The organism is Arthrobacter sp. UYEF36, from assembly GCF_040547025.1.
GTDB lineage: Bacteria > Actinomycetota > Actinomycetes > Actinomycetales > Micrococcaceae > Arthrobacter.
Window position 1 is genome coordinate 1 of the sequence record NZ_JBEPOX010000015.1, and the last position, 91089, is coordinate 91089.

79 protein-coding genes are annotated in these 91089 nt (G+C 63.7%); 40 read left to right on the forward strand and 39 right to left on the reverse strand.

Annotated features, from left to right (window positions below; translation table 11 throughout):
• Window positions 1-68: 68 nt before the first annotated feature.
• From ABIB29_RS18340 to ABIB29_RS18370, 7 genes are read right to left on the reverse strand one after another with little or no spacing between them, the layout of a single operon-like run.
• Window positions 69-1325, reverse strand: a complete 1257-nt coding sequence (locus ABIB29_RS18340; protein WP_354174260.1) for a TrbL/VirB6 family protein — start codon at window positions 1323-1325, stop codon at window positions 69-71.
• Between the two features lies 1 nt (window position 1326).
• Window positions 1327-2073 (reverse strand): DUF8175 domain-containg protein, encoded by a 747-nt coding sequence (locus tag ABIB29_RS18345; protein ID WP_354174261.1) that lies wholly within the window; start codon window positions 2071-2073, stop codon window positions 1327-1329.
• Window positions 2074-2100: 27 nt separating this feature from the next.
• Complete coding sequence (locus tag ABIB29_RS18350) at window positions 2101-2370, reverse strand: hypothetical protein (RefSeq protein ID WP_354174263.1); 270 nt, start codon at window positions 2368-2370, stop codon at window positions 2101-2103.
• 13 nt (window positions 2371-2383) lie between these two features.
• Window positions 2384-2995, reverse strand: coding sequence for a DUF6668 family protein (locus ABIB29_RS18355; protein ID WP_354174265.1), 612 nt, complete (start codon window positions 2993-2995; stop codon window positions 2384-2386).
• Between the two features lie 35 nt (window positions 2996-3030).
• Window positions 3031-4470, reverse strand: coding sequence for a chromosome partitioning protein ParA (locus tag ABIB29_RS18360; RefSeq protein WP_354174266.1), 1440 nt, complete (start codon window positions 4468-4470; stop codon window positions 3031-3033).
• 38 nt (window positions 4471-4508) lie between these two features.
• Window positions 4509-5027: a hypothetical protein gene (locus ABIB29_RS18365; protein WP_354174268.1), complete on the reverse strand. Its 519-nt coding sequence runs from the start codon at window positions 5025-5027 to the stop codon at window positions 4509-4511.
• Window positions 5024-6106: a CHAP domain-containing protein gene (locus ABIB29_RS18370; protein WP_502915651.1), complete on the reverse strand. Its 1083-nt coding sequence runs from the start codon at window positions 6104-6106 to the stop codon at window positions 5024-5026. The genes ABIB29_RS18365 and ABIB29_RS18370 overlap by 4 nt, the downstream gene beginning before the upstream one ends.
• A 128-nt stretch (window positions 6107-6234) precedes the next feature.
• On the opposite strand from ABIB29_RS18370, the gene ABIB29_RS18375 reads away from it, so the two are divergent.
• Window positions 6235-6561 carry a helix-turn-helix domain-containing protein gene (locus ABIB29_RS18375; RefSeq protein ID WP_354174269.1) on the forward strand — a complete coding sequence of 109 codons (327 nt, stop codon included), beginning with the start codon at window positions 6235-6237 and terminating at the stop codon, window positions 6559-6561.
• 271 nt (window positions 6562-6832) lie between these two features.
• Here ABIB29_RS18375 and ABIB29_RS18380 read toward each other — a convergent pair whose 3' ends face one another.
• The 4 genes from ABIB29_RS18380 to ABIB29_RS18395 all read right to left on the reverse strand — a co-directional run bounded on the left by ABIB29_RS18380 (window position 6833) and on the right by ABIB29_RS18395 (window position 9620).
• Window positions 6833-7288 carry a hypothetical protein gene (locus ABIB29_RS18380; protein WP_354174271.1) on the reverse strand — a complete coding sequence of 152 codons (456 nt, stop codon included), beginning with the start codon at window positions 7286-7288 and terminating at the stop codon, window positions 6833-6835.
• Between the two features lie 150 nt (window positions 7289-7438).
• Complete coding sequence (locus ABIB29_RS18385) at window positions 7439-8062, reverse strand: phosphatase PAP2 family protein (protein ID WP_354174273.1); 624 nt, start codon at window positions 8060-8062, stop codon at window positions 7439-7441.
• A complete protein-coding gene (locus ABIB29_RS18390; RefSeq protein ID WP_354174274.1) occupies window positions 8059-9060 on the reverse strand; it encodes a hypothetical protein in 1002 nt (333 codons plus the stop codon). The genes ABIB29_RS18385 and ABIB29_RS18390 overlap by 4 nt, the downstream gene beginning before the upstream one ends.
• Entirely contained in the window at window positions 9057-9620 is a 564-nt protein-coding gene (locus ABIB29_RS18395; RefSeq protein WP_502915652.1) for a hypothetical protein, read from the reverse strand. Before ABIB29_RS18395 ends, ABIB29_RS18390 begins: the two co-directional genes overlap by 4 nt.
• Before the next feature lie 939 nt (window positions 9621-10559).
• Between ABIB29_RS18395 and ABIB29_RS18405 the strand changes: the two genes are divergently transcribed.
• From ABIB29_RS18405 to ABIB29_RS18425, 5 genes are all read left to right on the forward strand, one after another.
• A complete protein-coding gene (locus ABIB29_RS18405) occupies window positions 10560-12176 on the forward strand; it encodes a hypothetical protein (protein WP_354174276.1) in 1617 nt (538 codons plus the stop codon).
• A 128-nt stretch (window positions 12177-12304) separates the two neighbouring features.
• A complete protein-coding gene (locus ABIB29_RS18410; RefSeq protein WP_354174278.1) occupies window positions 12305-13228 on the forward strand; it encodes a ParA family protein in 924 nt (307 codons plus the stop codon).
• On the forward strand, window positions 13225-13608 hold the full coding sequence (locus ABIB29_RS18415; RefSeq protein ID WP_354174280.1) for a ParB family protein: 384 nt from the start codon (window positions 13225-13227) through the stop codon (window positions 13606-13608). The genes ABIB29_RS18410 and ABIB29_RS18415 overlap by 4 nt, the downstream gene beginning before the upstream one ends.
• A 290-nt stretch (window positions 13609-13898) precedes the next feature.
• Entirely contained in the window at window positions 13899-14210 is a 312-nt protein-coding gene (locus tag ABIB29_RS18420) for a TnpV protein (RefSeq protein ID WP_354174282.1), read from the forward strand.
• Between the two features lie 146 nt (window positions 14211-14356).
• The gene (locus tag ABIB29_RS18425) at window positions 14357-19261 is read left to right on the forward strand and encodes a helicase-like domain-containing protein (RefSeq protein WP_354174284.1); all 4905 of its coding nucleotides are present in this window, start codon (window positions 14357-14359) and stop codon (window positions 19259-19261) included.
• A 35-nt stretch (window positions 19262-19296) separates the two neighbouring features.
• Here the strand turns inward: ABIB29_RS18425 and ABIB29_RS18430 are convergent, their stop codons facing one another.
• The 6 genes from ABIB29_RS18430 to ABIB29_RS18455 form a co-directional block, all read right to left on the reverse strand.
• A complete protein-coding gene (locus tag ABIB29_RS18430) occupies window positions 19297-21798 on the reverse strand; it encodes a DEAD/DEAH box helicase (protein ID WP_354174286.1) in 2502 nt (833 codons plus the stop codon).
• 213 nt (window positions 21799-22011) lie between these two features.
• The gene (locus ABIB29_RS18435) at window positions 22012-25314 is read right to left on the reverse strand and encodes a type ISP restriction/modification enzyme (protein ID WP_354174287.1); all 3303 of its coding nucleotides are present in this window, start codon (window positions 25312-25314) and stop codon (window positions 22012-22014) included.
• Window positions 25315-25543: 229 nt separating this feature from the next.
• A complete protein-coding gene (locus ABIB29_RS18440; protein WP_354174288.1) occupies window positions 25544-25792 on the reverse strand; it encodes a helix-turn-helix domain-containing protein in 249 nt (82 codons plus the stop codon).
• Window positions 25793-25821: 29 nt separating this feature from the next.
• Window positions 25822-27852 carry a hypothetical protein gene (locus ABIB29_RS18445; protein ID WP_354174290.1) on the reverse strand — a complete coding sequence of 677 codons (2031 nt, stop codon included), beginning with the start codon at window positions 27850-27852 and terminating at the stop codon, window positions 25822-25824.
• A gap of 59 nt (window positions 27853-27911) precedes the next feature.
• Window positions 27912-29981: a coiled-coil domain-containing protein gene (locus ABIB29_RS18450; RefSeq protein WP_354174291.1), complete on the reverse strand. Its 2070-nt coding sequence runs from the start codon at window positions 29979-29981 to the stop codon at window positions 27912-27914.
• Window positions 29981-30556, reverse strand: coding sequence for a hypothetical protein (locus ABIB29_RS18455; RefSeq protein ID WP_354174293.1), 576 nt, complete (start codon window positions 30554-30556; stop codon window positions 29981-29983). Before ABIB29_RS18455 ends, ABIB29_RS18450 begins: the two co-directional genes overlap by 1 nt.
• Before the next feature lie 338 nt (window positions 30557-30894).
• On the opposite strand from ABIB29_RS18455, the gene ABIB29_RS18460 reads away from it, so the two are divergent.
• A complete protein-coding gene (locus tag ABIB29_RS18460) occupies window positions 30895-31467 on the forward strand; it encodes a recombinase family protein (RefSeq protein ID WP_354174295.1) in 573 nt (190 codons plus the stop codon).
• A gap of 275 nt (window positions 31468-31742) precedes the next feature.
• On the opposite strand, the gene ABIB29_RS18465 is transcribed toward ABIB29_RS18460, so the two are convergent.
• The 5 genes from ABIB29_RS18465 to ABIB29_RS18490 all read right to left on the reverse strand — a co-directional run bounded on the left by ABIB29_RS18465 (window position 31743) and on the right by ABIB29_RS18490 (window position 35207).
• Window positions 31743-32630, reverse strand: a complete 888-nt coding sequence (locus ABIB29_RS18465) for an Abi family protein (protein ID WP_354174296.1) — start codon at window positions 32628-32630, stop codon at window positions 31743-31745.
• Between the two features lie 376 nt (window positions 32631-33006).
• Window positions 33007-33279, reverse strand: a complete 273-nt coding sequence (locus tag ABIB29_RS18470; protein ID WP_354174298.1) for a hypothetical protein — start codon at window positions 33277-33279, stop codon at window positions 33007-33009.
• Between the two features lie 96 nt (window positions 33280-33375).
• Window positions 33376-33696, reverse strand: coding sequence for a hypothetical protein (locus ABIB29_RS18475; protein WP_354174300.1), 321 nt, complete (start codon window positions 33694-33696; stop codon window positions 33376-33378).
• 6 nt (window positions 33697-33702) lie between these two features.
• On the reverse strand, window positions 33703-34014 hold the full coding sequence (locus tag ABIB29_RS18480) for a hypothetical protein (RefSeq protein ID WP_354174302.1): 312 nt from the start codon (window positions 34012-34014) through the stop codon (window positions 33703-33705).
• A gap of 542 nt (window positions 34015-34556) precedes the next feature.
• Complete coding sequence (locus ABIB29_RS18490; protein WP_354174304.1) at window positions 34557-35207, reverse strand: helicase associated domain-containing protein; 651 nt, start codon at window positions 35205-35207, stop codon at window positions 34557-34559.
• Between the two features lie 236 nt (window positions 35208-35443).
• Here ABIB29_RS18490 and ABIB29_RS18495 point away from each other — a divergent pair, with 236 nt between their 5' ends.
• Window positions 35444-36022, forward strand: coding sequence for a DNA-binding protein (locus ABIB29_RS18495; RefSeq protein WP_354174306.1), 579 nt, complete (start codon window positions 35444-35446; stop codon window positions 36020-36022).
• A gap of 228 nt (window positions 36023-36250) precedes the next feature.
• Here ABIB29_RS18495 and ABIB29_RS18500 read toward each other — a convergent pair whose 3' ends face one another.
• A complete protein-coding gene (locus ABIB29_RS18500) occupies window positions 36251-36457 on the reverse strand; it encodes a hypothetical protein (RefSeq protein WP_354174308.1) in 207 nt (68 codons plus the stop codon).
• Between the two features lie 572 nt (window positions 36458-37029).
• Here ABIB29_RS18500 and ABIB29_RS18505 point away from each other — a divergent pair.
• The 3 genes from ABIB29_RS18505 (at window position 37030) to ABIB29_RS18515 (ending at window position 39640) form a co-directional block, all read left to right on the forward strand.
• Window positions 37030-37458, forward strand: a complete 429-nt coding sequence (locus ABIB29_RS18505) for a hypothetical protein (RefSeq protein ID WP_354174309.1) — start codon at window positions 37030-37032, stop codon at window positions 37456-37458.
• A gap of 78 nt (window positions 37459-37536) precedes the next feature.
• Window positions 37537-37887, forward strand: coding sequence for a DUF3846 domain-containing protein (locus ABIB29_RS18510; RefSeq protein WP_354174311.1), 351 nt, complete (start codon window positions 37537-37539; stop codon window positions 37885-37887).
• A 550-nt stretch (window positions 37888-38437) separates the two neighbouring features.
• Window positions 38438-39640, forward strand: coding sequence for an IS110 family RNA-guided transposase (locus ABIB29_RS18515; protein ID WP_354174313.1), 1203 nt, complete (start codon window positions 38438-38440; stop codon window positions 39638-39640).
• A 131-nt stretch (window positions 39641-39771) separates the two neighbouring features.
• Here ABIB29_RS18515 and ABIB29_RS18520 read toward each other — a convergent pair whose 3' ends face one another.
• The 9 genes from ABIB29_RS18520 to ABIB29_RS18560 form a co-directional block, all read right to left on the reverse strand.
• Window positions 39772-41253 carry an NAD-dependent succinate-semialdehyde dehydrogenase gene (locus ABIB29_RS18520; RefSeq protein WP_354174315.1) on the reverse strand — a complete coding sequence of 494 codons (1482 nt, stop codon included), beginning with the start codon at window positions 41251-41253 and terminating at the stop codon, window positions 39772-39774.
• Window positions 41254-41463: 210 nt separating this feature from the next.
• Window positions 41464-43149 carry a thiamine pyrophosphate-dependent enzyme gene (locus ABIB29_RS18525; protein ID WP_354174317.1) on the reverse strand — a complete coding sequence of 562 codons (1686 nt, stop codon included), beginning with the start codon at window positions 43147-43149 and terminating at the stop codon, window positions 41464-41466.
• Between the two features lie 349 nt (window positions 43150-43498).
• Window positions 43499-43726, reverse strand: a complete 228-nt coding sequence (locus tag ABIB29_RS18530) for a hypothetical protein (RefSeq protein ID WP_354174319.1) — start codon at window positions 43724-43726, stop codon at window positions 43499-43501.
• Window positions 43727-43854: 128 nt separating this feature from the next.
• Entirely contained in the window at window positions 43855-45183 is a 1329-nt protein-coding gene (locus tag ABIB29_RS18535) for an MFS transporter (protein ID WP_354174321.1), read from the reverse strand.
• 99 nt (window positions 45184-45282) lie between these two features.
• On the reverse strand, window positions 45283-45663 hold the full coding sequence (locus tag ABIB29_RS18540; protein WP_354174323.1) for a RidA family protein: 381 nt from the start codon (window positions 45661-45663) through the stop codon (window positions 45283-45285).
• Window positions 45660-46400 (reverse strand): hypothetical protein, encoded by a 741-nt coding sequence (locus ABIB29_RS18545; protein WP_354174325.1) that lies wholly within the window; start codon window positions 46398-46400, stop codon window positions 45660-45662. Before ABIB29_RS18545 ends, ABIB29_RS18540 begins: the two co-directional genes overlap by 4 nt.
• Window positions 46393-47385 (reverse strand): membrane dipeptidase, encoded by a 993-nt coding sequence (locus ABIB29_RS18550; RefSeq protein ID WP_354174327.1) that lies wholly within the window; start codon window positions 47383-47385, stop codon window positions 46393-46395. Before ABIB29_RS18550 ends, ABIB29_RS18545 begins: the two co-directional genes overlap by 8 nt.
• Window positions 47382-49100, reverse strand: coding sequence for a hypothetical protein (locus tag ABIB29_RS18555; RefSeq protein ID WP_354174329.1), 1719 nt, complete (start codon window positions 49098-49100; stop codon window positions 47382-47384). Before ABIB29_RS18555 ends, ABIB29_RS18550 begins: the two co-directional genes overlap by 4 nt.
• A gap of 2 nt (window positions 49101-49102) precedes the next feature.
• A complete protein-coding gene (locus tag ABIB29_RS18560) occupies window positions 49103-50554 on the reverse strand; it encodes an aldehyde dehydrogenase family protein (protein WP_354174331.1) in 1452 nt (483 codons plus the stop codon).
• Window positions 50555-50682: 128 nt separating this feature from the next.
• Here ABIB29_RS18560 and ABIB29_RS18565 point away from each other — a divergent pair, with 128 nt between their 5' ends.
• The 3 genes from ABIB29_RS18565 (at window position 50683) to ABIB29_RS18575 (ending at window position 54752) form a co-directional block, all read left to right on the forward strand.
• Window positions 50683-51582 carry a LysR family transcriptional regulator gene (locus tag ABIB29_RS18565; protein WP_354174333.1) on the forward strand — a complete coding sequence of 300 codons (900 nt, stop codon included), beginning with the start codon at window positions 50683-50685 and terminating at the stop codon, window positions 51580-51582.
• Window positions 51583-52633: 1051 nt separating this feature from the next.
• Entirely contained in the window at window positions 52634-53062 is a 429-nt protein-coding gene (locus ABIB29_RS18570; protein WP_354174335.1) for a hypothetical protein, read from the forward strand.
• Window positions 53063-53411: 349 nt separating this feature from the next.
• Entirely contained in the window at window positions 53412-54752 is a 1341-nt protein-coding gene (locus ABIB29_RS18575) for a ParB/RepB/Spo0J family partition protein (protein WP_354174337.1), read from the forward strand.
• 572 nt (window positions 54753-55324) lie between these two features.
• On the opposite strand, the gene ABIB29_RS18580 is transcribed toward ABIB29_RS18575, so the two are convergent.
• Window positions 55325-55624, reverse strand: a complete 300-nt coding sequence (locus ABIB29_RS18580) for a hypothetical protein (RefSeq protein WP_354174339.1) — start codon at window positions 55622-55624, stop codon at window positions 55325-55327.
• A gap of 255 nt (window positions 55625-55879) precedes the next feature.
• Here ABIB29_RS18580 and mobC point away from each other — a divergent pair, with 255 nt between their 5' ends.
• Genes mobC through ABIB29_RS18595 form a run of 3 tightly spaced genes read left to right on the forward strand, consistent with a single transcriptional unit; the run spans window position 55880 to window position 59135 of the window.
• Window positions 55880-56239 (forward strand): plasmid mobilization relaxosome protein MobC, encoded by a 360-nt coding sequence (mobC, locus tag ABIB29_RS18585; RefSeq protein WP_354174341.1) that lies wholly within the window; start codon window positions 55880-55882, stop codon window positions 56237-56239.
• 2 nt (window positions 56240-56241) lie between these two features.
• Window positions 56242-57873 (forward strand): relaxase/mobilization nuclease domain-containing protein, encoded by a 1632-nt coding sequence (locus ABIB29_RS18590; protein WP_354174343.1) that lies wholly within the window; start codon window positions 56242-56244, stop codon window positions 57871-57873.
• Between the two features lie 29 nt (window positions 57874-57902).
• Window positions 57903-59135 carry a hypothetical protein gene (locus tag ABIB29_RS18595; RefSeq protein ID WP_354174345.1) on the forward strand — a complete coding sequence of 411 codons (1233 nt, stop codon included), beginning with the start codon at window positions 57903-57905 and terminating at the stop codon, window positions 59133-59135.
• 568 nt (window positions 59136-59703) lie between these two features.
• Here the strand turns inward: ABIB29_RS18595 and ABIB29_RS18600 are convergent.
• Genes ABIB29_RS18600 through ABIB29_RS18610 form a run of 3 tightly spaced genes read right to left on the reverse strand, consistent with a single transcriptional unit; the run spans window position 59704 to window position 62430 of the window.
• Entirely contained in the window at window positions 59704-60447 is a 744-nt protein-coding gene (locus tag ABIB29_RS18600) for an amino acid ABC transporter ATP-binding protein (RefSeq protein WP_354174347.1), read from the reverse strand.
• Window positions 60448-60455: 8 nt separating this feature from the next.
• On the reverse strand, window positions 60456-61556 hold the full coding sequence (locus ABIB29_RS18605; protein WP_354174349.1) for an amino acid ABC transporter permease: 1101 nt from the start codon (window positions 61554-61556) through the stop codon (window positions 60456-60458).
• A gap of 4 nt (window positions 61557-61560) precedes the next feature.
• The gene (locus ABIB29_RS18610; protein WP_354174350.1) at window positions 61561-62430 is read right to left on the reverse strand and encodes an ABC transporter substrate-binding protein; all 870 of its coding nucleotides are present in this window, start codon (window positions 62428-62430) and stop codon (window positions 61561-61563) included.
• Window positions 62431-62586: 156 nt separating this feature from the next.
• Between ABIB29_RS18610 and ABIB29_RS18615 the strand changes: the two genes are divergently transcribed.
• The 23 genes from ABIB29_RS18615 to ABIB29_RS18730 all read left to right on the forward strand — a co-directional run bounded on the left by ABIB29_RS18615 (window position 62587) and on the right by ABIB29_RS18730 (window position 88714).
• A complete protein-coding gene (locus ABIB29_RS18615) occupies window positions 62587-63213 on the forward strand; it encodes a TetR/AcrR family transcriptional regulator (RefSeq protein WP_354174352.1) in 627 nt (208 codons plus the stop codon).
• 71 nt (window positions 63214-63284) lie between these two features.
• Window positions 63285-64496, forward strand: coding sequence for a Glu/Leu/Phe/Val dehydrogenase dimerization domain-containing protein (locus tag ABIB29_RS18620; protein WP_354174353.1), 1212 nt, complete (start codon window positions 63285-63287; stop codon window positions 64494-64496).
• Window positions 64497-65022: 526 nt separating this feature from the next.
• Window positions 65023-65937 carry a DMT family transporter gene (locus ABIB29_RS18625; protein ID WP_354174355.1) on the forward strand — a complete coding sequence of 305 codons (915 nt, stop codon included), beginning with the start codon at window positions 65023-65025 and terminating at the stop codon, window positions 65935-65937.
• 64 nt (window positions 65938-66001) lie between these two features.
• Window positions 66002-67051, forward strand: a complete 1050-nt coding sequence (locus tag ABIB29_RS18630) for an IS1595 family transposase (protein WP_502915653.1) — start codon at window positions 66002-66004, stop codon at window positions 67049-67051.
• A 41-nt stretch (window positions 67052-67092) separates the two neighbouring features.
• Window positions 67093-68181, forward strand: coding sequence for an IS630 family transposase (locus ABIB29_RS18635; protein ID WP_354174356.1), 1089 nt, complete (start codon window positions 67093-67095; stop codon window positions 68179-68181).
• Window positions 68182-68496: 315 nt separating this feature from the next.
• On the forward strand, window positions 68497-69090 hold the full coding sequence (locus ABIB29_RS18640) for a TetR/AcrR family transcriptional regulator (protein ID WP_354174358.1): 594 nt from the start codon (window positions 68497-68499) through the stop codon (window positions 69088-69090).
• Between the two features lie 93 nt (window positions 69091-69183).
• On the forward strand, window positions 69184-70245 hold the full coding sequence (locus tag ABIB29_RS18645; RefSeq protein WP_354174360.1) for an ABC transporter substrate-binding protein: 1062 nt from the start codon (window positions 69184-69186) through the stop codon (window positions 70243-70245).
• Window positions 70242-71150 (forward strand): ABC transporter permease, encoded by a 909-nt coding sequence (locus ABIB29_RS18650; RefSeq protein ID WP_354174362.1) that lies wholly within the window; start codon window positions 70242-70244, stop codon window positions 71148-71150. Before ABIB29_RS18645 ends, ABIB29_RS18650 begins: the two co-directional genes overlap by 4 nt.
• A complete protein-coding gene (locus tag ABIB29_RS18655) occupies window positions 71147-71971 on the forward strand; it encodes an ABC transporter permease (protein WP_354174364.1) in 825 nt (274 codons plus the stop codon). The genes ABIB29_RS18650 and ABIB29_RS18655 overlap by 4 nt, the downstream gene beginning before the upstream one ends.
• A gap of 1 nt (window position 71972) precedes the next feature.
• A complete protein-coding gene (locus ABIB29_RS18660) occupies window positions 71973-73067 on the forward strand; it encodes an ABC transporter ATP-binding protein (protein WP_354174366.1) in 1095 nt (364 codons plus the stop codon).
• The gene (locus tag ABIB29_RS18665) at window positions 73045-75105 is read left to right on the forward strand and encodes an acetate--CoA ligase family protein (RefSeq protein ID WP_354174368.1); all 2061 of its coding nucleotides are present in this window, start codon (window positions 73045-73047) and stop codon (window positions 75103-75105) included. The genes ABIB29_RS18660 and ABIB29_RS18665 overlap by 23 nt, the downstream gene beginning before the upstream one ends.
• Window positions 75106-75116: 11 nt before the next feature.
• Window positions 75117-75923: an SDR family oxidoreductase gene (locus tag ABIB29_RS18670; RefSeq protein WP_354174369.1), complete on the forward strand. Its 807-nt coding sequence runs from the start codon at window positions 75117-75119 to the stop codon at window positions 75921-75923.
• On the forward strand, window positions 75920-77521 hold the full coding sequence (locus tag ABIB29_RS18675) for a thiamine pyrophosphate-binding protein (RefSeq protein ID WP_354174371.1): 1602 nt from the start codon (window positions 75920-75922) through the stop codon (window positions 77519-77521). The genes ABIB29_RS18670 and ABIB29_RS18675 overlap by 4 nt, the downstream gene beginning before the upstream one ends.
• Entirely contained in the window at window positions 77518-78927 is a 1410-nt protein-coding gene (locus ABIB29_RS18680; protein WP_354174373.1) for an aldehyde dehydrogenase family protein, read from the forward strand. The genes ABIB29_RS18675 and ABIB29_RS18680 overlap by 4 nt, the downstream gene beginning before the upstream one ends.
• Complete coding sequence (locus ABIB29_RS18685) at window positions 78924-79889, forward strand: C-terminal binding protein (RefSeq protein ID WP_354174375.1); 966 nt, start codon at window positions 78924-78926, stop codon at window positions 79887-79889. Before ABIB29_RS18680 ends, ABIB29_RS18685 begins: the two co-directional genes overlap by 4 nt.
• A 42-nt stretch (window positions 79890-79931) precedes the next feature.
• Window positions 79932-81089 carry an acyl-CoA dehydrogenase family protein gene (locus tag ABIB29_RS18690; RefSeq protein ID WP_354174376.1) on the forward strand — a complete coding sequence of 386 codons (1158 nt, stop codon included), beginning with the start codon at window positions 79932-79934 and terminating at the stop codon, window positions 81087-81089.
• A 67-nt stretch (window positions 81090-81156) separates the two neighbouring features.
• The gene (locus ABIB29_RS18695) at window positions 81157-81939 is read left to right on the forward strand and encodes an electron transfer flavoprotein subunit beta/FixA family protein (protein ID WP_354174378.1); all 783 of its coding nucleotides are present in this window, start codon (window positions 81157-81159) and stop codon (window positions 81937-81939) included.
• 15 nt (window positions 81940-81954) lie between these two features.
• A complete protein-coding gene (locus tag ABIB29_RS18700; protein WP_354174380.1) occupies window positions 81955-82920 on the forward strand; it encodes an electron transfer flavoprotein subunit alpha/FixB family protein in 966 nt (321 codons plus the stop codon).
• A 77-nt stretch (window positions 82921-82997) separates the two neighbouring features.
• On the forward strand, window positions 82998-83852 hold the full coding sequence (locus ABIB29_RS18705) for a cytochrome b/b6 domain-containing protein (protein ID WP_502915654.1): 855 nt from the start codon (window positions 82998-83000) through the stop codon (window positions 83850-83852).
• Between the two features lie 36 nt (window positions 83853-83888).
• Window positions 83889-85070: a thiolase family protein gene (locus ABIB29_RS18710; RefSeq protein ID WP_354174382.1), complete on the forward strand. Its 1182-nt coding sequence runs from the start codon at window positions 83889-83891 to the stop codon at window positions 85068-85070.
• A gap of 54 nt (window positions 85071-85124) precedes the next feature.
• Window positions 85125-85895, forward strand: coding sequence for an enoyl-CoA hydratase/isomerase family protein (locus tag ABIB29_RS18715; RefSeq protein ID WP_354174383.1), 771 nt, complete (start codon window positions 85125-85127; stop codon window positions 85893-85895).
• Window positions 85896-86171: 276 nt separating this feature from the next.
• On the forward strand, window positions 86172-86537 hold the full coding sequence (locus ABIB29_RS18725) for a hypothetical protein (protein WP_354174384.1): 366 nt from the start codon (window positions 86172-86174) through the stop codon (window positions 86535-86537).
• Complete coding sequence (locus ABIB29_RS18730; RefSeq protein ID WP_354174386.1) at window positions 86534-88714, forward strand: 3-hydroxyacyl-CoA dehydrogenase NAD-binding domain-containing protein; 2181 nt, start codon at window positions 86534-86536, stop codon at window positions 88712-88714. The genes ABIB29_RS18725 and ABIB29_RS18730 overlap by 4 nt, the downstream gene beginning before the upstream one ends.
• Before the next feature lie 35 nt (window positions 88715-88749).
• On the opposite strand, the gene ABIB29_RS18735 is transcribed toward ABIB29_RS18730, so the two are convergent.
• From ABIB29_RS18735 to ABIB29_RS18745, 3 genes are all read right to left on the reverse strand, one after another.
• Window positions 88750-88998, reverse strand: a complete 249-nt coding sequence (locus ABIB29_RS18735) for a hypothetical protein (protein WP_354174387.1) — start codon at window positions 88996-88998, stop codon at window positions 88750-88752.
• 251 nt (window positions 88999-89249) lie between these two features.
• Complete coding sequence (locus tag ABIB29_RS18740; protein WP_354174388.1) at window positions 89250-89687, reverse strand: DUF4913 domain-containing protein; 438 nt, start codon at window positions 89685-89687, stop codon at window positions 89250-89252.
• A gap of 13 nt (window positions 89688-89700) precedes the next feature.
• Window positions 89701-91089: type IV secretory system conjugative DNA transfer family protein (locus tag ABIB29_RS18745; RefSeq protein WP_354174389.1), on the reverse strand; the 1389-nt coding region annotated here is incomplete at its 5' end.

Consider the following 91089-nt stretch of genomic DNA (forward strand, 5'->3'; position numbering starts at 1 on the left):
CGAGGTTGCCCAGCCCGGCAGAGCGCGGGACGCGCCAGTTGCCGTAGGACGGTTCCTTGTATTCGGTATTAATTGCTGCCACTGGGGCCCTCCCCGGTTGAATCCTGCGCGGTCTGTTGTGCGGCCTGGGAAACCCTGGACGCTGCTTGTGCTCCTACGGCGACGGCCATACCGGCCGGACCAGCAGCTGACGCCGCTCCCGACGCGGCACCGCCGGTGCCGGCTGATGCGGCGCTGGTGGCCCCGCCCGGGCCGGTAGCCCCGGGTGTCGGCTGCCCGCCGTTGCCCCTCGGGCCGGTTGTCCCGTTGCTGCCCTTCGGAGACGACCCCGACTGGTTGCTTTGTGTACTGGGCGGTGTCGGGGAGGCATTGCCTTTACCGCTGCCGCCACGGCCCATGGACACAGCACCTGTGGCCATGGCCCCGACCGCTGCCCCGGCCCCTGCTCCCCCGCCGGAGGCGACGGCACCAACCATCGGAGTCACGAACCTCATCAGCGCCGGCAGTGCAAAGAGGGCAACAATCATCAAGGTGAACCCGGTAATGGAGCCGATCAATGCGTCCTTGCCCTTGCTGCCCATGAGGAGGAACGCGACCGAGTAGACAATGGCCGCCGCGGGTTTGTAGAGGATGAAAGCGATGGTCCAGCCAACTGCTTTCTGGAACCACTGCTTACCCATCTCCGTGTTCGTGAAGGCCGCCGTGGTGGGCAGGATGCCCGCCAGGATCACGAGCATGCCGCTGCGCACGACCATCAAGACGATCTGAACGAGCGAGGCGATCAGGCCGATCAGGCCCAGCACGATGAGGATAAACACGCCAACCCCGGTCTGATTGGTCATGACCAGGATGTTCATTGCATTGGCAAAGCCCTTGCCGTCCGTTGACCGGTTGATGATTGCAACGGAAAAGGCATCGGCTGCGATGACCAGGATGGAGATGACACCCAGCCCAAGACCGGACACCACGGTCAGCGTGAGCAGGGACCGCAGAAGATCCTTCAGCGGTGCCCCGCGTTGCTCCCAGATCATCCGGATCCCCCCGACAATCACGGCCAGGACCGCCAGCGCCAACGTCCACGGCAACAACTCACTATTGACCGCAGAAACAACGGGGCTCGGCGTCGCACCGTCCGCACTGGCCAGGTTCACCGTGGGCATTGACACCCAGAAAGTCGACAGAGTCGTCACCATCTGACTCATGCCCTCCATGATCGACTTCGCCAGATTGTTGATAGCGTCGTCCGCGACCTTCGCCGCGACGTTGCTGGCGCCCTGTCCGGTCCAGCAGACCGCGTTCCAAATCTCGCATTCTTTTTCAGCCATGTCAGACGCCGGCCCAAGGGATAAAGGAACTCAGGTCACTGATCTGGCGCACTGCGCCGCCACCAGCGGCCGGGATATCGAGTTTCCAGTCGCCATCTTCCCAAAGCAGTGACGTCGAGAAAGCACCATATCCACCATCGGCACTCTTGATGGCCAGTTCCACGACTGCCGTTTCGGGCGTGTAGGAATGGATGATGAACCCGGCGATCTGAACCTTCGGTGAGGTTCCGCTGCTTACATCTTTTCCTGTCTGTATGGCCTGCACAGCTTTGTCCCGTGAGGGGCTGTCAGCTGAAAGATCCAAGTAGACCTGTTTTGCATAACCATTGAACGACGACGCCCAGATGTTTACCGTTGCGTAAAGAGACCCTGTGGGTGACTGGGCAAAGCACGACCTCAAACCGTCCTTGCCCACACGGCCGGGACCGACTGTTGGCGGGTCAGTGGGAACAGCCATAGTTCCGAGCAGTTCCCACTTGGATTTAGGCGCTGCTCCCAGGGCTGTCTCCGTGCTTGAGGGAAGCCCGCAAACACTTTTGCCGGCTGCGTCGGCTGACTTCGTCGGTGCGGCGGTGGTGGTGCTGCCCGGCGATGCGGCGGGGCCCGGCTGAGCGCTGTTCTGTCCTTTGGGGAGCAGGAAGATGACGACGGCTGCTGCTATCAGCGCTACCACCAGCGCTCCAGCAATGATGAAACCGGGTTTGGTGAACGGATTGCTTTCGGTGGTGCTCTCTGTTGACTGGCTCATGGTGAACCTCCCGTTGTTGGTGCTGGCTTAGACGAAGGCGCGGACGATGCCGGAGGCGCCGGTGATGATGATGCAGCCCAACAGGACCCAGCCGAGCTTGCCGATGGCTTGGGCTCCTTCGCCTCGCTGGAGCTGGATGACCATGCCGATGCCCACAATGATCACGCCCAGGACGCCCAGGACCAGGCCGATGCCGGAAGCCCAGTTCAGAACCGTAAGCAGACCGCCAGCTTCTGCCGGGACGACCGGGGTGGGGTTGGGAATAACGGACGCTGCAACGGTGGAGAAGGAGTTCATGGTGAGAGACCTTTCAGTTGGTGGTGCTGGGTTTGGTGTTGGTAGCCAGGGCGGCTAAGTCAGTGATGAAACGTTGATACTCGCGGGCCGGCTCTCTTGTGTCGTTCCCGTGACGCCACGCCTCGACCCAGGGCAGCGTCCAAAGCCGGGGCGCTCCCCCGCCGACGATGACGGCGAAGTCACGAAGCGCTTTGGGAGTCTTCCCCGGAGCGTCCGCCAGGACGGCGAGACCGAGCAGGTCAACCGCGGGTGCCGCACCGGAGGCCCACTGGGTCAGGGCGCTCTGCGCAGCTGTCAGGCCGCGCATATCGGCGCGGCAAACCAGCAGCACCCGCGGCTTGCTGCCGTCCGAGAGGACAGGCCAGCAGTGATCGGTGGGCCGTGCCCCGTCGATCAGGTCAGCGATACGGCTCTCCCCGGATCCCCCGTGGGAACCGGTGACCCACAACGCTGCGGAGCCTGAGACTGTGCGGCGGGCCAGACGGTCCGCGGCGTCCGGTTCCACCATTCCCCGCAACGGGGCACTGATCCCGGCCGCCGGCGGCAGGTACGCCTCCAGGGCTGCCGTGTCAGCACCGTCGGCAGGGGCCGGGCGGGTGATCCACGGGTTCAGGGACTGCTGCATGGGTGCCTCCTTTCAAAGTCCGTTGATGAGTGTTTTTAGAAGCCGGTGGCGACGGCGGCCGCGGCCGTGAGCCAGGCCCGCCGCGTCGCGGGCTGAAGGGCTTCATAGCGGATGGGTCCGTTGACTAGAGCCGGATCGTAAGGAATCCGGACGACGGCCCGGACGAACGGTTCGAAGCCGTCAGCGATCCGCTGCGCTTCGTCCTTGGCCCGCTTCAGCGCGTCCCCGCTCATGCTGCGCTTGGCGTCGGTGGACTCCGAGACGATGACAACGGCGTTGCGGGCCAGCTCCGCGTCGTGCCCGCCCCGGGATTCCAGGGTCTGCAGCGTCAGCCGTGCAGCTTCGGCGCGATCCTCGATGGCAGTGACCGGGACGACGAGCTGGTTTGTGTGGTCGATCATCCGCCGCCAGTTCGCGGCCCGGGCCGTGTTGCCCGAATCCATGACAACGAGCCGGTAGTACCGGGTGAGGACCTGGTGGGCGATGTCGACTTCCTCGGCGGTGACTTCGTGGTCGCCTTCTTCGTTCTCATCCGAACGCAGGACATCGAACTTATCGCTCGTCTGGTGATGAACGAACTTCGCAATTTCGGCCGCGTTCGTGGACGGGGACAGCAGCTCGGTGGAGGAATCGATCAGGTCCAACACGCTCCGGTCGTGGGCGCCCTTTTCCGTCCGCCACCCCAGCGTCCCCTGGGACTCGTTGTTATCCCACGCCACCGTGGCCGCCCCGCTGTAACGGGCGAGGATCGCCGAGAGCATCACCACGGTGGGGGTCTTGTTCGCCCCGCCCTTACGGTTCACCACAGCGATGGTCCGGGGACCGGGCCAGTGCTGGCTGACGGTGCGGACGTCTTCACGTTCGGAGAGTTCTTCTGCTGAGGGGTCCATCCGGAACCCGAAGCGTGTGAGCGTACCGCGCCAGCCCTGGGTGGCCGGTTCCAGCACCGGGGCGCTGACCAGGAACGAGGTTTCCTTCAAGCTGCGCCGCGTCGGCGCCGCTTCTTCGGCAACCAGGGCCGTCTGCGGTTCCGGGGTGGCCGGCGCCGGGACGGTGGCCGCTGTTTCCGCGACTGCCACCGGCGCGGGCTCTACCGGCGTGACTACGGGTTCCGTTGCGGGAACCGGGACGGTTTCAATGATGGCCGGAGCGACTGTCTTGGGTGTGGTCTCGGGGGCTTCTGCCCGGCGGCGGCTTTGGTTGGGGTCGTAGGAGACGGATTCGATCTTGTTATCCGGGTGGACGATGAGTTCACCCTGACCGTCGGGGTCCTCGATCCGGACCCGGACGGGGCGCTGGAGAGTCTGTGCCTCACCCACAATGAGGGCCAGGGCGTTGGTGCGCAGTTCCTGCACGGTATCCCCGGCCGGGACGACGCGGGAATTGCCCGCGACGATGACTTCGGCGGTCCCGTTATCGCGGACGATGGCCCGGATGTTGGGAAAGGCCAAGACCTCGTTTGGTGGTGTACCCATGATCTTCTTCCTTACGTTTGGGGATGGACTGAGGCGCTTTAGGACGCGGGCGGGGTAAGCCGGTTGACCTTCCACGGGGCGTCCTTGCCCGTGCGGAGCAGCTGCACCGTGTAGGTCCCGGCGTTGGTCGGGGCCGTGGCCATGACGCCGAAACCGTTGGCTTCATCGACGGCAAGGGTGGCCGGGCCGGTGACGCGGCTTGCGGGAATGTTGGCCGGATCCACCGCCGAGTAGTCGGCGGTGGCCTGCGGGGTCAGCCACCGGGCCAGGTCATTGGCCCACTGCTTGTCCTCCACGGCAGGGCGGGCGAAGTCCGTCATGGCGTTCTCTGCGACGTCCAAGGCCTCGTCCTTGCTCGCCTGATCCCAAGTGATGCCGATGGTGGCGGGGATCGTGCCGCCCGGTGCCTGGGGGCCGCTGTTGGCACTCAGGGAGACCGGCGCGGAGGCGGTGGGGCTGGCGGTGTCTGTGGCCGGCGGGGCTGTCGTGGTGTTGCCTGCCGGTGCGCACGATACGCAGAGCAGCGCCACGGCGACCAAGGTCAGGGGCTTTTTCACTTTTTCTCCTCTTGGGTGGGCAGGTACAGGAAAGCGGAGGGGACAGTGTTGGCCACTGTCCGGGTGTAGTAGCTGTGGTCTGCCGGGGCCGGGTTGCCGTTGTAGCCCTCTTCGACGTAGGTCCCGTTGTCTTTGACTTCCTTGACCACAGCGACGTGGCCGAAGCTCGCATCCGCTCCCCCAGCACCGGGCGCGTACCAGACGACCGCACCGACCCGGGGTGTGCTGCCGGTGGCCCAGCCCTTGGCGTCCCAGCCGGCCTTCCAGGTCAGGGCCGAGCCGAGCCCCTGCTCTTCCGGGCGGAACGTTCCGTTGAGGAACTTGAACGGAGCTTTCGTTGAACCCATCTGTTGGTTCACCCGCCACAGGGCGAAGTCCACACACTCGCGGTAGTACATGCCCAGAGGTGAGGTGCTGGACGCGTTTGCGCCGACCTGCAGCCAGGTCGGAGAGTTCTTCCACGGGTAGTCATCCCCCGCACCCGATTGACCCGGGATAGCGCAGTCGCTGCCCTGCAGGGAAAACTTCGAGTCCGAGAGCGCCTGAACGAGTTTGACGGCCTCGGGCCAGTACTTCTGGTAGTGGTAGGGGTCGGCGTTGCGCTGGACCTTGTTGGCGGCAATGGTCGGTTCCAACAGCTCCCAGGCCGGGACACCCTTCAAAGCCTTGATGAAGTTCGTCGCGCTGATGGTGGGATCCATCCGGTCCGCATAAGAGCCCCACGCGCCGTTGTCGCGCTGCTGGAACAAGCCCCGCGAATCCGGGCCGGCCCCGTCACCTTTATCCAGCACGCGCAGGCCCGACTCCCCCAGGGCCACCATCACGGCAATCATCTGGCCGTTGACGGACAGGTTCAGCGCCTTGCCGGCACCCATGATCGCTGCGGCATTCTTCAGCTGTTCCCGGGTGTAGCCCTCAACCTGGGTGCTGCCGTCGATGACGACCGAAACAGCCGGGCCGCAATCAGCCGCCGCCGGTTTCGCGGGTGCCAGCAGCAGGAGGAAGGAGAAGATCAAGCCGACCAGCACCAGCGGGACCGCAACGGCGGCTCCGGTACTGAGTATCTTTGACGACTTCACGGCAGTTCCCCCTCTCGGCTCTTCCGGTGGGCACCCGCAAGCATAAGCAACAGCTTTAAAGTGATGCTACCATCACCAAAATAATGTTGGTACTGCATGAGGGTGAGGCGGTGGGTGAGAATTGACGAATGCCCCGCATTTACAAGCCACTTCCCGGACAGTCGCTCGAGGCTGAAAAAGCCTTGAATGTGTTCAATGCCAACACTCTGCGGGCAGCCGTCATCCGGGATCTGGCCCAGCGTCCTGACGGTGACACGACGGGAAATATCGCAAAGCGCATCGGTGTGGACTACCGGCAGGTCTATACGCATATCAAGACGCTGGAGGCTGAAGGTTTGGTCTGCGCTGCCGGCGAAGCTGGCGTTCGTAACGGGCGGCGCGTTCGTTACTCCGTGGATCTGGGCAGGTTGCGGGAGCTCGGGCTCACCTACCTGAGGTATCTGTCGGGAGAATAGACGTCGAATGTTGCAGGGCCGGAGAACGCATCGCGCGCTCTGGTCGTTTGGATCCAGGACGGGAAGGCCGGGGGGTGAACATTTGGGGGCGAAAGCTTGAGTGCACAGGTGTGGTGCACTCACTGCGGAGGTGTAGCCCCTACTACCCCCCAAACCTGTCGTAGGGGCTACACCTGTGATGCCACTCAATGTGCATGGTCAGGCCGTAGTGGGCGCCTGGAGCATGTCATGCCCTAAAGTCTACTGAAAAATATTCAGTAGTGAAAATTTTTCAGTTCGTTGGGTGTTTCTTCTCAGGTCTGGGCGGAAGATTTCGGAGAGCTTCAGTGACCGCGCGAAGGGCATCGATGTTGACTTCTCCCAGAACCCGAGCTGCGAAGTGCTCTACCTCGGCAATGCGGTAAGCCTCGACCAGGCGGAGCTCAGCCTCCACGCGTTCCGGGATCGGACCGCTGCGCTGAAGCAGGTAGTTCTCGTCAACGTCGAAGAAGTACGCCAGTGCCTTCAGTAGCTCCGGATCCCAGCGGTTATCAGGAGAGCCGGCCAGTAGCCGGTGCCAGCGCGTCCTCGTGAGCGTGAGCCCTTGTTCCGCGAGACCCTGTCGAACGTCTTCATACGTGAAGCTGTCGGCGTCTTTGGCATGCACGATGTCCAGAAGGAGCTGGATCTTCGACGCGAGAACCTCTTTATCGCTGCGGGAATCTATCGGGTTTTCGTTCGAATTCACGCGCGATCCTGCTCCTGGCCAACAAGGGCGGCCACATTCCGAGGACCGCACTTTCCTGGTGGTAGCGAAATCACAGTCCTCCTTCTAAATCCGTCATGGGTGAACCATTTGTCAGGCCTGGTGGCTTCGTGGAATGCCACACGTTGAATGTCAGCCGACAATGAGAGTATATGAGGCTCCGAACGCGACAACACCGGTTATGAAGCCTGCGATGACCTGAGGAGCTGAGTGGTCCCGGAGATAGACCCTGGACCAGCAGACAAGCGGGGCTGCCACGACGAAGGGAAGCCCCAGCCAGCCGAACATCAGTACAGCCGACACGGTCGCGCCGCCCAACGTCATCGCGTGACCCGAAATTTTCCAGATCGGGCTGACCAGGATCAGGGCCACAATCCCGCAGAGAATCCCGCCAATAAGTCCCCAGACAGGCTGAGGTGCGCCGATGACCGAGAGGATTGCGCAGCCAATGAGCGACGAGCCCAGGGTCCAGAGCATGACCGGGCGACGTTGTTTTTTGTCTCCAACATGGTGGTCTGTCAGCTGGCCTTTCTTGGCCAGTATGACTACGACAGCAAACGGCACCAGACAGATGAAGAGTGCAGCGACAATGCCCGACCAGATGGACACCATCCACCGATCGCTCAGGAGAGAGGCCAAGATCAGCAGGACTGATAACACCAGAGGCGGTTGCGCGATCTCGGTTGCGGACCGGGCCACACGGCCGACGGCCGTGGAGGACCTCTCTGCGGTCAGGGTCGTGGTTGCTGCTGTCACTGAGGTGCCTTTACTGGCAGCAGCAATTCCAGAGAATCGACGCCGCCATCAAATCGGGCTTGGGCCGCGTCTAAGACACGGCTGGTAAGCATGGGTGTAGATCGCCCAGAGAGAACGACCTTCTGATCGCTGGAGCGGATAACGTACTCGTACAGGCCCGCGGAGGGGCATTTCACGAAACAAGAGTTCGCGATGGCTACCAGCCACGGTGCACGGGACAGACCCCAATAGGTCCGACCCAGTGTGGCTGTCAGAAACACCAAGGCGACGCGGTCGCGAAGTTGAATCCGACGCCATGACTTCACGATCGGCGGGATTCCCAGACCCAGAGAGGTGAGCAGAACCCCGCCGTAGAACAGTGGACTGAACAGGACGTACAGAACCTGATGGAAGGACAGGGTGCCGACCTCGAAGTGCCTCGCGGTCATGTAAGCAATTTCTTCAACGGACGCCAACGCGACCAACGCCATGCCTGCCGCAACAACGCGGGAACTCACGCGGACGGGCAGGCTTTCCTGATGCCGGAGGCAGATGCGCAGGACCGATACAGCAAGCAATGCCAGAAGGCCCATGTAGACGCTGGCATAGAGGTAGACCGGCACCTGCTGGACATTCTCCGGTACATAGCTTGGGGTAGTTGGAACGAACTGCTGCGACAAGAACGGGGCGCTGATCGTAAGCGCTGCGAGGACGGCAGCTGCGGGTCTGTGGCTGAAACGAGCTCGGTAGCTCTCATCCGGTGAGTAGGCCGCGAAGATTCCTTCCCGTACTAGCCAGACGGCGGCTGTGACACACAAATTGCGAAGAAGGTGAAGGAAGTTGACGCCGCCCAGGGCAACATCAATGGTTTCTTCGGGTACGACCACACCTGTAAGAAAGAGCCCGAGAACGCCAATTCCGATTGCGCCCAGGAATGCCGTTGAAGATCCCCAGCGAACGACGAAATATAGGCGAAAGGCAAATACTGTTCCCAGGATCCAGAACGCGGCGGCGATCATAAGCCAAACATTCGTTCGGCCTTTGTGGCCTGCTTCGCAGGCGTGGCATGCAGGACCCGTGCCAGACCAAAGGCCAAATTTTCGGCAGCGGCTTCGGCCTCATCCAACGGAACGTCTACTGCACGGCACATCCAGCTGACGCCGTTCCGCTTACCAATAGCGGAGAAAAACGACCCCGCGATAAGCCCGTCGAGCGGCTTCCCCTTATGGCCCAGGAGAATGTGGCTCAGTTCGTGCAGCACGACGTGAACGCTCCAAGCCTTCGCCCCCCGCAGGTAGTGAACGATGCCATGGCTGGGCGTATCGATCCACTGGCCAGTAACACCCTCTCCAAGGCTGTCCACTGTGCCCTCCTCGAAGACCAGACGTTTGCCGTACTTTTCTTCGACCGCAGTCACCAGATCGCCTAGATCCGGGTACTCGGGAAGGTTCAGGGTATCGATAACGTCAGCGGTCAGTGTGGACTGTTCCATGTCCCTGCGGCTCCGGTAATCCACTGAAAATATTTCAGTAATGTGTACTATGAAATCAACGCCCGAAAGCGCCTTGGCAAGGAGCAACCCTACCAAGCTTCCAAAAACACCTGCTGTCACAGGCGAGCCGGGAATCCCTGATGACTGGGGCCTTACACCAAGAGCACAGGCGCCGGGCTATATGCGAACAAGGAGACCGATCTGCTGGACACGAATCTCCTGCGCCCTCACCGGAGAACAACTATGCAAAGAGACGGCAGCAGCAGGCGCCTTTACAGCCGGCGCGCTCCTAGCAGCTTCTCCCTGTCCACCTTGGGCGCGGCACCAGCCGGGTGCCTGACCTTGGTAAATACTGGCGACACGCCAACGGACGCTGAAGCACTTAATGGTACTGGTACGGATAGGCTCGGTTTTATGAGTGCAGCCATTCACCGACGCGAACGCGGTACGGGTGCCGGAAACGTCGTACTAAAAGTAGACGTCGCCGCGCCTGCAAAGACCCTGGTAGAGCGAGTAGCGACCCACATGGGCCTCTCAAAGGGCCAGGCAACCGAAATGCTTCTTATGAGCATTCGCTTGGATTCTCGCGGGCTGCCGCTCTGGGACAACATTGACGACTTTCAGAACCAAGGAGCTTTGCCTATCGCGAAGGCCGGTTAAAGACTGAAGGCCCGCGAGAGCGGGCCTTCAAAAGTATGACGTTCAGATCCACATCTTGGCGGATCAGAGATCTGAACTTATCCAAGCTCCCCGTGAGGGTGGCTCGCTTTGCTATACCCCCGAAAGGACTAGCTGGTGTCTATGGTACCCGCAGAGGTCTCCTCGTCAACACTCGACGCGGCGCGTCAGATCACACCTCAAGAAGCATGGTCCCTCGCTCCGTTGATCGCCGGTGCGCCGACTTATCGTCCGGGACGTTGGATAAAAGGCCGGTTTCAGTACCCCCGGCCGCTAAACCCGCCCCGGATCACCGCTTCCCTGCCGAAGCAGCCGGCGGCCGTTCCCATTCACGGAGCAGATGGCTCCGTGGCGACTCTCTGCCTTGACCTGGACACTTCTAAAGCGCTGCAGGGCGTCGTCGATGAAGATGCCCGACGTCTCGGCGTCCTTCTAGAAAGCTGCGGTGTCCGCTACATCGCTGACTACTCCCCCAGTGGCGGACGCCACCTCTACATTCCCCTCGCCGAGCGCATGGAAGCACCAGCGGCCCGTGAACTGATAGAAGCCCTCGCACGGATAGCAGCCAGCCTTGACCCCAGCCCGCACCAGAACCTCACCGACGGCTGTATCCGGGTCCCAGGAAGTGCCCACAAACGCGGCGGCCACCAGATACTCATCACGCCCCTGAACGAGGCATACGACGTGCTGCGCCGCCGCAACCCCGTCCACGCTGTCGCAGCCCTCCGACGGGCCCTGGCACCTGAACTAAAACGTGAACGCGAGCTAAAAGCCCGCGCCGCCAAGATGACAGCCCCGGCAACGGCGAATGGTGTCAGTCCGGTCCCCTTTGGCGGAAGCCAGTCGCCCCTGCGTCTGGCAGCCCGAACCGGCCTGTACGACACCGCCAGGTACGCCAGCCCCTCAGAAGCCCGCATGGCAGTGCTGAATCACTTCGCCTCCTGTGGCTGGACCCTGGATCAGGTCCGCCTCGAGCTCGGCGTCCAGTTCCCCGGCCTCGCAGCCCTCTACACCGATGCCGACCGACAGGACCGCCTCCTCGATAAAGAGTGGGTTGAGGCCTGCCGCTGGATCCAAAAACCGGGAACCCCGGCAACGGGCAGAAGGCATGCCCGTATTAACGACACTAGCCCCCCAATACCCACAGGGGGGGCCAGCAAAACCAGCAGCAAGGCTGCCGCACACCAGCTCGTGAACGATCTTGAAAATGTCCTTTACGCAGTCCTGGACCACAGACTTAAAGAACGCGGACGCGAAGGCCTCAGCCTGCGCCTGCTGCTCCGCGCAGTACTCGGCTACATGCGAACCATGGAAACTGACCTGCTGGACGTAGGCTGCCGCACCTTCGCTACTGCACTGGGCAAACACCACGGCACAATCTCCAGGCTGCTCCCGATGCTGGAACAAGCCTCGGACGGCATCCTGACCAAAATTGCCGATGCCCGTGGCCGCAACGCCGACACCTACGTGATCCAACTCCCCCAGCACTTCGAACAAATCGCCCGGGAGCTGTCCTGGCGCAGCGGAAAGATCCATGGCATCCGCCCCGTATTCCGTGCTCTTGGCGACGTCGCTGCCCTCGTCTACGAATCCATCGAACGCGGACGCCTCTCCCCCACCACAGCAGCAATCGTCCGGTCCACAGGACTCAGCCGCACAGCCGTTGAAACGGCACTCGCCGCCATGAGCAGCTACAACATGATCGAACGTCGGCACGGGCACTGGAGCATCACGGCCGGGACCAGCCTGACAGCCCTATCCCGGCGGCTCGGTGCACTTGATGACGCCGCAGAGCAGATCAGCACCCACCGAAAGCAACGCGCAGCCTGGCACGCATGGCTGGACAGGAACCTCGCGCCCGAACTCGCCGAACACGAAGTGGACGAACCTGACTCTGATCTCTACTGGATCCCGCCCTCGGAAACCGAAGTGGACTTGATCGGGACGCTGTGGCGAGCTGCCTGACTCCGCCGAATGACAGTAAAGCCTTCATTGACTGCAATGCCATTATTGCAAGTAAAGACGTCAATACAGTCAAGGACTGTAAAGACTGTATTGACAGTATTGACTGCATTTGCACTAAGGTGGGAAACATGAAAGCTACAACAGCGTTCGACCGGACAGGCATGGACCGTATCTGCGGCTTCGTCAACGGCAAGGGCGGAGTACTGAAGACGACCCTGACGGCAAATGTGGGTGCTCTGCTCGCAGTGTCCGGGTGGAAGGTCCTGCTCGTAGATATGGATCCGCAGGGAAACCTGGGCCTAGATCTTGGTTACAGGCACGGCACCCTGGACGACGACGGCAGCGCCCTTGCTCAAAGCCTGATGTTCGGGACGCGGCTGGCGCCACTCAAAGACATCCGCCCGAATCTTGACGTCGTTCCCGGGGGAGCGGAGCTTGACCAGGCAGCTGCCGGTCTTATCGCGCAAGGCAGTAAGGATGGCAGCAAGGCAAAGTTGGCCCTTGCCCGTTCGCTTGCACCGATCGCGGCCGAATACGACATCATCTTCATCGACTGCCCGCCCGGGAACGAACCCCTGCAGGTTGCAGCCCTCGGTGCGGCCTCGTACGTAGTGGTACCGACCAAGACGGACAAAGCTGGCCGCGAAGGACTCATCGGCGTCGCGAAACGACTGGATACGGTCATTGATGTCAACCCGAACCTGGACCTGCTCGGCGTCATCATCACTGCCACATCTTCGACCGCCACGAACGTTCACCGGACGACGCGGGATGCCATTGCAGAGACCTTCGGCACGGATGCCGTGCTATTCAAGGGAATGGTGCGGCACGCTGAAGCTCCGGCCCAGGCAGCCCGCGATAGGGGAGTGCTGGTCCATGAGCTTGAAGAGCAAGTCAAGGCTGCCCCCAAATGGTACGAGGTGCTGAAGGGTACAGCCGAAGCCGGCCAGAGCCAGCCTCGGTCGGCCGCCAACGTGGCTGAAGACCTTTACCAGATCACCAATGAACTCGTTGCCCGCCTGGAAGCAGCCGAGGAAAGGAACGCATCATGACTGAAAGCAACCGCAAACCCATCGGCCTGCCGCCCCGTCGGAATGCTGACAACCTCGCCGTGCAGAACTTGATGAAAGCAAACAGGGACTCAGCGACCACCGGCGGCGACTCACCTGTGGCCTCTCCGACATCGCGTCCTAACCCGCTGCCGGACACTGCCTCGAAACAGATCACTTTCTACATGGCCGCGGATGACCTAAAGCGCGCAAAGGCGGCCTACACCGGAACGAGCGGCCAGGAGATGGACCGGAGCTGGTCCGACTTCATCTCCCGTGCAGTCCTCATGGAAGTGGAACGACGCGAACGCCTCTACAACGAAGGTAGCCAGTTTCAAGGCGGGGCGGGGAACCTTGCCCCCGGGCGGAAAATTCAGCTTTGACTGTAATGCAGTCTTTGACTGTAATGCAGTCTTTGACAGTAATGCCGTCAAACCAATTCAAATCTCGCCAATAGACGTCCCGCAAGGTTCACGCCGGTGATGCGGCGTGAACAGGCAATGCGGCACCAATCCGGCTAGCGTGGCCTCTGAACCATTCTGGGTAAGGGGACAGCCGATGGCAGGGCGTAAGAAGCAAGTAGATGGTCAGCTGAGCTTTGAGGCTCTGTGGGCGGCACCAGAGGAGGATCGTAATGAACAAGTACGGCAGGCAGGCTCAGGAAGCCTGGAAGGTGGCAAGTCCGACGCGGTACAACCAGATTCAGAACCCGGAGGAGTTCTTTACCCAACTGGGGGAGCAGGCCCAGGAACAAGTGGACGAACTGCAGGTCAAGATCGCGGGTCCCGACCCGAAGGGCGAAGGGTATCTGGAGAAGGTCGGTCGGTTGAACGCAGCGAAGAACCAGGCCGAGGAGATCGTCCGCTACGACCTGCTCTCGCCACCGGAGACGGAGGGCGAGGAGGACGAGTACGTGAACCCGAGCATTCAGGAGTACCTGGACTCGATGGGGGAAATCGACAAGCTGCGCCAACAGCTCTACTAGAGACCGGGACGGGAAGGTTCCGCCCGTCCTCTCAGGACGACCTGGCTCCCTCCGGAGCCCGGAGCCGTATCCGGGCGAACCTTGCAGCCCTCGAGGTGCTGCGGACGCTGCAGGGTGAGGACCGCCAAGCCACGGACGCTGAGAGAGTGGCACTGGCGCGGTGGGGGAGTTGGGGAGCGCAGGGCGTCTTCCAGATATTCGATGAAGGCCGCGAGGACTATGCCGGGGACCGTGAACTCCTGCGCAGCCTCCTGAGCGGGGTTGAGTACGACGCGGCACGCCGGACCACGATCAATGCCCACTACACGGATGCCGCTTACGTGCAGGCCATGTGGTCCACCGTCCAGGAATTGGGCTTTACCGGTGGCACGGTCCTGGAACCGGGATCCGGTGTGGGAACCTTCATGGGTTTCGCTCCGGAGACCGCAGACATCACTGGCGTGGAGCTGGACCCGACCACCGCGGCTATCTCTCAGGCGCTCTATCCCGAGGCCACGGTCCGGGCCGAGTCCTTTGCCGATACCAAACTGCCGACCGGTCACTTCGACCTCGCCATCGGAAACGTTCCCTTCGGCAACGTCCCCCTGCACGACCCCCGGCACAACGCCGGCGGCCACTCAATTCACAACCACTTCATCCTCAAATCCCTGGAACTGACCCGCCCGGGCGGGATGGTTGCGGTATTGACCTCCAGCTTCACTCTGGACGGAACGAACCCGTCGGCACGCCGGGAAATGAACCAGCTGGCCGACCTCGTTGGCGCCGTCCGTTTGCCCACCGGCTCACACCGCAAGGCAGCCGGCACCGATGCCATGACTGATCTGCTGATCTTCCGCCGCAGGGAACCCGGGCAGGAACCGGCCTCCACACTTTGGGAGACCGTCACTGCCCGTCAGATCGACGGAACCATTACCCGTCTGAACTCCTACTTCGATGAATACCCCGAACGGCTCCTCGGTGAGCTGCACGTCAGCCACGGGATGTACGGGGCCGAAACCCTGCAGCTGACCACCGATGATCTTTCCGCCGTCCCGGAACGGCTGAATACCGCACTGGCGGACGTCGTACGGGAGGCCCGGACTGCCGGAATGGTGATGACCGAGCGGACCGCCGATCAGGAACGCCAGCGCGCCGCCTACGTTCCGGCCGCCACGCACGAATGGGACGGCCACATCAGCGCCACCGACAGCGACTTCACCGTTGTTGAAAACGGCTCCCACGTCGAGCTGTCCGTGCCCAAGACCCAGGCCGCCGAACTCCGGGCGCTGCTGGGACTGCGCGACGCAGCCCGGAAACTGCTCACCGCGGAAGCCGAAAGCCGCGACGACACCAACGATATCGACGCCCTCCGTGACGGACTGAGAAGCGCCTACAGCCGGTACGTGGACACTTACGGGCCGATCAACCGCTTCACGCTCCGGGACACCGGTCGTGTGGATGAAGAGACACAAGAGCCCATGCGGGCGCGCATGACGCCCAAGGCCGTCTCTATCGTCTCCCGAGACCCATTTGGTCCTCTGGTCATGGCGTTGGAGAACTTTGATGAAGCCTCCCAGACGGCCACACCGGCTGCTCTGCTTTCGAGTCGTCAGGTTCAGCCGCGACGACCGGTCCTGGGTGTGGACACGGCAGAAGAAGCCCTTACCGTCACCCTCGACACCGTGGGGGAGGTGGACCTGGACTACGCAGCGTCTCTGTTGGGTATCAGCGTTGACGAAACCCGGGCAGCCATGGGCGAGAACATCTACCAGCTCCCCGGTGCTGATGAGACTTTCCAAACCCGGGCGGAGTACCTGTCCGGGAACGTGCGGGAAAAGCTTGAAGTCGCCCAGACGGCCGCGCTCTCCGATGACAGGTATGCCGTGAACGTCCGGGACCTCACCGAGGTACTGCCGGAACCGCTGCGCACGGATGAGGTGGAGGCCCGCCTGGGCGCGGTTTGGATCGACGCCGGCACGCACCAGGAGTTCGTCCGGGAAATCCTGAACGACCCCTACGCCAGCGTCTCCAACGCGGCCGGCTCCATGTGGGACGTCAAAGCCAACCGCCATACCCTGGCCGCCACCAGTAACTGGGGTACCCAGCGGATGCCCGCCTCGGACATCCTGAAACAGGTCCTGGAGCAGCGGACTGTGCGCGTCACGGACGAAGGAGAGAACAACCGCCGGGTCCTGAACCCGACCGAAACCGCAGCGGCCCAGGAGAAGGCCCAGCTGCTGCAGGAGCGTTTCAGCGAATGGGTGTGGGAGGAACCCGGGCGTGCCACCCGCCTCATTGATGAGTACAATCGCCGCTTCAATTCCATCGTGCTGCGCGACTACAGTGCCGAGGGGGAGCGGCTGACCCTGCCGGGGTTGGCCAAGGCCGAAAATCCACGCCCGCACCAGCGCACTGCCGTGGCCCGGATGCTCTCCGAACCTGCCGTGGGCCTGTTCCACCAGGTTGGTGCGGGAAAGACCGCTGAGATGGTCATGGGAGTGATGGAACTGCGCCGTCTGGGCATGGTCAACAAGCCCGCCGTCGTGGTCCCGAACCACATGCTGGAACAGTTCTCCCGCGAATGGCTCCAGTGGTACCCGCAAGCCCGGATCCTCGCGGCCTCATCGAGTGACCTTGCCGGGGATAAGCGCCGGCAGTTCGTCGCCCGCGCGGCCGCCAACGAGTGGGACGCCGTGGTTATGACCCGCACCGCCTTCCAGCGCGTCAGCCTCAGCCCCGAAGCAGAAGCTGCCTACATCAATTCTGAAGTCATCCAAATGCGGGCCGAGTTGGAGGCCGTGAAGACCAATGAACAGGACAATGGGCGTGCTAATTCCAGCATCATCAAGCGGCTGGAAAAGGCGGTTTTGGCTCAAGAGGAAACCCTCAAAGCCAGACTCGACACCCCCGCCGATCCAGGGATCAGCTTCGAAGAGACCGGCATTGACTACCTCGTGGTGGATGAACTCCATGACTACAAGAACCTCCGGACCCCGAGCAATATCCCCGGCGCGGCCATCACGGGTTCAGCCCGTGCCTCTGACCTGCATATGAAGACAGAGTTCCTACGCCAACGCGAGGGACGGCGCGTGATCACCGGAGCCACGGCGACGCCGATTGCCAACTCCGTCACGGAAATGTACGTCATGCAGCGCTACCTGCGCCCGGACCTGCTCCAAGCTGCAGGGATCAAGGATTTCAACACCTGGGCCGCTACGTTCGGGCAAGTTGTTGAGGAAATGGAACTCTCCGTCGCCGGCGGTGACCGGTTCAAACTCAAGAGCCGGTTCGCGAAATTCCAGAACGTCCCCGAGCTGCTGAAAATGTTCCACACCTTCGCGGACGTCAAGACCGCCGAAGACCTGAAGCTCCCCGTCCCGGATCTCGCCCCCCGGGCCGGGGACGGGCTGCGGCAGCCGAACATGATCACCGTCGAACCCAGCCCGGAACTGCGGGAGTACATCCAGGACATCGGCAAGCGCGTGGACGCGATCCAGCAACGCCTCGTGGACTCGGAGGAGGACAACATGCTCAAAGTCTCCTCAGACGGCCGTAAAGCCGCTCTGGATATGAGACTCGTTGACCCCACCCTGTCCCAGCAAGGCCCCACCAAGATCAGCGCCACCGCTGACCTGCTTGCCAGCGTGTACGAAGAACACAAAGACCGCATCTACACCGACCCGAAAACCGGGGAACCGGACCCGGTACCAGGTGCCCTGCAGCTGGTGTTCTGCGACTTCGGCACACCCTCCGAGAAGTGGAACGTCTACGGCGAACTCAAAGACCAGCTACGCCGCCGCGGCGTGCCCGAACACCTGGTCCGGTTCATCCACGAAGCCAAGAACGACGCCGAGAAGGGCCGGCTCTTCGCCGCTGCGCGCTCCGGACAGATCGCCGTGCTGATGGGATCGACCTCAAAAATGGGCGTTGGCACCAACATTCAAAAACGCGCCGTGCACCTGGTGGACATGGACGCCCCGTGGCGGCCCTCCGACGTCGAACAACGCCACGGCCGCGTCGTGCGCCAAGGAAACCTGAACCCCGAGGTCCGCATCTCCCAAGTAGTCACCAAGGAATCCTTCGATTCCTTCATGTGGCAGGGACTTGAACGAAAGTCCCGGTTCATCAACCAGATCATGCGCGGCCGCCTGGACGTGCGCGAAATCGAAGACATCGGGGACAACACCCTGAACTTCGCCCAAGCGAAAGCCATCACCAGCGGCAACCCGCTGGTCCTGGAAAAGGCCGTCGCCGACCAGGAACTGGCCCGCCTGAGCCGGCTGGACCGGGCCTACAACCGGAACATGGTTGCCGTCGCTCACACCAAACGCGGCGAACAAACAGCAGCCGACGCCGCCGCCGGCGACCTGCCCCTCATTCAGACAGCAGCAGCGCGAACCGTCGACACCACCGCGGATGCCTTCAAGATCAGCATCGACGGTAAAGCCCTCGACAACCGCGGCGACGCTGCCGAAGCCCTCCGGGCCTGGGCCGGCAAACACGGCCACCGGCTCATGAACCTCGGCGGCTACGACGAACTCGGAACCATCGCCACCCTCGGCGGCCACGAACTCCGCGCCCGCCTCATGCCGGCCCGGGACCTCGACCGGGCAACCGTCGAAATACGCATCGAAGGCGTCCCCAGGGCAACCACACAAATAGCCCGCCGCAGCCTGCTATCCGCCGATCTAGGCGCCATCAGGCAACTCGAAAACAGAGTCTCATCCCTCCCGAAACTGGCAGCCGACGTCGAAGCACGACGGCAGGAAGCACTCACCCACGTCGACCAAGCAGACAAAGCCCTGGCGGAACCCTTCAAGCACGCCGACGCGCTCAAAGCCGCCCAGACAGAATCGACACGGATCAACCAGCTCATGGCCGAGGCAGCAAAACCGGAAGAACCAGCGCAGCCCGAACCCCCCGCCGAAATCGACCCCCGCATGGAAAAAATGCAACGGCTCATGAACGCCTCATTCCCACCGCAAACAGGAACCGCGGCCGCCACCGCCACAACCACCCAACCCCGGACGCCCGACCAGCGCCGCCAGCAAGAACCCGGATACGGACGCTGACCATTAGCAAAGACGGGGTACCAGGTCATGTGTGATCATCGCTTACGCGGCGCTACTCCCCATGTCTGAGCGAACGACTTGCCGTTGAGGCGCCACGTAGTCAGATTGGCGCTGACCTTTTCGGTTTCCCGGTAGGAGTTGCTCGCCGCCAGCGCTGCCGCGTATTTGGTGGCGGCCACGCGGAGCTCGGCGAGCTTGTCGAACGTGATCACGGTGGCGCCCGACCGCGCTGAGGCATTCGTGTGCAACATTCGGGCGTTGTGAATCAGGACAGGTGTTGCGGTACATGTGTGGTCGTACTTCTCGTGGAACCAGTCCACGGAGTGCGAGAGCTGCTCCGCATCGTGGCGCCAGATCGCATCCGTAGTGGTGCCGCTCTTGCACTCGATGATCAAGAAGGCCAGCTCGCCCAAGGACCACAGTACGTCTGGCCCTTCTCCCGTGTCGCGCTCGGGTCGATGGGCACCAAAGCCGAGGTGCAGGCCCAAATCATGCATAGCCTGCTCGAATATCTGCACACTGGCCGGGTCAGGATCCGGCACGAGATCATCCACGATCGCCGCCACACCGACGATCAAATCATTGCCATTGCTATAGCGCTCTGTGAGAAATTCAGCGGCCTGCCTGGCCTGATCGGCGATGCTGCTCAACCGGTGGTATTCGACGCCGTCCCGTGGGCGTAGCAATGCCTTGTTGTCGGTCTGCGCAGACTTCTGCATCTGCAGCGCGGCAGCAGGATCTGACAGATGCAGGTAGGCGGCAGCGCGCTGCTTGAGCCAGCCTTCGTGCCGTCGGTCGCCGCGGGCGGCGTTTATGGCATCACGCATCTTCGCGTGGGCTTCGCGATAGCGGTTGAGCTCGGCTAGCCGGAAGGCTTCCCTTTCCGCCACGGCGATGTCAGAGACTGTGCTGGTGGTGGGGTAGGTGACGCCGTCAAGGGCATCTCGGCTCGCCGTGACCCATTGCTGATCTCGGTTCAGACATTGGTTGATCACGCTGCCGAGGTCCTCGAAGGACTTCCCGTGAAGCATGTCCGCGACCTGCTCGGACAGGGCGAGTTGGGCGCGGGTGGCCGGGCTAAACCTTGCCGCGCCGCCCGCCTTGTGCAGACGTTGAGTGAGTTTGGAGCCGAGCAGAAGGACCACGCAATGGTCGTCGTTGGATCGTACTCCGCGGCCCATGCCTTGTTCGATGCGCTGGATTTGACGGGTGATCATGGCATCGCTTTCGTCCAGGGCGAGGGCTTCGATGCGGTCGAGGGCGCTGTATGACTCAGGCAGCCCGTCGAGGGCGAGGATACGGCAGGCATCCCCGGGTAGGTCTATGCCGTCATATCTGTTGATCAGGAGAACTAGGCCAACGTGCCCATCTCGTAGGCGGCTGACGCCATCGTGAATGGTGTCCTTGTCGTATTCGGCCGCGGCGACGTCGCGCCAGAACGCGGCACGGCGTCGGGAGGGCACGATAACTACGACATTGTGATGCTTGGCCTGCTCGACGAGGAAGTCGCGTACTTCTTGGTCGGTGGTGCCAGGGTGTGTCTCTAATGGGGTCAGGATCATTCGGTCGCCCAAGTCGTCCGCTGTTTGCGGGGTGATCGGAGTTGCAATGGTGGTCGGTTCCGCGTCGAAGTGGGTGACCAGGACGCTGTCATCGGCCAGTGTCGCTGTTAGGTATATCCGCCGCCGGGCCATGGCGAGACTGGGGATTCGGTCCACCGGCGGGCAGGGCGGTTTTATCTCGATCTCGCTGTGGCTGATCGCCACGTCGCAAAGGTGCAGGACTTCCCGGATGAGGGGCCACACAAACTTGAAGTCGTTGGTACTCTCGCGGTGTGGATGTAGGGCGTTGAGAACCTGTTCCTGCCTGTCGGCCCAAGACCAGTAGGGGATGCGCAGGGCAACACCGGGGACGTCCTCGGCAAGGTCACGTACCGCTGAGGGCGATTGGTCACGCAGTGCGTCGTCGAACAGGTTTGCCAGGTCGTGGTATGCTACGTGGCTTCTGGGGATCGTGAGGGTGAACTGGTCTTCCAGGGTGGCCAGGCAGGCGTGCGCGTCGTCAACGAGTATCGAGCCCATCTCAATGCGCTGTCGGGTATCTCCCACCACGCCGAACACCGATAGGCCGTTGATCACTTTGTGGATATAGGTAACAAGTATCGCCTTGCCGCCTTGGAACCGCCCGGATCGTGGATCATCGGTTGTTTCGATACCCAAAGCCTGGGCTTCCGCGCGGACTTGGTCAGCGAGGTAGGGGTCAGGCGTTATGTAGACGGCCGGACTAACGCCCTCGTTTAGGCAGCCCTTAAGCATCATCAACCCGACCACCGTTTTACCGCCGCCGGTGTTCATTTTGACTAGCAGGTCGGACTCAGTGCGCCGATCGTGCCAGCTGTCCCAAACTTGTGTCTGAACATCCCACGGTCTGGAGTACTTTGTGGATCGCGCAGGGAGAGCTGCAAAGATCCGCCTCGGTTCTGTCGCGGAATCCACAACCGATCGCTTGGTCAGTTTTCCGAAATCGAGCCCAGTCATCGTTAGCCCCCGGTGGTCGCATAAAACGTGTTCGGTCTGTCTTGGTCGTCATCGTACCGGCTGAGTGTCGAGTTCCATGGCGCCAGGTTGCGTGGTTGGGCGGCTCTGCTTAATACACATTCGCGCCGCACGGAGCCGCCCAGCACCTCTGGGTTACTGATCTGACCCAGAGCTTTTGCGGGGCATCGTTTCATCTGGTCAGGGCACCGAGACCTAGAACAAGTGTCCGTCGGCTCCCGCAGATTCGAGGCTGATGCTCGGGGTCCGATCGTTACGGGTCTTGGCCCATTTCACACCCAGTTCTTCCAAATCGCTGCGCGTGAAGTGGTCTGCCGCGATGATTTGGCTGAGAAGTTCTTCCTGCCGCGGCTCCAGGCTCACCAAGTGAGCCAAGACGGTTAAAAGTTCGGCTAGCTCTGTAGACCAGTCGGCGTCCCAATACCTGGCATTTATGCCGTCCAGTGGCGACGTTTTCTTACCGACCGGTGATTTCTTCCGATACGAGAACCAGGCGTTCACCGTCTTCTTGCCCCCGGTGTTGTATTCCATCACCTGGGGCGGGACTGGACCCCACGAGCCGCCGCCAAAACTTAGCGTTTGGGTCAGTGGATCGTAGGAATACTCGTCGTCGAGCTGCTTCACTGCTGTGAGGTATTTGACCTGGTGGGCGCTGCCGCCCAGGACGCTTCTTGCTCGGCCGGCAGCGAAGGCTTGGCCGAACGTGTGGAGCCAGAGTATTTCTTTCCCAAGTTCGACGCTTTGTTGCCACAGAACGGGATCCTTCGTCAGCGGTACGCGCACCCCCGGCGTTTGAAGTTCTTGCATGAAAGTTGCTGTGTAAGAACTGTGGGAGACCGTGCATGCGACGTAGGCCATGAGGTCTTCAACCAATACCTCTTTACCGAGTTGTGAGGAAATCGCCTGCAGAAGGCCTTGGGTTGCATTTGGGCTTCCGTCCGGGTTGTACATGGCGGCCACCCGGCCCCCTTCACTGCCCTTGAAATAGTCCTCGCTGGGGACCAAACCTGAGAAGCTGACTCCTAGGCCGGAGCGCAAGGACTTTGTGTGCAACTCGAATAGGAAGACCTGGCCAGGGATACGCGCCCGCCAGAGGTCAGGCCGGGGTGTGTCCATGAGGCGGTGATCGGCGATCACGTACTGGCGATCGAAGGACCGGTGCCCCACTCTGACCACGGTGGGTTCAAGTCGGATCTCATCGGCGAACCTTTTAGTGGTCTGCTGCTCAACGTCGTCGCCGAACAGAGGAACCTTGCTCTTGTCCAGAGAGGAGTCTCTGGACTTCTTGAACAGCTCTTCCTTCCGCACACGGTCGTCACACGAAATTAGTTCGAGCCAGCGGGAATTTAGGGTCTCCACGTTAGGCGCCACAACCCAGTTACGGTTCGGTTTGATGCCTCTCGTTATCCATTTGAACAGGTCATCGATCGCTGGGTAGGAGTCCCAATCTCCCGCAGCCGCAGCCGTGAAAGGCGCCGTCCAGTCGGTTCGCACTAAGCGCCACCCTGGCCCGTCGATAGCCACATCATGCAACTGCCGGAACTTTTGGCTTTGGTGCCCATGTAGGGACGTGTAATGAAGGTTGGCCGGAACATCCAACTTGTTGTCTGGCTTCCGGACAAAGATGGAAATGGCCAAGGGGTGCTGCACACCGGGGAATATGCGGGTGTTTACGGGTGGTCGCAACCCTTCGGGCGAGCAGTCAATGAGCCACCCCTCAGAGCAGTTCTTTCTGATGTACTCCCGCATGCCTTTGAATGCAGCGCCGGACATGAAGCTGGAGGGGGTGATGAAGCAGATGATGCCAGCGTCGCCGTCCAAAGCTCCCGGCGGCGGAGTGGACTCGAAGACCTTCCAGAATGCCCAGCGCCAGAAGTACACATAGAGATTCTTCAGGTGATATTCGAGAGAGCCGTTTCCCTCTTGGCGGAAGTCGGCCAGAATACCCTCACCCACGCTGCCTGCGGGACCGTTCTCAACCCAGCCACCCTTGCCTTCGGCATTGTTCTTGTAGGGCGGGTTGCCGATGCACACGGTGACGTTCGTCGTCGATTTGATGTGGTTGGCTCGTTGGCGCTGTTGCGCGATGAGCTGAGTCATATACGACATCTGCCCGACGGCAACGTGCGGGTCCTCCAGGGTGTCGGCCACGAAGAGGTTCAGCCCAGTGTCCGGGACCTTGGCGCCGTGGGCGCGAATGAGATCGGACAAACGCAGCTCTGCCACGGAGTAAGGTCCGGTCTGGAGCTCGAAACCGTAGAGTCGGCGAGCTATTGAATTGATGGCTTCGGTTGCTGCGCCCGGGCCTATTTCAGCCGCGGCTTGTGCGGCGGCCCGCTCCATGATGTGAACGGGAAACGTTCCGGTTCCCATGGCGGGATCAATAACCCTGACATCGGGGTCGCGCAACCGTAGGGATTTGCCCAGCCTGCCGGCCAGCACCTCTTCGGTGAGACGGGTCATTTCTTCAACGACCGGAGCCGGTGTGTAGTAGCTGCCGGACTGCATTCTTAGTTCGTTGTCGTAAACGGCCAGGAAGTGCTCGTAGAGGTGAAGGTACATGTCGCTGACGCCGGAATGTACGCTCTTCCAGTGCACGGCATTGATGGTGCGAATCATCAGGTCGAGGGTGATCCGGAATTTTTTGGACACCGAATCGGTCAGGAGTTGGAGGGCTTTTGCCATCAACCCATGGGACTCCCCGAGTTCGCTGGCGCTGTCGTGAAGGCCCTTTTTGTCCAGGTCGATCCCTTCCGACTTTGCCAGCAGCAAGGCGAATGTCACCGTTTGGGCATAGCCGTCAGCGAATTCTGCATCAGTAGCTCCTGGAAACAGGAGATGTTTCCATTCCTTGGCCATGCCCAAGAAGACTTGGTCTGCGAGCCTTCCGCCGGGGCTGCTGAGGGCGCGCTTCTCGGCAGCCAGCGTGTCCATCACTTCCCCGCGCAGCAGTCGAGTGAGGGGGGCAATTGTCGTGACGAGCTTCTTGACCGAGGTTATGTCTACGGGTTCCCAGCGGAGGAAGTCTGTCAGGAGCCCTTCAAAACGCTCGCCCGGTGAGAGTTTTGTTCCTGCGTTGGCGAGCGTGCCGCCTATCAAGTGGACAGGATCACCGACAGGCTCCCCGGCTCGCCATAGGCGCCATTCGATGCCGTTGGTGTAGAGCAGGTTTGGCAGGTCTTTCAGGCGGTTCCACTGGTTGAGGTTATGGCCCTTGAAAGCTGAAGGGTCGAGGTTTTCGCCTGGTGCCTTTACTTCCACGTAGCCAGTCACCGCACCGTTTACCTGAACGGCGTAGTCCGGGCGAACGCTTCGTTCGGTATCGGCTGCTTCGTCGAAGGCGACAACGTTTAGACCCAGCTGTTTTCCGATGGATGTAATGAGTACATCAAGCGGCTTCCTGATTGATGCCTCAGCCTGGCCCACGTGTCCCTGCAACTTGTTTTTGCAGTCGGTGCCGAAATCGGACACGTAGTCATGCAGCCACTTATTCGCCACCAAAACCCCCACTTATTTGTACTCGCTGCGAATACTCTACGGGTACAGCGGGGAAGCACCTTTGGCCTCGCTGTGTCCGTACCTGCCCTTCGGGTTCGCTGGATGCGATTTTTCTCTGCAGCCGTCACGCTCTAAGAGCCCAAAGGTCAGATGGTCGAGGCGAATATTAGGGCGGCGAACCAACCTTCACCGCCGCCGGGATCCTAGGAGCTCTGCTGGTTCTCGGCCGTCAGCATCTCCGGTGGACGGGGCGGAGGTAACGATAGAGGCTGGAGCGGGTGATACCCGTGGCTTTGACGATCTCGGAGATGGACTGATCCTCCTGGTCGCGAAGGTGGACGGCGTAGGCGAGCTTCGCTGGATCGACCACGCTGGGCCGGCGGACCGGTGTGACGGCTTGAACCAGGACCACCCACGACTCGCCGGTCATGGACGGCTTCACATGGATCAGCTCCGCCTTATAGAGGCCCGTCAGCATGTCTTATGTAGAAGCAGACTGCTTCTCCCTCAGTTTCTTGATGGTGGTGTTCGGTTTCCGGGGATGTCGAACATGACTACATGGCGGTCGCCACTACCGCTATTTCCATCTATTGTGGTGTGCGTTACGTTGCCAGCGAGGTCATCCAGATTAGTGGCGCCTGATGCAGGGGTGCGCAGGACAACAAGAAACCCGATCTTGATATCAGTGTTCCCATACGCCGCGGCCTGCCGGATGTACTTCGTCTTGTCTCCAAGCGCGACATGAGTGGTGTCGACCTTGAGTTCGGCAACCAGGTTAAAGCCCTCGAACGCGAATAGAATGTCGGCGCGTCCTCCGGCGATACTCTGCACCTCGGACTTCGCGCGCTGGCGGAAGTGGTTAGACCCCAGCCATGTAAGTAGGTGGCGGTGCAGCTCGGCCTCGGGCACCTGCGCTTTGAACAGCCACGGTTCGTCAGACTTCTGAGCGTTGATCATAGAGGCAACGTACAATGTCAAGGTCCTCACGACGCGTGTGACGGCGTCGGCTACGTCGCCCTTGAAGTCGTCGCTGCCATTCAGTTTGGAGACGATGTCTGTGAGGATCGCCTCGACGGTAAGATCGGGCTCGGTGCGGGAGATGTGGTGGTAGGTCGCTACGGCTGTCGCGATTCCTGCGAGGTCGTCGGCAGTCAGCGTACAGGCGATCTTGTCAGCCAGTTCAGGGCGGCCGTCCAACAAGTCAGCAAGCAGCGGCGGGATGACTACCTGCTCATCGCCTTTTCCCGGCGGCTCGCTAGCAAGGAGGCGCTCACGGGCAGCTTCGAGCAGGACTCGCACACCCCCAAGTCGACGCCTTATGTCAGCGTCATGGGGCGCAGCGCATGCATGTTGCTGCAGCGCATCAGCATGGTCGCTCAGATGCCGCATTAAGGTGGCGCGTTGGACGAACCCGCCCTCAATGGTTGGTCGGAGAACCTTATGGACGAGACCGGTACCGTTGTGATGGCTGATGAGGTCGTACGAGTGCGATGCATCGTAGATGGCTACGATGCGATCAACGACTACAGCGACCTCGTAGAAGACGTCGCGGTCCATCTGGGCGCCCAGCCACGTGAGGTCCTCGGCGAGACTAACCCAGCTAGCAACGACCACTCGCTTACGGTTCCCAGCCCAGTGGCCGAGGCCTGACGAGGTGACAGCGTACCGTTCAGCATCGCGCCGAAGCATAGTTAGCGCGTCAGGGTCGAACATCAGCCCTTGGGCAGGAACGGTGTCTCCAGCTGCCGCAGCTGTCATCAGTTTTTCGAGGTGGCCGAGCACACGGTTGAGGATGGTGGCGTCTTCCCGGTTAGCTTCAATCTCTGAGAGTCTGGCGCGAGCGACACTGAAGTGCTCGAGGGCAGTAATTGCAGTGCTTGACCTTAGTGCTCGTAGGACCTCGATGTTCGCTGCAGTCCAGGCAATGTCATCAACAACAATGCTGCTGTCCTCGGCAACGACGTCTACCACCCCAACAATGTCGTCGACTCCGTCCCAGTGGTCGTAGGCAGCGGTGATGCTGCGTAAGACGGCCCGCGCATAGCGAGGTGGCTGGGCGCTCTTGATGTCACTAAGCAGCGCCAGGACCTTGAATCGAGAGCCGTACCCGTCAAGAGCCAAACGTGTCAGTATTTCGAGCGCCTCGCCGGCGCGAACCACGTCCCCAAACGCGTCACGTAGATCTCGGCTATCCGGGGGGCCTGCGAGAGACAAACAAGCGTTCGCGAGCGTATTTCCTGCAACGACGAGAAACTTCGGCGAGCCACACATGGTCTCACAGACCGACGCGAATGTTATCGGGTCGTAAGTCTTAGTGAGGACCTCCACGAGTGCGTTAGACGTCGCGATGCAAGCAGGGTTGGTGGTGTCGAGGTCGCGGCACACGATGTTGGTGACCACACAAAGCATCGGATCGTCGACGAGCGTGGAGATCGCGTCAGCGAAGGATTCCCAGCCACCGATGTCCGCGACGATGGAGGGCCGTGGCTCCTTCCCAGTCAGGGATGAACGCAGGCGCGCGATGGTGTCCTGGTTCATCGCATTCTCTCTTCCTTATCGTCGGCTGTGTCGGTTCAGTGCCAAAGCGCCGTTGGCGGTCACCAGACGTAGCCGTCGCCATCAGCGGCCCGCACATTCCCCTCGCTCAGAACCGTCTTGAGTAAGGTTGCGTGAGCGGTCGCTACAAACAACTGGACATCCGTCTCGGCCGCGACGTCTATGAGGGCCCCGAGCATCTCCGACAGGTCAGCCTCGCCAATCTCCTCCGAGGCGGGCGAGTCAATGAACAATAGTCCCGGATGGCGGCCGACACCTTCGCGCTTGCCCACGCGCATCAGTGCGATAGCGGTCGCAATCTTCAGACGGATTCGCTCACCACCGGTGATAGACGCATACCCATCTTCAGCACCCCCGGTCCACACCCTCATGTTCGCGTTGCCTTTGAGAGCAACGTGCTCCAAGTTGTCAATACCGAACTCGCGTGCCAGCCGTGCGATCTCCTGAGAAATCAAGTCTAGGATGGGGTCCTGATCAGCCTTCAACCACTTGTCAACGATTGGCTTGGCAGCCCTCAGAACAGCTCCAACTAGGTCGTTTTCGTCATTCCCGTGGTCTTCGGCAGACTGAATTCCTAGCGACTCCAGGGCGCCCTGAGCATGAGCAAGGTCGATCTTTGCCTGTTGACGTTGCTCCGTCGCGGCCAAGCCCTCTTGAGCAGCCGTCGCCGAACTAGCGGCGTTCTGCTCAGCTTCCTCCGCGCTAACCAAATCAGATTCGACCGTATGGGCAGACTGCTCGGCAGCGGCAAGAACCTGCTCCAGCGCAGCCAGAACATCGATAGCATCCGCGTCATCATCGTCACCAACGTCGATATCTGTTACCTGCGATGTCAGCTGTTCACGATCTTCGGCAGAGACGTCGGCCGCAACCATGACCTGATCGTCGAGAGCAGCCAAGTCGAGATCGGCGTGACACAACGAGCACTCATGCTCATCGTGTTCGGCCCGACGGTGCTCCTCGGTCACCCTTGAAGCACATCGAGGACATTGAGCCGGCTGCATGCCGTTGAAGAACTTGCGCGCCAGCATGTCCTCTGTCGCCGCCCGTCTGCGCGCCAACTCGGCCTGAACGCAGGCGCGTGCTTCGTCGACAGCCCCACGAGCAGTCATAAGCTGCAACCTCAGTGCGTGAGCCTTCCGCGAGGTGTCGTTGGCGTGACTCACCAATGCAAAGACACCCGCAACGTCCGTGGCACTTGACGGTAGAGATTCCAGCGCAGCCCGAGCCTGCTCGAACCGAGCCTCAGCTTCAGCGCGCCGCGTCTTGGCGAAATCGTTGCCAGCCAAGGCCTTTTGCGCTGCCAGTTTGCTCTCGTATTCATATCGGCCGAGAGCTGCATTTACTTGTCCAACCGGCGGCGCCCATGACGTGCCCGCAAACATCTGCAGGAGCCGAGTAGACAGGGTCGACACATTACCGATAAGAGGGTCGAGTTGGTCTGCGAAGAAGTTCAATGCCCCCGCGTACGAAGGCCACGCGTGCGGCTGCAACTGGTCTTTCGCCCACACGCTGAGATCCTCAAGCCGCAGGCGCTCGAGCATGAACGAGTTCATCAGCGCTTCGAAGGTATCCACATTGGTGAACGTACCCAGCTTGACGCCTTCACCCTCTCTAGACAACAGACGTTGCCACAAGTTCCCGTTGGGTACACCGTCGACTGCATTGAACACGACGGCGAACAACGTCCCATCGATCCTAAACTCGACGGTAACCCTGCTGATCCACCGTTGGACGTCCGCTCGCAAAGGAGATCGCCCCACGAGCGCCCACGAGATGACCTTCATTACTGAGGACTTACCACGAAGATTCTTCCCGCTGCCTACACCGTTGACGCCGGCGGCAGGGCTCCAATCGAACTCGAACGGGACCTTCACCCTGGGCTTGTCAATATCGTGTTCAGTGGGAGCCAAAGCGTCCCCACCGTCGTTCACCACCAGCGACTTCGTGCCTGAGAACGCCACTCGGGTGATGTGTAGTTGCACAGGAACACCAGCGTTCGAGCGGTCTAAGATGCCCTCCTTGACCAAGATCTGTTCGACTCGACCGAGTTCAAGATCTTCCCACTTCTTTACGAGTTTCGCGTGAATCTCGGTACCCAGAATCGTCATTAGTTCACTCCACTTACTTGAAATTGAGTAGCCAGCCGCTGCCGCACCACTGGCGCGATCGGCGCGATCCGCAAACCCAATTGAGTCTGGGCGTACTCTGCCTGCTCGTACTGCCGTTCCTTGAGCCGGCCACCCTTGTCTGAACCCGCGACCAGACCGACTAGCTCGGCCTGCCGCCCATACCAAGACAGAAGCGGGTCCGCAGCCAGCTCAACCGCCGCGGCAACACCTGCTGATTTCAGGAAGAACTCGTTGCGATACCGTTGAGGAGGGTTGCCTTTGCGACGTACCTCGGCTAATCCATAGGATTGCAACATTGAGAAAGAATCGTCGAGTGCTTCGTATGCCCCCCGCAGCCACTTCGGCATCGGATACCAATGCAGATTCGGTTCCGATCCTTCAAGCAAATCTTGGGCGAGCGGCAGGTACCTAGCGGCGTCCAGCTCGCCGGCAGCCACCTTGCTAATGACTTGATCTGCCAGATAATCAGGGTTCCTCAGCCAGAAGTCGAGAGCTTGTAGGCGCAGTTCGCTGCGGATGACTTTCACGAATCCATCAGGGTCAGCGTCGGTCACTGGTTCTCCGCATGTGTGGAGCAGGACCAGGACTCGGATAGCATGCTGGTTCTTCGTCGCTTCCGGCCGATGGGGCTCAGCAACCGTCAATGACGGCCGGTCAGTCATCTCAGAACGTCCCTCTCTAGAACTTCCATAGGCCGAAACTTACCGGCAGCACCAGCATAGGGGCTCGAACCGAATAACCGACGCCAAGCCTTCGCGATGTCCGGTAACGAACGTTAGCGAGACACATCCACCCCGGTTATAGGAATCGCGGAACCACGCGGTCGACTCTGTAACGGTTCCCGCGTACGCGTCAATGTAATGCCCAACGGGGTTGGTGATACATTTCGGTCATGCGAATTGGATACGGGCGCGTCTCGACACGCGACCAGCACCCTGAAGCCCAACACGACGCCCTGCACGCGGCCGGTTGCGAGCAGGTGTTCCTCGACACCGCATCGGGGAAACTCGCCCGCAGGCCCGAACTCGACAAGGCACTGCTCTCAGCCAACCGGTCCGGCGATCAACTGGTTGTCACCAAGCTGGACCGACTAGGGCGGTCGCTGGAAAACCTCATCGAACTGTCCAAGACACTGCAGGATCGCGGCGTGGACCTGGTGGTCCTGGACCAGGGCATCGACACGTCCACACCGGCCGGGCGGATGTTCTTTCAGATCATCGGCTCGATCGCCGAGTTCGAACACGCACTGATGTCCGAACGGACCCGTGACGGGCTCGCCGCCGCCCGGGCACGCGGGCGGACCGGCGGGCAGAAGCCCAAACTCGGCCCGCGCCAGGTGAAGTTGGCCCGGGAAATGTATGAAGAAAAAGGCCCGGACGGGAAGCGGGCTCACACGGTGGAGCACATTGCCCAGGAATTCGGCGTCACCCGGCCCACCATCTACCGGCACCTAGCGAAACCATGACCCTGTCGGCGTTTCGCCCGGAACGCTATGTCGGCATGTCCGTGGGGCGAGAGCCTTGGCAGATACCGTGCAGTCCGAGAAGTTGCGGTTTGTGCAGGGGACTGTTGAGCGGAATGCCGTTCCGTGCAGGCGACTCCTGATGCATCAGTATCCATACCCTGCACAACCCCGGAAACACATGACCAGCTGTGCAGACGGGTAGAGAAAACGACCGGGGGAGTGTCTAATTTTGAAAGCCCGGATCCGATGGTGTTGGAACACTGAAATTTCGGTCGCTAGCGGCGGTGCGGATGTGTCAGCCCCAGACGAAACTCGGGGTACTTGTCTATGTGGCCGAAGAGGTCCGCTGAGTACGATGTCGTGCCGTTAATCCCGTCCACGGCAGACGCCAGCATGACTATGAAGGACCAAGGCGTCCGGCTATATATGGTCTTATCCTTGTCGGTCTTCAGGTCCTTGAGAACCCGGGGGGGATTGACGCAGCTGTGATTCCAGATTCGCGCGCTATGGGCGCACTTGTTCCGCAGGGTCGAAAAGGACCGCGAAATTGTCTCAGTGAACTCTGGATCGGGGTAGCCGAACGACTTACTCACGGGGTATCGGACATCGTCGTTGAGAAGTAGCCGGTACATCTTGGATACGGTCCCCATTGATAGAACCTCTACGGCAACCCAGAGGGGGATGGGTTTCTGTGCGGACAGGTGAGATCTGATGAAGTCTTCACGAGAACGGGAGAGTTCCTTTTTGATGTCTGCCACAAGTTCGACGCGCAGCTCCACCTTCTTACCCTCGCGAACTTCCACTTCGTCGCGGTAGAGATCTAAAGAAAGATAGTCGTAGGGGTCACTGACGGTGGAAAAGAAGTAAGCAAGCCGCGTCCGGAAGGTGACCTCGAAAGCGGTTAGTCCCTCCAGAAGAATGCTCCGCAGGATCTCATCAAACTCATAGACATCGTTAATCATGCCCAGCGTGATTCCAGGGTTGAAGGTGTTGTCGCCGTTATGCGGTGAGACTTGAAAGTACCGCCAGTAGCCCGAGAGTCTGTAGTACCCCTTGCTCAAGAGCAGTCGCCCCAAGGCGTTCCTGTCGCCGACGTCATAGCTGAGCTTTCTTTCCTTCAGGAGCGTCAGCTGTTCAGCGATAGTCAGGGCAGGCTTGTTCATGCCCCAAGCATAGGTTTAAAAGAAAAGCCCGCCGGTCTTGGGGAAGCTTTCGCTCTAGCCCTGGCGGGGTTTGTTGCATTCAGACTATCTGAAGTTGGGCCAGAAAGAAATCTCAGGAAATCTAGGGCGCGCCTCGGCGGCTCGGGTAACGGCGGTAGCTGTTGGCGCTGATGCTTACGGCGCGGCCATGCTGGCCGGGGCCAGGTCAGTGGTCTGTACGGATCGCGATTAGCTTATGGCCATCCGGGATCTTTCCGGTGAGAGCTTCGCGGGCTTCTTCATAGGTGCCCCCTGGACGCTCACGCGCTCGTAGCTGCCGTCGGGTGCTTCAACTGTGCCGATGATTTTCACCTGAACACTGTATGCCTGGCGGAACTTAGAGGCCCTCCAGCGCCTCGACTTCCGCGGCGTCGAGAAGCGCCGCTGCGTCTGCCCCGGTGGCACGGGCCAGGTCGTCTAGGGACTTGAAGTGGACCCGGGCGAGGGTGATGGCCACCAGTTCGAGGTACGCGGTGCCGTTGCGTTGTCCGAGGCCGTCCAGGTACTTCCGCATGCGCCCTTCCAGAGCGCCGGGGCCTTCGGATTCCTCCGCGGCGAGCCGCGTCAGCGTCAGGGCTGCGAGGTCCGGGTTGTCGTAGATGAGTCGCATGGGCCAACGCTACGCACCCCGCCGGTCCCGTCAAGGGCCGGCGTCAGCGCCAGCGGTAGGCTTCCAGTGCGCGGAGCAGGGGAGCGGGGTCCGTCTTCAGGTGGTCGACGGGGCGGGTGCCGGCAAGTTCCCTGGACGGGGTGACCATCCAGACGGTGAATTAGTTGTGCGGATCTGCAGTTCCATCGCGCGCTGAGAGAGTCCGGTGACGGTTGGTTGGAGTTGTCCGCCGGGAAGGAACTGGAATCCCGGGCAGAAGGTCCCGTCGTCTATGAAGGCGCGGACAAGCTGGCGCATGACCGGTTCAGGGTCTTCCATGAGTTCGGAGAGCTGGCGCCGCACCTGCGCGAGGGTCGGCAGCGCGAACTCCGTCCGGATGCCGGCCCAGGTCTGATCGCTGATCGTTTGAGGGGTCATTGTGGCCTAGTCGCTGATGCTTTCTAGGAGCCACTGGGTGGAGAGCGGACTCCGGCGCAGCGTAAAAGTCCGAAGGGTCGAGCTGGAAGTTCCGAGACGGACCTGCAACTGCCAGAACTCGACGCTCACCAGATCACCGCTGCCGACGGCCGCGGTACGCCGGGTATTCCACCAGGCATCCCGGGTGAACCAGTGCACCGGGTCGGCGGCCACGGCCCAGATCCGGCCCTCGTACCGGACGGCCAGGGGAGTGCCGGCCGGGGTGATCCGGACTTCGACCTCAACGTCCAGGGTTGTTTCATTCGCTACTGCTGTCACGGGTTACGCGTTCTCCCAAGTTTCTGGTCATCATTTTTTCTCGACGGGTGACCGCCGAACTCCACACCCAGGTCCGGTAAGTCAGCGGCCCGTCCTTCCATGTCACTTCCACGGCTTTGGCCGTCCAGGCGTACACCTCGCCGTCCACCAGCTCGGCGCAGTTCGGGAACCTGATCCACGCCTTATCGGAATCCCAGGGAACCCGTTTTTAGACGGGAAGTGCTCGAAATCGAGTTCTTCTACCGTCAGCCCAATCGGGGACGCCCGCCGCGCGTACTGCGCCTGCAGCCTGCTTGCCTGCTCCGGTCCCATACCACCACTTTAGAACATATGTTCGAATCGACACGCCAAAGAAAAGCGCGAACCATGCGGTCTCATCTGATGCATGTTCCACGCAGATCTCATTATGGATGGTGGCTACGACAGTCCAGAATCCGGGGTTCCGACGCGGGTCTCCGGCGGGGGCGGGTTGAACGCCAGTGGGGACAGCCTGAGCTGTGCGGAGGGCTCCGCCTGCCCCCAATGGGCACAACCCGGATCGGTCACCGCCGGGATGGTCGGCCGCGGGTCCGGCCGGTCTGCCACCCGGGAATGGTGGTGTTCAGGAGTTTGACCTTTTCAGGGTCGAGGTCGCCGCGGCGGTGTTTGTAGCGCTGGGTGTGGATCCACACTCCGAGGGTGTGTTCCCGTTCCGAGGCGTAGTGGTGGTGGCGGGGCCAGTCGTTGCCTTCGGCGCGGAAGTCCATGAGCTGGGCGAGGCGGTCCTGCCACCGGGCCTCATCCGTCACTGCCCTGAGGTTTCTTTCCCACCCGGGGGCGTGGGCGAGGCCGTTACGGTAGGCCGGGTCAAGGGTGCGGTCGGCTGCTTGGCGCCGGCGATCCGAGAGCCACCGCGCCATCGACCGCTCACCCTTGTCCTCGGACCGTTCGCGGGGGAACCGGCCCTCGGCGGTGATCCAGGCGATGACCTCGTCCATGCGGGCAACGTCCGCGGGGGAGGGGACGGCCGCGGTCGCGGCGGCGGCGTGGTGTGCGGGTTCGAGTCCCGGGTCCTGGCGGCGGGCGATGACCAGGTGATACCCGACGGTGGTGGGTTCGGCGCGCACGAGATCTGCGATGCGTTGCCGGCTCAGTCCGAGCCGGTACATCAACACCCATTCCGCGTCCGGAGCGCGCCGTACCCGCCTGTCCATGATGGAGCCCATCCTGCCACGGCCACCCCACACGACGGCCGGCGGTGAGGAGGCCAGCCCGGCGGAGTTCCCTGGCCGCAGCCGACCCCCCGAGCTCCCGGGGCGGCGGGCGGGCCGAGGGGAAGGCTAGGTCGGCGGCGGTATTGCCATCCAGTAGTAGGAGTAGTAGTTTTGGTACTACTACTACTACTACTACTACTCCTACTACTTCTGAGGTTGTCGCCGTGGCGTTGAGTGTGAAAGACCGTGTGTTTGCTGCTGCGGAGCAGATCAGTGCCGAGCGCCGGCCTACCGTCTCGACGGTGCGGGCAGCGGCGGGTGTGAGCAACGCCGACGCCACCCGTTACCTGAAGGAGTGGGTGGAGGAGAAGCAGGCCGCGGGAGGCCGTCTCGCCGCTACGCCGGCAGCGGTGTTGGAGCAGGCCGCGCGTCTGGCCGGGGCCTGCTGGGCCGAAGCGTCCGCCGTGGCCAATGAGCGGCATGCCGCTGCTGAAGTGGTCTGGGCGCAGGAGAAGAAGGACCTGGGCCTGGAGATCTCCGAGCTCGTCGCTGACCTGGACAAGGTCACGGGCGAGAAAGATGCCGCCGTCGCCGAACTCACCGCCCGGGTCACCGCCCTGGAAACCCAGGCCGCGGCGATGGAGGCGCAGCTGGGGAAGGCACGCGCCGCCGAACAGCAGGCCAGCACCGCAGCCGCCGACGCGGCGGCCAGGGTGGCCGCGGCCGAGGCTCGGGCCGAGACCCTGCAAAAGGCCCACGACGCGCTCCTGCAGCGCATCGTGCCGGAAACCCCGGACAAGAACGACCGGGACTAAACGAACCAGTAGAGGAATTCCCCCGGCGTTGAGCTGCGCGGGAGGGGCACGACCTGACCTCTTGAGCCGGGGACAACAGGCCCCCTCAGGGAACCGCTGACTCTCGTGACCTTCGTGCTGTCCCTGACCGCGCTGGCGAGCCTCGACTGGCCTCTTGTGGGGCCGTATCCGGGGCCCGGTTCTGGCAGGACTCTTAGACCGCCGGCGCCGGCGTCGCCCGCCCCGCCGCTACCTTGGAGGCTGGGCTTCCGCGGCCGGGAACTCCCGCAGCGTTGCCGCTACTGCTCGGACTGCTGCCGGGTCTTCGGTCCAGGGCTGGCCCGTGCGGGTGCAGGCATGGAAGTTTGTCAGTTCCGATGCCTCCTGGGCCGCCGCCAGCTCGGCCCACGCCTCTTCGAGGTCAATGAGCTGTTCGGTCGTCGGGGGCTCCCTCATCTCCCGGGCGCCCGCCTGGGGCGTTGACTTACGGGTGCCGGTGGCTCTCGGGCGTTTCCTGAAAAGACTCCGTAACCCCATGTGCTGCCCCTTTTGATTGGAATGGCCGGCCAGGAGGTGCTGCTCGGGAGAGAAGCGCCTGCCACTGACGGGACTCGTCCACCCTAGCAAGACCCTGATTTCCGCTTCGCTCCAACCAGGTTTTGGGCGTCCGCTGGCGCGGCCGGCTGTTGGGTCCAGTGCGTCCGTCGCAGGGCTCCGGATGCCCTGGCCCGCATCTCACGTCTGCGACGTTTTTGTGTTGCTGTCCTGCGGATTCTAGGCGTCCGCTCCAGCCCGTCCAGCCCCTCCTTCGTCGGGGCCCGCGGTGCAGGAAATGTCCCTCCGGCGCTCCTTCGTCGCTGATTTCCTCCGGGAATTTCCTCCCCCTTGCCAAGGTGGACAGGCCTCCGTCGGCCGCCGAGCAAGCGAGCTTGCCAGCAACAAAAAAACAACGGGGGGCAGGGGACGCTGGCCGGTCACCTAAGCCGCCCCACTCACCTAAAACTTCTCGGACAAGAAGGACCAACACCATGAACGCAATAACCACCAAGACCGTGACCACCAAGGACACCGGGGAGACCATCGACGGCGTGACCGTGCTGGGAGATTACCACGAGAACGGCGGCTACGACTGGATGGAACTCATCGAAGCCGAGGGCTGGGCCGTCGTCCCGAGCTGGGGTTGTGACGGCTGGGACCTTGGCAACTGGCCCTACGTCATGGTCGCGGCCACCCGGACCGCTGACAGCATCGGCAACCTGTTTGGCGTCGCCACGTATTGCGAGGGAGACGTGAGCTGCACCTTCTACCGGACCAAGGCCCGGCAGTGGGAAGCGATCACCGAACAGGCGTTCTTCCACTGGAAGAACGGACAGGCCCACGGCCCCGACGACTTGCCCGAGGCCGCCGCGGAACTTCCCTCCCGCTACCGGATGCCCTACACGGTCAACGCGGCCTAACCAGCGCCAGAGCCGGTGCCCCGCGCACAGCGGCGGGGCACCGCACCCCACCAAAACCACGTGAGAGGACAACCCTTGATGAGCACCTGCACCGCCCTGATCATCCCCGCCGACGGACGCGAACCGGCACGGGTCGAAACCATCGACGCATCACTGGAAAACCTGCAAACCCTCGTGGCCGGAAACATCGAAGCCGTGAGCAGCTACGACTGGCACTTTTACATCAACGAGGAAGGCAAAATCCTGAACCTCGCCCCCAACCGCCGCGCCGCTCAGCTGGTCTTGGAAGAAACCGGAGTCCTGAGCGATGTCTACTGTGGGAACGCCGTGTTCCTGGGCGAGACGGCCGACGGCGCCGAAGCCGACGTACCCGAGGAACTAATCGACCTCGCACAGCAACTCTTCGGACTGCAACAACCGGTGAGCTGACACCCCAGACGGTGGCCGGCCTTCCCGGGCCGGTCACCGCTGGCGGTCCGCCGTCGTGGCCGGCTCCCGCTTCTGGTTACCAGCGGCGGACCGCCAACGCCCAGGCCCTGGTGCGGGAGGCCGGGAGGTGCGGCAAGCCGTCCGCAGCACACCAGGTGCAGATCCCGGGGTGCTGGTGAATGGTTCGCAGCGCTCACCCCAAGAGGGGCGTCCGCTGGCGCGGCCGGCTGTTGGGTCCAGTGCGTCCGTCGCAGGGCTCCGGAGACCCTGGCCCGCATCTCACGTCTGCGACGTTTTTGTGTTGCTGTCCTTATGGTGTTGACGGGTGGTTCCGTGGCCGTTGTAGGGTCGTGGCTACCCGGGGGAGGCGGGTATGGCTTTGTTGCTGTGGCCGGACGATTCGCGTCGTGACGGCTCCGAAGGATTGGCCGCCCGCACTCTCCGCGATGACCCGACCGCTGATTGAGAGACGCGACTTGAATCGCCGGATAAGGACACGACGGCGCGGTTATCTGCCGGGTTCGACCCGTACGACAGACTGGAGGCTGTTTTGGCGAATTTGTGGGCCGGTATCGATGCCGGCAAAGCCCATCATCACTGCGTCGTGATCGACGCCGACGGGAACCGGCTGTTCTCGCAGAAAATCCCCAACGACGAACCGGCCCTGCTCGAACTCGTCGCCACGGTCCTGACACTGGCCGGCGGGGATGAGGTCATCTGGGCGACGGATTTGAACCACGGCGGGCCGGCGCTGCTGATCGCCATCCTCGTCGCCCACGGCCAGAACCTTCTGTATATTCCGGGCCGGATCGTCCACCACGCCTCCAAGCTCTACCGCGGAGAGGGCAAAACGGATGCGAAAGACGCGGCTGTAATAGCTGACCAGGCCCGGATGCGCAAAGATCTGCAGCCGCTGCGGGCCGGGGACGAGATCAGCACCGGGCTGCGGATCCTCACCGCCCGGCGGGCCGACAAATCCGCGGACCGGGTCCGGGCGATCAACCGCCTGCAGGCCCAGCTGCTCGAATACTTCCCGGCCCTGGAGCGGGCCTTTGACTACAGCCGCTCCAAAGCAGCCCTGCTGCTGCTGACCAAACACCGGACCCCGGACGGGATCCGCCGCACCGGCCAGGCCAGACTTCAGGCGTGGCTGAAGAAACACGGGACCCGCTCCTCCGCCGCCGTCGCCAAGGCCGCCGTCGACGCCGCGAAATCCCAGCACACCACCGTCCCCGCCCAGCACCTCGGAGAACAGGTCGTCGCCGCCCTCGCCCAGGAAATTTTGACCCTGAACAAGGAACTGGCCGATCTGGATGCGCTGATCAGCGAGAAAGTCACCGAACACGAGCACACCCAGGTGCTGCTCAGCATGCCAGGCTTCGGCCCCGTCCTCGCCGCGGAATTCCTCGGCGCCACCGGCGGAGACCTCACCGTCTTCCAGTCCGCCGACCGGTTCGCCGGCGTCGCCGGACTCGCCCCCGCACCCCGGGACTCCGGCCGGATAACCGGCAACCACCACCGGCCCCGCCGCTACGACCGCAGGCTCCTGCGCGTCTTCTACCTCTCCGGCCTCTCGGCCCTGAAAAGCTGCCCCGCCTCCCGGACCTACTACGACCGCAAACGCGCTGAAGGCAAAACCCACATCCAGGCCATGCTCTCCCTCGCCCGGCGCCGACTCAACGTCCTCTGGGCCATGCTCCGCGACGGCACCACCTACACCCCAGTCCCCGCGCTGGCACCAGTTACCACCTGACGGACAGGCCAGGGGCGCGGCACCGGTGAGTGTCTCGGGGGTGCGTAGAAGTATGTGTGCTTCAGAGAAACCAATCGGAAGGCGTTCATGTGGCCTATGCTCGTGCCCTCACGCGGCGCCCCCGACGGGGCCTAGCCGGCGTAGGGGTCGGCGATGCCGATGTACTGGGTGTAGAGGTATTCCTCGATGCCCTCGAGGCCGCCTTCGCGGCCCAGGCCGGACTGCTTGACGCCGCCGAACGGGGCGGCGGCGTTGGACACGACGCCGGCGTTCAGGCCGAGCATGCCGGTTTCGAGGCGTTCGCCCATCCGGATGCCCCGGTTCAGGTCCCGGGTGAAAACGTAGGCCACGAGGCCGTATTCGGTGTTGTTCGCGAGCCGGACGGCCTCGTCCTCGGTGTCGAAGGTAATGATCGGGGCGACGGGGCCGAAGATTTCCTCGGACAAGATCCGGGTGCCCTCGGTGACGCCCTTGAGGATGGTCGGCTGGTAGAAATAGCCCGGGCCCTCGACGGCGGAGCCGCCGGTCACCGCGACCGCACCGGAGTTCACGGCGTCGGTGACGAGCTCGTGGACCTTGTCCCGGCTCTTGGCATCGATCAGCGGGCCGACCTTGGACTCGGCCTCGGTCCCGCGGGCGGTGGTCATGTCCGCCATCTTCGCGGCGAACTTCTCCGCGAACTCGTCCGCGACGGACTCGTGCACGATGAACCGGTTGGCCGCGGTGCAGGCCTCGCCCATGTTCCGCAGCTTCGCCAGCATGGCACCGGTGACGGCGGCATCGACGTCGGCGTCCTCGAACACAACGAACGGGGCGTTCCCGCCCAGCTCCATCGAGGTCCGCAGGACCGTCTCGGAGGCGTCGGCGAGCAGCCGGCGGCCGACCTCGGTGGAGCCGGTGAAGGACAACTTCCGCAGGCGCTGATCCTTGATCAGCGGCCCCGTCGTGGCGCCGGCCGTGGAGGTCGGGATGACGTTCAGGACACCGGCGGGCAGGCCGGCCTCGACCATCACGGCAGCGAACAGCTGGGACGTCAGCGGGGTCAGGTTCGCGGACTTGAGCACCATGGTGCAGCCGGCGGCGACGGCGGGGGCGATCTTGCGGGTGGCCATGGCCAGCGGGAAGTTCCACGGCGTGATCAGCAGGCACGGGCCCACCGGCTTCTTCGTCACCAGCAGCCGGGACTTGCCGTCAGGGGACACGGAGTAGCGGCCGAACGCGCGGACGGCTTCCTCGGAGAACCAGCGCAGGAACTCCGCGCCGTAGCTGACCTCGCCGCGGGCCTCGGCCAGCGGCTTACCCATTTCCAGGGTCATCAGCAGCGCGAAGTCCTCGGCCCGCTCGGTCACGAGCCCGAAGGCCCGGCGCAGGATTTCCCCGCGCTCCCGGGACGGGACCTGGGCCCAGGACTCCTGCGCGGCCGCGGCGGCGTCCAGCGCCGCAGCGCCGTCCTCGGGCCCGGCGTCGGCGATGCCCAGCAGAACCTTCCCGGTGGCCGGGTCCTCGACCTCGAAGGTCTTCCCGGACGCGGCCGGACGCCATTCGCCGTTGATCAGCAGGCCCGTCGGGACCGAGGCCAGCAGGGCATTTTCTTCGTCAGGTGAGACGGACATTCGTTTTCCATTCGTCGGGTGAATCTGGGGGGTACGGGCGGCGCGCTGTTTGGCGGGCCGCATCACGTCGACCCGAGGCTGGTGATTTCCGGGGGATTCAGGACACTCGCCGGGATGCTGAACGAGACGGCGGGGACGGATGCCCTTGCCGCGGCTGCTGTCGATGTCCCGGCGGTGCGTGAGGTGGGTCGGGCTGAGGGAAGTGTTCGTTTAGTAGGCCTTGACGCGTTGTTCGACGACGAGGTGGATGAGTGCGAAGACCTTGTCCTCGTCGATGGCCTTCAGTGCCGCCGTGATGGCAGCGGGGATGTCCTGGTCTCTGTCCACGTTGATGCCGTAGCCGCCAAACGCTGTGGCCATCATGGAAAAGTCCGGGTTTTTGAGCTGCGTGCCGGAGACCCGGTCCGGATAGTGGCGTTCCTGATGGGTGCGGATGGTCCCGTATTCCTGGTTGTCCATGACGATGACCAGGGGTGTGGCGCCGTACTGTGCGGCGGTGGCGAGTTCCTGACCGTTCATCAGGAATTCCCCGTCGCCGGCGATGGTGACCACGCGGCGGCCGGGGTGGGCCAGGGACGCTGCAATGGCTGAAGGGATGGAGTAACCCATCGAGCCGTTCCGGGCGCTGATCATCGAGGCGTAGCCCCGGGTGGGGAAGTATCGGTGGGCCCAGTTGGTGTGTTCGCCGGCGCCGAAGGTCACGATCGCGTCGTTGGGAAGTGTGGGAACGAGGTTGGCCATGAGGGTGTCCATCCGGGCCGGTCCCATGCCCGGGGCCGCCGGCGGGAGTGCGGCGAAGGATTCCTGTTCGGCGCGCATTCTGGCGGTCCAGGTCTTCCATTCGGGCTTGACCTCGGGCTCGATCCTGGCCAGGTCCCGGACGAAGCCGTCCGGTTTGGCGAGGATCTGCCGTGAGACAGGTCCGGAGCGTCCGCGGAGGGAAGGGTCGATGGTGACGAGGAAGTTCTTTTTCTTCCAGTCCTGGCGACAGAGGAAACCGTCGGTGATGACGTCGCCGGGGACCGTGCCGACGAAGATGAGAAGGTCGGTCTCTTCCAGCAGATCGTAGGTGGGGCGGGGGCGGCCGTAGCCGATTGGTCCGACGTAGGAGGGGGAATCGAACGGGACGGTTCCCTGCGTGCGCCATTCCGCCGCGGCCGGGATGTGGTGCTTTTCCAGCCACCGGGTGAGCTGGTCCGCACCGTCCTGGGTCCAGTCGTTCCCGCCGGTCACGAATAAAGGCTTGCGGGAGGCTGCCAGGGCGGCGGCGAGTGCTTCGGAGTCTGCGGTTGTCATTCCCCCGGTGGCGACGGGGATGGGCGGATGCAGTTCCGGGTCGATCTGCTCGCGGATGACGTCCTCCGGCAGGCCTACCACCACGGGCCCGGGGCGTCCGCTCATCGCGGCGAAGAAGGCCTCTGCCACGATCTCGGAGGCCCGCTCGGGGTGGTCGAGGACCATCACGCGTTTGGCGCCGGTGTCGAACCAGGCCTTGATGTCGAATTCCTGGAAGGCCTCCCGGTCCCGGTGCGCGAAGGGAATGAGGCCGACGAAGAGCACCATCGGAGTGGAGTCCTGCCAAGCCGTGTGCAGTCCGACGTGTGCGTTGGCGGCACCGGGCCCCCGGGTCACCATGGCGACGCCTGGCAGCTGGTTCAGCTTTCCATCCGCTTCCGCCATGTAGCTGGCGCCGCCCTCGTGACGGCAGACGATGGTTTCGATCGAAGAGGTGTGCAGTCCGTCCAGGACGTCGAGATAGCTCTCGCCGGGTACTACGTGGGCGCGCCGGACGCCGTGGGCGACGAGGGAGTCGACGATGACGTGACCTGCGGATTTCAGGGCGGGGGCGCCTCCGGAAGCAGGGGCCGGCTGTGGTGCGATGGCGGTCTGGGTCATCGTCCGCCGTCTTTCGGGTCGAGGGGCCCGGCAGGCACGTCCTGATGACTGCCGCCGCGTCGGGCGTGGCCGGCTCTCGGATGGTCGGTGTTGCCGGCTAACTTCATTGATGCTTCCTTGTCTGCGTTGTGCTGTTTCATTTGGCTGCTGCGCAGCGGTACTGCTGCCTGGTTGTGTCGGCGCGCGGACTTCCGCGCGGAACCCATCTCCAGGGGGCGGGGATGGTGTAGCCGGCGGATGGGCCGGTCCCGTGGCGTCGTGGACGGGTAAACGGTCTGCAACCGGGACAACGTGGCTTCCCAGTGGCGGATCGGCATTACCGGTTGGATTGGTTTCCCGGTGGGGTTGCCTATCCGGGGGAGTTGCCGAGCCGTCGTTCCTCGCGTGTTTGGCCGAACGGCACCTCGGGGTGAAGGGTGACGGTGAAGTCGTTGTAGGCGTGCTGGGTGACCAAAACGCCGTGACGGCACCCGGCCATGGCCTGGGTGATGGCCGTATCGACGGCAGCGGTCAGGTTGGCTTGGATCGTGTCGGGGTCTTCGCCGCTGACGTCCAGGGTCAGGGTTGTCGGGCGCATGGTTCATGCTTTCTTCCGGTCGCGGAAGCGGACGCGGAGGCGGAGGGGTCGCGTCGCGCGTTGGCGGGCGCGGCATGGCCTTGGAAGGACAGCCGCTCCCGTTCCGCTGCGGTTGGCGGGTGGTGGTGTCAGGGGTGGAGGGCGGCTGCTTGTTCGAGGTTCTGGCCCTTGGTTTCGGGGGCCATGAAGAAGCTGACGGCTGCGCCGAGCAGTGCGATGCCGGCGGCGATCCACATGGTGCCGGAGAGCCCGAGGTGGGTCAGGGCCAGCGGGGTGGCGAAGGTGCCGATGGCGGCGCCGATGCGGCTGGTGCCGGTGCACAGTCCGACGGCGGTTGCCCGGACTTTAGTGGGGAAGAGCTCGTTGGGGTAGATCCATTCCAGGATCGAGGGGCCGCCGTTGAAGATGGCGTAGAAGGCGAAGGCCAGGGCGATCAGGCCCAGGGGTGCGGTCGGGAAGAGCGCAAGGAAGAGCAGGCCGACGCCGGAGAGGATGAAGCCCCAGATCAGGACAGGCCGGCGGCCGAGCTTATCCACGACGAGGAGGGCGACGACGTTGCCGACTAGGAAGAATAGGTTGATCAGCCCGTAGCCGATGTTGGCTTCGTCGCCGGACTGGAGGTTGAACAAGGCCAGGATCTGGGGTCCGAAGGCGTAGATCGAGAACAGGGTCACGATGGTGCAGGTCCAGAAGATGGAGATGAAGATGACCCGGTGCAGGTAGCCGCCGGTCAGGACCAGTTTGAAGGCCTGGGCGGTGCTGAGTTTGGCCGCGTTGGGGTCATGGGCGGTGATGCCGTCCAGGGTGGCGCCCTCGCCGATAGTTTTCTTCAGGATCTCCAAGGCCTCCTGGTGGCGGCCCTTGCCGACGAGCCAGTGCGGGGATTCGGGGATGGTGGCCCGGGCGATGAGGATCAGGACGGCGGGCACGGCCGAGGAGAGCAGCATCCAGCGCCATCCGTCCTCGAAGGAGAGAAGCCAGTAGCCGACGAAGGCGGCGACGGTGGCGCCGACGAACCACATGGCGTTCAGGCCGCCCAGGAGCCGGGCGCGCCAGTTCTTGGGAACGAATTCGGCGACCAGGGAGGTCGCGATGGGGTAGTCGGCGCCGACGGCGATGCCGATGAGCAGCCGCAGCGCAAACAGCTGCCATGCTTCCTGGACGAAGAACTGGGCGATGGAGAACACGATGATGGCCATGAGGTCGATCGTGTACATGAGTTTGCGCCCGATTTTGTCGGTGATGTTGCCGAAGATCAGGCCGCCGAGGAAGACCCCGATCAGGGCAGAGGCGCCGATGAGGCCGTTCCACCAGTCATTCATCTGCCACGCCGGGATGATCTGGACCAGGGCGATGCCGATGATGGCCAGGATGTATCCGTCGAGGAACGGGCCGCCTGAGCTGAAGAGGGTGAGGCGTTTGTGGAAGGAGTTCAGCGGTGCTGAATCGATGGTCATTTGAGGTGCAGGTGCTGGTGCGTGGGAAAGCATGGTGGTTCCGATCTGGGAGGAGGGAAAGCGACGTTGGTAACCCAACAGATCCGTGGCCGTGGTCGGTCAGGCTGTTACGGCTGCGACCGCATCGATCTCGATGCGTTTTTCGCCTCTGAACCGGGCAACCTGCACGGTGGTCCTGGGAGGCAGGGGGTGGCCGCTGAGCCTGGTGAGGTAGGCGGCGTTGTAGTCATCAAATTCGTCTAGGTCGGCCAGGAAGACCGTGAGCTTGAGCAGGTGGGACAGGCCGGACCCGGCCTGTTCCAGGGCGGCTTCGAGGTTGTCGAAGGCCTGGGTTACCTGGTCTGCGATGCCGGCCGGGACGGTGCCGTCTTCCCGGGCCGGTATCTGCCCGCACAGGTAGATGATGCCGCCGGTTGCGGCGGAGGCGGAGTAGGGGCGCGGTTTACCGTCGGTGAACTGGGTCCGGGTGATCGCGTTCATGCGTCCGGCACCAGGTACTTCCGGGACATCTGGTACATGGTTTGCCATTCTTTCTCCCGCATTGTCAGCGGTTTGGGCTCGATGAAGATTGTTTCCGGATTCGTGTGGACCGGTTCGGGTAGCGCCATGACCACGGTGCTGTCCCCGGCGGTTTGCGGGATAAGGGCCGTGACCGCCTCCGACGCCAGGGTCCGGGTGGCCGAAAGCTCCCCGTCGGTGACGGTGAGGTAGTCGGTGGCGTCTCCGTCATCCGGTGCCGCGCCGGCGTGGGCCGTGGCGATGATGATCCGGCGGCCCAGGGATGCGGTGTGCCTGGGCACCAGTTCATTCCAGAGCAGTCCCGGGATGCGGGCATCAGATGTGCGGGTCACGGATACTTCTCCGTCCGGGGCGTCCGCGGCGAGGTCGAGAAGTTGGAGTGCGGTCCGCAGGGGAGGCTGTCCGGCGCAGTCAAGCTCGCGCAGGGTGCCTCCCACCCAGGATGTGTCACGGGCCGTCGCCGATAGGAGAGGTGTTCTCCAGTCAGCGTCCAGCAGTTCTTCGAGGAGGCGGAGACCGGCGTGTGCGTCGGCTTCGGCGCGGAGGACTGCGAGTGCTCCTTCCTGGGCCTCGAGGGGGTCGGCGCCGGCCGCGCAGAGGGACCGGAAGGCCGCTTCTTTGATTTCGCGGGGCTGGACGGTGATGGTTCTGTCCGTCTGCTGCCCGTCCAGGGCTGGACCGGTGATGGAGTCAGACATGCGCGTGTTCCTTTGTGGTGTCCATGACTTGGGTGAAGAGCCGGGCCCAGTTCCCGCCCATCACGGCTGTGATGGTGTGGTCGGTGAGGCCTGCTGCTGCGAGGCCGTCGGTGAGCCGGGGAAAGTCCAAGGGGCCGGTGAACCAGTCCGGCCACAGGGGCCAGGTCGGCGTGTTCTGTGGATCGGTCGGTTGCCAGCGGCCGTTGCGGAGCCAGCCGACGAATTCCTGGTCCCAGCCGCGGGTGCAGTCGCTGCCGATACCGACACTTGCGGGACCGTACTGGTCCACCATGCGTGCCACCATCGTGCAGAAGCTCTCGAGGGTGACGTGTTCACCGCCGCTGACGGTGGGGTAGAGGCAGCAGCCGATGACGCCGCCGCGGTCCACGAGGGGCTGGATGACCTCGTGGGGTTTGTTCCTCGGGGTGTCAAAGAACCAGAGCGGGTTGGAGTGGGTGACGGAGACCGGCACCGAGGACGCATCGATGGCGTCGCGGCTGGTCCGGTATCCGACATGGGAGAGGTCGATGAGCATGCCCACCCGGTTCATCTCTTCCACAATCACCCGCCCGTAGCGGGTCAGGCCGGCGTCGTCGGATTCGAAGCACCCGCTGCCGATCAGGTTCTGGTTGTTGTAGGTCAGCTGGGCGATCCGGACGCCGAGCCGGTGGAAGAGTTCAACGTAGCGGTAGTCGTCTTCGAAGGGGCTGGCGTTCTGGAACCCCAGGAACACGGCGATCCTGTTTTGCTGCTTCGCGGTTTCGATGTCTGCCCCGGTTGAAGCCAGGAACGCCAGGTCCGGGTTGCGGTTGACGAGCTCCAGCCACTGGCCGACGGACCGGAGGGTGTCCGCGGCGTTTTCCCAGACGGCGCAGGTCGCGTTGACCGCGCTGACGCCTCCGGTGCGCAGTTCTTCCAGGACGGGGCGGCTCCAGTTGCTGATCTGCAGCCCGTCCACGACGGTCAGCTGTTCGTGCAGGCTCATTGTTCCGGCCCCTTCGGTGCCGTGGGGAAGAGCCAGTCGTCCTCGTCCGTTCCGTGGTTGATGTCCACCGCGCGGGGGGCTCCGCTGAACAAGGTCACGCGCAGCCAGTCCGTGGACTGCGGGCTGAAGTTGTTCATCCCGTAACTGGCCAGCTGAAAGCGCTGGGTGCTCAGGGGCAGGAATTCACCGTCGATGAGGTTGTCCTGCAGCTCCCCGTAAAGATAGTGACGTGTCTGCTGGACCCGGGCCGCGGCGAAGCGGTGACCGGGGTGTGCCAGCAGGAAGTCCGCGATGCTGCGGTGGGCCGGAAACGCCTCGAGGTCCGCGGCGAGGGCATTGATGCGGCGGGCGATGTCCGTGCCGTGCTCGGCAGCACCTTCGGGCCGGGCTGCGCGCAGGTCCCGGCGGGGTTCTTCGTTGGCTGCGGAAGAGAACCAGTAATACCGCGTCCTCTCCGGATCGGTGAAGTCGTAGCCGCGGGCCCAGGCGTAGTTGGTCTCCAGCAGCTGCCTCAGTTCCCAGCAGGGCATGGCCGCGTCGAACGGTGCGGCGCCGTCAACTCTGAGCAGGGACTCCGCAATCTCGTCGAAGTCGGAACGGAGTTCAATGACGATGGAGGCAAAGATCCCCCGGGCTTCCGGGCTAAGGCTCGCGGCCTTCTCATGCAGGCCTGCCAGGAACGGCGCGGGTTCCGTCGCGGAATTCATGTGAGTCCGCAGCTCCTTCAGGAGCTGCTGGAGCTGGGGCCGGATCGCATCGGTGGGCAGGAAGGGGGCGGTGCGGAGTGCGTGTTTCTCTTCCAGGTGGCGGTCAGCCTTAACCAGAAGCTCCGCGACGCGGGCAAGGTCCGGGTGACCGGGTGCGTAGTCCCGGCCGAGCCCGGCAGCGAGAGGAATTTCCCGCAGTCGGCACCAGGCGTCCAGATAGTCCGGGTGGTTGATCACGAACGGGACCATGCCCAGCCCGGTGGCGTTGCCCAGTCCCAGGTATTTGCCCCACTCCGGGTCCAGGGGGACCGCGGTGGTGCCGGCCGCCGCGGCCTTGGCGCGGGCGACGTGTTCCACCATGTCCATGCTCAGCTCACGCAGCAGCCAGGCGGTCAGCATCTGGGACCGGTACGGCACGGCCAGCGGGTGGTCGGCGGGGATGTCCGTGAATTCCTTGAGCCCGAATTTTCCGTTGCCGTAGAACGCGGTGCTGCGGATCAGGTACGGGCTGGGGCCGATGGCGTCGACGTCGGGCTGGGACCCGGAAGCCAGGCAGTCGCTGACGTAATCGAAGAAGCGTGCGCTGCGGTTTGCCCGGGTCAGGATGATGGTGTCCGGATCGACCCGGCCGCGTTCCTGCACGGGAACATTGCGGCGCAGTTCGGCTTCGCGCTCGGGCGTCAGGTCCCCTTCAATGAGTGCCGCGGTCACGTCCCAGGCATCGGCGATGACCCGGTCGGTGCGTTCGCTTTCCTCCAACGTGCGGCAGAAAGCGATGAAAGTCAGCTGCCGGCCTTCGGCGTCCACGGTGTAGACGGCGGTGCCCCGGGCATCGGCGTCCAGATCCAGGCGGGTCCTGGACACGGACCATCCCCGGGCCGCGGCGCGGCGGAGCATGGTGCGGGCAAAGCTGTGCCGGGTGGCCCATGCCCCGTTCATGTCGGTGCCGGAGAGCACTTCCTCCGGGGCGCGGAGCCCGTGTGCGGTTCGTTCGTCCTGAAGTGTCATGATCATGCCTTCGCCGGTGCCAGACGGAGGTACGCGGTTTTTTCGTGGGTAAAGAACGCCGCGGCGACGGCACTGTTCTGCTCCCGGGGACCGGCAAAGGTTGAATCCTTCATCCCGCCGAACGGGGCATGAATTTCGGAACCGGTCGAGGGCGCATTGACCTTCACGAGGCCGGCGTCCAGATACGTCACGCACTGCCGGGCGGCGCGCTCATCGCTGGTGAACACCGCGGCGGTGAGTCCGAAGTCGGTGTTGTTCGCCAACGCAATGGCTTCATCGAGGGTGGCTGCGCGGAGAATGGTGACCACGGGGCCGAAGACCTCTTCGCGGCAGATCGTCATCGACGCCGGCCCGGTCAGCACGGTGGGCAGGACATAGTGCCCGTCCATGGCGGGAGCGGTGGCCTGGGCCAGGATTTCCCCGCCTTCGGTGATGGCCGTCTCGATCGCGGCGTTGATCTCGTCGCGGGCGGAGCCGGAAACTACGGGGCCGATCTGCACCGACGGGTCAGTGCCCGGGCCCAGGACAAGCGCGGTGACTTTCTCCTTGACCCTGGCCAGGAACGCCTCGTGCCCGTCGCCGACGAGGATGATCCGCCGGGTGGCCGTGCACTTCTGGCCGGTGGAACCCATCGCGGCGTTGACGGCGCTGGACGCGGCCAGTTCGACGTCGGCGTCGGGCAGGACCAGGGTGGCGTTGTGTCCGCCGAGTTCCATCTGCAGTTTCGCGCCGCGTCCACAGACAATCCCGCGGATGTGGTGGCCCACCGGAACGGATCCGGTAAAGGTCACGCCCGCCACCGAGGGATGGGAGACGAGTTCGGAGCCCAGCGGGCCCGGGCCAAGGAGCAGGTTCGCGACACCGGCCGGCACACCGGCCGAGGCCAGGATGTCCATCAGCAGGACCGATACTCCGGGGGTGTGGCTGGCGGACTTCCAGACCACCGTGTTGCCGTGCAGCAGTGCCGGTGCAATCTTCCACGCCGGGATCTGCAGCGGGAAGTTCCACGGCGTGATCACACCGACAATGCCCAGCGGGCGCCGCACGGTCAGGATCCGCTCATCGGGGTGGCTGGAAGGGTATTCGGTGCCGACCGGGTTCCGGGCCGAACCCGCGTGGTAGTCGAACGTGTCGGCGGAGGCATCGACTTCCAGCCGGGACTCCGTCAGGGTCTTGCCGTGTTCGGCCGTCATCACGCGGGCTATCTCGTCGGCGCGTTCGCGGATCAGCGCGGCCGCGGCCGACAGGATCCGGCCCCGGGCCAGAATCCCCAGCCTGTCCCAGGCCGGAGCGGCGTCAGTGGCCGACTGGATCGCCTGTGCCAGCTCTTCGGAGCCGGCCTGGTGATAGGTTGTGACCGCTTCCTCCGGTGCCGACGGGTTGAACCGGGACGTCGTGTTCCCGGTCCCTTCAACCCAACTACCGTTGATGAAGCTGCTGGCGGGCCTGGTCATGACGGGCATTCTCGAACCTCTTAGTGTTTGTTGATCTGTGACTGTCCTCACGATCAACGGTAGACCCGGAATGCCGTCCAAAGAAGTATCTATTTGATGAGAATCAATATGCGTTTAGTCTTGTTCGTATGAACCTTCGTCGTCTGGAGCTTTTCGTCGCAGTGGCCGAAGAACTGCACTTCAACCGTGCCGCAGAACGGCTGCACATGGCCCAGCCACCGCTGAGCCAGCAGATCCGAAAACTCGAAGAGGAATGCAAGACCCAGCTGTTCGTACGCAACTCCCGCAACGTGCAGCTCACCGCAGACGGGGAACTGCTCCTTAGGCACGCGCGTAAAGTCCTCAGCCAGTACGGGGCCATGACGGCGGCACTTCGGCAGGCCCGGGACGGCGAAATCGGGCGCCTGCGTCTCGGTTTCGTCTCATCGGCGGCCATTTCGGCTCTTCCGCCCGTGGTCCGGGAACTCCGATCGCAATGGCCCGGCATCGACCTCGAACTCCGCGAGGAGACCACCGACGCCCAGATCGACCTCATTACCGCCGGAGCCCTGGATGCCGGAATCGCCCGGGAGGTCCGGACCGTGCCGGGCCTTAGTTCTACGCTGCTGCAAAATGAACGCCTCGTTGTGGCGGTCGCGACAGACCACGCCCTAGCCCACCGGACCTCGGTCGGGCTTGGCGAACTGAAGGGGGAGAGGTTCATTGCCTTCCCGCGGGACCGGATCTCGCGGCTTTTTGACCATATCGCTGCACTGCTTCACGCCGCCGACGTCGACTTCAACCTCGCTCAGCAAGCCGTCCAGTTCCCGACCATCCTCGGGCTGGTGGCCGCCCATTTGGGCATCGCAGTTGTCCCGGAATCCCTCCGCGCCTTCGCCATCCCCGGCCTTGCCTACCTGGACATCCAGGACGCCAGCGCCATTTCCCGCGTCAGCCTGATCTACAGCAACGACATGACTGACTCACCTCTCGTCGCCAAAGTCAGGGAAGCCTGCCGGCAGACGATGGGAGCCCCGGAGCCCGGCTAGCGCGGTCGTAGCGGGGCGGTCTTGAGGTGATGTCAGGCGGCCTGGTCGCCCAGGCCGCCGTCGACGCCGCGAAATCCCAACACACCAGACTGTTGCGGGTCTTCTACCTCTCCGGCCTCCCGGCGCTGAAAAGCTGCGCCGCCTCCCGGACCTACTACGACCGAAAACGCGCCGAAGGGAAACACATATCCAAAGGCCATGCTGTCGCTGGCCCGCCGCCTAATGTCCTCTGCCATGCTCCGCGACGGCACCGTGTCCGGCCGCTTGACGGCCGGCGCCGTACAGGACAAGTCCAGACAAGCAGGTCCTAAGGTCTTGGGTTAGGGCTTCTTCGGCGCCGCCTTCTCAGCCAGAACGCGTTGCCCGATCTGACCGTGTCCTGGCCCGCCGCCACATCAAGATGTAGCCCACGCCCACGGCCAGGTACAGGAAACCAAAAGCCATACGAACATAGTCCCGGTCGCCCTGTGAAAATGACGAGATTGAGAAGATGAGCCAGCCGAGGGCAAGAAGGATCCAGAGCACGGCTAGAACCGCCGCGGTCCGAGGATTAGCCAGTCTTCTTCGTTTCACTCCGTCAGTCGGGTTGCTGGAACCACGCGGGTCCGCCGGCTCGTCCTCGCTCGTGGGCGAACCCTAACCACGGGCAGCTGAAATAGTAAGCGGGGAACCGGCTCTCCCGGCCCCCTGCGAATCCAAATGTAAAGCCGATCATCGTTTAATTCGGACGTGTACCAAGCGGGGAATCGGGGCCTCGCTGCGCTCGGACTGCTCAAGCATTTTTCTTTTCTTTTTTTGCTGCTGTCCGTTGGATAGTACGTGCCCGCTCCACCGGCTCAACCGTCCTGCGGACGGCGGCGCAGCGGATGCCTTGGGTCGGCGCTGCGCTTATTTCCTCCCACATCCCCTCCGCTGCTTGCCCTTCGGGTTGCCCCGGTTCCGTCGGGCACAGCTACGCGATGCTCCGCCAGCAGGCAAAAAACATGGTGGGGGAGAGGGAAGCCGGTACGTCAGGCACCCGCCCCGCCCCAGCGAAACGGAGCATCACCTCATGAACACACAAACCCAGACCCGCACGACAACGGCCGACACCGCCGAACCAGTCACCGCCCCTCTCCTTCCCGCCGACGACCGGACCGGCGACGGGTACGACTGGATGGACACCCTCGAAGGCACCGCCTGGTCCGTGCTGCCGAACTGGGGCAGCGACGGATGGGACGCCGGATCCTGGCCCTACATCATCCTCGCCGTCGCCCGCCCCCGGGATAAGGACGGGGAACTGTTCGGCTACGGCACCTACGTCGAGGGCGACACTGCCACGCACTGGTTCCGGGCCCAGGACGCCTGCTTCGAGGCGATCACCGCCGAGGTGTTCTTCCACTGGGCCTCCGGCCAGTCCAACGGACCGGACCACCTCCCCGCCACAGCCGCAGGCCTGCCGGAGCAGGACCGGAAGCCTTACCCCGGCTGGACCAGCTAACAGGTCCTGAGGTGTCCCGGCCGCGAACCGGCCGGGACACCCGAAAAGGTAGGCGCCAACGCCCGTTGACAACATCATTGAGATTCCTGCGGATTCTAGGCGTCCGCTCCAGCCCGTCCAGCCCCTCCTTCGTCGGGGCCCGCGGTGCAGGAAATGTCCCTCCGGCGCTCCTTCGTCGCTGATTCCCTCCAGGAATTTCCTCCCCCTTGCCAAGGTGGACAGGCCTCCGTCGGCCGCCGAGCAAGCGAGCTTGCCAGCAACAAAAAAACAACGGGGGAGCAGGGGACGCTGGCCGGTCACCTAAGCCGCCCCACTCACCTAAAACTTCTCGGACAAGAGGACCAACACCATGAACGCCACACCGACCCTCGAAATGCTCGACCCGGCCACCCTGACCGTGGACATCAACGTCCGCAAAGACGCCGCCCTGACACCCGATTTCATTGCCAGCATCAAAGAGCACGGCGTGATGGAACCTGTCATCGCCCACCGTAAGGACGACGGCGGGGTGCATGTCCTGATGGGTCAGCGCCGCACCCGTGCCGCCGTCGAAGCCGGGCGCACCAGCATCCCAGTGATGATTATCGAGAGCCCCGAAGAAGCCGAGCGGATCGTGACCCAGGTCGTGGAGAACATCCAGCGCGCCGAGCTGACCGAAGCGGACGAGGCCGAGGCCTACCACCAGCTGTCCCTGATCGGCGTCTCAGCCGCCACGATCGCGAAGAAGACCGGACGGACGAAGACGACCGTGGAGAGTGCCCTGAAAGCCAAATCGACCGATACCGGGTCCGCCGCCCTGGGCAAGGGGTACACGATTGAAGCCGCCCTGATCTTGGCCGAGTTTGGCTCTGATGAGGACGCGGTGGAGGAACTGGAGTCGGTCATCGCGGACGAGCCGGACATGCTCGCCCACGTCACCCAGCAGTTGCGGGACCGCCGCGACCGCGCGGCCGCCCTCGCGGCGCTGACCGCCGAGCTGGAAGCCGCTGGGATTACCGTGGTCGAACGGGCCGGATACGACGGGGACAGCGAGAACGTCAGGGTGTCCTCGCTGAACCGGGCAGACGGGGAACCGGCCACCGAAGAGGACGCCAACGCCGTGCACATCGTCTGCTCCTACAACGGCCATCACTCCACCGTCCCGGTCGTGGCCGGATGGAAAGAGCTGGGCTTCACGCTCCGGTACAACGCCTACGGCGCGTCAGCGGCGAACAAGGGTCCGATGACCGAGGAGCAGAAAGCCGAGCGGAAAACCCTGATTGAAAATAACAAGCTGATGCAATCGGCTACTGTGGTCCGCCGCGACTTCGTGAAGTCGCTGCTGGCGAAGAAGCAGCCGCCGAAGGGGTGGCAGCACTTCACCGTCCACGCCATCACCCATCACCCCGAAACTGCCAGCGGCTACGAGGGAACCGTCGCCGCCGAGATGGCAGGAGCCACGGCGGGGGAGAGCCCGGACAGGTGGGGGTGGAACCCGTTGCGGGACCACGTGGCCAAGTCCACGGCCCGGCCCGAGGTGTCCCTGATCGCGCTGGTCTGCGCAGGGTATGAGAAGACCATCGCCAAGGACTCATGGCGGTCCCCGAGCATCCGCCACATCGACTACCTGACCCGGCTCATTGCCTGGGGATACACGGCAAGCCCGGTCGAGCAGATCATCCTAGAAGACGGCACCGCCGGAACCGACTAATCTGAAGGTGTGCCGGGCGGCTGAATCCCCCAATGCAGCCGTCCGGCCGCTCACCACATCATGGTCAGAAACCTTCCAGAGGTCGGGCGGTCCGCCGCCCAGTGAGAACCTTAGAAGCTGCTCATCGGCGGCGGACCGCCGTTCGACGCGACCACCAGGAACCCCCCCCGGTGCCGCGGCTCCAGCCCGCAGACCACGCGACCCGCAACGTGGCACCACGCGCCCAATTCGATGACCAGCCAGCCGTTCAGGCTCGGCGCAACATTCAGCTAAGCTGGATCACAGATTTCCTTTGTCCGAGGAGCGGAAAGGGACCGGCCAGCAGGCCGGTCCCTTCCTGCTTAACCGCACACACCCGGACGGGAACGCGGACGTCCGCTCTTCAAATCTCTCCAACCCGGCCCGCAACCTAAGGAGACTGTGCACAGGCACCGCTTACCTAGGGTGACGTGCGCTGGGGATGGTGACGTGGTGGTTGTGTGCAGGCGTTCATCTGGGTCCCGTCGTCCACGTGTGTGCGGGAAAAGCCCGAAGGAGTTAGCTTTTGCCGCGCCCAGGTGGGCGAGGGGTTACTACTCCGAGCCGCCAGCCACCGGAGCAGAATCTTGCGTGGCTTTCCGGCCTCGGGGTCGCCCGCCGGCCTTCTTGGCCGGGGCGTCCAGGCCGAAGCCGCGCAGGTCGGATTCGGTCCAGTCTGCGCGCAGCGCTGCCTGGTAGTCCTTGGCGTACTTTTGTTCCGCCGCGGCGAGCAGCTGGGCGGCATCCTGGACCGCGACTCCGCTGGCAGCAACCTGCTTGACGGCGCTGACTTTGGCGTCCCGGGCGGCGTCGATTTTGGCGGCGGCTTTTGCGGCGATGTCGTTGATATCCATACCCAAACCCTACCGGCCATCACCGACACCCGAATGCTGGTTTCCGGTGACCAAGCGCGAAAGTCGAAAAAACCCTCAAAGTCGACCGTCCGGAGCAAGCTATATACTTACACGGGTGTAAGTGGCTTGTCGCGCTCGACACTGGCGGTCGAGTGCGGCACACTGGTCAGTATGGTCCCCGGTTCCGGGGTCGCTGCGCTGGGCCTTGAAGGGATGGATTGAATGTCGGATGAGGGATTGACTCACCGTTTCAATTTGTCGCGCCGACGCCGGGAGAACACTCCTGCCGGCACCAAGAAGCGCCGTGACTTGTGGGTCACTGTTGAAGAGGAAGCCGCGCTGGTCGCGAGGGCCGAGCGGGAGAAGGTCACTGTCCCGAATCTGCTGATTACTTCGGCATTGTCTGAGACCCAGGAGACGACTACCGAACGGCGTGCCGCTATCGCCGAGTTGATGTCTCTGCACAATCTGCTGGCCCGTTCCTCGAACAACATCAACCAGCTGGCACGGCAGGCCAACGCCACGAGCGAGTTCCCCGCCGAGGCGCACGAAGCCCTGAAACATATCCGCACCGTTGCCATGCGCATCGACGACGTCATAGACGGGCTGATGTAGGGATGATTCCGAACATTACCCGCGGTTCGCGCATGGGCGGGCTCATGGTTTACCTGGCCTCCACGGACGCCAATATGACGAAGAACGCCCACAGCGATCCGCATCTGGTAGCCGGTGACGCTGCGATCATGGCGTGGTACGACGACGGTGTCCTGGACCCTGACGATGCCCTGGCAATCGCCAAGCATCTGGACCGTCCGCGCAAGGCTTATGACGTATCGGTTCAGATCAAGGACATGCAGTGGGATGCGGCCAAGAAAGAGCGCGTCCACGTCGGCTACAAGGACGCCAGCGTGTGGCACTGTTCGCTGAGCCTGCGCGCCGAAGAGGGCGCCCTGACGGATCAGCAGTGGGGCGATATCGCCAACGACTTCGTGGACTCCATGGGCTTCACCGAAGCCAGCGGAAAGGCACAGTGCCGGTGGGCTGCGGTCAACCACGGCACGAGCGAGAACGGCAACCACCACATCCACCTGGCCGTCTCACTTGTCCGTGAAGACGGCACTAAAGCATCCACCCACGGCGACTACAAGAAGGCTCAGGAATCGTGCCGTGAGCTGGAGGTGAAGTACGGGTTGGAACAGCTTTCTACCGTGCACGTCACCCGTGGCTACGACCAGGCGGAGAAGGCCACTGCGGTCAGGGACGAGCGGGAAATGCACCGCTCCTCCTTGGCCCGGAAAGTCCGCGCCAGCGCCAGCTCTTCGGCGACCGAAGGTGAGTTCGTCCGACGCGCCCGCGACACCGGCATGCTGGTCCGGCCGCGCTACGCGAAAAACACCACCGACGTCATCGTCGGGTACTCCGTGGCAGAACGCCCGAAGCAGGGCGAGAGGCCTATCTGGTTCGGCGGCGGCACCCTCGCGTCCGACCTGAAGCTCGGTGCTTTGCGTGAAGAGTGGATGGACTCACCGCATCTGGCAACTGAGGCTGCAGCGGAATGGAACGCAGCTGCCCGCAACAGGCGTACCGTGTCCAGGACCGGCCCCGAAAACGGAACACCCCCGGCGGAAATGTGGGTCGAGTACACGCGGAACGCGAGTGCACTGGTTGAGCAGCTGCGCACACTGCCCCGTGACGATCACGCCACCTGGGCGAAAGCAGCAAGGGAAGTATCCGGCGCGTTCGCGGCATGGTCCCACCGGCTCGAACCGACCCCGGGTCCGCTGGCTGCCACCGCCGCCGAACTGTCCCGCACCGCCCAACTCCGGGCACCACGCCAGCACAGCAAGCCCGTCGCCCTGCCGTCCATTGCCGGCACCGCCATGCTGTTCATGGCCGCATCCAGCAAAAACAAGACGGCCGCGCAAACAGCGCTCATGCTGCAGCTGGTCAACACCGCCTTCGCCATCCACGAGATGCACCAACAGTCCGGACGAACCAGAGAAGCTCAGCGGCTGCGTGCCGTCGTCACTGAGCAGCTGAAACCGTTCGCTGCGACCATGCCCCGGCCGGTCACCGTCGGTGCACCAGAGCCGGCGGCATCGGAACACGTACAGGTACCTAAGTCCGTGGAGCTTGGTCTTCGCGGCATGGCGCCGATCCGCCCTGGTTCAGCCGTGCCAAGTACCCCAACGCCGGCCAAAACCCACCAGCACACGGGCCGTGAATCCGGTCCCGTGCTGGACCGATAAAGACCACCACCAACTGCAAGGGGAACACGATGAGTGAATCAGACGGAATGGATGATGTCCTGGACGGCGGCCTGCGGCAGTCGCTGATGATCGCCTCACGAATTGCCGAGACTCTGGCCCGGCGGCGGCAGGAATCCCAGAGGCAGCAGGAACACCAGGACGCCCAGACAGCACACGAAGCCCAGGCACGACTCGCCGCTGACCGCAGTGCCGCCCACGCGGCGCTGGCACCGGTGGAGAAGGACCAGTGGTGGGACAAGGCACAGCCGAGCGACATTGTGACGGCGCACGCCGTCGCGGAAGGCTGGAAGGCTCACGACCCCACTGTCCTGGCCGCCTCCGAAAAGATCCGGCAGGAAGTCCTCACCCGCTACGGCATCGACACCCACGACGTCGGCACGGACACCGCCTACCTGGAGTCAGGGATCCAGACCATCACCACGGAAAAGGCCCGGCAGGACGCACTGGCCCGCAGCCAGGACGAGACACGCAAAGCTGCTGCCGAACACGAGAAGGCCGTGGGACTGCTCGCAGCGGCCCGCGCAGAAGAACTCCGCACACAGGCCGCCACACTGGCACCGGAAATGGAACGCCACCAGGTGCCTGCAGAGTACCTGGCCAACCCGGAGCTGGCCCAGGCACTACAGACCGCTCACACAGCAAAGACCCCCAAGGCGCTGGAAGCAGCGGACGCTACCGTGCAGGAACGTCTCTTCCTTATCGGCAAGGACGGGATCAACGGTCCCGACCTTGACCAGCTGCGGCAAGAGACCACCGCAAACGTCAACGGTGCCGGCGACTCGCACTTCGAGGATCCCGCGTTCGTGAAGGCGGCCAAGGAGATGTACGAGGCCAAGCTCCTGGCAGAGGGCGGGTTCACAGGCTCCGAGCGGACGTCAGTGGAACAGCGGTACGAACGAGCCGAGAATGAACTCTTTGCCCGCATGGAAGGACTCGGCCGCGAGATCGAGAACCGCGTCACCGGCAACGACAGCAGCCGGCTCAAAGACCAGGGCCTCAAAGCGGAGAGCACTTCGGCCGCCGACTACGGCTCGGCCGAACACCACGAGAAATTCGCTGAGTCCCTAGCCAACACTGGCGCGAATGAAACCCAGATACGCGGACGCCTCGCCGCCGCGCGCAGCGAAGGCACACACCCCAGCGCAGCGGTGACCATGGGCAAGGGGGCCGCCAAGACCAGGACTTCGCGACCAGGCTCAGCAGTTGGTTCCGAGAGGGGCAAAAACGGCCTTGCCCGTTGAGCCTTGGGCGCGGGGTCTACGATCACCAGATGCGAGAGGTCTCGACTTCATCCATTGCGGGTGGCTCTACGCCAGGGCGGAACCGGACATCTCGATACGACTTTTTGTGGAATGAGTCTTCGCCCGCTCAGAGCTTTGACGACTCCAGTTCAAGGCAGCTCCACGCTCCATCAAGGGCGGCCGCCACGCCCCGCATGCTCCCCGGACGATTCACGGCCCACGGCCCGAACCTGTTTGTGTGGGATGCGCGGGCATAACGCAGGACTACCACGGCACCCGATGCGGTACAGAGAGCTATCGCCAGGGCACCTGCGCCCGCTGCTCACTACGGGACGACCTGACCGTGCTGCTGCGCGGCGAAGGAGAACCTCTCCTGAGCCCTGCAGCACCCTCTGGGATGATCACTCCGACTGCTCCGGCGGCGCATCCTGATCGAACCGGCTGCGGTCGCGGCCGTTGCCAGGCTCGCCCTCGGCTCCGGTCGCCGACGATCCGGGCGACTATCGATGAAGCCCTCACCGTCCAACACCCCGAGCCGCCTGCGCACGGCATCGGTGAATTCAGCGGCTCAGAGCCTGCCGGCCGTGAGTACGCGGCTAAGGAATTGCTGGGTACGTGCTTCCTGGGGGTTCTCGAAGATCTCTTCGGCGGTTCCGCGTTCCAGGATTTTTCCCTTGTGAAGGAAGCAGACCTGTGAAGCGATCTCGCGTGCGAAGCCCATCTCGTGGGTGGCCAGCAACATGGTCAATCCATTGGTTGCGAGCTCCCGGATGATTTCGAGGACGTCGCCTACTAGCTCTGGATCAAGTGCTGCCGTGATTTCGTCGAGGAGCAGCACTTGGGGGTCCATGGCCAGTGCCCTGACAATGGCCACGCGTTGCTGCTGCCCGCCGGACAAGGCATCGGGATAGAACCCCGCCTTGTCCCGGAGGCCGATCTTCTCCAGCAACTCCATCGCGCGTTCCTCGGCGGCCGCTTTGGGGATACCGCCAATCATGGTGGGGGCGAGCGTGATGTTGTTCAGTACTGACATGTGCGGAAAGAGGTTGTAGGACTGGAAGACGATTCCTACGTTCCGTCGCAAGGTGTTGAGATCGACGCCGAGGCCCGTCACTTGGTCACCGCCCACCAGGATCTCGCCGGAGCTGATGGTCTCAAGGGCGTTGATGCAGCGCAACAGGGTGGATTTTCCCGAGCCGGAAGCCCCGATGAGGCAGACCACCTCGTGCTTGGCGACCTCAAGTGATACCCCCTGGAGGATCGGCGTCTGGCCGTAGGACTTATGGAGGTCACGGATCTGTAGAAATGTCATGGCGGTTCCTAATTTGATCCTGCTCGAAGCCGAGCCTGATCCTTTTCGACCATCCGGTCCACAAAACGGGACTGCGGGATAGTGACCAGTACGAAGATGATGGCGACCACGGCGACCGGTGACAGGTTGAAGACCGACGATGCCACCAACCGGGATTGTGTGAAGGCATCGATGACGCCCATGACGCCGATGAGGGCCGTGTCCTTCTGCAGTCCAATGAAATCGTTCAGCAAGGGCGGAATGACGCGGCGCACGGCCTGCGGGACGATGACCTTGCGGAGTGTCATGGTGTAGGACAGTCCCAGTGACCGGGCGGCAGCCCATTGGCTGGGGTGGATGGACTCGAGCCCGGCGCGATACACCTCAGCGACGTAGGCCCCGTAGGTGAGGGTCAAGGCGAAGATGGCTAGCCAGATGGGCGGCAGGTCTTTGAACACGGGCACCTTCGCCAGCGACAAACCGAATCCGACCAAGTAGAGGACGATGATTCCGGGGATTGCCCGAAACGTGTCCGTGTAGAGAATGGCGATCACACGCAGCGGCCGGCCAGCCCTTCCCGGAAGCATCCGCATGATGGCGATGACGAGGCCCAGGACCAGGACCAGCACTTCGGCGCCGATGGCCACCTGGACATTTACGGCGAAGGCCTTCACGACGTCGTTCCAGGCCTGAATGATGAAGGAACCGCGAAGGAAGGTGCGCGCAATGGCGCCGTCGTTTGTGACGACAAAGCCCACCAGACCTGCCAGCACGAACACGGCCGCAGAATAGCCCATGCTGGTCAAGGCAGCTTCGCGGCCGAGCGCCGCTGTGTGTCGGGCCTCGACAATGCGGCCCTGGCGGACCAGCGAGTTCCGGCGCTGCACAGCCAGGCAGGCCCGGACCGTTGGAAGGACCGGCAGCCACGCCGCTACGTTGCCCGCGATGACGAGAACCGTGGTGGGCGCTCCGTAGGAACCGTAGAGTGCCTGCACGCCCCTGAGTGAAAAGTAGGAGCACGCCGCCGCAACGAATACGACGAGGATTGCCGTGGCTGCCAGGGGCAGGACGGTTGGCGGAGCAGAGAACGTTGGCTGGGCGTCTTCCCGGACGGTGTCCCGTGTAGTCATCAGCTCACTCATGGGCCGCGAACACCGGAACCTTTGCAGGGTCGCCTCCAAGGGTCGGGCCTAGCCAGTTGGCCGACAGCTTCTCGAGCGAGCCGTCAGCATTCATTGCAGCGATTGCGGCGTCCATTGCTGCGGCATTGGGGGACCCCTTGGGGTAGATGGCACCGTACTGCTCGCCGGTCTTGTACTGTCCGACTACTTCAAGGGCACCGGATGATCCCTTGGCGAAACCGAGCATGATCGCCGTGTCCTGAATGGCGGCGTCGATCTGCCCCGAGGCCACGGCAGTCACCATGGTGTCGGTCTCCTGAAAGACCCGGGCAGGAGTGGATGGCTGGGCCTTATCCTTGACAAAGTCAACGGAGGTCGTGCCTAGTGCGACACCCAACTTCTTTGACGCGATGTTGGACGCGTTCACGTCGGAGCCCTTTCGGACCAAAACGGCAACGTTGGAGTCGAAGTAGGGCTTGGAGAACTGGACCACTTTTTCCCGCTCAGGCGTGATGGAAACCTGGGCCATGGCGATGTCGTAGTCCTTGGTCTGGCCCGCGACCAGCGCATCAAACGAGGCATTCATCACTTTGAGCTTGGACAGACCTGCCCGGTGGGCGATGTTGGCGGCGAGGCAGTATTCATAGCCGCCGTCGACGGCTTCGGGCGAGGTGCCCTTCCACCAGCCGGGAGATGGCAGGTTTGTCTCAACCGTGAGCGTGTCCGGCGTGGCCGGGTTGATTGAAATCGAGCCTTTCTCGCCATAAACCTCGCAGCTGCCGAACTCGTTGGCCTTAGCGGTGCTGGCACCGCCGCAAGCAGACAAGGTCAGACTCGCCGCTGCAGCCGCTGCTGCAGTGGCTACAAGCCGGGATCTAGCCATGGTTTCGCTTCCGTTCTGTTGCCGACAGGGGAACCCCGTACTGAATCGCCATACAGGGAATAGCTAGACTGTGCCGTGCCTCACACGGCATGTCAACCATTGCCCAAATGTTTCTCCTTCCGAATATTGGATGGGCGTGACGCTAGAGTGCGTCACATGAAGAGATTGAGCGCCCAAGCGCGCCGGGTGGAAGTCCTCGGGGAAACGCTGACGCAAATCCGCGAAAAAGGCATGACGGCGGTACGGATTACGGATGTGGCCAGTGCAATGGATGTCAGTCCGGCGCTGATCATCTACCACTTTGAAACCAAGGAAAATCTCCTGATCGAAGCCCTGAGGCACGCCGCAGAGCGGGATCTGCTGAAACTTCATCGGATCATGCGGGAAGACACGTCGCCCACGTCCCGGTTGATGGCGGCTCTGGAATGGTATGCCCCTACGGGCCAGGCCAGGGGCTGGCAGATCTGGGTGGATGGCTGGTCGGCCGCCATGCGGGACGCGACGCTTTCGAAAGTTCTCTCTGATCTCCAGGATCAGTGGACCGACGTCATCGCCAGGGTCATTGAGGAAGGTGTGGCCGACGGCGTCTTCCGGGTCGATGATGCCCGTGATGCCGCCACCAGGATCACTTCGCTCCTCGATGGCCTTGCGGTCCGAATGGTGGTTCACAAGAAGGAGTTTAAGCGTGAGGTGTTGCGCGCCTGGCTTGCCCGTCACGTGGCCTGGGAGCTAAGCGTCAGGGAAGGTGATCTCCTGCCATACTCTGCGGCGAACCGCTCTTGACAAGCTCCTGGATCTCAATACAGACTGACTCATCATTCAGTAAGAGTTGCAGAGAACCCAGGAGTCGAGCTATGACGATCGCAGTCGAGGAGAAGCCCACGCTGACCACGCAGCCACCCCTGCTTGAGGTGACGTGGACCGATCCTGTGAGCGGATGCCGGGGCTTTCTCGTCATTGACCGCCTTGTCCGCGGAGTCTGCAGCGGCGGTCTCCGGATGCGCAAAGGCTGCACTCTCGACGAGGTCCGCGGCCTGGCCGCCGGCATGACCTTGAAGGAAAGCCTCCACTACCAGCCGGGCAGCCGATATGTGCCCCTCGGTGGAGCCAAGGGTGGCATCGATTGTGACCCTCACGACCCAGCAATGCGCGGTGTTCTGACACGCTATATCCAGGGAGTCAGCGCCATGCTGGAGTCGCACTGGACCATGGGCGAGGATCTCGGGCTTCAGCAGAAACTCATTGACGACGTCATCGCCGAGCTCGGTCTGCAAAGTTCGATCCAGGCGGTTTACCCGCTTCTTGAAGACCGGAAAGACGCCATCGAGCGCCTGGACAAGGCCTCCCGGATCGATGTCTCCGGCGTCGGGCTCAGCGAGCTCGTGGGCGGACTTGGTGTCGCGCAGTCGGTGCTGACGGCCCTTGGCGAACTAGACCGGCCGGTCGCCGGAACGCGGGTGGTTATCCAGGGCTTCGGTTCAATGGGTGGGGCAACTGCCCGCTACCTGGCCCAGACCGGGATGCTGGTCGTCGGCATCGCCGATGCCAACGGAGTCATCGTCAACCCGGCAGGACTGGACGTCGAGACCCTGCTGAGGTCGCGGAATTCGTTCGGGGAGATCAATCGTTCCAGCCTGCGGTCTGAAGACGCCGAGCTGCCCAACGACCGTTGGCTTGCGGTTGAGACGGATGTGCTGGTTCCGGCCGCGATCTCCTACTGCATCACCGCGGACAACCAGCACCAGATCACGGCGTCGCTGATCGTGGAAGCTGCAAACATGCCGGTGCTGCCGGAGGCCGAAGCACTCCTGGCCGCCCGGGGGACCCAGGTTGTACCGGACTTCGTCTCCAACTCGGCAACCAACGCCTGGTGGTGGTGGACGCTGTTTGGCGATATCGCCGCCGACGCCGATCAGTCAGAGGCCAAGATTCGCTCCGAGATGAGGCGCATCGTCACCGACATGTTCGCCCGTGCAGCGCAAAGCGGCAGCACCCTTCGCGAGGCGGCCCTGGCGTTTACCGCCGACCAGCTGCAGGCAATCGAGACCCGATTCGGCCAGTCATGACCGGGGAAAGGACCCGGCCGATGAACTACCTCCGGGCAGGACGCCACTGGAACTGATTGACCATCAGTGGCCGTTAAATAAACTGCTCAGAGACGCAGTGGACAGGCAATCTGACCGGCTCGTGGCGGAATATCTGGATGGTTCGACGACCTCACCGTCCTCACCCAGCAATCTGCTCTTCTCGCCCGGACGAATTCAAAGCGGCAAATTTGTCGGTGCCGGTCGAAAAGTGAGCCACGGGGACGGCGCGGACATTCCGGGAGCTTTAGTTGCTGGGCGGCTGCTGCTGATTTTTCTCCGTGTGGCGGGCACGGCGCTGGTGAGTGGCTGGGAGCCTTGCCCGGCGAGACCGGGCAGTCGTGATGTACGTTATTAACGCGTCAGTCAAATACCTGTTGCTCCAGGACGCACGGGGTCAAGCGATCGGAAGTGCGTGTTGCTCAGTGACGAATCAGTGCACACCGGAGGCGCTAAACGCGATCCCGCAGAAAGGTCGGTTCCGCGGCCTGCTAAAGCTGTGGTCGGTGTGGGACTGGTGCTCCTGTCCGCACTGGCATTCGGCAGCACTCCGGCCTTTGTGCGCCTTGCATACAGCGCCCAAATCAACGGTGTCTCCTTGGTCGCCTTCCGCTGCCTGATTGCCGCCGCCGTGCTGTGGATCTTATCCCGCACGCTCGGTGAGGGGACCGTCCGTCGCCGCTCGGCCCTGCGTTTGGTGGCCATCGGGGCCGTCTTGTTCGGTCCGCAGATGTGGTCCTATTTCGCGGCCCTCCATCTCCTCGATACGTCCGTCACCGTCGCGGTCGTTTACGTGTACCCCGCGATCGTGGCAGTTCTCGTGGCTTTCCGACTGCGCAAGCTGCCCCGGCGTGCCGAACTTATATTGCTGCTACTCGCTCTGGGTGGCATCGCGATGATCGCCCTGTTCAACGGGGCCGCCCTTGATTCGACGACGGGAATGCTGCTGGCAGGGCTCACGGCCGTCGGCTACGCGATCTATGTGGTCGTGGCGGACACGGCCGTGCGTGATGTGCCTCCAAATACGGCAGCGAGCCTCGTCCTGGTCGGCGCCGGAGCTTCAAGTGTGTTGGCCGCACTTGTGACACAGCAGCTGGAGCTTCCCACCAGCCCGGCGGGCTGGAGCTACATTGCCCTGCACGGCCTCATCATCGTGCCGATCGGCTTAGCCTCGTACTACGCAGGCCTGAAGCGTCTGGGCGCTGCCCGGACGTCCGTGGTGGACACGTCCCAGCCGGCGATTGCCGCCGGCATCGGCGTCGCTGCCTTGGGCGAACAGCTGGCATTTTTTCAGATCGTCGGAATCGTCGCGGTCATGGTCGCGGTGCTCGGCCTGCCCATCATGGCCGCGGCACAGGCAGCACCTAGAGGATGGCCAGCCTCGCCTCGGGTGGCAGATCCTAGTGGTATGTCTCCAAAATAGTCAATGAGTTTCCTGTTAAACTGGGGTCAGGGGTATTCAGCTGACCGGACTAGACTGATGACTCATGAGTGTCCTGCAGCCTCGGGCCGGTGTTCATTACCCGGGGTCGACTGGGGAGTTCCGATCGTGGTTCGGGACCGATGCGGACTGCCTGGACTACCTGGAATGGTTGCGCTGGCCTAAGGGCTTCGTGTGTCCGCGTTGCGGTCACCATGGCGGCTGGCTGGTCGCGGACGGTCGGTACAAGTGCGCCGCGTGCAGCGGTCGTACGTCGGTGACGGCGGGGACGTTGTTCGACCGCCGGCGTACGCCGCTGACGGTCTGGTTCGAGGCGTGCTGGCTGTTCGCGTCCGGCAAGGACGGGATGTCCGCGCTGAGTCTGCAACGCTCGCTTGAGATCGGCTCGTATCCGACCGCGTGGGCGATGCTGCATCGGTTGCGCACGGTGCTGGTGCGGACAGGCCGTGATCGGTTGACCGGCACGGTCGAGGTCGACGAGACCTACGTCGGCGGCGAGGAGCCTGGCCTGCGGGGCGGACGCGCCAAGGGCAGGAAGGCCCTGGTAGGCATTGCAGTTGAAGTCAAAGAACCGCGGGGGCTCGGAAGGTGCCGGATGCAGATCCTGTCCGATGGGTCGGCCGCCACACTGCACTCCTTCGTGACCGCACACGTCGAACCAGGGACGCGGGTGATCACCGACGGATGGACGAGCTACCGGGGCATCGACAAACTGGGCTACATTCATGAACCACGCAGCCAGCGCGCCGCTCGCCTTCGTGGCGAGGACATCGGTGGGCTGCTGCCCGGCGTCCATCGCGTCGCGTCGTTGGCCAAGCGCTGGTTACTGGGCACCCATCAGGGATCGGTCAACGAGGCGCACTTGCAGAGCTACCTCAACGAGTTTGTGTTCCGTTTCAACCGGGGCCGCTCGCGCAGTCGCGGCATGCTCTTCTTCCGGGTGCTCGAGCTGTCCATCGCTCACGCCCCCGTGCGCTACCGCGACCTGGTTGCCGATCCTCAGCCCAAGCAAGTCCCACCCAGGCCACCAGCCGGAGGAGGTCATCCCCCGACCATGGACCGGCCCCGCGCGAACCGGCCATGGAGAGACCTCTGACCTGCGAAGGTCCGGTCAGCTGAATACCCCTAACTGGGGTTATGTCGAATTCTGCTCCGTCCCTGGCGTTGACCGATGACCAGCGCGCCGTGTTGGAGGTGCTGTCGAAGTCGCAGACGGCGTCCCATCGTGAGGTGCAGCGTGCGCAGGTGCTGCTGATGGCCGCCGAGGGGCTGGCCAACGAGTGGATCGCGCGGGTGGCCGGGGTGGCGCCGGGGACGGTGCGCGCCTGGCGTGCCCGGTTCGCCGAGGAGGGCCTGGCGAAGCTGGGGAAGGTGCGCAAGGGGCGGGGCCGCAAGCCGGTCATTCCGCAGTCGACGATCGATGAGATCGTTGATCTGACGCGGAATTCCAGGCCCGATGGGCAGACGCACTGGTCGGTGCGGACCATGGCGAAAAGGTCCGGGGTGTCCCCGGCGCAGGTGCAGCGGATCTGGGCGGCCCGCGGGCTGAAGCCGCACCGGGTGGAGGCGTTCAAGCTCTCCACCGATCCGAGGTTCGAGGAGAAACTCATCGACGTGGTCGGCCTGTACCTGAATCCGCCCGAGCAGGCGATCGTGTTGTGCATGGACGAGAAGTCCTCCATCCAGGCACTGGACCGGACCCAGCCCTCGCTGCCGATGAAGAAGGGCCGCGGGGAAACGATGACCCACGGCTCCTTGCGCAACGGCACCACGACCCTGTTCGCCGCCCTGGACGTTGCCACCGGCAAGGTCATCGGCTCCTGCCTGCCCAAGCACCGGCACAACGAGTTCCTTCGCTTCCTCAAAACAGTCGAGAAGAACGTCCCGGCCGGGCTGGCCGTACACGTCATCCTCGACAACTACGCCACCCACAAACACGCCAACGTCAAAGCCTGGCTGGACGGGCATCCCCGGTTCCACCTGCATTTCACCCCCACCTCCTCGTCCTGGCTGAACCTGGTCGAACGGTGGTTCCGCGAACTCACCGACAAGGCGCTACGGCGCGGCGCCTTCCACTCCGTACCTGATCTGATCGCGGCGATCGAGGACTACCTCGCCGCCCACGACGACCACCCCAGGCCCCTCGTCTGGACCGCGACCGCCGACAGCATCCTTGCAAAGGGCGCCCGCGGACGTGTCGCACTCGAAGCCGTCAAACAAAACTGAGACAGACCACTAGTAGCGTGGGTCACGTCGATCGGTGAGTTGGAAGGCGCCGGTATTCTCCGATCGCCGGATGAACAGCTGCCGCAGCGTCCTCTGGCCTTGTAGTTTCCTAGTGTGAACTGCACGGGGAGGAATACGCTGTCGTTCCCATAGGACGTGGCCTTCGTTGGGAGCATGTCGGCACGGCGGTCTTGAGCTAAAGACTTTTCCGAATCCGCCCCGTTTCACGCGTCGTGCCTTGAAATAGACCACGAAAGCCCATAACTGACGCTAGAGTCAGATAACAATCTTCCTCCTCCCGAAAGGCGTTGGCTCATGGCTCGCCCCAGTGCTGTTGCCGAACGTCGCCACGAAATTCTCGATGCGACGTGCCAGGTCCTGTCCGAGCGCGGCTTCCGAGAACTCCGAATTGCGGACGTGGCTAAAATCGCTGGCTACAGTACCGGCACCGTGCATTATTACTTCGATTCGAAGGAGGAACTCGTACGGGAAGCGTTCCGTTTCCAGTACGAGCAGTCCGTTGGCCGTCGGGAACGGGACCTCGATCCCGGTGATGACCCGGTGGCACGGCTGCGTAAACTGGCCGACGGTTATCTGCCAAGCTCCGCTGCCACGATCAGGTCGTGGAGGGTCTGGCTTGAGCTATGGGTGTCCGCCCTCGGCGACGCGTCCCTGCCGGCCATCAACAACCACTACTACGGCGACTGGCGGCAAGCCGTTCTCGACGCGGCAGAAGCCGGCAAGGATCAGGGGCTGCTCAATATCAAGGACCCGGTGGCGTTCGCCGATGCCTATGTAGGAATGCTGGACGGTCTGGCGATCCAGGTGCTGATCCACTCCGAACACATGACGGCAGATCGCATGCGGGCCACGTGCAAGGCGTTTATCGATAACTTCGTCACCATGTGACGAGGGCAGGAAGAAAACCTTGACAATCGTTATGAGGTCCGTCACAGTCTTATTAATAACTGACGGATTAGTTAAAGATTGGGGCTTGACCACATGACGATCAATAAGAACGTGGCGATAGCAGGGGCTGCCGCCCTAGCGCTCTCGCTTTCAGCGTGCGGCGGCGGGGGCTCGGCCAGTGAAGCCAAGTCGCTGACCGTTACGATGTGGGGCGGGCAGGCACAGACCGCGCATGTCAACAGTTACTTCACGCCCTGGGCGGAGGCGCAGGGCATCAGGATCCAGCAGGACTCCCCCACGGATTACGCAAAGATCAAAGCCCAGGTCAAGGCCAAAAAAGTCAGCTGGGGCGTGGTTGAAGTCGAACCGAACTTCGCGAACACGGCCTGCGAGGAAGGTTTGCTGGAGAAGCTTCCGCAACGCGTCCTCGATGCAGCGAAGGCGGCCGGCGTCCCGGAGGCGCAGATGGGTGAATGCGCGATCCCGAATCTGCAGTACACGTTCAACATCGCCTACAACACCAAGACGTTCGCCGGCGGCCATCCGAGCACGTGGGCGGAGTTCTTCGACACGGAAAAGTACCCGGCCAAGCGCGGCTTCTGGAAGTACGCGACGGGCGGAATCTTCGAAGCTGCTCTGCTGGCCGACGGGGTCCCGGCGGATAAGCTCTACCCGCTCGACCTGCCGCGCGCCTTCAAGAAGCTTGACACGATCAAGAAGAACATAGTCTGGTACGACACCGGTGACCAGCAAACCCAGCTGGTGGCCAGCGGCGAGGCACCGCTGGTCCAGGCATGGAACGGACGGATCACTAAGGCGGCATCCGAAGGCCAGCCCGTGGCTAACGACTACGGGCAGAACCTCATCTCCTATGATCAGGTTGTTATTCCCAAGGGCTATGCGAACGCCGAGCTGGCCCAGGACTGGATGGTGTGGTTCCTGGGCAACCAGCAGGCACAGGCCGACGACGCCGTATCCTCCGGCTATGGACCCGTTTCGCCGAGCGCGATCGAGCTGGTGCACGCCAAGGACCGCCAGGACCTTGCCGGCAGCCCCGCCGTTGCCAAGGAGTCGGCCGGCCTGATCGACTACTCCTACTGGGCGAAAAATTACGACTCGGTCACCGAGCAGTTCAACAGCTGGATCGCACAGTGACCGCTGCCGCAGACACTAAAGGGGGTCTGCGGCAGCAGTCCGACTCCCGCCTGAGATCCTGGATCGCGCGGTATACGCGGATCGACGGGTGGGGAGCGCTGGTTCTGCCGCTGTTCCTCTTCCTGGTGCTGGTCTTCCTTCTTCCGCTTGTGGCCATGTTCATGGAAAGCTTCACCGATCCCACGCTGGGCCTGGAAAACTACCGCGCGATCTTCGCCGAATCTATCTATTTGAAGGTTCTGGCCAATACGTTCTACATCTCCGCGGTCGTGACGGTCGTGACGCTGCTGCTGGCCTACCCGTATGCGTATCTGATGACGATCGCGAAGCCGGCCTGGCGCACGGTCATGCTGGTGCTGGTACTGGTGCCGTTCTGGACCAGTATCCTGGTCCGCAGCTTCGCCCTGGTGCTTCTGCTCCGGGACACCGGAGTGCTCAACACCATGGCCCAGGATGTCGGTCTCCTCAATGACCCGATCATCATGATCCGTACCATGAACGGCGTGGTCTTCGGCATGGTCCAGATCGCGCTCCCTTTTGCGGTCCTTCCGATCTACGCCACCATGCGCACCATCGACCGGCGCCTGCTGCAGGCCGCCGAGGGGCTCGGCGACCGGCCCTCCGGAGCATTCCGGCGGATCTTCGTCCCACTGAGCATGCCCGGCGTCGCTGCCGCCGTGCTGCTCACGTTCATCCAGGGGCTGGGTTACTACATTACGCCGGCGCTGCTCGGCGGACCCCAGAACACGATGATCGGCGAGCTCATAGTCCAGCAGGTCAGCACGGTTCTTCGCGTCGGCTTCGCCGCTGCCCTCGCCATGTTGCTGTTGACCACAACCATCATCCTGCTCGCCATTGCCAGCAGATTCATTGATTTCGAGAAGCACCTGATGGGACGCTCATGACCAGGATTCTGACCCGCGCAGGACTGGTCCTGCTCACTGTCCTGATCGGTATTTACCTTCTGCTGCCGGTACTGGTCGTCGTGCCGATGTCCCTTTCCAACAGCTCGTTCCTGACGTTCCCTCCCGGGGAGTTGTCCCTACGGTGGTACCATCGGCTGACGCAGGATCCGATCTGGGCCGAGTCCGCCCTCTCCAGCCTCAGGATCGCGCTCCTATCCGCAGCGGCAGCTGTAATCCTGGGTACCTTGGCGGCCCTTGCCCTGGTGCGCGGGAAGATCCCGTTCCGCAACACCGTCACCGCGATACTGCTGGCACCGCTGATCGTCCCGTACGTGATCGTCGGACTGGCCGTCTACATCGCCTTCCTGGGCCTGGGACTCACAGAGACGACGCTCGGCTTCGTACTTGTGCACACTTGCCTGGGCGTCCCCTACGTGATGATCAACGTTGCTTCGGGCCTGGTCACCGTCGACAGGCGCCTCGAGATGGCGGCGATGAATCTTGGGGCGGGACCTGTCTCAACGTTCTTCCGGATTACGCTTCCGCTGATCTTGCCCAGTGTCCTGGCCGGGGCGTTGTTCGCCTTCATTACCAGCTGGGACGAAGTTGTGACCGCGATCTTCCTGTCCGGCCCCGCCCTCACGACGCTACCGGTCCAGATGTGGTCCGGCATCAGGGTACAGATCGATCCGACGGTCGCCGCCATCTCCAGTCTCGCTCTTCTCACCATCGTCACCACGTTCCTCCTCATAGGCCTGGGACGGCTGACCCGAAAAATGATCCGCAGCCGAGCGGTCGACACTACGAATGCAGGGATGTGACATGACTCAGTCGCCATTACCGGAGCGCACCACCGCCGGTGCCCCGATACGTATTGCGGGAATCAGCAAGGACTACGGAGATACGACGGTGCTCGACGCTGTCAATCTCGACATCCGCGCCGGGGAGTTCCTGACGCTGCTCGGCGCCAGCGGATCCGGAAAGTCGACCCTGCTCAATATCCTCGCAGGCTTCATCAAGCCGAATGCGGGCAGGGTGGAAGTCGACGGCGTCGATATGTCCAAGCTGCCTCCTCACAAACGCGGCCTGGGCATGGTCTTCCAGCACTATGCGCTGTTCCCCCACATGACGGTCGCCGAGAACGTGGCCTTCCCGCTCAGGCGCCAGCGGGTCGCCAAGGCCGAGATTCCCGCGCGGGTCGCTGAAGCCCTCGAGATGGTTGAGCTGGGCCGCATGGGTGAGCGCAAGCCCACCGAGCTTTCCGGCGGCCAGCAGCAGCGCGTCGCCTTGGCACGTGCCATCGTGTTCCGCCCCCGCGTCCTGCTGATGGACGAACCGCTCGGCGCCCTCGACAAGATGCTGCGCGAACAGCTGCAACTCGAGATCCGCCGGCTTCACAAGGACATAGGCATCACGATCGTCTTCGTCACGCATGATCAGGACGAAGCCCTCACCATGTCCGACCGCATCGCCCTGTTGCGCGAAGGCGAGATAGTCCAGCTGGGCACCCCTACCGAGCTCTATGACGAGCCGAACTGCCGTTATGCCGCCGAATTCGTCGGAATCTCCAACATTTTCCGCGGCTCCGTGAGGGGCGCAGCCTTCATCGACGAGAGTCATGCCCGCGAGTACCGGCTCCCCTCCGGCCACCGGGCTGAAGGAACGTCCTTGCTGGTCCGGCCCGAGCGTCTGCGCGTCGCCGCAGCTGGGGCCGTCATTCCGGCTGAATACGATCACATACCTGCCACTGTGGAGGACTGCATCTATCTCGGCAGCAGCCGTACCGTGCAGGCCCGCACTGCCTCGGGCAAGCTGTTGATTGTCCGCACCGATGTCCCCCGCTCCGCCGACGGTGTGCATATCGGGGCGCAGGTCCAGATGCATTGGGGGGTCGATGATGCGCGCGTCCTCGCTTGATCCGTTCCGCAACCCGGCATCCGTTGCGGTGGTCGGCGCCTCCGATGACCAGTCGAAATGGGGTTACTGGCTTGCGCAAGGCGCCCTAAGCGGAAAACACCGCCGCCCGGTCTACCTGGTCAACAGCTCGGCCCAAACGGTACAAGGAGAGCCCGCTTTCCCAAATGTTTCTGCTCTGCCCGAAGCTCCTGAGCTGCTGGTCCTCTGCGTTCCGCCGCGGTTCGTCGAAGGCGTCGTGGTGGAGGCGCTTGCCAAGGGTGTCAAGGCGTTCCTTGGCATCACCGCTGGCGTCCCCAACGAAGCCCACCTCGGCGAGCTGATCCGTGCCGCGGGTGCCCGCATCATCGGCCCCAACAGCCTTGGACTTTATGACGGTTCCGCGGAACTGCAGCTCGCCTGGGGCCACTTTACGGCCGGAGGGCTGGCCATCGTGTCCCAGAGCGGGCAACTGGGCTCGGAGATCGCCAATCTCAGCGCCCGCGCCGGGCTGGGTGTCTCGCGTTTCATTTCGGTGGGCAATCAGCTCGACGTCAATGCTGCGGAACTGCTCGATGACCTGATTGACCACGATGCGACACGGTTGATCGCCCTCTACCTCGAGAGCTTTGCCGACGGTGCACAGCTGGTGAGGACGCTGCGCGCCCTCGCCGAAGCAGGTAAACGGACCATCCTCCTGACCACAGGTGCCAGCGAAGGAAGCCAGCGGCTCGCCAGGTCACACACCGGTTCACTCACTTCTGCGCAGGACACCGTCGACGCGGCGTGCCGCGCGGCCGGTGCCATCCGCGTCTCCACACCGACCGAGCTGGTCAACGTGGCCCGCTATCTGAGCGTGGCCCCCACGCCAAGCGGGCGGCGCGTCGCCGTCGTCAGCGATAGCGGGGGCCAGGGCGGCATCGCCGCCGACGTCGCCGCCGCCTGCGGTCTGTCCACCCCGGTGTTCTCGGCGGCGCTGCAGTCGAGCCTCGCCGAGATCCTGCCGGCCGGTGCCGCGGTCTCCAATCCGGTGGACCTGGCCGGTGCCGGTGAAGCCGATCTGAATGCATATGCTGACCTGAGCCGGCACCTCCTGGAGTCCGGTGAGGTCGACGCCGTCGTGCTTTCGGGCTACCTGGGGTGCTACGGAGAAGACAACCCGCCTCTCGAGGCCGCCGAACTCGCCGTGATCGACAGCATGGGCCAGGCCGTCCGGTCCTCACGGCTGCCGCTTATCGTGCACAGCATGAGCGTCGGATCACGCGCCGTCAGCCGGATGTGGGAACACGGGATCCCGGCGTTTGCCGGCATCGAATTCGCCCTGAAGACGGTAGCCCAGGCAGCCCACCTGACTGACTGGCCGGGCCGGGACATCACAGCCCCGGGCACCGGCACCGGCACTTGGGCCCCTGGTTACTGGGCAGCCCGGGGACTGCTCGCCGATCTGGGTATCGCCGCCCCGGCCGGACGGCTTATCTCGTCCGGGCAGGATCTAGCAGCGGCCGCCGCGGAGTTAAAGTTCCCCGTCGTCCTCAAGGCCGGGTGGCTCGAGCACAAGAGCGAACACGGCGGCGTCAAGCTCGGCCTCGGTTCACTCGAACAGCTGGCCGCCGCCTACCAGGACATGCTCAAGCGCCTCGGTGACGGCGAGTATGTCGTCGAGGAGCAGGACGGGCGGCCCAACGCGGTCGAGGTGCTCGTGGGCGCTCGACAGGACCGGGATTTCGGTCCGTTGATCGCGGTCGGCGCAGGTGGCACCGAGGCGGAACTTCACCGGGACGTCTGCGTGGAGTTGGCACCGGTCGATCACCCCACGGCGCTGAGTATGATCCGACGACTCAAATGCCTCCCGCTGCTCACCGGCTGGCGCGGCAAGCCCGCGACGGACATCGACGCCCTCGCGGCGATCATCACCGCCGTGTCCGCAACCATCGCCGCAAATCCCGGCATCACCGAACTTGAAGTCAACCCGATCCGCGTGGCACCCGAGGGTGCCGTGGCTGTCGATGCACTCGTCGTCACCGCCACCGCCGTGACCGAACTGGCCACAGCTACAGCATGAAGGAGAACACCATGACCGTTCCTGACATCCGCAATGAGTTCGCCGGACGCGTTGCCGTCGTCACCGGCGGCGGTTCAGGCATCGGCCGGGCCATCGCGCACCGGTACGGCGCCGCGGGAGGCAAAGTCATTGTCCTGGGCCGGCGCGAAGAGCCGCTGATGGAGACCGTGGAACAGATCGCCGCCGCGGGCGGATCGGCGGACTTTGTGACCTGTGATGTCCGCGACGCGGCGCTGATGGCCGAAGCGATCGACGCCGTCGTCGACCGCGAGGGGCGAATCGATGCCCTGGTGAACAACGCCGCCGGCAACTTTGTCTCGCCCGGGGAGAATCTCAGCCCTAACGGCTGGAAAGCCGTCATCGACATTGTGCTGAACGGCTCCTTTTATGCGACCCACGCGGCCGCCCAGCACATGCTCGCCGCCGGTTCGGGCTCCATCCTCAACGTCATCGCCACCTACGCCTGGCACGGCCACCCCGGGACGGTCCACAGTGCCGCGGCCAAGGGCGGCATTGTCGCCATGACCCGGACGCTCGCGGTCGAGTGGGCCGCCCGGGGAGTCCGCGTCAACTGCATCGCACCTGGCCCCACCGAGACCGAAGGTGCGGGCAGGGCCTTGTGGGGCACCGCCGCCGCCCGCGCCCGCGTTCAGGGCGGCGTGCCGGCGGGACGATTCGCGAGCCCCGAAGAGATCGCCGAATCGGCCTCCTTCCTGATGAGCGACCGGGCCGATTACATCACCGGCGAAGTCCTCGTGGTCGACGGCGGCCAGTGGCTGGGCAAATCTGTTTACACCGATGGAAAGGAAAACGCATGAGCATCCTCACCGGAGGGGAGGCCCTCGTAGCAGGGCTGGCCGAACACGGCGTGGACACGGTGTTCGGCATTCCTGGAACACACAATCTTTCCGTGTACGCCGCGCTGTCGCGCTACGGCATCACCCACGTCTCGTCGCGTCACGAACAAGGTGCAGGGTATGCCGCGGACGGGTTCGCGCGCTCCACCGGACGTCCCGGCGTCGTCCTGACCACCACCGGACCGGCAATTCTCAATGCCGCCGCAGCCGCCGCTCAGGCCTATTCGGACTCCGTCCCGGTGCTCTTCATTTCCCCAGGCATGCCGCTGCACCACCCGGGGCGAGGCAACGGGCTTCTCCACGAAATCAAGGATCAGGGCACCGCGATGGCTTCGGTGCTGGCCTACAGTCACCGCGTCACGAGCATCGAAGAAATCCCCTTGGCCGTTGCGCAGGCCTTCGCCGCGATGGCTACGGGGCGGCCGCGCCCCGTTCACCTGGAAATCCCGCTGGATCTGCTCGATGAGCGGGCCGACGTCGTCCTGGTCAAGCCCGTCCCGGCAGGAATCCTCACCGCTCCGGCCGACGCGGTGGCTGCGGCCACCGCAGCCCTGGCATGCGCCGAGAAACCGCTCCTCATTGTTGGCGGCGGAGCCTCCCGGGCGGTGGCCCAGGTCAAGGCCATCGCCGAAACCCTCGGCGCGCCCGTGCTCGCCACGACCAACGGTAAGGGCGCCTTTCCCGAAGACCATGCCCTGTCCATCGGTGCGGGTCTGCAGCACCGGGCCGTCCTGGACGCCGTCGCCGACAGTGATTGCGTCCTGGCGATCGGCACCGAGCTTGCTCCCTCCGACTGGTGGATCGGCCTGCCGGATTTCGACGGCAAACTGATCCGGGTGGATGTTGATGCGACGTCGATCAACACCAACGCGGTGCCCACGGTGGGCCTGGTCGGTGACAGCGCTGCCGTGCTCGACGCCCTGCTCGCGGGCCTTGGCGGCCTCACGGCGGCCGGAACCGGACGAGCCGCCGCCTGGCGGGGCAAGTTCCAGGCCGACGCCGAAGCCGAAGGCGGGCCGTGGCTTGAGATTGTAGCGGCGATCGCGGACGCGCTGCCCCGCGACGCCATCGTTGCCGCTGACAGCGCCATGTCCTGCTACTACGGAGCACTGTCCAACCTGCCGCTGTTCCGCCCGAACGCCTTCCTCTACCCAACCGGAGTCGGCACCTTGGGTTACGGCCTGCCGGCAGGCATCGGCGCCAAGGTTGCCAATCCCGATACACCGGTGCTGGTGATGCAGGGCGACGGCGGCATCATGTTCACCATCGCGGAGCTGGCCATGGCCGCCGAACTGGGCATCGCACTGCCGGTCCTCATCGTGGACAACGGCGGCTACGGCGAGATCCGCAACGAGATGGCCGACCGCAATGAACCCGTTCATGCGGTGGCGCTTGGCCATCCGGACTTCGTTGCCTTGGCCGAATCCTTGGGCTGCCACGGGGTCCGGGTGGAGGCGGCCGCGGACCTGCCCGGCGCGATCAAGACCGCCTTCGAAAGCGACCGCCCAACCGTCCTCCACATCCACGAGCAGAGCCGAGCGGCCGGAGACATGCTGTGAACACTTACCGCAATGACGCCCTGATCGGCGGCACCTGGCGCAGTGCCCCGGCGACGGTGGACGTTGAGAACCCAGCCACGGAAGTGAGCATCGGCACGGCCGCCGCCTGTGACGAGGCGATGGCCCACGCCGCCGTCGCCGCCGCCCGAAAGGCGGCCCGCGACTGGGGTCTGATGCCGCCGTCCGAGCGCGCCGCACTCCTGGATGCCCTGGTTCAGGAACTGCGCCACCGGCGCGATGACCTGGTTTCGGTGACGGTGGCCGAGGTCGGTGTCTCCGTGGTCAACGCCCGGGCCTGGCACGTGGACCTGGCGATCGACCTCATCGCTTCGGCGGCCGGCAACGCACGCACCTACCGCTTTGAAGAAGCCGTGGGCAATTCGCTGCTGATCCGCAAGCCCGTGGGAGTCGTCTCCTGCATCACCCCGTGGAACTACCCGCTGTACCAGCTGGCCGCGAAGGTCGGTCCGGCATTGGCCGCCGGCTGCACCGTGGTACTCAAACCTGCCGAACTCACGCCACTGTCCGCGTACCTGTTCGCCGAGGCCACGGTTGCCGCAGGGCTCCCTGAGGGAGTGTTCAACCTCGTCCCTGGCTCAGGAAAAGTGGTCGGCGCGACACTGGTGGCCCACCCCGACGTCGACCTTGTCTCTTTCACCGGATCCACCATGGTGGGCCGGCAGGTCGGAGCCGCAGCCTCGGCGAACCTCAAACGGGTATGCCTGGAACTCGGCGGGAAATCATCGAGTCTGGTCTGTGCGGACGCAGACCTCGCCGAGGCCGTCCGGGCGAGCGTGGACTCGGCGATGCTCAACAGTGGGCAGACGTGCAGCGCATGGACCAGGCTGCTGGTCCCCGCCGACCTGTATGAAGACGCGCTGGTGATCGCCGGTGACCACGCCCGTTCCCTGGTCCTGGGCGATCCGCGGTCAGAGGACACCGATCTCGGCCCGCTGATCAGTGCCAAGCAGCGCGCCGACGTGGTTACCGTCATTGAAGGGGCAATCGCCCGCGGCGCCCGCGTGGTTGCCGGCGGACCCGAACGCCCCGGCGCGTTGGGCCACTTCGTGAGCCCCACGATCCTCGCGGATCTGGACCCTTCCGACCCGGCCAGCCAGTCGGAGATTTTCGGGCCGGTCCTGGTGGTCCACCCCTACGCCACTGAGTCCGAAGCCATCGACATTGCCAATGGCACGCCCTACGGCCTCTCAGGTGCCGTATGGTCCGGCTCCGCCGACCGCGCTCTGGCGATCGCCCGCCTGCTCGACACCGGCCAGGTGGATCTCAACGGCGCCGCCTTCAACCCTGAGGCGCCGTTCGGCGGTTGGAAGGACTCCGGACTCGGGCGTGAGCTTGGGGTCGCCGGCCTGGAGGAATACACCGAACTCACCTCGGTCCAACGATGACGCGCCCTGTTGCCGTCTACACGGACCTGGTGGAAACGGACCCGCAGCCGGGCATTGACGAGCTGGAAGCGGCCGGCTTTGAGGTCCGCGTCGCCGACAGCGTCGACCCGGAGGTCATCACAGCGCTGGCCTCGGACGCCGATGCACTGCTGATCGGCTATTCGCCGATCGACCGTACACTCATCTCCCGGCTGGGCAACCTCAAGATCATCGCGACGCAGTCCGTCGGCTTTGACATGGTCGACGCCCAGGCCGCGGCGGAGCAAGGCATTTGGCTGGCCAACGTCCCGGGGGCAGCAACCGAAGAGGTGGCGACCCATGCGTTCGCCATGGCCATGGCCATGCTGCGCGGATTGCCGTTCCTGGACCGCGCGGTGCGGTCCGGCGTGTGGGACGGAACGCGCGAACGCCTGCGGCGCCCTTCAGAGGTGACCGTCGGAGTCCTGGGCCTGGGCCGCATCGGCAGCAGATTCGCCGCTCTGGCGCGCCCCGTGGTGGGACGGGTGGTCGGCTACGACCCGTTCCAGGCTGGTCCCGACGACATCGAACGGCTTGACCTCAATGAAATTCTGGAAGTGTCCGAGGTCGTCAGCCTGCACTTGCCGTTGACTCAGGGCACTCAGCGGATACTCGACGGCCCGCGGCTGGCGCTTTTGCCCGACGGCGCCTTCATCATCAATGTCTCCCGCGGCGGCCTCATCGACCACGATGCCCTCTTGGAGATGCTTGATACCGGCCGCCTGGGCGGTGCGGGACTCGATGTGCTTCCCCACGAACCGCCGCGGCCCCAGGACAGGATCCTCGGACACCCCCGCGTACTCCTTTCACCCCACGCAGCCTATCTTTCGGCCGCGACCCAGCGGGACTACGTGCTTCACCAGGCCCGAAACGTCATCCGCTGGCACGCCGAGGGAACACCCGACTCACCGGTCAACATTCCGGCACCGTTAACCACTATCTAGTCTCAAACCACCACCGCCACCTCACGAACACAGGAGAACACCATGGCCAATACAGCTACCGAATACTGGCCTCTAAGCGATGAACAGCGCGCTATCGTCGCGCTGTGCAAGCAATTTGCCACCGAGGAGATCCGTCCCCGCGGCCGCGAGGTGGACGAGGCCGACGTCGTCTCACCCGTTGATATCTTCCACAGTGCCGCGAAGATCGGCATCACTGATTTCATGCTCCCCGAGGAATTCGGCGGTGGCGGCTTCAGCGACGTCTTCACCCAGTGTCTGGTTCAGGAGCAGCTGTGCTGGGGAGACCCGGGGATCGGCAACTTCGTGTGCTCCAACGGCTTCTTCGCCGACCCGGTTCTGGCCCTGGGCACCGCCGAACAAAAGGAAAAGTGGCTGCGCCCGCTCGCCGGCCCCAACGCCCCGTTCACCGCCCTCGCCACCACCGAACCCGGCTCCGGGTCCGACTCGGCGTCCATTATCACCCAGGCGAAAAAGGTCGACGGCGGCTACTCCATCAGCGGGCAGAAGACGTGGATCTCCAACGCCGGTCTCGCCGACCAGTATGTGGTCTTTGCCAAGACCGATCCGACCCAGCGCGCCAAGGGCATCACCGCGTTCATGGTCAAGAAGGGCGCCGAGGGCATGACCTTCGGTGAACCCATGAAGAAGATGGGCCAGCGTGCCATCGTCTGCCGCGAGATCTTCTTCGACAACGTGTTCGTCCCCGAAGAGGACCGCCTCGGGGAGGAGGGCCAGGGCTTCTACGGCCTGATGGAAACGTTCGACATCTCCAGGGTGGTTCTCGCCGCTGCGGCTACGGGTGCGGCGCGTGCGGCGTATGAGTACGCCCTTGATTACGCCCGTACCCGCAAGCAGTTCGGTAAGCCGATCATCGAGCACCAGGCCGTGGCCTTCCGCCTGGCCGACATGGCGACCCGCATCGAGTCGGCATGGCTGATGACCCTGCACGCCGCCCGCCAGCTCGACGCCGGCGAAAACGTTAACGGTCTGGCCGCGATGGCCAAACTCCAGGCTTCTGAGACGGCCATGTTCTGCACCTGGGCTGCCGTCCAGACACTGGGCGGCTGGGGCTACTCGCGCGAATATCCGGTGGAGCAGTGGATGCGCGACGTCAAGCTCGAGGAAATCGAAGAGGGCACCTCGGACATCATGCGCCTGGTGATCTCCCGCAACCTGTAGGTGGAGCTGCCCGCTGGGGCAGCTGCCCGGGCGAGATCTGATGTAGACGGAATGGGAGGACAGCACGTTGAGGATTGTCGTATTAGTGAAGCAGGTACCGGACACGGACCAGGAGCGCCGGCTCGACCCCGCGTCAGGGGCCATCGACCGCGCGACGGGCGGAAACGTCGCCGATGAGATCAACGAGCGAGCTCTGGAGGTGGCGCTGCGCCACAAGGACTTGCACCGGGGAACGGAAGTCGTTGTGCTGTCCATGGGCCCGGACTCCGTGACCAAGGCCCTGCGCAAGGCCCTGTCGATGGGAGCCGACTCGGCGGTCCACATCCTCGACGACGCCCTGGCGGGAGCGGACGTCGGCCGGACGGCTGCGGTCCTCGCGGCGGCCGTGAGAAAGACCGGCTTCGATCTTCTGATCGGGGGCAATGAGTCCACCGACGGCCGCGGTGGGGTGGTTCCGGCAATGGTGGCCGAGCATCTGGGCCTGCCGCACCTGAGCTTCCTTAATTCAGTGGAGATCGCCGAACACGGGGTCACCGGTGTGCGCGGCACGGAGGGGGGAACTATGGGCGTGAGCGCCCCGTTGCCGGCTGTTCTTTCCGTGACGGAGCGCTCGGCGGAAGCCCGTTTCCCGAACTTCAAGGGGATCATGACAGCCAAGCGCAAACCGCTGGACGTCCTTTCCCTCGCCGATCTGGGCCTTGACCCGGACACCGATTTCACACGTCTGGGCCGCTCGGTTGTCCTGGCCACCACCGCGAGCCCGGTGCGCACCGCCGGGAAAAAGATCGTCGACGACGGAAACGCAGGCGCCGAGCTCGCGGAGTTCCTTGCTGCCGGCCGGCTGATCTGAGAGAGGAACTACAAGATGGCAAACATACTGGCTCTTATTGAAACGTCGAGCACCGGTAAGCTGCTGAACACGGCCCCCGCTCTGCTGGCCGCCGCGGCCAGGCTCGGCACCCCGGTGGCTGTGCTGACCGTGGCGCCCGGCAGCGACGGCAGCCTCGCAGCAGAACTGGGCGCCCTGGGCGCGGCGCATGTGTATCTCGCGGAAAGCGAGCAGCTGGACAACTTATTGGTGGGCCCGCAGCTCGAGGCCCTGTCCGAGGCCGTATCCGCGCTGGATCCCTCGGCCGTTGTGGTCGCAAACTCTGTCCAAGGCCGAGATGTTGCCGCCCGGCTGGCTGTCCGCACCAACGCCGGGCTCATTCTTGACGCCGTCGATGTGCGTTCGGACGGCGGGCGAATCGCCGCCACCCATTCGGTGTTCGGCGGATCCTACGCGGTGGAGTCCACCGTCGAGGGCGCGCTGGCCGTTGTGACGGTCCGCCAGGGGGCAATCGAAGAGCGGGCTACACCCGCGACTGCCACGATGGCTCGGCTGACTGTGGTCGCGGATACTGCATCCTCGGGTGTGATCGAATCCGTCACAGACGCCGCTCCGGACGCGGAACGTCCGGAGCTGCGGGGGGCGGCGAAGGTTGTTTCCGGGGGGCGCGGACTGGGATCGAAGGAGAATTTTGGCCTCGTCGAACAGCTCGCCGACGCACTAGGGGCGGCCGTGGGCGCCTCTCGCGCAGCCGTGGACGCCGGATACGTGGGCCAAACGTCCCAGGTGGGCCAAACCGGTGTCACCGTCTCACCGCAGCTGTATATCGCGTTGGGTATTTCCGGGGCCATCCAGCACCGGGCCGGGATGCAGACCGCGAAAACCATTGTCGCGATCAACCGGGATGCGGACGCCCCGATTTTCGAGGTCGCAGACTTCGGCGTCGTCGGTGATGTCTTCACGGTGGTGCCCCAGCTGATCGAAGCGATCAAGGCCCGATGATGCTGACCAGACCGATTCCCCCACAGGCCAGCAGGGCTGCGTGGTTCAAGCCGGCCTGGACTATCCTGGCTGCCCTAATGATCCTGCTCGCACTGGTCCTTGCCGCCATATGGATGCGGGAGCTTGCGGGCGTCCAGGCGTTCCTGGCCCAGTTTCCCGGGCATTCCCCACTGCCCGAGGCCGCGCCGGTTGGTCTGCCGGCCTGGCTGGGCTGGCAGCATTTCCTGAACGCCTTCTTCATCATGTTGATTGTCCGTTCGGGCTGGCAGGTGCGGACCACCGCCCGACCCAAGGCGTACTGGACACGGAACAACAAGGGGCTGATCCGGACAACAAAGCCCCCGTCGAAGATGAGTCTGGACCTGTGGTTCCATCTCAGCCTCGATGCCCTGTGGGTACTGAACGGGGCCGTGTTCTTCGTACTGCTCGCGCTGACCGGGCAGTGGATGCGCATTGTCCCGACCAGCTGGGACGTGCTCCCGAACGCGCTCTCGGCCGCCATCCAGTACGCGTCCCTGAACTGGCCGGTGGAGAACGGCTGGGTCAATTACAACAGCCTGCAGCTGCTGACCTACTTCGTGACCGTTTTCATCGCGGCCCCCCTGGCGCTGATCAGCGGTCTGCGGATGTCCCCTCTATGGCCGACGAAAACCGCCAGGCTCAACAGCATGTATCCGGTGGAGGCGGCCCGGACGATCCACCTGCCGGTGATGCTGTACTTCGTGTTTTTCGTCGTCGTGCACGTAACGCTGGCTTTGGCCACCGGAGCGCTGAAAAATCTCAACCACATCTACGGGGCCCGCGATGACGGGAACTGGATAGGTTTCTGGATCTTCGCTGCCTCCCTGGTGGTCATGATCGGCGCCTGGTTCCTGGCCCGGCCACTGTTCCTGCGCCCCATCGCCGCCCTGACCGGCTCTGTCACCCGCTAACACCCCCACATCACCAGACGAAGTTAGGCAATTCTCATGACTGCAGAAAAGATTGTCCTCCTCGACGGGGCGCGCACCCCGGTCGGAAGTTTCGGCGGCATGTTCAAGGACGTTCCCGGCTTTGAGCTGGGAGCCACCGCCGCCAGAGCGGCCCTGGAACGCTCCGGGGCCCATGCCGCGGACATCGAGGAAGTCGTCATGGGGTGCATCGGGCAGGTCGGTCCGGACGCCTACAACGCCCGTCGCGTGGCGCTGGCTACCGGCCTCGCCCCGTCCACACCGGCCTACACCGTGAACCGGCTCTGCGGCAGCGGCCTGCAAGCCATCTGGTCAGCGGCCATGCAGATGCGTTGGAGCGGGGCAGGATTCACGCTGGCCGGCGGCAACGAGTCAATGACCCGGATGCCGTTCTACGACTTCAACGCCCGCTCCGGCTACCGTCTCGGTAACCGCCCCCTGGTGGACGGAACGGTGGCCATGCTGACTGATCCGTTCCAGAACATCCACATGGGAGTCACCGCAGAGAATGTTGCCCGCAAGTACGGCATATCCCGGCAGGACCAGGACGAATATGCACTTGAATCCCAGCGCAGGGCGGCCACGGACGCCGCCCGGGCAGCGTTCGCGGAAGAAATCACCGCTGTTCAGGTCGGCGGCCGCCATCCCCACACCATCGACACCGATGAGCATCCCAAACCGGAGACCACCCTGGAGGTCCTCGCCGCGCTTCGACCGGTCTTTAATCAGACCGGCACGGTGACCGCCGGCAATTCCTCCGGCATTAACGACGGCGGGGCCGCCGTCGTGCTGGCGAGCGGTAGCGCCGCTGCCGAACGGGGTCTGGTCGGCCTGGCCACCCTGGAGGCGGTCACCACAGCTGCGTTGGAACCGGGGCTGATGGGGTACGCGCCGGTGCTTGCGCTGGAGAAGCTCTTCGCGCAGACGGGGACCACTCCGGCCGATATCGACACGATCGAACTAAATGAAGCCTTTGCCGCCCAGGCAGTCGCGGTGATCCGCGATGCGAAGCTGGACCCGATGCGGACCAACCCCTATGGTGGCGCCATCGCGCTGGGGCATCCCGTCGGGGCGACGGGGGCAATCCTCAGCCTGCGAGTGGCCAAGGATCTGGTGCGGCGCGACCTCGAACTCGGCGTCGTCACCATGTGCATCGGCGGCGGTCAGGCCCTCGCCGCCCTGTTCCGCCGCGTCTCCTAACCAAACCCCCACCAAATACGACTAGCCGCACCCGCGGAGCGCAGAAGGATCCTCATGACATCCGATCAGATCACGGTGGAACGTGACGGCCCGCTGCTGTGGCTCACGCTGAATCGCCCCCAGGAAGCCAACGCGTTGACCATCCAGCTGGCCGAAGAATTCTGCACTGCGATCTGCCAGGCCGAAGCTGACCCTGACTGCCACGTCCTCATACTCCAGGGCGCGGGCAGATTCTTCAGCGCCGGCGGCGACGTGGCCGGAATGGCAGACGCTGAAGACCCTGCCAGCTTCCTGAGAACGCTTGCCGGAAACATGCACCAGGGGCTCCTGGCCCTGGCTCGGTCCCGCCTGGTGACAATCGCGGCGGTCCGGGGACCGGCAGCAGGCGCCGGTCTTGGACTGGTACTGAACTCCGACTTTGTGCTCGCCTCCGGCGCGGCGTCCTTCCTGAGCGCCTACGGCGGAGTCGGACTGACCCCGGACTGCGGTGTTTCCTATCTATTGCCCCAGATGGTGGGCCCCCGCCGCGCAGCCGAAATGAGTCTGGGCGGTGCGGTGGCTAGCGCACAAGACGCGCTTGACTGGGGTCTGGCCACGGAGCTGGTCCAGGACGCGGAGCTGCAAGACCGGGCCAGGCAGCTGGGGGTCCGGCTCGCCGGCGGAGCAACCCAGATACTGGGTCCGACGAAGCGCCTGCTCAATACCGGGAGGCTCGCAACGTATGCCGAACATCTGGACGAGGAACTCCGGGTGATTTCCTCAATGATCGCCCACCCCGACACAAGGGATCGGATCGCGGCCTTCGCGGAACGCCGCCGGGCCTGACCGGACGATGCACCAGGATCGCACAGTCCATTGATGCCAACGCCGGGGACCGGCTCGGCGGCAACGGCATCCTGCTTGCCAGCCGGGTCGCCCGGCATCGGGCGGACCTCGAAGGACCGCGCACACCTATGAGGGTCATGAAACGGCCCAGACCCGGTCGTCGGCCGCGCGCCATCACTCGTCTTTCTGCCTTCACCTGAGCGGATGACCCGCAGACCGCCAACCGCCGTCGCACCTCCTTTCCCTTCACCGATTCCGTCCGTAAGGTCATCACCCATGAGTCCAAAAAACAGAGTCCCCTTCATTCTCGGCGGGGCCCCGACCGCCTTCGGCCGGTTCCGCGGCAGACTTGGCCCGCTGTCCGCCCGCGACATGGGCGCCCACGCCATCGGGGCGGCCATGTCGCGGAGCGCGGTGGGCCCGGAACAGATCGGCGCCACTGGCGTTAGGCGGCCCACAGGACCCGAAATTGTCAACGCCGACGGCAGGGTCATTGCCTTGGAGCACACGATCGGCGCCTTCGTCGACCAGCCCATACTGCACCAGACCGCAGCCCTCCATCGCGCCCGAGGCAGGACAGCCGTGGTCGACTTGTGCGGCGACCGTCAGGGCGACCTTCTGCTGCTCCGGGGCGCCGAATGAACGCGCCGGACATCGCGGAATGGGCTGAGTCCCTTTCCGGTGAGAACTCCACCCATGCCCGGCTGAGGGAAATTCGGCTGCCCGGGGCCGGCCTCTTCGCCCTGATCACGATCCTGAACAGCAACGACCGGAAGCCCGCCACCTTCAGTCCCGGGTCGCTGCTGGAACTGGGCACCCTTCTGGAAGGAGTCAGGAAGCGGACGACCGCGGGGGAGTTCGCCGGCGTCGGCGTCACCGGGCAACACCGCTGCTTCGTGGCGGGCGCGGACCTGATAGCCATGAGGCGGCTCGAGGATCCGGAGTCTGGCCGCCGGATGGCGCGCCTGGGCCATGACGTCTTCGGCATCCTCGACGACATGGATGTGCCGACCTTCGCCTTCATCAACGGCGCGGCCATCGGCGGCGGACTGGAACTCGCCCTGGCCGCCGGCTACCGCACCATCTCCGCCGGTGCCAACGGGATCTCCCTTCCCGAAGCGTTCCTGGGCCTGATTCCGGGCTGGGGCGGGGTCTACCGGTTACCCCGGCTGATCGGCCCGAGCAACGCGGTCAAGGTGATGGTTGAGAACGCGCTGGCCAACAACAAGGTCCTCGACGGCACGGCCGCCTTCGAGCTCGGCATCGCCGACACCGTCTTCGCCCCCGCGGACTTCCTGGAACAATCCCTGGCCTGGGCGGCCACAATCATCACCGCAGACCCTCAGGTTCTGAATGCCGTGGCGGCCCGCCGCCAGGAGAAAGCCGACTACACCGGCGCCGACTGGGGCGCCGCCGTCGCCGCCGGCAGCACCGTGGTCGAGACCAAAACCTCCGGTGCCGCACCGGCACCCGGGCGGGTGCTGGACCTGCTCGAAAAAGGCCAGCACCTAACACAGCCCGAATCCGCGGATCTGGAAGTCGACGCCCTGGCCGAGCTGATCCAGACCCCGCAATTCAAGGCATCAATGTATGCGTTCCTAGACCTGCTCCAACGCCGCGCTAGGAATCCCGCGGGCGCCCCGGACCCTGAGCTGGCGCGCTCTGTCACCAAGGTCGGAGTCGTCGGTGCGGGACTAATGGCAGGCCAGCTGGCCCTGCTCTTCGCCCGGCAGCTTCAGGTGCCGGTGGTGCTGACAGACATTGACCGGGCCCGAGTGGACAAGGGCGTGGACTATGTCCACGCCGAAGTCGCCAAGCTGCTGGCCAGGCAGCGCCTGACTCCCGAGGATGCTGCCCGCATCACGGAACTGGTTACCGGATCGGTCTCCAAGGAATCCTTCGCCGACGCGGACTTCGTCATCGAGGCCGTCTTTGAAGAACTCGCCGTCAAAAAGCAGGTCTTCGCAGAGGTTGAAGCCGTGGTCCGCCCCGACTGCATCCTCGCCACCAACACGTCCTCGCTCTCGGTGACACAGATGGCGGCCGGTCTGCTGCATCCGGAACGGGTGGTCGGCTTCCATTTCTTCAACCCGGTGGCTGTCATGCCGCTGCTGGAAATTGTCCAGGCCCCCCAGACCGGTGAAGAGGTGCTTGCCACGGCGTTCGTGCTCGGCAAAGCACTGAACAAGGCGACCGTGCTGGTCCAAGATTCCGCCGCCTTCGTGGTCAATCGGGTATTGCTGCGGCTCATGGGCGAAGTGGCTACCGCCTTCGACGAAGGCACCCCCGCCCAGGTGGCAGACGGCGCGCTCAGGCCCATGGGGCTGCCCATGACACCGTTCACCCTGTTGGCCATGATCGGCCTGCCAGTTTCCCTGCACGTGACACGGTCCCTGCACGCCGCCTTCGGCGACCGTTTCCCCGTCTCGGCGAACCAGCAGACCCTCATCGATAACGGCATCACCTCTGTATGGGCCGTGAACACGGACGGGAGCCGATGCGTTCCCGCGGCAAACCTGGACCTGCTGGACTTCGGGGTTACCCCCAGCAGCTCGGAAGAACTGCTGGTCCGGGTCCAGGACGCCCTCGCCGAAGAAATTGCGCTCATGCTCAACGAAGGCGTCGTCGCCAACGCCCAGGACATCGACCTGTGCATGCTCGCCGGCGCGGGCTGGCCCCTGCACCTGGGCGGCATTACCCCCTATCTGGACCGGGTAGGCGCCTCCGAAAGAGCCAACGGATGCCTGTTCCACCCGGCCTCGAACCAGACACTGCCGGATCCCCGGCAATCCACCGCACCCGCGGAGGCCTCGCCGTGAACGTGTTTGGAATGCGGAGCCGCGGACACCTCATCTCACGGCGCCACTGAATACGTCCTGACCCTCGACTGCCCGAAACGCGGAAAATCGTCCACGCAGTTTCCGGATTCCTGCTGGAGCAAGGCAGCGACGCCATGGTCGGCATCAACGTCGCCGAAATTCCGCAGCCGCACCGCCTCGCCGAACACGGCTGGTAAATGAGCCACTCTGAAAGGACCGCATTGAAAACCCGCCACCACGACTGGTTCCACCTCATCGGTGCAACGGTGGAAATCAGGCTCCAAGGAGAGACTGTCCGCACAGGACGGGTCGACCACGCCACAAAAGATTCCAACATCCTCTGGCTCGCCCAGGAGGGCAATAGCCCGCGGAAAATGATCGACAAAGCCGAAGGCTACGAAGCATGGGCCGTCTCAGCGTCGCTTCGTTGCCTTTGGCCAACTATGTAGGGGGACTGCTGAAGGTTTGATTGACACTTTGACCTGCCTCAAGCTGTCAATCAAACCTTCAGCAGTCCCGATACCTAGTATCTGTTCTAGGTAGCTTGCGTCCTTGCGTCGCGGAACCAGCCGTCGGGTGCTTTCTTTGGTTCCAGGTGTTCGGGGTCGCGGTGTTCTTTCATGTCGCAGTTGTAGAACGGTCCCTGTGGGTTCAACAGGACGCCCATGTGGTGGTCCGCGTGATCCCGCCACCAGACGCTCATGCCGGTGGCCGGGTCGAGGCGCAGGTGCTCCCAGGATCGCCAGAGGGCCGCGACGCGGGAGACGGCTTCGGGGTGGAAATACCACTCGATGCACCACTTTGCGGTCTTGCCGGTGACGCTGCGGACGTATGTCGGCAGCAGCTGCTCGTGAAGGAACTCCTCGGCCGTGCCGTAGACGAGCTCCGGCGCCTTCTCCGGCTTGCCGCCCTCGCCCGCGCCGGGGTTGGGTGCGGGGGTGTCCGTGTCGAACAATCCGAAATCATCTGCCATGGCTTTTGCTTCCTTACCCGGTGACCCAGGGATTAGAGACCGAAGCGGAGGGCACCAGGACGGCCTCCGGTTCCTCCGGGCGGGGGCTGTACTTCTTGATCGATGCCTCCACGGCGTCCTTGTGCCGGCCGGTGTACCAGGGCATGGTCCGGACCAGCGTGGCGGGTGCACCCGATGCGAGGACCACGGCGCGGCCACGGTCCAGTTCAGCGAGGTTGGAGACATCGAAGATGCGCTCCTTGCCCTCCTGGCGGGAGCGGCTGGAGCCGGACTTACCGGAGGAGACGGAGACGTTGGTATAGCTGTAGTCCCCGATCAGATCCGAGAGCGCCCGCAGGAAGCCTTCTTCAGCGACGCCGCCGCCGTAGACCTTCACGTTCGCGGCCGACCAGATTTTTCGCATGTTCGCTTCGCCCCACAGTTCAACGCCCTGTGACCAGGACTGCAGGATGCCCATGACGATCAGGCCCTTGGAGCCGTAGTGGCTGAACTGATCCGGCAGGGCTGCCCATCGGACGACGTTGGCCAACTCATCGAGGGCGAACAGTGCAGGTTTGGGCAGGCGGCCGCCGCTGCGCTCGGCCCGTTCCTCCATCGCCTCAGCGATCGCCACCGTCAACGCTGTGGTGAGCGGGGAGGCTGAGCCGGCCCCTTCCTTGGAGAGGATGTAAATCGTTTCCTGGGACGCGGCGAAAGCATGCGGGTTGAACTGCCGGCGGGCATCCGTGGCCACCGTCGCGCCACCTGTCGGAGCGACCCAGCGCAGCGTGTTCCTGCTCTTGAGGCACTGGATCATCTTTTCGGCGGTGCCGAAGATGCCGTCGCGCTGTTTGTCGGCCAGTTCCAGCGTGGACTCCAGGCCCTTGTACTGCAGCTCGTAGTCATGCTCTTTCAGGATGTTGATTGGCTCCCGGTTAACCTGCTCCGTCACCCACAAGTAGACCTGCGTGATGGGCCGCTCCCCGAGCGCGGCCGCGAGGAAGTACGAGGAGAGGATGTCTTCCGCTTTGGGGTCGAAGTAGGCATCCGGCTTGGACCCCGGGCCCCTCGAACCAACCGAGAAGTGCTGCGTGAGCTTGTAGGCCTTCTCTTCGTCCGTGACGTAGGAGAGCGGGTTCCACCACCACTGCGCTTCCTCCTGAGCGATCTTCTGCGGATCGAACACCCACACAGGGGCCGTGAGCTCGCGGACCCCCCGGGTACCGTCCACCACGTCGCGTTTGTTCGACGTGGAGACGACAGCACCGGGTGCGTCCAGGATCGCGGGCATGACCCGTGAAGTCGACTTACCTGTACGAGGGCCCCAAATATCGAGGCTGAGGTCTTCCCAGGACTGAATGAACGTCTGGCTCGTGGAGACGACTTTGCCGACGACGATGCCCGGAGTGCCCTTCACGCCCAG

Bases quoted from the DNA above. Each gene is read 5' to 3' on its own strand.
- ABIB29_RS18340 (WP_354174260.1), bottom strand. From the start codon at position 1,325: ATGGCTGAAAAAGAATGCGAGATTTGGAACGCGGTCTGCTGGACCGGA.
- ABIB29_RS18345 (WP_354174261.1), bottom strand. From the start codon at position 2,073: ATGAGCCAGTCAACAGAGAGCACCACCGAAAGCAATCCGTTCACCAAA.
- ABIB29_RS18350 (WP_354174263.1), bottom strand. From the start codon at position 2,370: ATGAACTCCTTCTCCACCGTTGCAGCGTCCGTTATTCCCAACCCCACC.
- ABIB29_RS18355 (WP_354174265.1), bottom strand. From the start codon at position 2,995: ATGCAGCAGTCCCTGAACCCGTGGATCACCCGCCCGGCCCCTGCCGAC.
- ABIB29_RS18360 (WP_354174266.1), bottom strand. From the start codon at position 4,470: ATGGGTACACCACCAAACGAGGTCTTGGCCTTTCCCAACATCCGGGCC.
- ABIB29_RS18375 (WP_354174269.1), top strand. From the start codon at position 6,235: ATGCCCCGCATTTACAAGCCACTTCCCGGACAGTCGCTCGAGGCTGAA.
- ABIB29_RS18390 (WP_354174274.1), bottom strand. From the start codon at position 9,060: ATGATCGCCGCCGCGTTCTGGATCCTGGGAACAGTATTTGCCTTTCGC.
- ABIB29_RS18410 (WP_354174278.1), top strand. From the start codon at position 12,305: ATGAAAGCTACAACAGCGTTCGACCGGACAGGCATGGACCGTATCTGC.
- ABIB29_RS18415 (WP_354174280.1), top strand. From the start codon at position 13,225: ATGACTGAAAGCAACCGCAAACCCATCGGCCTGCCGCCCCGTCGGAAT.
- ABIB29_RS18430 (WP_354174286.1), bottom strand. From the start codon at position 21,798: ATGACTGGGCTCGATTTCGGAAAACTGACCAAGCGATCGGTTGTGGAT.
- ABIB29_RS18440 (WP_354174288.1), bottom strand. From the start codon at position 25,792: ATGCTGACGGGCCTCTATAAGGCGGAGCTGATCCATGTGAAGCCGTCC.
- ABIB29_RS18445 (WP_354174290.1), bottom strand. From the start codon at position 27,852: ATGAACCAGGACACCATCGCGCGCCTGCGTTCATCCCTGACTGGGAAG.
- ABIB29_RS18450 (WP_354174291.1), bottom strand. From the start codon at position 29,981: ATGACGATTCTGGGTACCGAGATTCACGCGAAACTCGTAAAGAAGTGG.
- ABIB29_RS18460 (WP_354174295.1), top strand. From the start codon at position 30,895: ATGCGAATTGGATACGGGCGCGTCTCGACACGCGACCAGCACCCTGAA.
- ABIB29_RS18465 (WP_354174296.1), bottom strand. From the start codon at position 32,630: ATGAACAAGCCTGCCCTGACTATCGCTGAACAGCTGACGCTCCTGAAG.
- ABIB29_RS18470 (WP_354174298.1), bottom strand. From the start codon at position 33,279: ATGCGACTCATCTACGACAACCCGGACCTCGCAGCCCTGACGCTGACG.
- ABIB29_RS18475 (WP_354174300.1), bottom strand. From the start codon at position 33,696: ATGACCCCTCAAACGATCAGCGATCAGACCTGGGCCGGCATCCGGACG.
- ABIB29_RS18490 (WP_354174304.1), bottom strand. From the start codon at position 35,207: ATGGACAGGCGGGTACGGCGCGCTCCGGACGCGGAATGGGTGTTGATG.
- ABIB29_RS18500 (WP_354174308.1), bottom strand. From the start codon at position 36,457: ATGAGGGAGCCCCCGACGACCGAACAGCTCATTGACCTCGAAGAGGCG.
- ABIB29_RS18505 (WP_354174309.1), top strand. From the start codon at position 37,030: ATGAACGCAATAACCACCAAGACCGTGACCACCAAGGACACCGGGGAG.
- ABIB29_RS18510 (WP_354174311.1), top strand. From the start codon at position 37,537: ATGAGCACCTGCACCGCCCTGATCATCCCCGCCGACGGACGCGAACCG.
- ABIB29_RS18520 (WP_354174315.1), bottom strand. From the start codon at position 41,253: ATGTCCGTCTCACCTGACGAAGAAAATGCCCTGCTGGCCTCGGTCCCG.
- ABIB29_RS18525 (WP_354174317.1), bottom strand. From the start codon at position 43,149: ATGACCCAGACCGCCATCGCACCACAGCCGGCCCCTGCTTCCGGAGGC.
- ABIB29_RS18530 (WP_354174319.1), bottom strand. From the start codon at position 43,726: ATGCGCCCGACAACCCTGACCCTGGACGTCAGCGGCGAAGACCCCGAC.
- ABIB29_RS18535 (WP_354174321.1), bottom strand. From the start codon at position 45,183: ATGACCATCGATTCAGCACCGCTGAACTCCTTCCACAAACGCCTCACC.
- ABIB29_RS18540 (WP_354174323.1), bottom strand. From the start codon at position 45,663: ATGAACGCGATCACCCGGACCCAGTTCACCGACGGTAAACCGCGCCCC.
- ABIB29_RS18545 (WP_354174325.1), bottom strand. From the start codon at position 46,400: ATGTCTGACTCCATCACCGGTCCAGCCCTGGACGGGCAGCAGACGGAC.
- ABIB29_RS18550 (WP_354174327.1), bottom strand. From the start codon at position 47,385: ATGAGCCTGCACGAACAGCTGACCGTCGTGGACGGGCTGCAGATCAGC.
- ABIB29_RS18555 (WP_354174329.1), bottom strand. From the start codon at position 49,100: ATGACACTTCAGGACGAACGAACCGCACACGGGCTCCGCGCCCCGGAG.
- ABIB29_RS18560 (WP_354174331.1), bottom strand. From the start codon at position 50,554: ATGACCAGGCCCGCCAGCAGCTTCATCAACGGTAGTTGGGTTGAAGGG.
- ABIB29_RS18565 (WP_354174333.1), top strand. From the start codon at position 50,683: ATGAACCTTCGTCGTCTGGAGCTTTTCGTCGCAGTGGCCGAAGAACTG.
- ABIB29_RS18570 (WP_354174335.1), top strand. From the start codon at position 52,634: ATGAACACACAAACCCAGACCCGCACGACAACGGCCGACACCGCCGAA.
- ABIB29_RS18575 (WP_354174337.1), top strand. From the start codon at position 53,412: ATGAACGCCACACCGACCCTCGAAATGCTCGACCCGGCCACCCTGACC.
- ABIB29_RS18580 (WP_354174339.1), bottom strand. From the start codon at position 55,624: ATGGATATCAACGACATCGCCGCAAAAGCCGCCGCCAAAATCGACGCC.
- ABIB29_RS18590 (WP_354174343.1), top strand. From the start codon at position 56,242: ATGATTCCGAACATTACCCGCGGTTCGCGCATGGGCGGGCTCATGGTT.
- ABIB29_RS18595 (WP_354174345.1), top strand. From the start codon at position 57,903: ATGAGTGAATCAGACGGAATGGATGATGTCCTGGACGGCGGCCTGCGG.
- ABIB29_RS18600 (WP_354174347.1), bottom strand. From the start codon at position 60,447: ATGACATTTCTACAGATCCGTGACCTCCATAAGTCCTACGGCCAGACG.
- ABIB29_RS18605 (WP_354174349.1), bottom strand. From the start codon at position 61,556: ATGACTACACGGGACACCGTCCGGGAAGACGCCCAGCCAACGTTCTCT.
- ABIB29_RS18610 (WP_354174350.1), bottom strand. From the start codon at position 62,430: ATGGCTAGATCCCGGCTTGTAGCCACTGCAGCAGCGGCTGCAGCGGCG.
- ABIB29_RS18615 (WP_354174352.1), top strand. From the start codon at position 62,587: ATGAAGAGATTGAGCGCCCAAGCGCGCCGGGTGGAAGTCCTCGGGGAA.
- ABIB29_RS18620 (WP_354174353.1), top strand. From the start codon at position 63,285: ATGACGATCGCAGTCGAGGAGAAGCCCACGCTGACCACGCAGCCACCC.
- ABIB29_RS18630 (WP_502915653.1), top strand. From the start codon at position 66,002: ATGAGTGTCCTGCAGCCTCGGGCCGGTGTTCATTACCCGGGGTCGACT.
- ABIB29_RS18635 (WP_354174356.1), top strand. From the start codon at position 67,093: ATGTCGAATTCTGCTCCGTCCCTGGCGTTGACCGATGACCAGCGCGCC.
- ABIB29_RS18640 (WP_354174358.1), top strand. From the start codon at position 68,497: ATGGCTCGCCCCAGTGCTGTTGCCGAACGTCGCCACGAAATTCTCGAT.
- ABIB29_RS18645 (WP_354174360.1), top strand. From the start codon at position 69,184: ATGACGATCAATAAGAACGTGGCGATAGCAGGGGCTGCCGCCCTAGCG.
- ABIB29_RS18655 (WP_354174364.1), top strand. From the start codon at position 71,147: ATGACCAGGATTCTGACCCGCGCAGGACTGGTCCTGCTCACTGTCCTG.
- ABIB29_RS18660 (WP_354174366.1), top strand. From the start codon at position 71,973: ATGACTCAGTCGCCATTACCGGAGCGCACCACCGCCGGTGCCCCGATA.
- ABIB29_RS18665 (WP_354174368.1), top strand. From the start codon at position 73,045: ATGATGCGCGCGTCCTCGCTTGATCCGTTCCGCAACCCGGCATCCGTT.
- ABIB29_RS18670 (WP_354174369.1), top strand. From the start codon at position 75,117: ATGACCGTTCCTGACATCCGCAATGAGTTCGCCGGACGCGTTGCCGTC.
- ABIB29_RS18675 (WP_354174371.1), top strand. From the start codon at position 75,920: ATGAGCATCCTCACCGGAGGGGAGGCCCTCGTAGCAGGGCTGGCCGAA.
- ABIB29_RS18685 (WP_354174375.1), top strand. From the start codon at position 78,924: ATGACGCGCCCTGTTGCCGTCTACACGGACCTGGTGGAAACGGACCCG.
- ABIB29_RS18690 (WP_354174376.1), top strand. From the start codon at position 79,932: ATGGCCAATACAGCTACCGAATACTGGCCTCTAAGCGATGAACAGCGC.
- ABIB29_RS18700 (WP_354174380.1), top strand. From the start codon at position 81,955: ATGGCAAACATACTGGCTCTTATTGAAACGTCGAGCACCGGTAAGCTG.
- ABIB29_RS18705 (WP_502915654.1), top strand. From the start codon at position 82,998: ATGATCCTGCTCGCACTGGTCCTTGCCGCCATATGGATGCGGGAGCTT.
- ABIB29_RS18710 (WP_354174382.1), top strand. From the start codon at position 83,889: ATGACTGCAGAAAAGATTGTCCTCCTCGACGGGGCGCGCACCCCGGTC.
- ABIB29_RS18715 (WP_354174383.1), top strand. From the start codon at position 85,125: ATGACATCCGATCAGATCACGGTGGAACGTGACGGCCCGCTGCTGTGG.
- ABIB29_RS18725 (WP_354174384.1), top strand. From the start codon at position 86,172: ATGAGTCCAAAAAACAGAGTCCCCTTCATTCTCGGCGGGGCCCCGACC.
- ABIB29_RS18730 (WP_354174386.1), top strand. From the start codon at position 86,534: ATGAACGCGCCGGACATCGCGGAATGGGCTGAGTCCCTTTCCGGTGAG.
- ABIB29_RS18740 (WP_354174388.1), bottom strand. From the start codon at position 89,687: ATGGCAGATGATTTCGGATTGTTCGACACGGACACCCCCGCACCCAAC.